Raw genomic sequence first — 115,343 nt, forward strand, 5'->3', positions numbered from 1 at the left:
GTTTAAAGGCGAATAAAACGCTTAAACCTATGAATATCAAGCATTTACACTTTCTATGTTGATCACGACAGTTGTTTTAAAATATTTAAAATATCCAAATTCAATGTAATATTTTATGACATTTATTTCATTTTCGGTAGTTTGTAGCACTTTTGCGGGTTCAAACGTTTTTTCAAATAGTGTGCAGGGGCAGGGCGGACAACCGTCGTCAATATGTTGGGAGGAGGGGAGAGTTATTGATGAAAGATCGTTTGTTCTAAGATTTCAGCAGGGAGATCGCAGCGTCTTTCCGTGGCTGGTCCAGGAATATGGGACCTATGTGTACCGGGTAGCCTATTCGGTGCTACATGATGCGAAGGAAGCGGAGGATGCTGCGCAGGAAACCTTCCTGCAAATCTATAAATCTCTCCCGGAGTATCGCTCTCAAGGTCTCAAGACCTGGATGACCCGGATCGCCGTCAACAAGTCGATCGACATCAAGCGGAAGAGGGACCGGCGCAAGGAAGAGCATTGGGACCCGGCGGATCTGGACCTGCACGCAACGGATTCGGATGAAGGCAACTTGTTTGGGTTAATCGATGCCGAGCGAACGGTGGAGGTCCGTCAAAGAATTGCTGCGCTTCCGGCGGGGTATCGCCAGATCGTCACGAAATTTTACCTGGAAGGCAAAAGTCATGAGCAAATCGCCGCAGAGTTAGGAGTGGCGGTGAAAACGGTGGAATCGAAGCTGTACCGGGCAAGGGCCTATATTCGCGAGCACTGGTCAAGGGAGGATTGGGGATGAGCCAACAAAACCCAGAGAATTTGGCGTTATGGCGCAGTTATATATACGGTGAACTGGATGCGAACACGGAGTCGCGCTTGGAAGCCTTGCTGCAAGGGGATGAGGCGGCCTTTACCGCTTATGCTGCTGCACTATCCTCCTTGGAAAGCGAGCTTCCGGGACCAAAGGATGAAGAAGCCTATCGGCAATCGATCATAGAGCAGCTTCCGCATGCAAGGGAGAGTAAGGCGCGAACCAGCAGCCGCAGAACCTGGAGTCGCCATCCGCTGCTGCACTATGTGATTGCGGCGACCTTGACAGCGTTGCTGCTTGGCAGCGGTGTTTTCGATCATATCGCGGTAACGAGCAATCAACTGATGAATCGTCCGAATTCATCCTCCCTGAGCGAACGGATGATGAAGGCGACAACCGGCTGGCTTGACGGCTGGCAACGATAACAAATCAATATTTCATAGGAATGATAGAGGAAAGGAAGAGAACATATGCCGTATGAGCGAAATCGACTGCTAGCTTTACTGTTAAACTTCATCCCCGGTGTGGGGCATCTCTACTGGGGCAAAAAAGGAAGGGGAATCACGTACCCGATCCTGTTCTTCGGCGGGATATTTTTTGGATTCGCCGTTTCAATCACCGCGCATAGCGATGACCTCGCCATACTCACGCTGATCGCCGCCGCCATCTTATGGCTGTTCTCGATGTTTGATCTACTGATCATCATGCTTAGAGAAACGCCGGAGGAACGGGCTTACCGGGAGCATGTTCGGCAGATGACCGGCGAAGGAAGAGAGTCGGAGAAATTCTTTACCATTCTGCTGTCGTTTGTGCCAGGCTTGGGCCATTTTCAGCTGGGACTCATGCAGCGGGGGCTTTCATTTTTGATCGCCTTTTTCGGCTTGATCACGATGATGTTCTTTGTGACTGGAATTACGCATGAATCGGTATTTTTACTGTTCCTTGGTTTGTTGCCGATCATTTGGCTGTACAGCATGTTCGACGCAGTGCAGCTGGTGCACCGAAAATTGGCGGGGGAGCCGCTTGTTGACCGAACCCCCTTTGACGATTGGGAGGCCGGCCGAATTGAGGGGCGGCGCAGCAAGGTGCTGGCGACGATGCTGTCTGCATTTCCTGGGGCAGGTCAAATGTACCTCGGGCTGCAGAAACGCGGCCTGCAGATGATGGCCCTGTTTCTGGGCAGCTTTTACGTCATTGACGTGCTGCGGTTATCGGTGTTTTTATTCATCATCCCGATCATCTGGTTCTATTGCTTCTTTGACGGCCTGCAGCAGACGAGCCGGTACGGTATCTTGCCGATGGAGGATCGGCCGCTCATGGAAACCCGCGGCGAATACCAGCATTGGCTTGGCATTGCGCTTATTCTGCTAGGAATCTATTTCGTTGGGATGGAACTGATCGTTCCGATACTGGATACCCATTTCCCTGAGCTTCACATCTATTCTCGAATTGAAAAATACCTCCGGCCCACGATCGTCGCCGTCCTGCTGATCGGCGGGGGAATCAAACTGCTCGCCCGGCCGAAACGGCGGAATATGCTTTGGAGCGACGAGGAAATCTAACACTTAGATGACGATATGAGAGGTGACAGCTTCACGGCTAAGCCTCTCTATTTTATTTCTGGGGGCGATATTTGCTACAATGCTGGGAGTGGGATTGCTAGAATAAGGAGAAACGTTATGTTCAAAATCTATATTGCGGAAGACGACAAGCCGCTAGTAGAGCTGCTGGATGTCAACCTGCCGAAATACGACGGCTACTATTGTTGTCGCCAGATCCGCAACTTATCGACCTGTCCAATCGTGTTCTTGTCGGCACGTGAAGGGAAGATGGACCAGGTGATGGCAGCTGAAGGTCCGCGAGATCGGCGTTACACAGCATGTCGCCATCCCCGAGAATCTAACGATCACCGCCGGCGATCGGGAGGGTTCGTTCTCCGGGCTGGTGGTCAGTGATGCCTTGTTGGAACGGCGCATGGCGGCTTCGGCGGAGGAGGGCGGAGGGGTGCGTATGGACCGGTTCACCGGGTTTTACGTGGATGCTCCGGAGATCACCCGCGGTCTGGCGAACTTGCGCGGATCATTTCCCGCCAGGCGGGACTGTTGTTCTTCGTGCCGATGGCGCTGGCCATTATTCATAGCCTGTTTGCGTTTAAGGCCATGCAAAGCTTGTTTAACTTCTCTGTCGCTTGGCAGACGGTGTTGATCTTGGCTAGCTTTTTGCTGGTGCAAGTGGTCTACTTCTTCTTTATTCGGTCCCGATACTTACGCAACGTCAAAAAAGCGATTCGCTAAAATACTGGAGGTACAACGTGGAGAACTGGATTACAGACTTTATGGAGAGGTTTGGCTATTTTGGCGTCTTCCTGCTGATTGCCCTGGAAAACGTATTTCCCCCGATTCCGTCGGAGGTGATCTTAACATTTGGCGGATTTATGACCACCTATACGAGCTTAACGCCGGCAGGGGTTGTCGTCTTCTCGACGCTGGGTTCGGTGTTTGGCGCTGTGATCCTGTACGGGATCGGATATCTGGTGAACGTTGACCGATTGGAAGGGTGGATCGATCGTTACGGCAGGTTCTTGCGCCTGAAAAAAGAAGACGTCCGCCGCGCGGATGCCTGGTTTGATCGGTATGGCTATCGGACGGTGCTGTTCTGCCGGATGGTCCCGCTGATTCGCAGCTTGATCTCCATCCCTGCCGGCATGTCGAAAATGAAATTTGGCCTGTTCTTGCTGTTCACCACGATCGGGACGCTCATTTGGAACGTGGCGCTTGTCTTGCTTGGTGCAGCGGTAGGGGGTTCCTGGTCAGAAATCGTCGCCTTTATGGACGTGTATTCCCACATCGCCTATGCGGTTATTGCTTTAGGTGTGCTGTTGGTGGGCTTTCTCTGGCTGCGCCGGAGAAAAAAGGAGCAAAGCGGCAACATCAAAATAGAGAGATAAGGAGAAACCTAGGAAATGAACTTGTTGGAACTCATAAAAGCGATTATTCTTGGCCTGGTGGAGGGACTTACGGAGTTTGCGCCGGTGTCCTCCACAGGGCATATGATCATTGTGGATGATATGTGGCTGAAAACCGAGGAGCTGCTCGGTTCAAAGTATGTGGCGAACACGTTTAAAGTCGTGATCCAACTCGGCTCGATTTTGGCGGTCTTGGTCGTGTTCCGCAACCGATTTATCGATTTGCTGGGGCTGTCGCGCTGGATGCCGAAGGCCAAAGGGGAAGCGGCCAGACAGAGCGGACCGCGATTGAAGCTGATGCAGGTGATCGTAGGGTTGATTCCTGCCGGGATTCTTGGTGTGTTATTTGAGGATTTTATTGATGAGCATCTATTCTCCACCGCAACCGTGTTAATTGGCCTGGTGATCGGAGCGCTGCTGATGATCGCTGCCGACCGGTTTGCGCCCAAGCGCGCAAGCGTGGATACTGTTGACCAAATTACGTACAAGCAGGCGCTCGGCATTGGGTTGTTCCAATGTCTGTCGATCTGGCCGGGCTTCTCCCGTTCGGGTTCGACGATTTCCGGCGGGGTGCTGCTAGGTTTGAGCCACCGGGCCGCGGCTGACTTCACCTTTATCATGGCCGTTCCGATCATGGCCGGGGCCAGCTTGATCTCCCTGATGAAGAACCTGGAATATTTCACGATCGATGCACTGCCTTTCTTTGTTATTGGCTTTATCAGTGCCTTCGTGTTTGCATTGTTGGCGATCCGATTCTTCTTGAAGCTAATCGACCGCATCAAGCTGGTGCCGTTTGCGGTATATCGCATTTTGCTGGCGCTTGTGATCTGGGTGGTTTATTTCTAAATCATTGATGGAACAAAGAAGAGATGCTGCTATTCAAGCAGCATCTCTTTTTGCTTGCATGATCTTAGCCGCAAGCGCAGTTCAATACTGGCTTCCGGGCGGCGCCAGTTTCGTCCAGACGCGTCACCGGAGTGGTGTACGGAGCGTTCCGTAACATTTCCGGATTCGTTTCGGCTTCCTTGGCGATGGCGATCATCACGTCAATAAAGCCGTCCAGCGTTTCCTTGCTTTCGGTTTCCGTCGGCTCAATCATAATACATTCCTCTACGTTCAGCGGGAAGTAGATGGTTGGCGGATGATAGCCGAAATCGAGCAGCCGCTTGGCGACGTCCAGCGTGCGGATGCCGTACTTCGCCAGCCCGCTGCCGGACATCACGAATTCGTGCTTGCACAGTTGATCCGGGTACGGCAGCTCGTAATAAGGCGCTAAACGCTTCATCATATAGTTGGCGTTTAACACGGCATTTTCCGAGACTTGGCGGAGTCCATCGGGACCTAAGCTGCGGATGTACGCATACGCGCGGACGAGGATACCAAAGTTGCCGTAAAAAGCTTTCACCCGGCCAATCGAGCTGGCCGATCCGCTCGTGGCGCCACCTGCTGCCTCTTCGGAACGTGCGCCGCGGATGGTATACCGTCCGGATTCGTCTTTGACGATCCTCGGTTCAGGCAGAAACGGAATCAGCCGCTCCTTGACGCCAACTGGACCGGCGCCCGGACCACCGCCGCCATGCGGGGTGCTCATCGTTTTGTGCAGGTTGAGGTGCACCACGTCAAAGCCCATATCGCCGGGGCGGGCGATCCCCATGATGGCGTTGGAGTTCGCGCCGTCATAATACAGCAATCCGCCGGCTTCGTGCACGATGTCGGCGATCTCCAGGATCTGTTCCTCGAACAAGCCCAGCGTGTTCGGGTTGGTGAGCATCAGCGCAGCCGTGTCCTCGCCAACGGCAGCGCGCAGCGCGTCCAGGTCCACCATGCCGCGCTTGGTGGAAGGGATGGTCACCGTCTCGAAGCCGGCGACCGAGGCGCTGGCCGGGTTCGTGCCGTGCGAAGAGTCCGGCACGATCACCTTGGTGCGTTTCTCGCCGCGGCTTTCGTGGTAGGCGCGGATCATCATCAAGCCGGTCCATTCACCATGGGCTCCAGCCGCCGGCTGCAGCGTCACCGCGTCCATGCCGGTGAGTCCGGCCAAATCCTGCTGCAGGCGGTACATCAGCTCGAGTGCCCCTTGTACGCTTTCCTCCGGCTGGTAAGGATGGATTTTCGCCAAACCGGGGTAACGCGCGACGTCCTCATTGACCTTCGGATTGTACTTCATCGTACAGGAGCCCAGCGGATAAAAGCCGTTGTCCACCCCGAAATTCCGGCGGGACAACGCGGTATAATGCCGAATCACGTCCACCTCGTAAACTTCGGGAAAAGCGAGGCCTTCGCTCCGCAGCATGCCCTGCGGCACGAGATCTTCCTTCGGGACGGTCGGAACGTCGCATTCCGGCAGAGAATAGCCGATCCGCCCAGGGCGGCTGCGCTCAAAAATCAACAGTTCATCGGATTTCGTCGTCTCTTTTATTTCGAGCATATTGATTCCTCCAGTACGCGGGCGAATTGGTCAATTTCTGCTTTGCTGCGCTTCTCCGTCACGGCGATCAGCAGATGGCCGGCGAGTTCGGGATAGCTGCGTCCCAGATCGTACCCGCCGATAAACCCGGCGGCAAGCAGATCCCGCTGCAACTGAGCCGGGTCGGTGCCCTCCGGCAGCCGAAGCACAAACTCGTTGAAGAACGGCGACTCAAAAGCGGCGCTTACGCCAGGAATGGCGGTGAACACCTGTTTGGCATAATGGCTTTTCTGCAAATTCAGCTCCGCAACTTCGGCCATTCCTTGCTTGCCCATCATGGATAAGTAGACAGAGGCAGCCAAGGCAAGCAGGGCCTGGTTGGAGCAGATGTTGGAGGTTGCTTTCTCGCGGCGGATATGCTGCTCACGGGCTTGCAGTGTCAAGACGAACCCGCGCTTGCCGTTGCGATCGGTGGTCTGCCCGACGATCCGGCCGGGGATCCGGCGCATATGCGCTTCCGATACGGCGAAGAAACCGCAGGTTGGTCCGCCGAAGGAAGGAGCCAGCCCCAGCGGCTGGGCGTCGCCAACGACGATGTCGGCTCCAAGCTTGCCCGGCGCTTCCAGCAAGCCAAGTGCGAGCGGATTACTGCTGACGATCAGCAAGCTCCCTTGGGCATGGGCCAGTTCGCCGATGGCACGAAGATCCTCCAGGGAGCCAAAGAAGTTCGGGTTCTGGATCAAGACGGCAGCGGTGTCCTTGGTGACGGCCGCAGCAAGCGCCTCACGATCAATTACGCCTTGCTCCCAGCCGACCTCAACGATCTCCAGATTCAGACCGTGAGCGTAGGTGGCGAGCACCTCGCGTGCTTCCGGATGGACGGTGCGGGAGACGATAAGCTGTTTGCGTCTGGTGGCAGCCGCGGCCAGGTTGCCGGCTTCGGCTAAAGCGGTAGCTCCGTCGTACATGCTGGCATTGGCGACCTTCAGTCCGGTCAGCTCGCAGATGTACGACTGGAATTCGAAAATCGCCTGCAGCTCGCCTTGGCTAATTTCCGGCTGATACGGCGTGTACGCGGTATAAAATTCCGAACGGGACACGACGTGCTGAATGACGGAAGGAATGTGATGGTCATAAATCCCGGCACCAAGAAAGCTGGTGAATCGGTCGGTGTCGGCATTACGACCGGCAAGTTCTGCTAAGTGGCGGGTCAGCGCGTATTCGTCTAAACGAGGGGATACCGGGAGTTCACCTTGAATGCGAATGCTCTCCGGAATGTCCTTGAACAGCTCTTGGACGGAGCTTGCGCCGATCGTTTGCAGCATTTCCGCTTGGTCTTGTTCGGTTAACGGCAAATAACGATGTTTTAGCATCTGATTTCGTGTTCTCCTTTCACCGCTTGGCGGCAGGGTTTCGGCGATAGAACGGCAGCGGGACGACCTTGGCCTTCAGCCGCTTGCCGCGGATGTCGACCTCCACAATCGTGCCGGGTTTGGTATAGCGGTTGGTGAGGATCGCCATCCCGAGGTTTTTTTTCAGGGTAGGCGATTGCGTGCCTGTCGTGACTTCTCCGATCGGTTCCTCAGAGCCTTCGGCAAACACCGGGTAATGCGTACGCGGAATCCCGCGATCGATCATCTCCAGGCCGACGAGGCGGCGAGGGATGCCTTCATCCCGTTGTTTGATCAATGCATCGCGGCCGATGAAGTCGCCTTGCTCCAGCTTCACGAATCGGTTTAAGCCCACTTCGAGCGGGGTGATCTCAGGTCCCAATTCCTGGCCGTACAGAGGCAGGCAAGCTTCGAAGCGCAGCGTATCTCTAGCGCCCAGCCCGGCCGGGAGAAGGCCATGGCTCTCCCCGGCCTCCATCAGTATGTCCCAAAGCGCTTGCGCTTGCTCGGCTGCTACATACAACTCAAATCCGTCCTCGCCGGTATACCCGGTTCTGGACAGCAAGGCAGGTATGCCGGCAATCCGCGCTTCCCGGATAAATGTGAACGGACGCAAGGCCACTGGATCCTCCCCTTCGCTAAGAGGGGAGAGGAGGGAGGCGGCCAGCGGCCCTTGAACGGCAAGCAACGCCGTCTCGTCGGAGGCGTTCCGCATGGTTACACCTTCAGCAGGAAGGTGCTGCTGCAGCCAGTCCCAGTCTTTTTCAATATTCGAGGCGTTGACCACCAGCATGTACTTGCCTTCATCCAGTTGATAGATCAACAGATCGTCCACCACGCCGCCATCGGGATAGCAGAGCAAGGTGTATTGGGCTTTCCCCGGCTGAAGCAGAGTCACGTCGTTGGTTGTCATGTGTTGCAAAAAGCGTTCCGACTCAGGGCCCTCCACGAAAAATTCGCCCATATGCGATACGTCAAACAGACCGGCGCGCTCGCGCACGGCTTCGTGCTCTTTCTGGATGCCGCTGAACTGCACCGGCAGCTCCCAACCGCCGAAATCGATACAGCGGACTCCTTCATAACGCGCATATCCGGGATAGAGCGGCGTACGCCGCAATGCGGATTCGGACATTGCCATCACCTCGTAAGGGCCGGATCGGCCAATTTTTGAGAACAGCAAAAAGGACAGGCCAAAGAAAACCCGCTAGCCTACCTAACGGTTCTTCCCGGCTCTGTCCCTTGTACCTGAGAGTTACCCTGTGCTAAGGCTCGAAGCTCGCGCAGGTTTCCCCTTGGGTGATTCACGTAGAGGATACCTCTACGTGAATGCTCTCCAGAGTTGCGTCCGGCAGAGGTCCTTTTGCCTGAGAGATTCACCGCTTCGCGGCTTGCTCCTTCGGCGTTACAATACGGTAATTGTAATCTCTCCCCCTGCCATCAACCGCAGCTTACACATCTCATTAATACTCAAAAACCGCCTAGATGTCAATAAAGTTATCATAATAATTTTAATTAAATTCGTTTACTGGAAAAGGCTACGCTTACATTTTGTTAGACTCTATCAAATGTGTTAATAATATTGACATGAGAGCTAGGTTTGGAATAATCTGAACGAGGGAAATACGAAGATAGATAATCCACAATGTGTAAGGTATGCTAGATCATCCGAAAGAGGAGGAGCAAGCTTTGGCTAGTGAGATCAGGGAAAACGTGTTGTACAGCGATGAGCATGAATGGGTGCTTGATTTGGGGGATGGGACGGTGAAGATCGGCATCTCCGACGTAGCCCAACATCGGCTGGGCGACATCGTGTTCGTGGAGCTGCCCGAACCGGGGCAGGAATTCGAAGCGCAGGAAGGCATCGGAACGATCGAATCCGTTAAGACGGTCGCCGATTTGTTTACGCCGGTCAGCGGGACTGTGCTGGCGGTGAACCGGGAGCTGGATACCGCGCCGGAGCTCGTGAATGAAGAGCCGTACGACGGGGGCTGGATGGTTCACATTCGTTTGAAGGAAGACGCAAACGTCGCGCTGGCGAATTTGATGGACGCGAAGGCGTATGCGGAATTTATCGAGAGATAAAGCAAGATTTCGGGCAAAGTAAGAAACTCGCGGTCAGCGTAATCGCGGAAGCCGCTGATGTTCGGTCAGCATAACTCCGCTATCGCTTGTCGCGAGTTGTTTTTTTAGGCATGATGCCCTTTGGGGGGCAACAGCAGGGAACGGTACAGCGCTTCAAACATAAACTCCAGCGCTTCCAGATGGCGCTTGGCCTTGGTGATGTTAGCCCCCCAGGCATAGATCCCGTGATTTTGCAGCAACAACGCGGGCACACTTGTATCCAGACTGCCCGGGATTTGCTTGAGGATGGCAGGGAGCTCGGCGGCGTTTGGCAGAATCGGCACTCGGATCTCCGCTTGCATCTCCCATATCTCTAGGCTTTTGAGCAGTTCGTTTCCCTTGAGTGGGACGCCGCCATCCGCTGCGAAATAGTCGCTGAGCACATTATTGAACGTCGTATGTACGTGCGCGATCGCGCCGCAGCCGGTCATCCGGTAGATTCTCGCGTGTATCGGTGCGTCGGCGCAAGGCTTGAGCCGCGTTGGCTCACAGGGCGCGCCGGCGGAATCGACGAACAGCACGCCTGCCGGAGGGGAGGGTGCCGCTGACAGCTCCGACTTATACGTCTCGTCGGCTGTTACGGCAAACACGAACCGGTCCGGCGTATACCGGCCGACCCTCATCGACAAGCTGCCGCTGGAAGCGGGGAACCAACCGCGGGCGGCGAACTCCTCCCACAGGCGTTGGATGGCGTCCAGCGCCGCTTGTTTTTCTTCCCATGGGATATCGACGTAGTTCATGCTGCCGTCCCCCTTTCATACTGGCCTTAAGTGCATTGCCGGCCATCGCTGCACCACACAGCTTCGCTGCTACAACAGCGCTTGTCTCACGGCTTCGCCCATTTCTTTCGAGCGTTCGGCAGCCCGGTGGACCGCAGCCTTTACGTTCGGCTGAAAGCTGCCGGCTTCCAGCACGCCGATCGCCGCTTGCGTCGAACCGTTTGGCGAGGTGATGTCCGCACGCAGCTTGGTAGGCGCTTCGCCGGTTTCCGACATCATGAGGGCAGCGCCCAGCACCGTTTGCACGGTAAGCTCGCGGGATTGCTCTGGTGTTAGCCCGCCTTCGATGCCCGCTTCAATCATCGCTTCCATCAGATAATAAACATATGCAGGTCCGCTCCCGGATACGCCCGTCAAAATTTCCATTTGTTCTTCCGGGATAACGCTAACCATTCCAACGGCTTCAAACATCGACAAGACTTGGGCGCGCTGCGCCTCGGTGGTCTCCGGAGAGAAGGAGATCCCGGTAGCTCCATGTCCGATGGAGCAGGAGGTGTTTGGCATCGTGCGAGCCACTGCGACCGGACTGCCAAGCAGGACTTGAATCGTCGCGATAGATAAGCCGGCGATCAGGGAGACGATCAACTGACCCTCGCGCAGAAGCGGTCCAAGTTCAGCCAAAGCTTCGCCGGCGTCCTTCGGCTTCATCGCCAGGACGATAATCGATGCATCCCGCAAGTAGACCCGTTTCGCGTCCTCTTCAGCCGCTGTTTGTACCTGGTAGGTTTGCGCTAAATAATCGAGCCGTTCCCGGTTCGAGCGATTCAGCATCACAATTTGATCCGCGCCAGCAACTTGCTTATGGAGCAAGCCGCGTACGATCGCTTCAGCCATCGAACCCGCTCCATAGAAACAGATGGTGGAGGCGGACAAAGTGGGTATGGTATTCATAGCATATGACCTCCGGTTTTAATGGTGGAAAAAAAGGGGGACACCCCGTTACTGCCGGATTTGTCCGTTCCCCTGGATGATATATTTACTTGAGGTGAGCGCAGTTAGGCCCATCGGTCCGCGGGCATGCAGCTTTTGGGTACTGATGCCGATCTCTGCGCCGAACCCGAACTCGAAGCCGTCGGTGAAGCGGGTAGAGGCGTTGTGGTAAACCGCCGCAGCGTCCACTTCTTGCTGGAACCGTTCGGCATTCGCGCTGTCCTGGGTAACGATGCACTCGGAGTGCTTCGTGCCAAAGCGGGCGATATGCGCCATCGCTTCGTCCAGGTTGCGAACGATTTTAACGTTGAGAATATAGTCGTTGTACTCCGTGGCATAATCTTCATCCGTCGCTGGCGCAGCCCAAGAGATTAGCTGTCTTGCAGCCTCATCTCCCCGCAGCTCGACCCCGGCTTCCTTGAAACGGTTCGCCAGCTCGAGCAAATGTTGTTCAGCGAATGCCTCATGCACCAGCAGCGTTTCCATCGAGTTGCAGACCGACGGGCGCTGAACTTTGGCATTCATAGCGATCTCCGTCGCCATCACGGGATCGGCCGAGGCATCCAAGTACGTATGGCAGATGCCGGCGCCCGTCTCAATGACCGGGACCGTGGCGTTTTGCACGACCGTTTGAATCAGAGAGCTGCCGCCGCGCGGAATCACGACGTCCAGCAATCCGTTTAGCTTTAGCATTTCGTCAACGGAGGAGCGGTTCGGATCCTCGATCAGCTGGACGGCATCGACCGGAACTTGAGTTCCCGCAAGTGCGCTATGGATGATCTCCACGATTTTTCGGTTGGAGGACAGCGCGGAGGAGCCGCCGCGCAGCACAACGGCGTTGCCTGTCTTCAGGCATAAGCCCATCGCATCCACTGTCACGTTTGGCCGCGCTTCATAGACGATCCCGATGACGCCAAGCGGGACGCGGCGTTTGATGATATGCAGCCCGTTCGGACGGTCGATCGTCTCCAGCACGTCGCCAACCGGGTCGGGCAACTCGGCGATTTGCCGCAGTCCTTCAGCGATCCCTTCAATGCGCTCATGGGTTAATGCCAGGCGATCCAGCATGGAGGAAGACGTCCCGTTGTCGCGTCCCCGCTGCAGATCCTCTTCATTCGCCGCGAGTATCGCGTCGCTATTGCGTACCAGCGCATCGGCGACTGCCAGCAGAGCTTCGTTTTTTTGCGCCGTTGTCAAACGATTTAGGACGGACACGGCCGTTCCGGCCAGCTTCGCTTTTTCTCTCACTTCACTCATTTAGGTATACCTCCTTAAAATCCAGTGAAAAAGGATGGGGTGATTATGCTTTTAGCGAAATCCATTCGTCCCGGTGGATGACCTCCAGACGATGGACGCTGTCCAACTTCTTGAAGACCTCGGTGCTGGGGAGCCCGAGGATGTGATGGAGCTGTTCTGCATCATAATTGACGATGCCCCGTCCCAGTACCTCGCCACCTGAGCTGACGACTTCTACGACGTCGCCGGTATGGAACTGTCCGCTGGCCTCTTTGACGCCGACCGGAAGCAGGCTTCGTCCACCGCGGATCAAAGCCTCCTCGGCACCGGCATCCACCGTCAGCGTCCCGATCGGGGTGGAGAAGAAGCCCAGCCATTGCTTCTTCCGCGGCAGCGAGGCACCATGAGCTTCGAAATAGGTGCCGTGCCCGTCGCCGCGCAAAGCGGCCAGCAGATCGCCAGGAGAGGCGACCTTTCCGACGAAGACCGGAACGCCTCCGAGCGAAGCGATTTTCGCGGCGTCGATTTTCGACCGCATGCCGCCCGTGCCGACGGATGAGCCGGCGCCGCCGGCGATGGCATAGATCTGGCTGGTGATTTCCGTGACCCGGCTGATGCGCTGGGCCTGCGGATCCAGGCGCGGATCCTTGGTGTACAGTCCGTCCATATCGGTCAAGATCAGCAGGTGATCGGCGTGAATCAGGTTGGCGACGAGGGCGGACAACGTATCGTTGTCGCCGAATTTCAACTCATCGAGCGAGACGGTGTCGTTCTCGTTAATAATCGGCAACACGTTTCGCTTCAGCAGTTCTTCGATCGCCATGCTGGCGTTACCCGTTCGCTTGCGGTTCTGAAAATCGGACCGGGTCAGCAGCACCTGGGCCGCGGTTACTCCGTGACGGGCCAGTTCTTCGCGATAAGCTTGCATCAGCAGCGCTTGACCAACGGCAGCCGAAGCCTGCTTCTCATACAGCAGCTTGGGCCGTTCGGGGTAGCCGATTTCGCGGAACCCGGCGGCCACCGCGCCGGAGGTCACAAGCAATGGCTGGTAACCGGCCTGAATCAGCCCGGCCAATTCGGATGCGTAATACGCAACCGCCTCCCGGTTTAATCCTCCTTCCGACGATGTCAGCGAACTGCTGCCAATTTTGACGACGATGCGTCGCAGCATGGGGATCACTCCTCAAACGATGAATAAAATAAAAAAAACTTTCGCCTTTGCATGCAAAGGACGAAAGTTTTGACTTCCGCGGTACCACCTTTATTGATGAGACGAGCTCATCCAACTTCAATGCCCGGTAACAGGGGCGCTGTCCGGCTTGTTCGGCCGGCCGCTCAGGGATAGGATTCGGAAAGGGCTAGCATGTAAATTCTTTCAGCCGGTGGAATTTACTCTCTGTCTCGCCGCGTGCTTTCGTACTGGTCCCGTCAATGCGTTTTCTCAAAAAAGTCCGTTTATGGTTCTCATTTAATGTAAGCATACCACGCGTCCCCTAGCATTGCAAAGGGAAAAGCGCCGAAATGGCGTAACCATCGCTTCCTCCACTCCCATTCGCGTCCGTCTTGCGAATCCGCAGGGTCGCCATTATGATGAGACTTAGTAAATCGAAGCGTACGAAAGGCGGTGTGGGATGCCGGTGAATTTGGAGTCAAACCATGTGCAAAACCAAGCCCAAAACCAAGATCCTTCTCGTTCTAACCGATGGCGGATCGCCCTGATTCAATGCGATATCGTCTTAGGGCAACCCGAAGTGAACCGGGCCAAGCTCGAGGCGGCGATGGATCGGGCAGCTCGCGCTGCGGAGAAGCCGGACGTCATCCTGCTGCCGGAGCTGTGGAATACGGGATACGCCTTGACGGAAATTGGCCGGTTGGCCGATCCAGAGGGCCAAAACAGCCGGGCATGGCTGGCTGCCTTCGCCCGGCGTCATGGGATCCATGTCATAGGCGGCTCGATTGCCGAAAATCGCAGCGGTCAGGTCTACAATACCATGCTGGTATTTAACCGCAGCGGTGAAGAGGTGGCTGCTTACTCTAAAATTCATCTGTTTCGACTGATGGAAGAGGAGAAGTATTTGCAACCGGGGGAACGGAGCGTAACGTTTGAATTGGATGGCTTGCCGGCTGGGGCAGAGATCTGTTACGACATCCGCTTCCCGGAGCTGACCCGCAGCTTGGCGTTACGCGGAGCGAAGCTGCTGTTCGTGGCGGCGGAATGGCCGCTCCCGCGGCTCAACCACTGGCGCACGCTGCTCATCGCGCGGGCGATCGAAAACCAAATGTATGTCATCGCCTGCAACCGGACAGGGAAGGGCGGCGGCGATGAATTTTTCGGCCACTCGATGATCATCGACCCCTGGGGCGAGATTGTGGCCGAGGGCGGTGAAGCGGAGGAAATTGTCACCGGCAGCATTGACTTGACGTTGGTTGATCAAGTCCGCCGCCGTATTCCCGTCTTCGATGACCGCCGTCCGCTGGCTTACGATTGATGAAGCGTTTGGCGTTCCTCCATCGTCTTTTTAAACGTCTCAATAAAAGCCTCCGCTGCCTTGGACAGATAACGTCCTTTGCGGTAGGCGATGACCAGCGTCCGGCTTGGGGCCGGAGCGGCGAGAGGCAAATACGCCGGGATCAACTCGCTGCGTTTCGCCCGGGCGATAAACCGCGGCACCAGCGTAATGCCCATCCCGGCGGCAACCAGCGACTGCACCGTTTCGATATTGTTGCTTTCAAAGACGACGTTGGGCTCGAACCCGGCCTCCCGGCATAAGTCGGCGGTCATTTTGCGGAATCCCTGGCCTTTTTTGAGCACGATAAACGGTTCATTTTCCAGTTGCTTCATCTCAACGCCCTGCTCCAACACCCCGGGCGTTTTCGTCAGCGGATGGTCCGGGGGAACCGCCAGATCGATGATCTCTTCGCCAATCGGTTCGTAGGAGAGCGTTGGCTCCAGCAACGGCAGCGACAGGAGGCTGAGATCCGTGCCGCCTTCGGCCGTCAGTTTCTCCAGGTTCAAGGATGTATCTTCCAACAGAGTCACTTGAATGTTCGGGTAGCTCGCTTTAAACGCCGGGAGCACGTAAGGGAGCAGGTGAGAGCCGGTAATCGGCATGCTGCCGACCACAACGCGGCCTGCTCTGAGCTGAGAGATGTCGTCCATTTCCTGACGGAGCTGGGCAACGGCGTCCATGATTTTTTGCGCGTGCGCGATAAAGCTGGCGCCGGCGTAGGTTAGCTCAACAGTACTCGTATTGCGTTGGAACAGCTTCACCCCGAGCTCCTGTTCCAGCTTGGACAGCTGCTGGCTTAGTGACGGCTGGGCGATATGAAGCTTGTCGGCGGCCCGGGAGAAGTTTTTTTCCTCGGCGATTTTTAACGTGTATAGAAGTTGACGAAGTTCCATAGAAATAACCCCTTTGGTTCTTTAAGAAATAACCCTTCTTTATCTTATAAGTATAACCTATAAGTCCACTATATCATATAGATGTTTGTATTGGTATGTGACTTGCCTTTATAATAAGAGACAAACATCAAGAGTGTGGAGGTTTTTCGCTTGAAACGGAAAACATGGTGGAAAGAACTCGGCGGATGGGGCTTCTCCATCGTCCTAGGCTTTGTACTTAGCATGATTATCGGCATTTTTATCATTCAACCTTATAAAGTTGACGGTCATTCGATGGAACCAACCTTAACGGACAATCAACGCATTTACGCTTGGAAATTTACGCATGTGCTGGAGAAACTGCCGGCTTATGGCGACATCGTCATTATCGACAGCCGGGTAGACCGGAACCGTACGTTCTGGGACGACGTGAAGGAGCATCCGATCATTACCTGGCTTTCCGGCAGGGAAGAGGACGATGTTTTTTACGTCAAACGCGTGATCGGCTTGCCCGGTGACACGATTGAAGTGAAGGACGGACACGTGTTCCGCAATGGACAACAACTGGAGGAACCCTACATCAAGGAGCAGATGGATCCAAGCGCGGCGCAGGTATGGCATGTGCCGGAGAACCACGTATTTGTGATGGGGGATAACCGGAACAACAGCAACGACAGCCGCAGCATCGGGCCGGTGCCGCTTGATCATGTGATGGGGATCGATTCGTTTTAGAAGCAGAGGTAATGGAGCAATCCGAAGCCGGGAAGTTTCTCGGACGGGTTGCTCTTTTTTTATTGGGGATGAGGTATAGGTTTTGTCTATCAACTATATTGTTTTCTAGTCTTGGACGATGGCTTTATCCGGCCGTTAAAATAGGAGGCAATTCAAAGAAGGGGGTGCTGTTATGCTCCAATCGGTTGGATCGACGCTGCTAGGCGTCCTGGTGCCGCTTGCAGTTCCGGTTGCCGCCGGGGCATTGCTGGCCCGGTTTCGCGCCTGGGACACGAAGCCGCTGCTCACGTTGTATTTGTACGTGCTGAGCCCGGCTATCATCTTCGACACGTTGCGAAATGCTCATATATCCTCGGATGAGCTGTACAGCACGATCGGCTTCGCGCTCGTTAACCTGCTGCTCATGTGGGGCATTGCCCAAGCGATCGGGAAGATCGCCCGGCTGGATCCGGCGGAGCAAGCCGGCCTGACGCTGATCTCCACCTTAACGAATAGCGCCAATTACGGACTGCCGCTCGTGCTGCTGGCCTTTGGCCAACTGGGTTTGGATAAAGCTTCCGTATACGTCATCACACAAATGATCATTGTAAATACGGCAGGAGTTTATTTCGCGGCACGTTCCCAGTTTTCTGTCCAAAACGCAGTAAAATCGGTGTTTACCCTGCCGGCGGTGTATGCGGCGGCGCTGGCCGTGTTTCTAAAATGCTTTGGGCTTCACCTGACCGCCGGGCTGGAGCAAGGTATTGCCATGGTCGCGGACGCTTATTCACCGGTGGTGCTGACGATCTTAGGCGCACAAATGATGAAGGTTGGGCGGCCGGAGGCGAAGCAGGTAAGGCCAGCCGCATTTTGGACGGGCACGGCGATCCGTTTGTTATTGGCACCGTTTGTGGCTCTTGCGGCATTAAAGCTGCTGGGCATTTCGGGCCTGCTGTTTTCCGTCCTGTTCATTCAAGCCTGTATGCCGGTTGCGGTTAATGCCGTTGTGCTGGCCGAGCGGTTTGATGCCGCTCCTGGTCTAGTGTCCAAATGTATCGTATGGACGACCCTCGCTTCCTTTTTGACGCTGCCGGCGTTGATCGTGCTCGTCCAGTAATGACCGGATCGGGCGGCATTGGGCCTGATCCTCGTGATCACTGGAGTGAATTTGGTATGGTATCAGGATTGGGAGTTGGTATTTTTCCTAATCCTCGTCGTGTTTTATGCGCTGTTCCGTTTGATTTTGCCGAAGCCGCTGTGGCCTGCACTCCTGACGCTGCTTATTACGGCGGTCCTTTTCATACACTACGGCGCCTTGAACCTAACGGGTATCATCAGCTACATCTCCCTTGCGATCCTGCTGTACTCCGTCATTCGCCGGCGCATGCTGCGTCAAGAAATGCATGAGCAAAATCTCCGCCTATATGGCAGAGCTGCGGAAGGCGTATGATGAACTGCAGGAGGCTTCCGTGACGTCCATGCGTTTTGCGGTCTTGGAGGAACGTACGCGCATCGCGAGGGACATCCATGATTCTGTATAGGTCATAGTCTCACGTCCTTGATCGTCCAGCTCCAAGCGCTGCGGTTCATGGTCCGGCAGGATACCGGACGAGCGGAGCAAACGATCGATGAGATGTTGGTCGTAGCGCGCCAGGGGCTTCAAGACATCAGCAACTCCGTCCATGCGCTGGCTGATGACGCCTCGTTCTCCGGCAAAACGGCCTTAAACGCCCTGTTGTCACGGTGGAAGCCTCATCCGGAATTCGTTGCGTGATGCAAGACGAGCTGCCAGACGGGGATCTGGGAGACAAAGTATAGCAGGAGCCAAACCACCAGTATACGGAAGGAAAGGAGGAGCCCCATGACAGAATCATACCGGATTAAAGTGATGCTCGCCGACGATCAGAACATGATTCGTCAAGGCTTTGGCGATATTCTCAGCTTGCAGCCCGATCTGCAGTTGGTTGGTGAAGCGGGAAATGGGAACGATGCGGTCAAAATGGCTGAGGAACTGCGTCCGGATGTCATTCTGATGGATGTACAGATGCCGTTCATGGACGGTATCGAAGCGACAAAGCGGATCATGAAGCAGCAAGCAGGGGTTAAAATCGTTATTTTGACGACGTTTAAAAGACGCGGAAGCAAGCGACATGATCGAAGCGATCCGTGCCGCCTTATCGCGGGGAAGCCATCTATAAGACGAAACTCGCCTCCGGCGCCCTGCAGGAAGCGATTGCCAACGCATCGCCGTCCGCTCCTCACAACGTGCAGGCAGTAAAGCTGCTGGAACTGTTGACCGAGCGCGAACGGGAGATTCTCCAGGAGATGGCCTACGGGCTTCGTAATGAGCAAATTGCGGCCAAGTTGTTTATTACCGAAGGAACGGTAAAATCTCATGTCCACCGAATCTTGCAGAAGTTCGGCTGCGAAGATCGGACACAGGTGGTTGTGATGGCGCTGCGGGGCGGATTGGTTCAATGACCGGACGCCTCTTTTTTGTGCCACTTATAAGTTAAACCTATTGCATTTATAGATATTATATCTTGGAACAATTAACACGATCATGTTATATTGGATTCAACATTCAAGGCCGGAGGGAGCAGCAATCTGCACTTTTGCCTTGATCACGTGTACGAATCCTTCTGTGGGGTGATTGATCATGAGCAGCAAAAAGACAATGTACGAGAAAATTTGGGATAACCACGTCATCTATCAAGAGGAAGGCAAGCCGAGCATTCTCTATATCGATTTGCACCTCGTTCACGAGGTGACTTCACCGCAGGCGTTTGAAGGTCTGCGCCTTAGCGGACGCAAGGTGCGGCGCCCGGAATTGACCTTCGCTACGATGGACCATAACGTTCCTACCAAAGACCGTTATAACATTACCGACCCGATCTCGAAGCAGCAGATCGATACGCTGGCCAAGAATTGCCGCGATTTTGGCATCACCTTGTACGACCTCGACACGATTGACCAGGGCGTCGTGCACGTTATGGGGCCGGAGCTGGGCCTGACGCATCCGGGCAAGACGATCGTTTGCGGCGACAGCCACACCTCCACGCACGGTGCGTTTGGTGCGCTTGCTTTCGGGATTGGTACGAGTGAGGTTGAGCACGTACTGGCAACTCAATGCTTGCAGCAGGCGAAAGCGAAAACGCTGGAAGTCCGTTTTGTCGGCAAACGTAAACCAGGGGTAACTGCAAAGGATATGATCCTCGGCGTTATCGCCAAGTATGGCACGGATTTTGCTACCGGCTATGTTATCGAGTATACGGGTGAAGCGATCCGGGAGCTGTCCATGGAAGAGCGGATGACGATCTGTAACATGTCGATCGAAGCTGGAGCAAGAGCAGGCTTGATTGCCCCGGACGAAACGACGTTTAATTACCTGCGGGGCCGCGAGCATGTGCCGCAGGGTGCAGCGTTCGATCAGGCGGTGGAGGAGTGGAAGAAGCTGGCTACCGATGAAGGTGCAACTTACGACCGTGTCGTCGAATTCGACGTGGATTCGCTGATTCCGCAAGTTACCTGGGGAACGAGCCCTGGGATGGGTACGGGGATCAACGGCGTGGTGCCGAACCCGGCCGACTTCGCAAATGAGAATGAACGGAAAGCCGCTGAGAAAGCGCTGGAATACATGGGCTTAACACCAGGTACACCGATGACGGATATCGCGATCGATTATGTCTTTATCGGTTCCTGTACGAACGGCCGGATCGAAGACCTGCGTGCAGCAGCGGAAATCGCTAAAGGCTACAAGGTTTCCGACAAAGTTACGGCGATCGTCGTTCCAGGCTCGGGCCGCGTGAAGCTGCAAGCGGAGAAAGAAGGTCTCGACAAAATCTTCAAAGAAGCGGGATTCGAATGGCGTGACGCAGGTTGCAGTATGTGTCTGGCCATGAACCCTGATGTCTTGCAGCCGGGTCAACGGTGCGCTTCGACCTCCAACCGTAACTTTGAAGGACGGCAAGGGCGCGGCGGCAGAACACATCTGGTTTCTCCAGCCATGGCGGCAGCAGCGGCGATCAAGGGTCATTTCGTCGACGTGCGTGAATGGGAAATCAAGAGTGAAGTCCTGAGCTAATCGAGGGAAAAGGGGAGAATCGACGATGGAAGCATTTGTGAAACATACTGGAATCGTAGGTCCCGTGGACCGTGTTAACGTAGATACCGATGCAATTATACCTAAGCAATTTCTGAAACGGATTGAGCGTTCTGGATTTGGCCAGTTTCTGTTCTATGAATGGCGGTTTGACACAGAAGGGAACCCCAATCCGGAGTTCGAATTAAATAAACCGCGGTACGCGGGTGCGTCCATTCTGATTTCACGCGTCAACTTCGGTTGCGGCTCCTCGCGGGAGCATGCGCCGTGGGCCATTTTGGATTATGGATTCCGTTGCGTGATTGCACCGTCTTTTGCGGATATTTTCTATAACAACTGCTTTAAGAACGGTATCCTGCCGATTAAGCTGTCGGAAGAACAAGTGGAGGAGCTGTTCCAACGCACGGCAGCCCATGAGGGATATAAACTGACGGTGGATCTGGAGCAAAAAACGATCACCGACGAGTACGGCTTGAACATCAGTTTTGATCTGGATGAGCACCGCCGCCAGTTTTTGCTGCAAGGCTTGGACGATATCGGCTTGACGCTCCAGCACGAAGATTTGATTGCGGCATACGAGAAGAAGAAATTTGCGCATTTGGCTTAAACCGTCTGAACTTGGCGGGAAGCCCCGGCTGCGACATGCAGCTGGGGCTTTTTTTGTCAATCTATGAAAATATAAGTCTATCAGCCCCGTGTTTTTTCTGATATTATGGAAGTAATTAGCAACGTTTTAGGAATGTTGGCGTTTACAATGCTCGCTGGATCCCATTCTGGTGGCGTATCCGTCAATGAGATTCTTGATTCGGCAAAATACGAGGGTGGGGTAGGGATTTACGGATGAAGAAACTCGGCTTATTGATGTTTATGTTGGTTGGTTTGCTCGTGTTTCCGGGATTGGTGAACAACGCCTACGCCGCCTCGGCGGAGTCATCCGGGACACATATCGTGTTGGACGGCCAGGAGCTTGAGCAGCCTGCCGGTGCCCAAGCGGGGATCGTGAGGGGCAACGTGATGGTGCCGCTGCGCGTCGTTGCCGAAGGTTTGGGTTATCAAGTCGCTTGGGAGAAGAAGAGCGGCACGATTACGATCACGCAGGAGGGCACCGAGCTCAAGCTCACGCTGGGTCAGGACACCGCTTATGTTGACGGTCAGTTGGTCAAGCTGAGTAATGCTCCTTTTCTGCAGGGAGACTCAACGCTTGTTCCGCTACGTTTCGTTGGTGAACAGATGGGCATGAAGGTCAGCTGGGATAATGCCACGAAATCCGCTTACTTAACCAGTCCTGCGGGAGGTTCCGCCGCCGGTGTTGTTCCGGGTACGGCCAGCCAAGCCCCAGGGTCGGAGACTCCGAACTCTGTTCCGGGAGGGCAGCCAATAGCGGGGGATGACGATACATACGACCCGGGAGCTTCAACCGGGAACCAAGCTGAGAGCCCTATCGCGTTGATCCAAGGCATCAGCTTTAGCGAAAATCGTTTGATGTTTGCTGTTTCCGGCAGCGTCACCCCGAACGTATTTAAAATGAGCGGTCCCGAACGTCTCGTCATAGATATTCCCAACGCCGACTTTGCTCCGACCTTCGGGGACGTTCATCCTTTGGACTCAGGCCGGAATGGTCAATTTGCCGTCAGCGATTATCCGGACGTCTCCCAGATCCGCTATTCGCTGTTTAGCAAATCGCCGTCAACTGTTCGGATTGTAATCGATTTGAACCGGAGCGTTGAGTTTACGGTCACGAACCTCGACGATGGCCTTGTAACCGTCGACTTGACAGCAGCCGCAGGCGTACCGAATACCAGCACGGGCGGAAGCGGCCGACCGCTGGTTGTGATCGATGCGGGGCATGGCGGGAGCCAGCCTGGGGCAATCAGCGTCACCAAGAAACAGGAGAAGGAGTTTACGCTGGCTGTGGCGCTGAAAGTCGAGGCGCTGCTGCAGCAGGAAGCCGGGTTGGAGGTGATCCTGACCCGTACGACGGACGTCACCATGTCGCTCCAAGACCGGGTTAAGGTGGCCAACGATCGCGGGGCTTCGGTGTTCGTATCGATCCATGGAAACAGCATCGATCCTCCAAGCAACCCCAGCGGTTCAGAAACGTATTACACCCGGGACGAGAGCATTCCGCTCGCCAATGTCATGCACCGGCATTTGGTGAAGGCAACGGGCTTGGCGGATCGCGGCGTCAGAAAGAGCAGCCTGCATGTCACACGGGAAACGAAGATGCCGGCCGTGCTGCTTGAGGTGGGGTATCTCAGCAATAAGACCGATGCCGGATTAATGTACACGGAGGAATTTCAGCAGCGTGTTGCAGAAGGTACTGTCGCGGGTATTAAAGAATATCTGGGCTTATAATCGATAAGAGAGGCCGAAACGACAAGGAGGGGAGCGGCATGAAAAGAAAAGTGGCGGTATTGCTGGCTTTGGTGGCTATGCTGGGGGTTGCCGCAGGGTGCGGAAACAAGCCGGCGGCTTCACCTCCGGAGAATGAGCATCTAAGGGAAACCGCCCTAAGCAGCGGGGCGCAGCAAAGTGAAACACAGATGCAAGAGGTGCAAGGGCCGGTCAACGGTACCGGCGAATCGGGGGATCCCCAAGCTGGTTCGCAACAAACGGGGGCGGAGAAGCTGACCATTCAGGTTTATTTTACAGATGATGAAATGATGGAGCTGAAGCAGACGCCGCGTGAGATTGAATTTACAGCGGACCATAGCAAATACGAAAGCGCCTTTGAGGCGCTGCAAACGGATGATGACAGTCTGCTCTCCCTATGGGAGAAGGTGGTCCTGAATACGGTGAAGTTCGTACCGGAGAGCGGGCTACTAACGATTGATATTCACTTGCCGGACGAAGCGCGCCTTGGTGCGGGTGGGGAGTCGCTGGCTATCGAAGCGCTGAAGAACACGATGTTCCAGTTTGATGAAGTCCAGCAAATCGAGTTGACGGTGGATGGTCAGCAAGTCGAATCGCTGATGGGCCATGTCGATCTGGAACATCCGATGACCCGGTAAGCACGAAATCAAAGAGCGCGGAAAGGCCGCCGTGTGAAATGTAACGGAACTCAAGAGCCGTTAACAGACTATAGCCAGCCTAGTAAATCCATTTGAGGATTTGCTGGGCTGTTTTTTTGCTCTGGCGGCAATAGCGGTACTTTGTGGCCTTATTCCATGATTTATACCCGCTATCACGACAATAGCGGTAATTCATGGCCTTATTTGTCCAGGATCGCCCCATTATCCTGCTTTTTTCCCCCTTCCCACGAAAATAGCGCCCAAAAGTTCCTCTATTTTTGCCAAATCCCCTACCTTGTTGAAGATAGCGCCCTTTTAAGGCGTTATTTCACCGGTCAACGCAAACTTGGGCCCAATTCTCTCTTTCCGCATCCAGGAAACCTAGGATTTTCATAGGAAACACTGGCAAAAGTTAAGCAGAAAAATGCCAGATTTTCGCAACTTTCCAAGCGGTTTGGCGTCTAATATGTCGTCTGGTGATGTCGAAATGGAAGTGAACACCCACGGCATCATAAGGCAAAAATTCTAAAGGTAGGGGTGACGGATGAAGAAAAAAAGTTTGGTGACGCTCATGTTCGCCTGGTTGCTTCTCTTCGTAATGGCGCAAACAGGACATGCTGCGTCCGGCATTACGAGTATTTATCTGGATGGGAAAGCACTCGCTTTGCCCGAAAATGGACAAGTCCAAAATGTGAATGGAAATGTGATGATTCCAATTCGTGTCGTCGCGGAGGAGCTAGGTTTTGACGTCAACTATGAGAAGAAGACGCGCACGGTAACCATAAAGCAATCCGGTACAACGCTTATTCTCGTCATTAATCAAACAACCGCTTCCGTCAATGGAAGCGAGGTCAAACTGCCCGTCGCGCCGAAGCTTGCCCAAGATACTACGCTCGTACCTATGCGGTTTGTCGGAGAGCAAATGGGGCTGCAAGTGGCTTGGGATAACACAGCTAAGGCTGCCTATTTGACGACGCCAAGCTCTGGCAGTGGAAGCGGAAATACCGGCAATGCCGGGTCTGGCAACAACACCGGGAACGGCAACGGAACCGGAACCGATGGGCAGCAGCCGGGAACGGTTGTACCTCCGGCAGATACCAGCAATTTGGCGAAAGTGACCGGAATCGCGTTTGATAACAACAGCCTGATGATTGCGGTCGATAAGAATGTGACGCCTAATATTTTTACGATGAGCGGCCCGGAACGGCTCGTGATCGATCTGCCGCAAGCTCAATTTGCCGAAGCGTTGGCTGGAGGCGCGCCGCTGGATGCCAGCAAGAGCGGGTCCATTGAGGTAACGGAATACCCTGATGTTTCCAAGGTCAGATATGCGTTGTTCAGCAACAATCCCTCGACGGTTCGGATCGTATTGGATTTGAATCACAAGGTGAATTACCAGCTGGTCAATGAGAATGACGGCTTAATTTTTGTGAATTTGAACTCGGAATCAAGTCAGGGCGGAGGAACCTCTGGCGGCAGCGGGAAGAAGACGGTCGTGCTGGATGCCGGTCACGGGGGAAGCGACCCGGGCGCCATCAGTGTGACGAAGAAGAAGGAAAAAGACTTTAACCTGGCGGTCGTTCTGAAGGTGAAGGAGCTGCTGAAAAACGATCCGAACATCAATCTAGTGTTGACGCGCGAAAGCGATACGTATCCGACGTTGTCTGACCGGGTGAAGATTGCCGAGAACGTAAAAGCAGACATCTTTATCTCCGTACATGCGAATTCCGGCTCTGCTTCGGCCAGCGGCGTGGAGACCTATTATACGCGGGCAGCCAGCCTGGATCTGGCGAAGGTCATGCATAAGCATCTGGTTCAAGCTTCCGGCTTGGCCGATCGCAAAGTCCGTACGCAAAGCCTGCACGTGACCCGGGAAACGACGATGCCGGCCGTGCTGCTGGAATGCGGGTACTTAAGTAACAAAAACGATGATGCACTGTTGGCAACCGATGAGTACCGGAGCAGAGTTGCCCAGGGTATCGTTGACGGCATTAAAGAATATCTCGGCCTTCAGTGATCGCCGGGCGAAGGAGGAAGTCACCGTGAACAGAAGAAGAAGAAGCATTATCCTTGGAATCCTGGTACTTCTGCTCGCCTTGAGCAGCGGCTGCGGGCAGAAACCGCAGGCCGCTCCGAATAACGGAGCGGGGAATGCCGAGGCCAACCAAGGAAGTGTGCAAGTACCAGACGAGGCTACGCCGCAAAATTCCGATTCGACGCAAGGAGCGGACGAAACGAATGCACCGCAGCAGATGACGGAGAGCATCGAGGTTTATTTTACCGATGATCAGATGCTGGAGCTAAGCAAAGAGAGCCGCGAGATCTCTTATCCAGCGAAGCAAGATAAATATTTGGCAGCCCTCAAAGCGCTGCAAGCTCCTAGCAATGCGAGCCAGTTCTCCCTATGGGGCAAAGCGGAGTTTCATTCCGCCGATTTCAAGGAAGGAACGGTAACCGTTGATTTGACGCTGCCGGATGAAGCGCGCCTTGGAGCAGGCGGGGAAGCGCTGGCGCTTGATGCGCTGAAGAACACTTTGTTCCAATTCGACGAGGTGCAAGCGATCGATGTGCTGGTTGATGGCTCTCCCGTGGATACTTTGATGGGTCATGTCGAACTGACGCATCCATTAGTAAGAAATTAAGGGATTGGGGAGGAACTCGCCCGTCCGCCGTCGAATGGTTTAAGGAGATCTTTTTTGTAGAAAGGAAGAATTTGATGGCATCCTATAAACGCACGTTTCAACGCAGTACCCGGAAAGCGGTCTCCGCGATGCTGGTCACGGCCATGTGCTTGGGCGGGACGACGGCGGCATTCGCCGAGGAAACGCCGGCTGTAACCAACTCGCAAAGCGTTGCGTCGGTATCCTTGTTTAGCGACGTACCGAACGGTTTTTGGGCGGAGAAACATATATACAAATTAGCAGCTGAAGGCATTCTGCTAGGCGATGCCGGCAAGTTCCGTCCGGGCGACAACGTCACCCAGCAGGAAGCGATTACGATGGCGATCCGGTTCATGAACCTGGATTCGCAACTGGGCAACGGTGCCGGAGCTCCGGCAGATCTGAAAGTTGGCAATTATTTTAAACCTTATTTGGAGCTGGCACTGTCGAAAAATTTGATTGACAAAAACGAAGAGCTCGCATCCACGAAGGAAGGCGAAGCTTGGGGTGAGAAGAAGGCTTCCCGGGAATGGGTGGCCAAGCTACTCGTTCGCGCCTTGGGTAAAGACGCGGAAGCGAAAGCCTCCGCAACGCTGCCAACCGGCTTTGCCGACCAAACCAGCATCTCCGCGAACGCGCGAGGATACGTTAATGTTGCGGTTCAACTGAAGCTGACCAACGGGGTGGAGGGCAATCGGTTCGATCCACTGGGCAAAGTCACGCGAGCCCAAATCGCAACCTTCTTTAGCCGCGGCAGTGAATACGTCAACCCGGGCTATGCCAACGTCTACGAGGGGATTGTTACCGAGCTTACGGACAGCAAGCTGACGTTGTATACGAACGGACAGATGAAGAGCTTTACGTTGGATAACCGTTCGGTCTATTTCACGAAGGATTCCGAAACGAGAACAACGCAAAGCGCCTTGAAGCTGTATACGAAAGTGCTGGCCGTGGATAAGGTGGGCTCAGCCGCATATGTAGAAGTAACCGATCCGAACCAGCAGTTGGAGCGCTCGGAAGGAACGTTGCTGCGTATCCTCGGGAATAACCAGTTGCTCTTATTGGTCAATAACAATCCGTTGACGTTGACCTATGACAGCAATACCACTTTTGTGGATCAGTACGGGAACTCCATCAAAGCTAGCGACTTAACGCCGGAGAGCACGGTAGTTGTTCAACGTGAGACATTTACGTCTGACAAGAAGCCGGTGATCATTCAACTGCAATCTGTAGGGAATGTATCCGGCAGCGGTACGGTTTCGAAAATTGATCTTACCGGTAAGAACATTACGATCAAACTTGCTAACGGCAATGAAGAAACGTTCAAATTCAACGATAAGACGATTTTGCTCTACCAAAATCAAGTTCTGAATCAGATGGGCGAAGTGAACGAAGGGGCATCGGTTACGTTTGAAGTGAAGGACGGCGTGCTGGCCTCCTTGGTTGTGACCCAAGCGACAGAACGAACGGTGACCGGGACCTTGCTGGATCTCGTTGGCGATACGTTGCTGAGCTATACGAATGCAGGCGGACGTGACGAAATCAAGCGGCTGGCGAAGAACGTGACTGTGGAAATCAACGGGATCGCTGATGCAAGCCTGGACGATCTGATCACCGACGAAAAGGGCGGGGACAAGGTCGAATTGACACTGAATCCTGACGACGAAGTGACGAAGATCGTAGTTACGGGACGTCAATCCGAGAAATTGGAGAGCGCAACGGTGATCAACTACGATACGAAAACCAAGGCGCTTACTGTCTTGGATGCGTCGGAGAAACCGTATGTGTTCGTGATCGATGAGAAGACGAAATACAGCTACAACACAACCTCGCCAACGTTGTCCGGTCTGGAGGCTCTGCTATCCAAAGGACGCAAAATAGATCTGACCGTTGTCGGCTCTCGCGTCGTTAATGTGGATGTGACCTACAAGTACGAAGGCACTTATGTATCGGCCAATACCTCCGCGAAGAAAATTACGATTTTGCAGAACAATGGCAAAACCGTAGAAATTCCTTATCAAGGAACAACGCCGACGATCAGCATTTATGGTAAAGCGAACGCCTCGCTGGCCGATCTCAAAGCCGGGGATGCGGTTACCGCGATGCTGACGGCGAATCAAGACGCGTTGCAAACGTTGGCGGTGAAGAGCTCCATCCAGTTTGAAGTCGTTTCGGTAAATACGGCAAACAGCCGCATTCGGGCGACGGCGAACGGTGTGACCTCCGAGTTCTATGTGGATCAAGCTGTACTGCTTGGCGAAAATGGCGGGGCGATTAAAGTCAGCGATTTGAAGGCGGGCCAAACAATTAACGTTACGTTTAACGGCCAAACGGCGATCTCGCTGCAAGTCGTGAAGCTGACGTTAGGGAAGGTTCAAAGCGTTGATGGTTCGACCTTGCTGGTAAAATCTTTTGCCGGGAACGTGGAAACCTATTCCTTAGCGAGCGGCGTGAAGGTTCAACGTGGAACGGAAGTCAGCACAAGTGTGACATCGCTAACGACCAGTGATCATGTTGAGGTTCGCAAAGATACAAACGGAGCGGTTGTCGTTAAGGTGCTGACGCCGCAAGAACGCAAATTCTCCCGTTACGACGGGGTAAGCAAGGAAATTATCGTCTTGCGGTCCTCCACGTCTGACAACAATTATCGCTTTGCGGTAACAGCGGATACGTATATTCACCAAGGTGACACGACAATATCCGTGCAATCCCTCCAGATTAATGATAAAATTGTTTTGTATTTCAACGGAGACAAGCTGGTTGAAGTCGAAAAGCAATAATCATTTTTCGTGAGATCAACCGTCTTGATGCGGGATGTTTCCCGAGTCAAGACGGTTTTTTCGCGGATAAAACCATGCGGCCAGCAGGGCCTCCAGGAAAGGAGTGGAGACATGAACGCGGCTGATGTCCGCCATATTTTAGACACCATCGGTGCCATGTTTCCGGATGCGCGCTGTGAGTTGAACCACGAGAATGCCTTTGAGCTTACGATTGCCGTCCTCCTGTCCGCGCAGTGCACCGACGCTACGGTAAATAAAGTTACGGCTGATTTATTTAAGAAGTATAAAACGCCGGAGGATTACGTATCGGTTCCGCTGGAGGAACTGGAACAGGATATCCGCAAAATTGGCTTGTACCGCAGCAAAGCCAAGCATATTCAAAGTTTGTGCAGAATCTTGCTGGAACGGTACGGCGGAGAGGTGCCGAGAGAACATGAGAAGCTGGTTGAGCTGCCCGGTGTTGGGCGTAAGACGGCAAACGTTGTCGTATCCAATGCCTTTGGCGTTCCGGCGATCGCCGTTGACACGCATGTGGAGCGCGTCAGCAAACGGTTAGGTTTGGCCGGGTGGAACGATTCCGTTCTCGAGGTGGAAAAGAAGCTGATGAAGCGGGTGCCTAAAGAGGAATGGACATTAACGCATCATCGCTTGATCTTTTTCGGAAGGTATCACTGCAAGGCGCAAGCCCCCAAATGTGATGTCTGCCCGCTGCTTGACGTTTGCCGGGAGGGCAAAAAACGTATGAAAACGCCGCAAAACAGAAAACCTAAGAAAAATGCGGCAAAATAAGATAACCCATAGGTGAGGATGAGAGACCATATGAGATGCATTTCTGTGTATACCGACAACTTTGAACAGTTCTCGGACGTATTTGAGCAAGTCCTTGATTTGAATTTAGGTGAAAACGACGAACGTGAAGTGGAAGGGTTAATGGTCAGCGACTCCGGTGAAGTGCCTGAGCATTACTTGGGGCGGATGTCGGCGAAACCTGAGGTCGTCGTCATGAAGGATAAGACGCGCGGCATCACGATTTTGCAGCATGGCAAGGTGTTTGAAGTCCTGCTTCCAACAGAAACCGCAGAAGTTGCGGTGAAGTAGAGCGCAGATCCTTCTCATCAAAAGAGAAAATGAAATCCCCTCGGATGCGTGGTGTAATAACCCACATTCGAGGGGATTTTTGTTGTTGAGCTTATACATGATCAATCGTTTCTTAGGCGCGAGGAGATCAGCAGTAGTCCGAAGGAGAGCAGGATCGTGCAGCCTGTTAACGCCCAGGCCAGCTGCAGGTTTCCGGCGTCAACGGCAAAATAAATTGCCGTCGGAATCGTTTGCGTTCGGCCGGGGATGTTGCCGGCGATCATCATCGTTGCCCCGAATTCCCCCAGCGCACGGGCAAATCCGAGAATAAATGCCGCCTGCAGCGAACGAGAGGCGAGCGGCAGCACGATATAGATAAGCACCTGCCATTCTCCGGCTCCCTGGGAACGGGCGGCGTCTTTCAAATGTTTATCCACTTCAAGGAAGCCGGACTTCAGCGTTTGATAAATCAGCGGGAAGCTGACGACGGCCGCAGCGACGATCGCGCCAAGCGGCTGAAACACAAAGCTGATGTTGAACAGGCGGTCCGCTGCCTGTCCGATCCAGCTATTTTTTCCCAACACCACCAGTAAAATAAACCCTACCACGCTTGGCGGCAGAACGAGCGGAAGGAGAAAGACGGTTTCCACCAGCGTTTTCCCGTAGAAGGAGGCCGCGGACATGCGCCATGCCACCAGTAACCCTACCACAAAAGCGATGGCAGTGGCGGCGATGGACACTTGCAGTGATAACGTGATCGGCTCCCAGAACGAAGTCGAGATTTCAAATGTACGCATGTGAGGTTACTCCGCCGGGGTGAACCCGTATTTGACGAACACCTGCTGGGCTTGGTCGCTTTTTAAAAATTCGTAGAAAGCTTTAGCTTCGTTGCGATGAGCGCTGTCCTTGAGCACTCCGATTGGATATTCAATCGGGTCATGGCTTTCGGCTTCTGCGGTCAAGGCCACCTTCACCTTGTCCGAAAGGGCTGCATCGGTTTTGTACACGAATCCGGCGTCGACATTGCCGGTTTCCACATAAGACAACACCTGCTTGACGTCCTTCGTCAGCACTAGATGGGATTGCAGCGGCTCCCAAAGCTTATGGTAGGTAAGAGCTTGCTGTGCGTATTTTCCGGCCGGGACCGATTCAGGGGTGCCAATGGCGATATCGCCGAGCTTGCTTAAATCTTCCATGCTTTGGACCTCTACGGAACCGTCCTTGGGAACAACCAGTACCAGATCATTGGTCAGCAAATTGGTCTTAAGTTGATCGTCAATGAGACCTTTGTCGACCAAGGCATCCATTTGCTTGGTTCCAGCGGAGAGGAACAAGTCGGCCGGCGCGCCCTGTTCAATTTGCTGCTGAAGCGTACCGGAAGCGGCATAGTTAAAAGTGAGCTTCACTTGGCTGTGCTCGGCTTCATATACGCCCTTGAGTTCATCCAAGCTTTCGGTTAAGCTGGCGGCAGCAGAGATGAGCAGCTCAACTTGCTCAGCCGGTTCAGATGGATTCTCAGCTGTTGTGGACGAAGAGTTCGCCGCGTTGCTGCTATCGGCGCTTACCGAAGATGTGTTGCTGGAAGAAGCAGATGGATCGCTGCATCCCGCGGATAGGAGTAGAATAATGGCTGCGAATGCGGCCAAAAAGGGCAATTTCAAAAACTTTTGCATATGGAATCCTCCTTGGTTATGTCTAATTATAACTAGATTATACGAAACATAACTAGTTGTATAGATCACTTAGGGAGCATTCATTGAAAAAAAGGGAAATCCCCGGTAAGATGAGTCTAGTTGCATGAACTATGATGAAGGAGTACGCTATGACCGAACCGATCTCTTATACAGCCGAGGAAATCGCCAAGCTGTTGAAGGTGTCCAAGCTAACTGTCTACGATCTAATCAAAAAAGGAGAGCTTCCTGCTTATCGGGTAGGTAAACAGATGCGGGTGGATTCCACCGATCTGGAAGCTTATAAGCAGAGAGCCAAAGGCGGGGCAACGCCTCATGCTGCCGCTGGTGTGCCGGTATTCCAGGTGCCCTATACCGTGCCGCCTCGGCCGGATGTCGATGGTGGAGAAGCGCTCGGTGCAAGAACGCTGGTCATTACCGGGCAAGATCCAGGACTCGACCTGCTGGCGAAAGCGCTGGAATCGAGGCTCCGCGGGTGCCGGCCGTTGCGTTCTTTTGCCAGCAGTATGGACAGTTTGGTGGCCATGTATAACGGTGCGGTAGATATCGTGAGTACGCATCTGTATGACGGAGATACCGGGGAGTACAATTTGCCTTATATCCGCAAACTTTTTATTTCCCTTCCTTATATGGTGTTGAATTTTGCGGCACGCCGGGCTGGATTTTACGTCAAGCAGGGCAATCCGCTGGGGATTCGCTCCTGGGAGGATCTGACGCGGCCGGGAATTCGGTTGATTAACCGGGAAAAAGGCTCTGGCGCTCGGGTGCTGCTGGATGAACAGCTCCGCAAGCACGGGATATCGCCGGATTCCATTATCGGATACAACCAAGAGGAAACGTCGCATATGGGCCTTGGCGGGCGAATTGCCCTCGGCCAAGCGGACGTAGGTATCGGCAGTGAGAGACCGGCTAAGATCGCCGGACTTGAGTTTATCCCGCTCACCCTGGAGCGGGTGGATCTCGTCGTCCTGAACAAACCGGAAAACCGCGAGTGGATCGCCAAGCTGCGCGAAGCGCTGGAATCCTCTGAGCTGCGCGGGGTGCTCTCCTCGCTTGGCGACTACGATCTGTCGCTCACCGGAAAGGTGTTAGCGGATCGGGAGGCCGGGTTATATTAATAAATCTTGAACCGTCTCCATTTGGGGGCGGTTTTGTTGTACAGGAAGCCCGCAGGGAAGCTGCGGCAGGGAGCATTTCCAAGCGCCCGGGGAAATGTTAAAATATGAATAATTAAAATGAAACTTGATTTCGCAGCGTGGAAAACGGAGGGGCTTGGATGGATCGGACGATGACGAAGACGGACTACGAACTGCAGGAGCGGCTGCATCAGCTGCAGCACTTGCTGGAGCAGGAAGGAGATGCAACCGCGGCGGCGGAGCTTCGGGAAGTGGGCGATAAGCTGGGCCGACGGGAGCTGGTTGCGGCGTTTTGCGGCCATTTTTCGGCAGGGAAGTCGAGTCTGATTAATGCGTTAAGCGGGAAGACGGTGATGCCGGCCAGTCCGCTACCTACCAGCGCCAACGTGGTACTGATCCGGGAAGGGGAGCCGCGCGCGCTGCTGACGCCAGCCGATCCGGCGAAACCGAAGGTCGAGGTGCCGGTGGACGAGGTGGTAGCGTATTGCCGCAACGGGGAGGAATATGCCCGCGTTGAGTTGTGGGACCGGGTGGAGCTGCCTCCGCGCGGCGGCGTTCTGCTGGATACGCCGGGGGTCGACTCCAACGACGCCGGCCATGCGATGGCCACGCATTCTGCGTTGCATTTGGCGGACGTTGTTTTTTACGTGATGGATTATAACCATGTATCGTCGGAGACGAATTTAAGCTTTGCCAAATCGTTAAGCGATTATGGTAAACCTGTCTATATAATCGTGAACCAAATTGATAAGCACCGGGAAGAGGAGCTGGCCTTCACTGCGTACCAGGCATCGGTCAGTCAGGCGTTCCGGAACTGGAATATTAAGGCGCAGGGGATTTTTTATATCTCGCTTAAAAAAGAGGACGCTCCTGGCAATATGCTTCCGCAGTTACGGAAAGTGATCCGCAATTTGTTTGCACGGGGAGAAGGCTTGCTGGAGTATAGCGCTTATGCTTCAGCCGCCCAGTCGGTTGAAGGTTATCTGGCCCGTGCGGCTGCGGCGGAGCAGTCCCAGCGTGAGCAGTTGGTGGCGGAAGCCGGCGGGGAAACGGACGTGACCGCGATGGAAGAAGAGCTGCGGCAGCTGGAAATGGCGGGGCCGTCGGGAGAGCAGGTATGGGATATGCGGAAGCAGGAGTGGCTGCGCCGCATCAGCAGCCTGTTGGAAACGGCCCAAATGATGACGCCGCCGTTGCGGGAGCAGGCGGGGCGTTATTTAGAGAGTCAGGCGCCGGGCTTTAAAGTGAAGGGCTGGTTCGCTGCCGGGAAGACGGAAGCGGAGAAGCAGAAGCGGCAAAGCGAGTTTTTGCAGGCGTTAGCCGAACAAGTCGAAGCGCAGCTGGACTGGCATGTGCGCCAGGAGCTGCGGGCGATCGGCCAAGAGCTGGAGATTTGGGGCGAAGCCTGGGAGCAGCAGCTCGACGAGCGGATGCCAAAGCCGGCGGAGGCGTGGATCACGGAGCCGCTTCCAGGCGGGGCGATGCTGTCCGGCGAGTCGACGCTGCACTACGCGGCAGCGGTGGCCGCAGGCATCGCCGCGCGCTATCGCCGCGCGGCCGTGGACGTGATCGACGCGCTGCTCGCCGCGCCGTCGCCGCGCCGCGCCGCCGAGGCGGAGGCGGCGCTCGCCCGGCGCGCCGAGCTGGCGGCGCGCCTTCCCGCGGCCCGCGCCCTAGCGCAGCTGGACGCGGCCGCCGAGGCGCGCGCAGCGCGCTGTGCCGCGCTGCTGGGCGCGCCCGTGCCCCTCACCCCCGGCCTGCTGCCGGAGGTGAGGGCAGAGGCGGCCGCGCCGCGCGCAGCAGGCGGCGCGGGAGCGCCTGCGGCGGCTGGGGCAGCGAGCACCGCTGCCGCTGCCGCACCGCCGCCGCAGGCGATGGCCGCCGGGGGCAGTGCCCCGGCGGCAACGGCGCCCGCGCCAGCCGCGGCGGCGCAAGAGCCGCCGGCTGCGCCTGCGCGCGGGCGCGCGCTTGCCGCCGCCGCACGCCTGGCGGCTGCGGCGGAGCGGCTGGCTCCCCACCCGGCCTTCGGCACCGGGGTGCGGGAGCTGACCCGGCGCGCCGCCGAGCTGCGCGACGGCGTCTTCACCGTGGCGCTGTTCGGAGCGTTCAGCGCCGGAAAATCGTCCTTCGCCAGCGCTTTGCTCGGCGAAGCGGTGTTGCCCGTCTCGCCGCATCCGACCACCGCGGCGATCATCCGTGTGATGGCGCCGGCAGAAGGTCAGCGCCATAACACGGCCGCCGTCAAATTCAAGAGCGCCGAGGCGATCCGCGAAGACTTGGCCTACTCCTTCCAAGCCCTCGGCTTAGGGGAATGGAAGGAGACGGCCTGGATGGAGGCGGTACGGCGCTTGAAGCCCGAAGACATTCCGGCGGCCGGCCGAGCGCACTACAGCTTCTTGCAAGCTGCAGCTGCTGGATGGGCAGAATCCGCTGATCGGCTTGGGCAGGTGGAGGTCGTGGAAGCGGAGCAGTTCCGCAGCTATGCGGCAGACGAAGCGAAAGCCTGCTTCGTAGCGGAAATCGATTTTTATTACCGCTGTCCGTTAACTGAACAAGGCATCGTGCTGGTGGATACCCCGGGGGCCGATTCGATCCATGCCCGCCATACCGGAGTCACGTTCCAATATATGAAGGATTCCGATGCGATCATCTTCGTGACGTATTACAATCACGCGTTCTCGCGTGCCGATAAACAGTTGCTGAGCCAGCTGGGACGGATGAAGGGCAGCTTCGCCCTCGACAAAATGTTCTTTGTCGTCAACGCCGCCGATCTCGCGTCTTCGGAGGAAGAGCTGACGGCTGTCGTGGAGCATGTACGGGATGGTCTTCGTACCGCCGGCATCCAGCAGCCCAACGTATATGCCGTATCCAGTATGCGGGCAATGGCTGCAAGGCGGGATAATACGGCGGATGACCCAGGCTTCTCCCTTTTCCGGCAACGCTTTTCGACTTTCCTGGAACAGGATCTCGGGAATCTGGCGGTTTCGTCCGCAGTAGAAATGATGAAGCAGATGCAAGAACGTTTGTCCAAATGGACGGAAGCCGCTGGACAAAGCGCGGAAAACGCGGAGCAACAGCTCGCCGCCTTGCGCGGACGCCGGGATCGGTTCGAGCAGGCGGTTGCCGAGTTTCTTCAGGTCGATATCGGCAGGGAATGGAGCCAGGAGAACGCCGAGCTGCTGTTCCACGTTGTGCAGCGGGTACGGCTGCAGGCGCTGGAGCTGTTCACGGAATTTTTCCATCCCTCCTTGCTGCAGGAGCATAACGGTCCGTTGAAACGGAATTTTACCGTCGCGCTGCGCGGATGGCTGGATCAAGTTTCGGGCGAGTTGGAGCGCGAGCTGCTTGCCACCACGCTGCGTTTGGAGCGCAAAGCGGAGGCGCTGCTTCGCCGGGAAGCCGAAGGCTGGTGCCGCCGGCATGAGGCGGCATTGGATATGCCGCTCAGCTATTCGAACGCGGAAACGAGCTGGGATACACCGGCGATTCCTGAAGGCTTGCTGGGCAGCGGATCGTTGGCGCCAGAGACCTATTGGCCGTATTTCAAAAATCCAAAGGCGTTTTTTGAAGGCGGCGGTCGTTTGCAGCTGCGGGCGAAGCTCGAGGAGCCGCTGCTCGCCAAGCTGAAGGCGATCGTTGGCGAAATGGAAGCCTTTTTCCGGGAACATTATGAGCACGAAATCGCGCTGCGGAAGGAGCAAACGGCTGAAACGTTCCGCGGTTTGTGGGCGGAATGGGAGCAGAGCATCCAAGGCTCCAAAGTCTCTCCGGAGGAGCTGGCGCGTTGGAAAAGCATCCTTGCTCAAATCGGGCGGGATGTGGAGGAAATGGAAGCTTTTTATGATAAATAGGCGGGTTTCACCCGTGATAAAAGCCTAATATCCGTATTTACCGGATATTAGGCTTTTCTACGCTTTGCCGCGGGAAAATCATGATGATAAACTGCAAGGGACTAAGACCATGAAAGCGCATGCTTTCAGGCGATGACAGGTTTCGCGGCGTTCAGACGACTCTCCCTGATCTTGCTGCTAAGACGTCCGGAACCGTTTGGTTATGACGGGGTATCTGAAGTATAGTTCCACAAACGGGTGTAGGAGGAGAGACATGGAGGTTCTTAGGCAACTTCGGGTTTATTACCAGGCAAAGTTGAATTACTTGGTGTTGTCGATTTTATGCTTGGCAGCTGCGACTGGGCTTGGCTTAGTCTACCCGATGCTGCTTCGCAAGCTGATCGACGATGTAATTCGGCCGGGGAATTATGGAGAAGTCGTATGGATTGCCGCGACGGCGGTTTCGGTTGTGGCTGTGAAGGCGCTTTTGCAGTTCCTGCACGGTTTTTTTGGCGGAAGGCTGGGGAACTACCTGGCGTACCGGCTGCGTAACGCATGTTACGAGAAACTGCAGTTTTTATCGTTCCGCTATTATGACACGGCGAAAACTGGGGATTTAATGTCGCGGTTGACCGGGGATTTGGAAGCCATCCGCAACTTCGTGGGGTTTGGTTTTGCCCAACTGCTGAATCTGATCCTGATGGTCACGTTTGGGGCAGCGGTCATGCTGTCCATCCATTGGCAGCTTACCTTAATCACGATGATAACCATCCCTTTCCTGGCCGGTGTCGCCCTCAAATTTGAGTCAAAAATTCATCCAGCGTTCCAGGAAATGCGTTTGGCGCTGAGTTCCTTAACGACCGCGGTGCAGGAGAACGTGACGGGCGTGCGTACCGTCAAATCGTTCGCCCGGGAGCCGCACGAAGTCGAGAAGTTCTCGCTTCGGAATGAGCGCTATAAAGATAATCAGATCTTCGCGGCCACGCTGTGGAGCCGGTTCTTTCCGGTTATGGAGCTGCTGGCTTCGATCAGCGTTGCGGTGCTGCTGTCCGTTGGCGGGACTTTGGTGATCAAAGGGTCGATGTCGCTCGGTGATCTGGTCGCGTTCTTCAGTTTAATCTGGTTTATCATTGGTCCGATGTGGGGCTTAGGCTTTCATATCAATAACTATACGCAATCCAAAGCGTCCGGGGAACGGGTGCTGGAAATTCTAAATCAACCGATCGATGTGAAGGACAAAGAACAAGCGATAGAGCTTGATCCGGATCAGGTTCGCGGAGATGTCCGGTTCGATCGAGTGACGTTTGCTTACGGGAACAAAATGCCGGCGGTGGTGGACATCGATTTCCATGCTCCGCCCGGCTCCGTCATTGGCTTTCTTGGCGGCACCGGCTCCGGCAAATCAACGATTATCCAGCTGCTAATGCGTGCTTACGACGTGAATAAAGGCCGCATTCTGCTGGACGGCCAAGACATTCGGGAGCTCAGCGTGCGCAGCTTGCGCAGCCAAATTGCTACGGTGTTTCAGGAGACGTTCCTGTTCTCGTCATCTATTAAGAACAATATTGCTTACGGCATGACCAACGTAACGATGGAGGAAATCATTCGTGCCGCCCAACTAGCCAAAGCGCATGATTTTATCATGGAGCTGCCGGACGGTTACGATACCGTCGTAGGTGAACGGGGACTCGGATTGTCCGGGGGCCAGAAGCAGCGGATCGCCATCGCCCGCGCCTTGCTCAAGAATCCAAAAATCCTGATCTTGGACGATGCCACCAGCGCGGTGGATATGGAGACCGAGCAGGAGATCCAATCCGGGTTCCAGGAAGTGATGCGAGGACGGACAACGTTTATTATTGCCCATCGGATCTCTTCGCTGCGGCATGCCGATGAGATCCTCGTCTTAAACGAAGGCCGGGTAGTACAACGCGGGAAACATGAGGAATTGATTGAAATCCCGGGTCCGTACCAAGATGTGTACCGTATCCAATATGCAGACCATTTGGCTGGAGCCCTTGGGCATGAAGGGGAGGGAGATGCGTGAATACCTATACCGCGACCAGGTCGAAACCCAAGTCCGGCAAGGATGCCGGCCTTGGCAAAATCGAAGAGCGGTTTGTGTACCAGGACGATGAGCTGATTGACAAAGCCTTTGACTGGCAGCAATTCCGCCGGCTCTTTGCTTATATGAAGCCGTATGCCAAGCAGATGCTGCCTTTGATCATCCTGATGACGGTGCTTGGTACTGTGACGAAGCTGGCCGTACCTTACTTGACGAGTCTGGCCATCGACCGCGCGATCGCACCGGCGAACGGTCAGACCAACTTATCGCTGCTGTACGGCATCACCGCCTCCGTCCTTGTCCTGTACCTCATCCAATGGGCTTCCGGCGTTTACCGGATCAAGTTCACGAATATCATCGGGCAGAGGGTCATCTATGATTTGCGCGCCGATTTGTTTAAGCATATTCAGAAGCTCTCGTTTAACTTCTTTGACAAACGTCCGGCCGGCTCGGTGCTGGTACGGGTCACCAATGACGTCAATTCCCTGCAGGATCTGTTCACCAACGGGGTCGTCAACCTGATGATCGATTGCGTGCAGCTGGCCGGGATCGTCGTGATTTTGCTGTTGATCAACTGGAAGCTCGGGCTGGCGGTGATGGTCACCGTCCCGATCATGTTCCTGATCTCCACCAAACTGCGGCAAAAAATCCGGATGGCCTGGCAGGAAGTCCGCATGAAGAACTCGCGGATTAACTCCCATTTGAACGAGTCGATTCAGGGGATTCGCGTAACTCAGGCTTACACACAAGAGCGGGAGAATATGCGGTACTTCGATTCGATGAACCTGAGCAACAAGAAATCGTGGGATAAAGCGTCAGCGATGAACCAGGCGTTTGGCCCCTTAATCGAAATCACCGGGGGGATCGGCACGTTTGTCTTGTTTGTACTAGGCGTCTACCTGATTCAGTCCGGTGAACTGACGATTGGTCTGTTGGTGGCGTTCAGCAACTATGTGGGTAATTTCTGGGACCCGATCAACCGCCTGGGACAAATGTACAACCAACTCCTTGTGGCGATGGCCTCCTCTGAACGGATCTTCGAATTTATCGATGAGGAGCCGAATATCGCCGATAAGCCGGGAGCCAAGCCGCTGCCGGTGATTACGGGCGAGATCCGCTTTAACCACGTCGTCTTTGAATATGAACAAGGACGCCCTGCCTTAAAAGGCATTGACCTGGAGGTACAACCCGGCCAGTCGATCGCCCTCGTTGGCCACACCGGCTCAGGGAAAAGCACGATCATCAACCTGCTCAGCCGGTTTTACGATCCTAGCGGCGGATCGGTTGTCATCGATGGTCATGACATCCGCGACGTGACGGTCCAAAGCCTCCGCAGTCAAATTGGCGTAGTGCTCCAGGATACGTTTATTTTCTCGGGAACGATTCGGGAGAATATTCGTTTTGGCCGATTGGAGGCCACCGACGAGGAAGTGGAAGCAGCGGCTAAGGCAGTGAATGCCCACGATTTTATCGTGAAACTGCCAAACGGTTACGATACCGAGGTGGAGGAACGAGGCAATGTGCTGTCCATGGGTCAACGCCAGCTGCTATCTTTTGCCCGGGCGTTGCTGGCTAATCCGCGGATTCTGATCCTTGACGAGGCAACGGCCAGCATCGATACGGAAACGGAGCTCAAGATCCAGGAAGCGCTGAAGGTGCTGCTCAAAGGGAGAACGTCGTTTATCGTAGCTCACCGGCTCTCCACCATCCGAAGTGCTGACAAAATCGTCGTGCTGGATCATGGTGAGATTAGAGAATCGGGCACTCACCGGGAATTGATGGAACGAAAGGGAATCTATTACGGCTTGGTCCAAGCACAATTTCGGTATTTGTAACTTTTTATCGAAAAATATTTAGATATTTAATTAGAACTATTGCAATCTTGCCCGTAAAGCCGGAAAATAGAATAGGATACTAAAACGGCAAATTTATTAAAGGTGGTTTGGTCCAATTGAGTAGTGAGGCGTTAGCTCCGGCTTTGGTCATTCGCAAGGCTTGTTGCGACGATGTTCAACACATGCTTCCTTTAATGCGTCAACTGCGTTATCCGATGACGGCCAGTGTATTAAAGGAACGTTTAGAGATGTTGGAAGGCCAGCTGTTGCTAGGCAACCTGGTTGCGGAACTAGACGGCGTGATCGTTGGGACAGCTTTTCTTAAGCAGCTTCAGACGCATGACATGAGTAGACCGGTAACCCGGATTACGGCATTGGTCGTTGACGAGAAACACCGCGGCACAGGGATCGGAAGACGGTTGATCGAAGCGGCGGAGATGTGGGCCCGTGAACGGGGCAGCACAGATCTGGTATTATCTACAGCCCGCGAGAACCATCTGTCCGCTAAAGCGTTCTATGAACATTGCGGCTTCAGATGCACCGGCTACCGAATGAATAAGCCGTTGAACTAAGCTGAGAAATTAAATCAAACTGCGTTGTACGCGATATAGCTCCGCCCTTTTGAAGGGCGGGGCTTTTTTGTGTTTTGCAGGGAAGGCGGGAGACATCTGTGTAAATTTATTTTACTTTCTTGGCTGGAGAACAAGTTGGAAACTGTAGTTTTACGTAGTCGAGGGAGTAAGGTGATTTCAGATGTCACTAATACTAACATAATTAACGGAATAATAAGTGATTTATGTTAGACAAAGTGACTTATACATGACATAAACAGGGCGAAGCCCTAGAACAAGATTGATCTGAGGAGGATGTGTATGAAGGGGAAAAAAAGAATTGCCTGGCTGGTTAGCGCTTGTTTAATGATCGGGTTGCTCTCGGCGTGTAATTCGTCCGGCAACGCGGCAAAACCGGCAGCTGGAAATACCAGCGCTGCTGGAGGGGGACTTACGGTCATTAAGATCGCCTCGCAATCCCCGTTATCCGGGGGCTCGGCCATTCAAGGGGAATCGATTAAGCTTGGGGGGCAGATGGCGCTGGAGGAGCGTCAGGCTGAGTTTAAGGACCTGGGATTTGATCTGCAGTTCGTTCCTTACGATGACCAAGGCGATTCGAAGAAAGGCGTCGCCAACGCCGAAATGATCGGCGCGGATCAAGCGGTATTGGCGGTGCTTGGGCATTTGAACTCCGGGGTATCGATTCCGAGCTCGGTCGTCTATGAGAAATATAGTATTCCGATGGTGTCCCCGGCCAGTACGGCAACGGACTTTACCGACCGGAAGCTGAAGATCGCCAACCGCATTGTCGCTCGCGACGACTTCCAGGGACCAGCGGGTGCCGAATATGCCGTGAAGACGGTGGGTGCGAAAAATATTTTTGTGATCCAAGATAAAACGGCTTATGGCCAAGGATTGGCCGATGCCTTCCGCAGCTCGGCTGAAGAGCTGGGGGCGACGATCGCCGGATACGAAGGGATCACGGTGGGTGAGAAGGACTTTAACGGCGTGCTGAACCAGGTGCTCAGCAAGAAGCCGGACTTCATCTTCTTCGGCGGGATGTATGCCGAGGCCGGATTGATTGTTAAACAGGCCCGGGAGAAGGGGATTACGGTGCCGATCATGGGCGGGGATGCGCTCGATTCCTCGGGGATGGTGGACATCGCCGGTGACAAGCTGACGGAAGTCGCGTACAGCTCCGTGTCTACAGACGTTACGAAATCCAACAAGGACTGGGCAGACAAATATCAAGCGAAGTTTGGCAAATCCGTGGAGAACTACTCCGCTTATGCCTATGATTCGATGAATATCATTTTGAATGCTGTGAAAAAAGCGATCGAAGACAACGGCGGCAAACTGCCAACCCGTGAACAGGTCCGTGATGCGGTCCGGGCGACAACCGATTTCGAAGGCATCGCCACGAAAGTCAGCTTTGACGACAAAGGCGATAACGAATATGCCAAGGTCTTCATTTATAAATTCGATTCACCAACTTATCCTGGCACGATGGTATCCGAAATCGAACAGCCGAAGTAATCGACGAACGGCAATAACGCAGAAGGGGTAAGGACAAATGGATATGATCCTGCAAACACTCCCCCAGGTTTTGGTGGACGGATTAACGTTAGGTGCAGTCTACGCGGTGGTGGCCATCGGCTATACGATGGTCTACGGCATACTCGAATTTATTAATTTCGCGCATGGGGAAATCTTTATGACCGGCGCGTTTGTGGGCACCGCAGTCTTGCTGACGATGAACTCGGTCGGTTGGCTCAGCGGGCTGCCCGCCGCACTTGCTTATTTTCTGATCCTGGCGATGGCGATGCTGTCAACCGGGTTGCTGGGGATCGGTATCGAGCGGGTGGCTTATCGCCCGCTCCGCCGGGCTCCCAAGCTCATCTCATTGATTTCAGCGATCGGGGTATCCTTTCTGCTGCAGGACATCGTCCGATTTATCGCGGATCTCCGTACCGGAAATTTTATCGTTACCGGCATTTCACTTTACGGGGAAAATCTGAAGCTAGGCGCATCCTCCTTATGGAGCGGGTTTGACGACGCCTTTCTAAAGTCGAATACGATCATTGTTGTGGCGGTGGCCGTCGTTCTGATGGCGGGGCTTGATTTTTTCGTAAACCGTACCAAGTGGGGAACCGCCATGCGGGCGGTAGCCCAGGACCGGGAGACGGCGTCGCTGATGTCCATTAATGTCAATAAGGTGATTGCGCTGACTTTCTTTATCGGATCGGCGCTTGGCGGCGGGACCGGCGTTCTGTTCGCCCAGCAGTATGGCACCATCGATCCATATATCGGGTTTATCCTGGGGATGAAGGCCTTCACCGCAGCGGTACTTGGCGGCATTGGCAATATCCGGGGTGCCATGTTTGGCGGATTGTTCATTGGCGTACTGGAAATGTTCTCGTCCGCGAACCTGTCCGTCATCACAGGCGGCGCGCTGGGCGGGGAGTATAAAGACGTCGTCGCTTTTCTGATCCTGATCGCGGTGCTCATTTTCAAGCCGGAAGGGTTATTCGGCAAAGCCGTGAAAGAGAAAGTGTAGGTGATCTGCCATGAATCAACTGAAGCTCTGGCTGGGCCAAAGCCAACTTGCCCAAGCTTTGTTATTTACAATGTTTGTCATTGTTACGGCGGCAAGCGTATATTTTTCGAATAAATCGGTAATCGCCTTTCTCCTCTTACTTGGCTCCTTGCTGCTGCTGTATTTGACGACCTTCCGAACCTCGATCAAATGGGCGGTTGGCGCGGCGCTGCTGCTGGTGGTCATTCCGTTTGCTACTTCCGGCGGCCCGGCCCATCAGTCGTATATGGAGGTGGCTACGCAGTGCGGCATTTACATCGCGATGGCGTTAGGGCTGAACATCGTCGTCGGATTCGCCGGACTGCTCGACCTTGGCTTTGTTGCGTTCTTCGCGGTTGGAGCTTATACGTACGCCATTTTTGCCACGCCGCAGGCCAACGAGTTTATCTCCGGCCAGCTGTTTCCGCTGCCTGGAGGCGCGTTCTGGATCTTCATCGTGCTTGGCGGCTTTATGGCTGCGTTGTTTGGGCTGCTGCTTGGTTTGCCGGTACTGCGGGTCAAGGGCGACTATCTGGCGATCGTTACGCTTGGGTTCGGGGAAATTATCCGGATTATTTTTAACAACTTGGATAAACCGGTGAATATTACGAACGGGGCGATGGGGTTGGCCTCGATTCAGCCGCCGAGCTTGTTTGGTCTATCCTTTACGTTTCCGAACCAGTTTTACTTTATCGTCCTTTTTATATTGGCGATCGTCATTTTCGGCGTGAAACGGTTGGAGCATTCCCGGCTGGGACGGGCTTGGAAGGCGATTCGGGAGAACGAGATCGCCGCACAATCGATGGGCATTCCGCTCATCCGCACCAAACTGACTGCTTTTGCGATTGGCGCTTCCTTTTCCGGCATGATGGGAGTGGTGTTTGCGGCGAAGCAAACGTTTATCGATCCGACGAGCTTTACGCTGCTTGAATCGATTACGATTCTGGTGATGGTGCTGCTGGGCGGCATGGGCAGCGTGCCTGGCGTCATACTCGGCGCGGCATTGGTTACAATTTTGAATTTACAGGTGCTGACGGAGCTCACCAACTGGTTAAACCAGTTGACACTGCAGGGAGTCATCCAACTTCCCAGCTCGATTTCGCCTTCCAAGATGCAACGCCTGATCTTTGGTGTAACCCTGTTACTCGTCGCCATCTTCAGGCCAAACGGCTTGATCACCGCCAAGAACAAGAAGGTGGATGCCGAGCGGCTTAAGGCGCAGCGTTCCGGCAATACGTTATCCATTTTGCCGCCGGCCAATCAACAAAGCGGAGGTGTGAGCCAATGACGACGATTCTGAAGGTAAGCAAGCTCGTGAAGCGCTTTGGCGGACTGACGGCGGTTGGAGGCGTCGACTTTGCGTTTCCCCGCGGCAAAATTTCCGCTGTAATTGGCCCAAACGGCGCCGGGAAAACGACCTTTTTTAACATGATCACCGGCATTTATACCCCGGACGAAGGCGCGATTGAGTTGGATGGTGAGTCTATCGTTGGCGTCAAGCCCCATCAGGTCGTCAGTCTGGGAATCGCCCGGACGTTCCAAAATATCCGCCTGTTTGGCAGCATGACCGTGCTGGAAAATGTGATGGTTGGCATGCATACCCATCTGAAGACAGGAATCTTCGGTACGCTGCTCTCGCTGCCCCGAGCCAGACATGAGGAGGAACAGGTGCATCAAGAGGCTTACCGTTTGCTGGAGTTCGTCGGGCTGCAAGAGCTGCTGAACGAACAGGCGGCGAGCCTGCCGTACGGCGCGCAGCGGCGGCTCGAAATCGCCCGGGCGCTGGCGGCGAAGCCGAAAGTGCTGCTCCTGGACGAACCAGCCGCCGGGATGAACCCGCGCGAGACAACCGAGTTGATCAGCTTGATCCGGCGCATTCAGGAGGAAACGGGGATGACGATCATCCTGATCGAGCATGACATGAAGCTGGTGATGGAGTTATCCGAGCATATCCTGGTGCTTGATTACGGAACGAAAATCGCGGAAGGCGGGCCGGATCATATTCGTTCCCACCCTAAAGTGATTGAAGCTTATTTGGGCAAAAGCGCGGTTCAAGGCAGCGGCGAAACCGTCCGATTCGAGGTGATATCATGAGCTTGCTGGAGCTGAAAGAGGTTCACGCCTATTATGGAGCGATCGAAGCTTTAAAAGGCATATCCTTAACCGTAGAGGAAGGGGAGATCGTTTCGTTGATCGGCTCCAACGGAGCCGGTAAGTCCACGACGCTCAAGGCGATTTGCGGCCAGGTGAACACGACCGGCACCATCCGCTTTAACGGTACGGAGATGTCCAACTTACCCCCGCATCAAGCGGCGTTGGCGGGGATCGCACATGTGCCGGAAGGACGGCGGATCTTCCCGCGGTTGACGGTGAAGGAGAATCTGGAGATGGGCGCTTTTTCCGTGAGGGACAAGAAGGTGATCAAGCAGCGGATGGAGCGGGTGTTCGACCATTTCCCGCGCCTTAGGGAACGGATGGCGCAAACGGGCGGGACGATGAGCGGCGGGGAGCAGCAAATGCTGGCCATCGGCCGGGCCATGATGATGCAGCCAAAAATTCTGTTGTTGGACGAACCGTCGATGGGGCTTGCTCCGATTATCGTCGAGCAAATTTTCGAGATGATCCAGCAGTTAAACCGCGAGGGGATGACGGTGCTGCTCGTCGAGCAAAACGCTTTTCAAGCGCTGCAAATCGCGCACCGCGGCTATGTGATGCAAACCGGAGAAATCTTGATGGAGGACGAAGCCGATTTGTTGCTCTCCAATGAGCAGGTGAAGGAAGCTTATTTGGCTTAGCCCTGCTGCAGGTCGATCCCTATCGTTGTCCGGACACTTTTTGCACGATTATCCCATTGGATCAGGAGAATGTAAAACTGATTAGATAGAATAAGAGAGCGAAGAAACAGAGAGTACAGTCCCTCCTTATCAAAAGGGATAATCCTGCAAAGGAGCACGGAGAGTAAGTACCTTATGGCTAACGAAAAAATCCTTCCGAATTCAGATTAAACCACGTAGCCTAAACTACGTGGTTTTTGTTTTGCCGAATATTAATTTGCCGCATAATACCGGCTTTGCTCGTATGCTGCTGCCGTGCGGCGCGAATAGCAGTACCGCTCGCGGTACGTATCGAGGCGCCCGCGGAACTCGAGCTGGAGGTGCGGACAGCCGCAAAGATCGGACGGCGTTGTTAATCCCGCGGATTTCTCCAGAAGGTTGACGCCGGCTTCTTGGAATACCCGGCTGACGAACTGAGAACAGAAGAAAGAATTTTTTCCGCCAAGCTCCATATTTAAGATGATCCCTAAGAGTCCCAAGAAATTATAGGTGTAAAGCTCGTCGTTATCCTCGAAGGTTTTCACAAAATTTCGCATGCGCATGTAATTCTCCGCGCTAACCTTGCAGCTGTATACAGCGCAGGTTGCTTTCTCGAATACTCCGGAATGAATGTCCTCTCTGACGAAGCCGCCAAAGATAGGGATGAAAGGGTGTTTGCGCCCGAAGCTGTAAACCTCACGCAGCTCGGGATCAAATGCGATCGAGGCATGATTGTAAGGCGCTCTTGTATATAGGCCGATCATTTTGGCCACAAGTGTTGTCGGATTGCTTAGCAGGACATAAATTTTCTTCTCATTGTTCATCATTTCGACCACCATTTACTGTTGATGATAGTTCCATTGAATATTAACATGGTACTTGGATTATGGGAATCCCAAAACGGACCGAAGGCGGAAAACAAACTAGACTAAGGTCTTGGTTCCTTCTAGCCGCTCCGTGTGATCCGTAATTTACTTTTGCGGACCGATACGTTAAAATCGGGGGGAAATCAGGGCATGGAAGAGGATGGTCCATCGATGTATAAATTGATCTTAGCCGATGATGAAGAAGATGTGCGGGAAGGCCTATTAGGCCTAATCGATTGGGAAGGTCTCGGTTACGTCGTCCAAGAGACGGCGGAGAACGGCAAGGAAGCGGTTGAGCTCGTGGAGAAGCATGCGCCGGACGTTGTGGTGACGGATATTCAAATGCCGTTTATGAACGGATTGCAGCTCTCCGAGTGGATCCGTGAACGGTATCCGGCAACGAAGATCATCATATTAACCGGATACGAGGAATTTGAATATGCACAGAAGGCCATCCGACTGGGAATCGATGAATATGTTTTGAAACCGTTTTCGGCAGGAGAATTGGCCGAAATTTTACGTAAGGTGAAGCTGCAGCTCGATGAGGAAGTGGCTGCGAAGGAAAATGTGCAGCTGCTGACCGAGCACTACCGTAAAAATCTGCCGATCCTGCAAAGTCTATTTTTGTCTTCACTCGTATCCCGGCGGCTGCAAGAAGCGGAAATTCGTGAGAAATGCGAGCATTATGATCTAGACCTCAGCGGGGATCGATACATGGTTTCTGCGATCCGCATCGATTCCGCGCCAGCTTGGCGGGGATCAGACGGAAGCCACGAACCCGGTAACGGTACAGCGTTGTCTCTGAAAGATACGAATGACACCCAGCTGCAGCTTTTTGCTGTCTTTAACATTGCGGAGGAAATCGTCCGGCTCCATCCGAAAGGCAGGGCATTCATCCATCATGACGAGGTGGTGGTGCTCAGCGTAGGGGAACCCGGTGCGGACAAACCGCTTGCGGATCAAACGCTGCAATTATTGGAAGAAATCCGTTTTAGCGTGGAGCGCTTCCTCAAGCTGACGGTGACGATTGGCGCCGGTTCTGAGGTGGGGCAATTAAGCGAGCTTGCCGGCTCCTATGAAGAGGCGGTGAAGGCACTCGATTACCGCGTCATTCTCGGGGGAAACAAAGTGATTTGGATTGAGGACGTGGAATCGCGGCAAACGGACCCGTTGTCGTTGGATGAGATGAAGGAGAAAGAGCTGGTCCGTTGCTTGAAGGTTGGCAGTGACCAGGAGCTGGTTAATCTTCTGGAGGAACTGTTCAAGGCATTAACGGACAGCAAAGCATCGTATCAAGACTTCCAAGTGTATTTGCTGGAGTTGTTGACCGCAGTGATCAAGGTCGCCAAGGACATCCGTGTTGACCTCGACAAATTGTTTGGAGATGGGGCTGGATTTCTCGGACAGTTCGTCAAATTTTCGCATGCCGATGAAGCAAAAGCCTGGTTCCTGGATATATGCATGAAGCTGAAGCAATCCATCGCCACGGACAGGCAGTCCAGCTACAACAAGCTGGTGGACGAGGCGAAGGAATATATTTTGGCGCATTACGGTGACCATGAAATTTCCATCGCTAAGGTATGTCAGCATCTCCATATCAGTACCGGGTATTTCAGTAACATTTTCAAGAAAGAAACGAAGACGACCTTTGTCAATTACCTGATGGGCGTACGGATGGATGCCGCGCAGGACCTGCTGGCAACGACGGATCTGAAGGCTTTTGAGATCGCCGAGCGCGTGGGGTTTGCCGATCCGAACTATTTCAGCTTCTGCTTCCGCAAAAAATTCGGCATCTCCCCGAAAGAATATCGTATCGGAGCGAGAAGCTCATGAAGTTGTGGCGTTCGTTCACGCGTCTGTTTCAAGGGTTTCATGTTCGTAATATTCAGGTGCTTATTTCTCTATCTTCGATTACCGTTACCGTATTGGCGGTTGTATTAGTCACGACGTTGCTATACAACCGCTTCTCTAAGGTTGCGGAAGAGAACGTTTACTTAAGCCTGGAGCAAATTATTGAACAGGTTCATTCCAACCTGGAGCTGTATGTCAGCGGGATGCAGGATATTTTTGACCTCGTGGAGCAAAAAATCTCCGTTTCCCCCAACTTGCCCACCAACGATCAGCTTGGAGAACAGTTGCAGACCGTACTCAGTACTCGCGAAGATCTGGTCTCCATGGCGCTGTTTACCGAGGATGGGAAGCTGGTGCGCAACGTGCCGACGCTTCCGATGCGGCAAAACACACGGCTGCAGGAGCAATTATGGTTCGAATCTGCGGTTCAGAATCCCGGGAAGCTGCAATTTACTCCGCCGCATATTCAGAACCTGTTCAAATGGCAGTACCGCTGGGTCGTATCCATGAGCAAAACCGTGGACTACCGGGATCAAGGCCAGATGAAGCAAGGCGTATTGGTGATTGATATCAACTTCCGTACCATCGACGAACTTAGCGGGCGGATCAGCTTAGGCAAAAAAGGGTACGTGTACATCATAGACGCCGTGGGAAATATCGTATACCATCCGCAGCAACAGCTCATTTATGCCGGGTTGAAATATGAAAATCTGGAGCCGGTGCTGAATTATTCGTATGGCCGTTATTACGATGAGTTGGAAGGGGAGCCGCGGATCATTACAATTCAGACCGTAAAGCCGGCTGGCTGGAAAATCGTTGGGGTGGCTTATGCGGATGAATTTTTGACGACGAAACGGGAAGTTGGCGACTTTTTGTCCTGGTTTTTACCTCTGGCCATCGCCATCATTCTATTCATCAGCATTTATGTTTCGGCCCGGATCTCGCAGCCGATTCGCAAGCTTGAACGCTCGGTTCAAATGGTGGAACGCGGAGACTTCGGAACAAATGTCTATGTTAGCGGCGCTTATGAGGTGGAGCAGCTGTCCAAACGGTTTAACTTGATGCTGCGCCGGATCCGCGAGCTGATGGATCAGATCATCCAGGAGCAGGAAGCCAAACGCAAGAGTGAGCTGGATGTGCTGCAGTCGCAAATCAACCCACATTTTCTCTATAACACGTTAAATTCGGTCACCCGGCTGGCCGAGCTGGGACGGAACGAGGAGGTCGTGACGACGATTACGTCCTTGTCGCGGTTTTTCCGGATCAGCTTGAGCAAGGGGAAACATATCATCAGCGTGCAGGACGAGTTGGAGCATGTGCGGCATTATTTGATCATTCAAACGATCCGGTTCAAGAACAAGTTCCGGTATGAGATACGGGCGGATGAAGCTGCGTTGAAATGCTCGACCTTAAAGCTGATCTTGCAGCCGCTTGTCGAAAATGCCATCCATCACGGGATCGAAAAATCGGCCGAGCAAGGATTCATTGACATCGAGGCCCGTTTGGAAGGAGAAAACCTGATCTTCCGGATCCGTGACAACGGCATCGGCATGTCTCCCGATACGGTGGAGAAGCTGTTCAGTGGAAACATCCGCAGCGAAAGCGGCTCAGGGGTGGGGGTACGAAACGTGCAGGAACGCATCACGCTCTATTACGGCCCTGGTTACGGGCTTCATTTCGAAAGTGAACCGGAGGAAGGCACGACGGTCACGATTACGATCCCGGCTGTACAGCCGGAAAGTCTGGAACAAGGCGGGATGCAGTCATGAAGCGGTTGCCGAAGTGCATCTATCGAGCTGGCATTCTGTTGATGGCAGGAGCGCTGATCACTTTGCTGTCCTCCTGCGGAGGTCCCGGGAGCGGGGCGGATCATCAGCAAATTTACGACGTGGACATGATCGTCAAGATGGATCGCGGCGATTATTGGAAAACGACCAAGCTGGGGGCGGAGGTCGCGGCCAAGGAGTTTAATGTCCGGTTGAATTTTGTCGCCCCGGAGAACGAAAACGATGTCGAAGGCCAAATTCGCCTGATGGAAGAGGCGATTGAGCGGCGTCCGGACGCCATCATCCTGGCGGCTTCCGACTATGAAGCGCTGGGGCAGGTGACGGACCGGACATCCTATTACGACATCCCGGTCATTTCAATGGATTCGGAGGTCGCTTCCACCAAGGTAAAGACGTTCGTGGGGACAAACAATTACGAGGCCGGCCAGAAAGCGGCCGAACGCTTGGTCGATCTCACCGGGCCTGTGAGCGAAATCGGGATTATTAATTTTGTGAAAGGCGCCCGTAACGCCAACCAGCGTGAGGAAGGCTTCCTTGATTACGTCGCACGCTTTCCCGATGTCCATGTCGTCGATATTCAATATTGCGGGTCGGACGAGTATCTCGCCTACAAGCTGACGGCGGATATGCTGAAGCGGTTCCCGAATCTGAACGGCATCGTTTCACTAAGCGCCGAATCTTCGATTGGCGCAGGCCGGGCCGTCGACGAGCTTGGATACGGCGGCAAGGTGAAGATGATCGCCTTCGATAATCCGCCGGAGATGCTTGAACTCCTGCAGGAGGAAAAGGTGCAGGCGATGGTCGTACAGAACCCGTTCAACAACGGGTACATGGCGGTTGCTGCCGCTGTCCAGGCGGCCCGCGGCGAGAAGCTTGAGGATCGAATCCCAACGGATACGAAGCTGATCGACCTGAATAATATGCTGTGGCCTGAAAACCAGAAGCTTCTGTTTCCGTTCGTGAAATGAGTGAAGTGGACGGTTGGCGTAGCCAAGTTGTTCTAGAGTTGAAGCTGGGACGAGCAAACAGCAAGTGGTTACCGGGAATCCGGGGCGCTTGCTGTTTGATGTTTTTTTGCGACTATCGATATAAGGATATAGATATTTAATTCGACATCATCAGAATTTTGATAGAAAAATCTTAGAATTTTGGATTCGCAAGGTGCCCGAAACCATGCATAATGAAAACGTATCCAAGAGGATATCACTTAGAAATACACTTTCAGGAGGTCAAAAAATATGAAGAAGCTTACAACGGTCATGCTGGCTGCAGCCATGCTGGGAGCGACGATGGTCGGATGCTCCAACAGCAGCGATAAAGAGAGCAGCGGAGGAAATGGGGGTTCTACTCCAAACGTAGGTGTGGCGATTTACAAATTTGACGATACGTTTATGACAGGCGTTCGTAACTCGATCGAGAAAAATGCTGACGGGATCGCGAAAGTGGACATCGTTGACAGCCAAAACTCCCAGCCTACGCAAAACGATAAAATCGACTTGTTCTTGACGAAGAAGACGAATGCGCTGATTGTTAACCCGGTTGACCGGACGGCAGCAGGCGTCATTATCGACAAAGCTAAAGCGAAGGACACACCGGTTGTATTCTTGAACCGCGAACCGTTGCCGGAAGATATGAAGAAATGGGATAAAGTTTACTACGTTGGTGCGAGAGCTGAAGAATCCGGTACACTGTCCGGTCAAATCATCGTGGACTACTGGAAAGCTCATCCGGAAGCAGATAAGAATGGTGACGGCGTGCTGCAATACGTTATGCTGAAGGGCGAACCTGGACACCAAGATGCTGAGCTGCGTACGCAATATTCGGTCCAAGCGATTGAAGATGCCGGCATTAAGGTCGAAAAAGTTGCTGAAGACACAGCCATGTGGGACCGCGTAAAAGGCCAAGAGAAAATGGCAGCCTTCCTGGCCGCAAATGGCGATAAAATTGAAGCCGTACTTGCGAACAACGATGACATGGCACTCGGCGCGATCGAAGCTCTGAAAGCTGCTGGTTACTTCACGGGTGACAAATACATGCCGGTTGTAGGCGTTGACGCAACGGCACCAGCCCTGCAAGCGCTTGAACAAGGTACATTGCTGGGTACGGTTCTGAACGATGCGGAGAACCAAGGGAAAGCAGCGGTTATCCTGGCTTCCTTGCTGGCCAAAGGCGAAGCGATCAGCAAAGACAACGTAGGTTTTGATATCACCGACAATCAATATGTGTGGATTCCATACCAAAAAGTAACGAAGGAAAACGCTGCTGAATTCAAATAAGAGTACGGCGAGCAGGTCAATCAGCAGGACTTCTCATATTCGCTAGAACAACATGGGAGGTTCGATGCCGAAAGGTACGGACCTCCTGTTTTTTCACAGGGGATAGGAACACAGGAGGAAACGATGCTGTGCCTCTAAAGCGGAAGAAATGATCAGGGGGCGAAAACCATGTCTGAATATATGCTCGAAATGAAGGGCATTACCAAGGAATTTCCCGGCGTTAAAGCGCTGGATGGCGTAACACTGCAGGTTCGACCGGGTACCGTTCATGCGCTGATGGGCGAGAATGGGGCCGGCAAATCCACGCTGATGAAATGTCTGTTCGGGATTTATAAGCCGGACAGCGGTGAAATTTATTTGAATGGTCAAAAAGCGGAAATCAACAATTCCAGCGATGCGCTGAAGCTTGGGGTCTCGATGATTCACCAAGAGCTGCATCCGGTACCTTTCCGCAATGTGATGGAAAATATCTGGCTCGGACGTTTCCCGATGAAAGGATGGGGACCCTTCCAATTCGTCGACCATAAGAAGATGTATCAGGATACGGAAGAGCTGTTTAAACAATTAGATATTGATTTGGATCCGGATACGATTGTCGGCAAGCTGTCCGTTTCCAAAATCCAGTCGATCGAGATCGCGAAGGCGGTATCGTTTAACTCGCGGATTATCGTGATGGACGAACCTACCTCTTCCTTGACAAGCGTAGAGGTTGAGCATCTATTCCGGATCATCAACGACTTGAAGAAGCGCGGGGTGTCGATCATCTATATCTCGCACAAGATGGAGGAGATTTTGCGGATCTCCGACGATGTAACGATCATGCGTGACGGCAAGAAGATTGGGACGTGGCCAGCGTCGGAGATGACGACCGACCTCATTATTTCCAAGATGGTTGGGCGCGATCTCACGCAGCGATTCCCGGATCGCCACAACAAGCCAAACGGCGTCATTATGAAGGTAGAGCATCTGACGTCCGTCGATCCAAAATCTTTTAAAGATGTATCGTTCGAATTGCGCAAAGGGGAGATCCTTGGCGTAGGCGGTCTGGTTGGGGCGCAGCGCACCGAGTTAATCGAAGCGTTGTTTGGCCTTCGTGAAATTCAGTCCGGCACCATCTCGATTCACGGCAAAGAGGTGAAGATCCGCAGCGCCAGTGAAGCCAAAAAATACGGATTGGCGCTATTGACGGAGGAACGCCGGACAACCGGTATTTTCCCGGTATTGTCTGTTCATGAAAATGCGGCCATTGCCAACATTGACCGTTATGTGACGCCTTTTGGCCTGCTGAATGAGCGGAAGAAAAAGGCTGAAGCCAATCAAATGGTTGAGAAGCTGCGGACGAAAACGCCGTCGCCTAAAACGCTGATCATGAACCTTTCAGGCGGGAATCAGCAAAAGGTGTTGCTGGCCCGTTGGTTGCTCACTAACCCGGAAATTTTACTGCTGGACGAACCGACGCGCGGGATCGACGTCGGGGCAAAATACGAAATTTATTCCATTATTGCGGATTTGGCACAGCAAGGCAAGAGCATCATCATGATTTCATCCGAGATGCCTGAACTGCTTGGGATGTCCGACCGTGTCATGGTAATGTCCGAAGGCCGTCTGACGGGAATATTGGATGGAGATAAGGCTACGGAAGAAGAAATTATGCGTCTGGCAGCCCAGCACTAAGGATTTGAAGGAGGAGAAAATCATGAATACAAAGAAAATTCAGAGCTTTGTGACCGAAAATGCCATTTATATCGTTTTGGCCGTGCTGCTTATCGGCATCGCCGCTTATGATCCAAGCTTTATCGGACTAAATACGTTTCGCGATATTTTGATCCAATCGTCCACCCGGGTTATCATCGCCCTTGGGGTTGCGTTTATCCTCATTACCGGCGGTACCGACTTGTCCGCGGGCCGGATGGTCGGATTGACGGCTGTCGTCTCTGCCTCCATGCTGCAAGAGGTCGATTATGCCCGTCGCTTTTTCCCGAACCTGCCGGAGCTTCCGTTGTTTGTACCGATTTTGATCGCAATTGTTGTAGGTCTGATCTTTGGTCTGATCAACGGGATTATCGTATCCAAGTTTAAGGTTCCGCCGTTTATCGCTACACTGGGCACCATGGTTGCCATCTACGGGATCAACTCCCTATATTTCGATACGGAGCCGAACCAATCCCAGCCGATCGGCGGATTGCGCGACGACTTTACAACGTTAGGTTCAGGTTCATTGTTCAGTAACTGGAGCTTCTCGATTCCATATATCGTCATTATTGCGATTGTCGTTTGTGCGATCGTTTGGGTCATGTTCAATAAAACCCGGCTTGGCAAAAATATGTACGCCATCGGCGGCAACCAGCAAGCTGCGAAAGTATCGGGGATTAACGTCTCCAAAAACTTGATTATGATCTACTCGATCGCCGGGGCGCTTTACGGCTTGGCTGGTGTGCTGGAAGCAGCCAGAACCGGCGGTGCTACGAACAACTACGGGAACATGTACGAGCTTGATGCGATCGCAGCCTGCGTCGTGGGGGGCGTATCCACCACCGGCGGGATTGGTACGGTTCCAGGCATTATGGCTGGCGTGCTGATCTTTACGGTCATCAACTATGGCTTGACGTTCGTAGGCGTAGGTCCTTACTGGCAACAAATCATCAAAGGTGCAATCATCGTTGCTGCGGTAGCGTTCGATATGCGGAAATACGCAAGCAAGAAATAAGGTCATTTAGGGTTAAGTGAAGGGCGGCTTTTGTGCCGTCCTTTTTTCCATTTTTTACGCAAGCGGAAGCCGTCGAAATATGTTAAAATGTGACAAGAATCATAAGACAAGAATCGGCGATAGGAAATCGGCTGGGGGGAGCAAGCCATCATGAAGAAGTGGAGCAAAATCGGTTTGTCCGGGCTGCTGATTGCAGCTTTGGTTTTGGTTATGACGACGTGGCAAGGAGGAACTGGATTCGGTACGGATACTGCGTATGCCGCAGCTGCCGCCAGCAATTCCTCGAAGTCGCTTGCAGCGGTCTACTTGAAGATCCAGACACAGAACGCGTCCAAGGTAGTTGAACTCGTCAACCAGGAGCGTAAGAAAGCCGGTCTGAAGCCGCTGATCGTACATACCAATTTGACCAAAATGGCCAAAACCAAAGCCATCGACATGTTCAAAACCGCGTATTTCAGCCATACATCACCGAAATACGGCTCTCCCTTCGACATGATGGACGCGTTCAACATTACCTACATCTACGCAGGAGAGAACATCGGCAAAGGGCAACGCACCGCTGAGGAAGTGGTCAAGGATTGGATGGAGAGTCCCGGCCATAAGGCGAATATCCTCAACCCTAAATACAAGCTGATCGGCGTCGGGTATTATAATGGGTATTGGGTGCAGGAGTTTATTGGGAAATAGGAAGTTCCCTTCATCCTATTGCTGATCCACGAAAAAGGATAACGACCACGGGCCGCTCTTGTCCGCCGTTTGTCCATCGATGAGAGGGAAGGAAGACAAGCGGCTCCCAAATGCGGACGTAAACTCCCTTAGGTTCGTTATTCTTTTTCTTCAAGCAATAGGACGCCGGAAATGTGGGCGGATGCAGGAAGAGCCCGGCTAGACAGCCGGGCTCTTTGATGTATTTTAGCGGAGTCTGGGGAGCGAAAAGTGTGTTTGAGCAGTCGGCTGACGGACCAACGTAGAGTGATTCAACGGGATAATGGAGTTTTAGCGGAACTGAGAGATGCTATTTGGCTCTAGGTGCATGATTGGGAATTCTAACGGAACGAGGAGACCTTATTCGGGTGAATTTGGCTCTATTGGGTCCATTTTGAGGTGAATAACGGCTTCCGGTTCCGTTAGAACGGGAAATGACCGGGAAATGTTCAAATAACGTCTCTACGTTCCGTTAGAGATCAGGTGCGGGAGAAACGCATTGGTCGCCTTTGGGAGCGGATTTCTACAGTGTTGGAGTTTACTGAATCCAAGAAATCCGCGAGCAACAGCGATCGTAAGAACATTTCACCCGGTGGCCACCAAAGCTCTTTAAATCAATCTTTCATGCTCATCGTCTAATCCGAGATATTTTATTGAAACCTCCCGAACTTTGCAGCGTAAACATAAGCATAATCTGATATTTTAATCGGGAGGAAAAGCAAATGTCCATTTTCAAAAGATTACGCGATTTGACCATGTCTAATATCAACGCTTTGATCGACAAAGCGGAAGATCCGATCAAATTGACCGACCAATATATCCGGGATATGCAAGAAGATCTCGAAGATGCGGAGAAGGCGGTTGCCGCCCAAATCGCGATTGAGAAGAAGTTTAAAGGCTTGTATGAAGAGCAGCAAGCGTTGGTCGAGCGGCGTACCCAGCAGGCGCATCAGGCGGCTCAAGCGCAAAACGTTGACCTGGCTCGCCGCGCACTTGAAGAGAAGAAAGCCGCTGAGGCAAAAATGGCGGAATACAAGGCAAGCTACGAGCAAAACAAAGCCGCTGCCGACAATCTTCGGGCGAAGCTTGAGGAAATGCGCAAACAGCTGACGGAAATGAAGAATAAACGCGAAACGTTGGTTGCCAGATACAATGCAGCTAAAGCGCAAAATGAAATCAACAAGACGATGTCCGGGTTTAACTCCGATTCCGCGGCAAACGGCCTGAAGCGGATGGAAGAGAAGATGCTGCAAATGGAAGCCCAAGCCGAAGCCAGCAATGAGCTGAACTCTAAGGCTAAATCCTTGGATGAAGAGTTCGAAAGCCTGAACAAGGATGCTGCCGTGGAAGCAGAATTGGCCGAGCTGATGAAGCTATATGAGGATAAAAAATAAGCGACTTGATTCTAAAGTGAGGCTAGACCAAATATGAGCGTATGGAAAAGACTCGGCAATTTGTTTGCCAAACCGGCGCCGCCTGTCGTAGAGAAGAGCATGCTATCGCTGGCCCCGGGCGATATCTGCGAGGTATCGCTCATTTCCTACGAGGTGACCGGCCGGGTCGGCAATCGCGGGCGTAACGCGGTTATGCTGACGCTGCAGGACGGCAGTCAGATCCGTTATCTGCTGGTCGAGGATCGTGAGACGCTGCAGTATCATCTCTATCAGCCGATTGACGGACGGCTGAACGATCCGACCGAGGTGCCGGGCCAGATGGATCTTGACGGAACGCTGTATTATTTGGAGGAAGAGTACGGCGGTTACGTGTCTGTGGTTGGCAAGACGCCGTTCCTTCAAGGCGGGGAACAGCATGTGTGGCAGTACCAGTCAGACGACGGCAAGCTGCTGCGGATCGAATGGCAGAACGGGCGGTTTATGTTGTACGAAGGCGTTAAGGTGATTCCGGCCGACGTCAAAGTCATTCGAGCCAATTAAGGCGATAATCTTTAAGCAACTATTGTTCCAAAGCGCGATGAAGCCCGATGAAGCGCGAGAACGAGGCGATCCCCTCGATTCCCGCGCTTTTTTTTCGCCGAAAGCACACAAAAAAATAACATCCCCCAAGCTGCCAATGCAGTGGAGGATGCTATAAATGGGTTATGCAGGGGTCGAACCTGCGACCTGCCGATTAAGAGTCGGCTGCTCTACCAGCTAAGCTAATAACCCTTAATGTAAGGTTCCTTAATGTGAAGGTTTCTTAAGGACAAGAACTATTATAACTCTACAGTTCTAAAAATGCTAGTCCTTTTTTCGAGAAAATTTGCATCTCTTTGCAAGAAGTTTTATGTTATTTACATAAGTTGGAGAGTTACTCATAATTAGCGTAAATGAGGGACTGTGAGGAAACAGGAGGGGTTACATGAGCAGGACGTCCCGGATTTGGCGGTGGGCGGGATTGGCGTCACTGGTATCGACTTTAATTCTGCTCGCTGGATTCGTATATGCGGTGTCGGATATTGCCGATCCGTCGGCAGCCGCTGGCCATTCGACAGTTTCACCGTCCCAAACGGAACCCGCCGTGAAAGCGGGGGCCTGGGATGTGACGGCCATCGGGGATTCCTTGGCCAAAGGGACTGGGGACGATACAGGCAGCGGATTTGCCCGCCGGACGGTGGATCTCTTTAATAAAGAGGGCGCCACGTCTAAACTGGTCAATAACTTGGGAATTAACGGTCTGACAACGAAGGAACTGCTGCCGATGCTGGACGATCCTGGTGTGAAATATGCCCTGCAGCAGTCGGGGATTATCCTGTTGTCGATTGGGGGAAATGATCTGTTTGACGGCACGGAGGCGTTAACCTCGGGACAGCAAGTCCCAACCCAGACGGAAATCGAAGCGGCGATTGAGAAGAGCTCGGCGGATTTTGAAAAAATCGTAGCACAAATCAAGAAAATCAACGTGCAAGCGCTCCTCGTCTACGTGGGTTTATATAATCCGTTCAGCGATCTTGATGGGATGCGCGAAATCGGTAACGATGCGGTAGCGCGCTGGAACGCGATGGCGATGAAAACGCTTGGGGAATATGACGGCACCTTGGTCGTGCCAACCTATGACTTGTTTACGAATAACGCGTCCCGTTATTTGTCGAGCGACCATTTTCATCCGAACGGAGATGGCTACCAGGCGATTGCCGAACGGATGGTCCAAAGCATCGCGCGCTAATGACGGTTTAATGCTGGAGTCTAAATGAAGGAGTGAACGCCATGGCAGCACGGCAGCCGATCATCGCTGAGCAGCGTCAACCTGTCCTAAGGGTGCAGGGGCTCAAAAAGAAAATCGGACGTAAATGGATCGTGCATGAAGTGAATTTCGAGGTGTACGCCGGAGAGATCTTTGGGTTCCTTGGTCCCAACGGAGCCGGCAAAACAACCACGATCCGCATGCTCGTCGATTTAATTCGGCCAACCGAAGGCCAAGTACATATTTGCGGATACAATGTACAACGGGAACCGGAGCTGGCGCTGCGCTGCGTTGGGTCCATCGTGGAAAATCCCGAGGTTTACAGCTATTTAACCGGGCGGGAGAATCTCGAGCATTTCGCCCGCATGATTTCGGGCATCGATGGGAAGCGGATTGAAGAAGTTGTGCAAATGGTTGGGCTAACGGGCCGGATCGACGACAAAGTGAAAACCTATTCGCTGGGCATGCGGCAGCGGTTGGGTATTGCCCAAGCGTTGTTGGGCCGGCCGAAGCTTCTGATTCTGGACGAACCTACAAACGGTCTGGATCCCAAGGGGATCAAAGAAATGCGCAGCTTCATCCGCCGGCTCGCGGAAGAAGGGATGGCCGTTTTTGTATCGAGCCACCTGCTCAGCGAAATTCAACTGCTGTGCGATCGAGTGGCGATTATCGGGCGCGGGCGTGTACTCGCCGTCGGCAAAGTCGATGAGCTGATCCAGGCGAATCGAAGTTATGTGGTCTGGGAATTGGAGCCCCGGGAGCCTGGCGAGCGGCTGCTGCGGTCGGCAAGCGGGGTCAACGTGGTAACCGAAGCCGGAAACGTCCTGGACGATACGATTATGGCGGGAATCCAGGGCCAGGCGATCGTAACTCAAATGCAGCCGGAATTGATCCCTGGCCTCGTACAGCGTCTGGTGCAGGAAGGGATCCGGGTAGAGGCCGTGCAGAAGGTGAATCCGACGCTCGAGCAGCTGTTCCTGGAGATGACGGAAGGTGAAAGCATTGAATAACATTCTTCCTTTAGTAAAAAATGAAACGATCAAGATGATTAAAAAGAAACGCTTTTACGTCATCTTGCTCGTGTTGATCGTGCTGGTCCCGATGTTTGCATACGCCCAACTGCGACAAGCGGAGGACAAACGGGAGAAGTTCGGGACGGACTGGCGCCGGGAAGTGCAACAAGCGATCACAGACAATCAGAATTCCCTGGGCAGCGACCGGGTGCCGGAGGAATGGAAGAAATACCGTAAAATTTATATTCAACAGTTGAAATATTATTTGGAGCATGACGTGAATCCCAGAGAACCGGGCGGCGTATCTTTTACTCGGGAGTTCTTGGATAACGCAGCTACGCTGTTCATTCCGCTGTTAATTATGGGCGTAGGATCGGATATTGTGTCTTCGGAACGGACGAGTGGAACGGTCAAAATGCTGCTTACTCGGCCGGTAAGGCGATGGAAAATCCTGCTAAGCAAGCTCATCACGCTGATGATGTTTGTGTCCTTGATCATTGTATCAACCTGTTTGATATGCTATTTAATTTCAGGGTTATTTTTTGGTTACCGCGGATGGGCGCTGCCGGTATTTACAGGATTCCAGCTGCGGGGGGCCGAAGTAGACATTTCGGGTGTGCATGCAGTGCCGCAATGGTTGTATATTTTCATGCAGGCCGGCCTGATCTGGTTTGTCAGCGTGGTGGTGGCCGCCTTGGCGTTTATGGTGTCGGTGCTGGTGCGCAGCACGTCGGCGAGCATTGTCATTATGATGGCGACGCTGATTGCCGGCAATATTTTGACGAATATGGCTTCCTCCTGGACCAGCGCCAAATATTTGTTTATGGTGAATCTCGGTTTAACGAATTATTTGGCGGGGACACCGGCTCCGATCGAGGGGATGACGCTGGGATTTTCGCTGGCTGTGCTGGCGATTTGGGGGGCTTGCGCCCTCGTCGTTTCATTCCTTGTCTTTACGAAACAAGATATTTTGAATTAAAATGGACAAAGGCACCAAAACATCTGTTCGACTACTACATACAGAGGTAGACTAAAGAATTAAAGGGGGAGCATGATGGCCGAACAAATCGATTTGTTCGAGGACGTACCCGGCACGAATGCCGATGGCCCGTCTTCGGGATACGACGCGGACGACATTCAAGTGCTCGAAGGGCTTGTCGCGGTACGCAAACGGCCAGGGATGTATATTGGCAGTACGAGCTCGTCGGGACTTCATCATCTGGTATGGGAGATCGTCGACAACGCGGTCGACGAGCATCTGGCGAAGTACTGCACGAAAATTGATATTACGCTGAACAAGGACGGATCTGTCACCGTACTCGATAACGGCCGGGGGATTCCAACCGGCATGCATAAAACCGGCATTCCGACGCCGCAGGTCGTTTATACGATCCTGCATGCAGGCGGCAAGTTTGGCGGAGCGGGTTACAAGAAATCCGGCGGCTTGCACGGCGTTGGTGCATCGGTAACGAACGCCTTGTCCGAGTGGCTCGAAGTGGAAATTTATCGGGACGGAAAAATCCACCGGATGCGCTTCGAATATTGGGTTGACGAGAAAGGCATTGAACACGTCGGTGAGCCGGTCACAGGGCTGGAGATTATCGGCAACACGAACAAGACCGGCACGAAGGTAACGTTTAAACCGGATATTCGCGTCTTCACCGGCGGGATCGGATTAAACTACGATACGCTCGCGGAACGGTTGCAGGAGATCGCGTTTCTGAATTCGGGCCTGAAGGTGACCTTGAAGGATGAGCGGGTCGGCCGTTCCGACGAGTTTTTTTACGAGGGCGGAGCCAGCCAGTTCGTTGAGTTCCTCAATGACGGGAAGGACGTGCTGCATGATGTCATCCATTTCTATGCGGAGCGGGAGGATATCGAAGTAGAAGTGGCGCTGCAATACAATGCAGGGTACACCGAAACGCTGGTATCGTTCGTCAACTCCATCCCAACTCGGGGCGGGGGAACGCATGAAACCGGATTCAAGACAGCTTACACCCGCGTGATGAACGAATATGCTCGGAAGAACGGCTTGCTCAAGGAAAAGGATAAAAACCTCGAAGGTAACGATTTGCGCGAAGGCATGATGGCCGTTATCAGCGTCAAGATGTCCGAGGTGGAGTTTGTCGGTCAAACGAAAGACCAGCTCGGAAGTGCATCGGCTCGAAGTGCGGTGGAATCGGTCGTGAGCGAGAAAATGGCGGTGTTCCTGGAAGAGAACCCGCAGGTTGCTCAGACGCTGATCAAGAAGGCGGTCCAAGCCTCCAAAGCGCGGGAAGCCGCTCGCAAAGCCCGCGACGAAATGCGTTCGGGCAAGAAGCGGAGCGAAAGCTCCAACCTTGGCGGCAAGCTGACGCCGGCGCAGTCGAAGGATTATACGCGCACAGAGCTGTTTATTGTGGAAGGGGATTCCGCTGGCGGTTCGGCCAAGCAGGGGCGTGATTCGAAGCTACAGGCTATTTTGCCGTTGAAAGGGAAGCCGATGAATCCGGAGAAGGCCAAGCTGGCGGATATTCTCAAGAACGACGAGTACCGGGCGATTATTTCGGCGATTGGCGCAGGCATCGGGCCGGATTTCACCCTGGAGAACAGTAACTTCTCCAAGATCATCATCATGACTGACGCCGATACAGACGGTGCGCACATTCAAGTGTTGCTCCTGACGTTCTTTTACCGTTATATGAAGCCGCTGATCGATGCGGGACGGGTCTATATCGCGCAACCGCCGTTGTACAAGATTACTCGTCGTTCCGGCAAGCTGGAGACGGTGAGATATGCGTGGACCGACGAACAGCTGCAGAACTACCTGAAAGAATTCGGCAAAAATTTCGAGCTGCAACGCTACAAAGGTTTGGGAGAAATGAATCCCGAACAGCTGTGGGAAACGACGATGAATCCGGAAACGCGGACCATGCTGCAGGTGCAGATCGAAGACGCCGCCAAAGCGGAGCGCCGCGTGTCTACGCTGATGGGGGACAAGGTCGATCCGCGCAAGCGATGGATCGTGGAAAACGTGGATTTCACGGAGTTTGAGGAATAGAAGGTGAATTGATGTGAGCATGCTGGAAAACTTTTTGCCGGCGTTCTTGGAAGAGGTTGTAGGCGACCGATTTGGCCGGTATTCCAAATATATTATTCAGGACCGGGCGATTCCTGACATTCGCGACGGGTTGAAGCCGGTTCAACGCAGGATATTGTATGCGATGTACGATTCCGGTAATACCCCGGACAAACCGTACCGGAAATCGGCGAAGACGGTTGGGGACGTTATGGGGAACTACCATCCGCACGGGGACTCTTCGATCTACGAAGGGATGGTACGGATGGCGCAGCCGTGGAAGATGGGCCATGCGCTTATCGACGGTCACGGCAACTGGGGTTCGCAGGACGATGACCCGGCAGCAGCGATGCGGTATACCGAAGCGCGCTTGTCGGCGATCGCGATGGAGCTCTTGCGAGATATTGAGAAGCGGACCGTGCCGTTTAAGGACAACTTCGACAATACGGCGAAGGAACCCGTCGTCCTGCCGGCCCGTTTTCCGAACCTGCTGGTCAACGGGGCCAGCGGGATCTCCGCAGGGTTCGCGACGGAAATTCCGCCGCATAACCTGCGCGAGGTGATTGATGCCTGCATCGCCTTGATGGAGAAGCCGGAAATGACGCTAGAGGAAATTCGGCTGTTCGTGAAAGGACCGGATTTTCCGACGGGCGGCATTATTATGGGCGAGGAAGGCATTCGGGAAGCTTATGAGACCGGGAAAGGCCGGATTTATTTGCGCTCCAAGACAGAAATCGAGACGCTACGCGGCGGCAAGCAGCAGATTGTTATCACCGAGATTCCTTATCAGGTGGTGAAGTCGCGCTTGGTAACGGCAATGGAAAACATCCGTCTGGAGAAAAAGGTGGACGGCATTGCCGAAGTGCGGGACGAAAGCGGCCGGAACGGACTGCGTATCGTTGTCGAGTTGAAGAAGGATGCGGATGCTCAGGGGATTTTGGCCTATTTGCTGAAAAAAACCGACCTGCAAGTCACTTACAACTTCAACATGGTGGCGATCGTCAACAAGGCGCCGCGTCAGCTGGGGCTCAAAGCGATGCTCGAAGCCTACATTGCCCACCAGCGCGAGGTTGTGACCTACCGGACGCAATATGAGCTGGAGAAGTTGGAGGACCGTGCTCACGTATTGGAAGGCTTGGTCAAGGCGCTTAACATTTTGGATGAGGTTATCGCGGCGATCAAAGCTTCCAAGAACCGTCAAGATGCGCAAAACAACCTGCAATGGATGTTCGGGTTTACCGAACGGCAGGCGGATGCGATTTTGACCCTGCAGCTGTACCGTTTGACCAATCTGGAAATTACGACGCTGCAAAAAGAGCTGGAGGACATCCAGAAGAAAATCACCGTGTTGCGCGGCATCTTGGAAAGCGATAAGAAGCTGATCGCATTGATCAAGAAAGAGCTGATCGAGATCCGCGATAAATATGGGATCGACCGCCGCTCGCACATTCAGGACGAGGTCGAGGAGCTCAAGGTCAACCTCGAAGTGTTGGTTGCCCAAGAGGATGTGCTGGTCACGATTTCCCGTGAGGGATACATCAAGCGCACCAGCATGCTGTCGTTTACTCGATCCGGCGGGGAGCGGGATGGCTCCGGGGTCAAGGAAGGCGACTACATTAAGTATCTGCTAGAGGTAGATACTTTGCAGAACCTGCTGATCTTTACGCAGCGGGGCCAATACTTCCTCTTGCCGGTGCACCAGATTCCAGAGTTCAAATGGAAGGATAACGGGACGGCGATCGTCAACGTGATCCCGCTCGCCAAGGAAGATCGCATTGTCAGCGTCATTCCGGTGAAAAGCTTCGATGAGAATCCGGAGCTCAGTTTGGTCTTCGTGACGAAGAACGGTCAGGTGAAGCGGACGGAGCTGAAAGAATACGAGAAGAAGCGCTCCGGCGCGGTAGCTGCCTGCAAGGTTGGCGACGGCGATGAAGTGCTGAGTGTCACCGTCAGCCGGAACAACCAAGAGATCCTGCTGCTAACGAAGCAGGGGATGGCGATTCGGTTCGCCGAAGACGAAGTGAACCCGATGGGACGGGTATCGGCAGGGGTACGCGGAATCAACCTGAAGGACGATGACGAAGTTGTTTCCGCGCTCTGGGTCGAAGGCGAGGAAGGCGAAGTGCTCGTCGTGTCCGACTTGGCTTACGCTAAGCGCAGCCTGCTGCTGGATTATCCGGTTCAAAGCCGGGGCGGCAAAGGCGTTCAGACGTTTGAATTTAAGGAAGGCAAGCGGGTCAAACCGAACGGCAGCCGCTTGGTCGGCGGCGTTCACTGCAAGGAGCCGGTGCTGCTGCAGGCGGTCACGAAGGAAGGGCAGATGCACACCTTCAGCTCGGAGGATGCTCCGATAGCGGACCGGAAGTCGATCGGGAAAGCGATGATGTCCGTGGACAAAAACGACGAGATCGTGGATCTCTTCGTCAAAGAATAAGCGATCAACTCCGGGGAAGGGCTTGAATCTTTCCCGGAGTTTTTTTAAACAATCCGTAGTGAAGGGAGGGATGGAGAATGGCGGAAGCGCATTTCCTGTCGCGGTTATCTGCACCGGCTAGACGGGCCTTGGAAGCGAATGGCGTAACGACTTTGGAGAAGCTGGCTGAGCTGAGTGAACAAGAGGTGCTGCGATTTCATGGCATGGGGCCAGCTTCCATACCTAAGCTTAAAGAGGCTTTGCGATCGAAAGGATTAACGTTTAGGAGCTGAGACGGGGGCTTGAGTGTCTTCCTCGGTTAAATGACGGATAAACGCTTGGAGCGTAGGGTCCATAAACGTGCTCCTGCGGTAGACCAACCCGACGTTTTTGTGCGGTACGGGCTCTGCCAACGGGATGAAGGTGATTCCGCTGCGGCGATTCGTGCTGGTCAACGTCCGGGCATAGGAGCCGGGGAGAACCGTTCCCCCGACGTGGTGGATGACCATCTGTACCTGCGATTCCATCGTCGACAGCTCCATGACCGGCCGGATCTCGATCCCCTGTTCAGCGCAAGCTGTATCAAGCAGCTGGCGAACGTAAAACTTCGGCGGAAATAACACAAGCGGCAGCTGCGCGACCTGCTCCAGCGTCACTTCCGGCAGCTCCGCATACGCGTGCTGGCTGGAGACAACCAGCACCAGCGCCTCGTCGAACAGTGGGCGGCTGACGATGTGCTCGTCCTGGAGCGGCAGAAACACGACGCCGAGATCCAGCTGGTTGGCGAGCAGTCCGGCTCTTGTCTCCTCAGTAGCAAGCTCAAGTACCGTCAGCTCGATCCCGGGGTACTGGCGATGGAAAGAGATCAGCTTATCTTCCAGCAGGTGGTTGCCGGAGCAGCCGATACGGAGCTGTCCGCGCTGGACGCCTGTGAGCTGGCCAATTTCCAATTTAGCCTGTTCCACCTCATAGATCACTCGGCGGGCGTGCTCCAACAGGATTGAACCCGCTTGAGTCAGATAGTTTTTTTTGCCAATCCGTTGAATGAGGGCCGTCCCAAGCTCTTGCTCCAGCAAGCGAATTTGGTGGCTGAGCGTCGGCTGCGTAATTCCCAGTCTTTCCGCGGCTTTGGTGAAATGCAAATCCTCGCCGACTGCGATGAAATATTCCAATAGACGATGCTCCATAGCGGATGATTCTCCCCGATACATAGATATTGTCAATGATTATAATTGAAACGATATTATTGATCAATGAAGAAAGAATCGGTATAGTGAAAGACAGAGAATTCATTGCTTCGTCAGTTCGTTAAACCGATATGGGAAAAGAGGAAATTTAACATGGGAAATTGGTCCATCACATTAACTACGGCTAAAAAAACGAAGCCGGCTGCCGATCAGCTGGGCTTTGGCAAATATTTTACCGATCATATGCTACTTATGGATTATTCGGCAGATCAAGGCTGGCACGATCCGCGAATCGTGCCGTACGGACCGATTTCGCTGGATCCATCGGCGATGGTGTTCCATTACGGGCAAGAGGTGTTTGAGGGGATGAAGGCGTACCGGACACCGCAGGGAGAGCTGGTATTGTTCCGGCCCGATATGAATTTGCGCCGCTTGAACCATTCGTGCGCACGCATTGGGATTCCCCAAGTTGATCCGCAGGAAGTGCTGGAGGGCATCTGCCGTCTGCTCGCCCTGGAGGAGGAGTGGATGCCGGAAGGCGAAGGCAATTCCTTGTATATCCGCCCCTTTATTATCGCTACCGAAGCAGGGCTTGGCGTGCGGGCTGCGGAGGAGTATCGGTTGATCGTCATTTTGTCGCCGGTTGGGGCTTATTATACGGAAGGCATCCATCCGGTGCGCATTTACGTGGAGGATCGGTACGTCCGGGCGGTTCGCGGCGGTACAGGCGAAGCGAAAACCTCCGGGAACTATGCCGCAGGGATCAAAGCGCAGGAGGACGTCAAACCGCTTGGCTACTCCCAGGTGCTATGGCTTGACGGCATCGAAAAACGGTATATCGAAGAAGTGGGCAGCATGAATGTGTTCTTCAAAATTGGCGGGGAAGTTGTGACACCGGAACTGAATGGCAGCATCCTGGCTGGCGTCACGCGGGACTCAGTCATTCAGCTGCTTAGGGCGTGGGGAGTTCCCGTCAAGGAACGCCGGATCTCGATCGAAGAACTGTTTGAGGCTCATAAGGAAGGTCGGCTTGAAGAAGCGTTTGGCACTGGAACTGCGGCGGTCATTTCCCCGATCGGCAGCATGACGTGGGAAGGTCATGACATGGAGATTGCCGGAGGCCAGACCGGAGAATTGTCGGCCAAACTGTACGACACGCTGACAGGAATCCAACGCGGGGAACGGGAGGATACGTTCGGCTGGCGGTATCCTGTCCGATAAAACAACCAGTGCGGTGCCCCCTCTGCCGCAAACCACCGGATAATTGCTTCAAGGCAGCAGGAATTTGCGAAGGAAGCAGCGAATTATCCAAGTGGTGATGTAAGGCAAGGAGGGATAAGATTGCATACCGCTGAATTTGCCAGATTGCTTGATCTCATCGTGAAGGATTATCAGGCCCACATGGAGGAGGAGCTGGCTCCCACGCTAACGACGTCGCAGTTGACCGTTCTGGAGCTGCTGGAGCAGCAGGGCAATCTGAAGCCGTCCGATTTGATTCCGTTTCTCTCCACGACGCCGGCTGCAGTGACGATGCTGCTTGACCGAATGGAGCGGGGCGAACTGATCCGCCGTGACCGGGACGAGAACGATCGCCGCAACGTATGGGTGTCGATTACTGATAAAGGACAATCCGAAGTCCGGCGGGGCATCGAAGTTCGCAACACTTACTTAAGCGGCGTGTTGAATCGCATCTCCACCCATAATCAACAACTGCTGGTATTTCTGTTGGGCAAAATTTCCGGAACGAAATAAGGAACTTGCCTACGAGGGAGTCAATGAATAGGCGGGACGTCAGGGAGCTGAATAATCAGCTCCGGACGTCCCGCCTTTTTTACATTTCTATTCCGTTTCCCCCGGCCTGCAGCAGCGCTGCGAGGCGGGTATACGTTCCTTCCTCCCACCGATCCCAGGGATACGCGCGCGGCGGGAGGGAGACCAGATCGATCGGCTCCTTGGTCACCGGGTGCGGAAAACCGACGTACAGCGACCAAAGTGCGATTTGTTGGCCTGGTTTATTCCGCCCCGCGCCATATTTCTGATCGCCATACAGGGGGCAGCCGATTTGGCTCATTTGCACCCGGATCTGGTGCGGCCGGCCGGTGTGCAGCTCCACCTGCACAAGGCTCAGCCGCTCCGATGCGGAGGTGCCGAGCACCCGGTAATCAAGCCGGGCTTCTTTGCCGCCGGGTGTCCCCGCGGGAACGACAGACACCGTATTGGTGCGTTCGTCTTTAAGCAGCGTATCCGTCAAACGACCTTGCCGCTGCGGCGGCGTTCCGTGTACGACGGCGACATACGTTTTGCTGAACCGGCGGCTCCGCACCATCTCCGCTAACCGCGAAGCGGCTTTTGATGTCTTGGCAAAAATCATGGCGCCCCCGACCGGACGGTCCAGCCGATGGACAAGTCCGAGATAGACGTTGCCGGGCTTGCCATACCGCTCCTTGATGTCCGCCTTCAGCAAATTCAGCAGATCGGGGTCCCCGCTGGCATCCTCCTGGGTGGGGATGTTCACCGGCTTCTCGATACCGAGCAGATGGTTGTCTTCGTAAAGGATTGCCATCGCCGGCTGCCCCGAGGTCCGCTTAGCTTCGGAATCCATTGATTATTCCTCCCAGCGTCCGAGAATGCCGCAAGGGAGGTGAAGCCCCGAGCGGGTGATCGGCAGTCCCAGTTCGCCGGCCGAGATCCGTCCTCCGTAACGCTTCTTGACGGTCATCGTCAGAATGTTGTTCAGTACGGTAGGGGAAATGCCGGTCGTATACGAGTTGATGAGGAAGAAGAGCGGCTTGTCCGACAGAATCGACAAGCAAGATTCCACGAACGGGTAGAGGCTCGTCTCCAGCTTCCACATCTCACCGCCCGGACCACGCCCGTAGGACGGAGGATCCATGATAATCGCGTCATAACGGTTGCCGCGCCGTTGCTCCCGCTGCACGAATTTGAACACGTCATCCGTGATGAAGCGTACATGGCGGTCGGCCAAACCGGACAGCGCCAGGTTCTCCTTAGCCCATTGGACCATCCCTTTCGCTGCATCGACGTGAACGACCGAAGCGCCGGCCGAAGCTACGGCTACGGTGGCGCCGCCGGTATATGCGAACAGGTTCAGCACCTGAATCGGCCGACCCGCGCCGGCGATCTTGTCCATCATCCACCGCCAGTTGGCGGCTTGCTCCGGAAACAATCCGGTATGTTTGAAATTGGTTGGGCGGATATAAAATTTCAGCCGGTCATAGGAAATCGTCCAACGGTCGGGAATCTGCTTCTTCATCTCCCACTGTCCGCCGCCGGAGGAGCTGCGGTGGTAATGCCCGTGCACATCGTGCCAGCGGCGATCCTCATTGGCGATCGGCCAGATGATCTGCGGGTCGGGGCGCCGCAAAATGATATCCCCCCAGCGCTCCAGCTTTTCCCCGTTTCCGGTGTCCATTACTTCATAATCCTGCCAATCGTTTGCTACATACATGTGTTGATCCTTCCTTCCGCCGCCTCATGCGGCCCGCCCGTTTGGGCATGTCCTTAAGTTCTGTAGATTCGGTAGTTATTGTACCTTATTTTTCTATCGGCATGCTACCTCCGTCGTTTTTTTTCATATTACCGACCTTATAAACATTTGTTTATTCTGGATTTCACCTGTGCTGTGGTGGCGGGTCTGCTGGAGATCGGGTTCCCGGTCGCCGTTAACCAGTTCGTGGACAAGCTGTTGCCAGGTCGCGACTGGGCGCTAATCATGGATACCGAGCCGGACATAGCCGATGCCCCGGATGCGATTGACGTTGGAACCTTGAAGGGAGACATTTACTTCGATCGCGTTTCTTTCGGTTATGAAGGGGTTTCTCGCGTGTTGGAGGACGTCAGCTTGAAGATTCGAGCCGGGGAAACTGTCGCCTTCGTAGGGCCGTCAGGTGCCGGCAAAACTACGCTATTGCTGCCGCGCTTCTATGATGTGGATGGCGGACGGATCACCATCGACGGGATGGATATTCGCGATCTAACCCTGTCCTCATTGCGGCGCAATATAGGGATTGTACAGCAGGACGTTTATCTCTTCTCGGGGACGATTCGTGAGAACATTTCTTACGGCAAGTTGGAGGGAGCTCTTCTGTAGAGCCTGCGGTCTGATTCGCCTTAGAATCAACGCAAATAAGCATAGTAGTCCTGGGATCGGCAAACCCGAAACCCCGTCTGTTCATAAAGTTTCTTGGCTTGGGGGTTGTTGAGTGCGACTTCCAGCCAGACCTCAAAGCCTTTGGCACGTTCGCGTTCAACTACCTGACGCAAAGCAGTACTACCGATGCCTTGCCCCTTCATGCACGATGAGCTCGTTCTGACGAACTTCTTCCTCCGTTAACTTCTCGTAGTACAACCGGGTTTCCTCCGGATGGAGATCAAATCCCTCCTGATCGAGGCGAGCGAGCAGCGGCCGTTCCGCGTCCTCCGCGGATCGAAGCGTGATCTGAGTCGTTCTGGACGGAGCATTCGCGCAAGCCGCTTTAGGGGAGTGTTTCATTTGAAATTCGCTGAATTCATAGCGGCAAGGATAGGTGGCAAGGAAATGCTTGGCCGAGTCGGAGTTCCCAGGTGCATTCAAAAGGATCTTCGGATACGAACCCACTGTAGCTAGGTTTAAACCACGCCGCAGCAGGGAGGTGAAAATACCCTGTCTGCGGTAATTCGGGTGAACCATGGTGTCCCAATTTAACTTCAAAGCAATTCCGTCATGCTGCTCTACGTGTTGTTGGAGGGCTTCCACGTCAGCCCATGTCCATGTTAGATTCATGCCAGCTCACTTCCCTTCATTCGTATTCTAGCGGATCGGAAGGAAATTGGCACGTGAAATCGTGGGCAGCCGCGCTTGACATATCTCAAGTACGGGGGTAGCTTGAAAGTACTGCAAATCTACTTATTTTTTCGGAGGTACTAGGAATGAATATCATCGAAATGGAACAAGTGACTTGGTTCCGGGATGGGAAAGCCGTATTAAACGGCATCGATTGGACGGTCCGCGAGGGAGAACATTGGGCGATGCTAGGCTTAAACGGTTCTGGCAAAACGACGTTGCTCAACATGATCAGCGGCTATCTCTGGCCGACATCTGGCCATATCAGCGTACTGGGGAATCGGTTTGGCGAAGTAGATTTGCGGGAGCTGCGCAAAACGATTGGTTGGGTTAGTTCTTCGATGCAGGCCAGACTGCACGGGGGGCAAAAAGCCGAAGATCTCGTGGTAAGCGGCAAGTTTGCCTCCATCGGACTTTACGAGAAGCCAACGTCAGAGGATTACGACCGGGCTGCAGCCTTCATGAACCAGCTCCACTGCAGCCATTTACATGGACGGACTTACCAGACCTGTTCCCAAGGTGAACAGCAAAAGCTGTTGATTGCTCGGGCGTTGATGGCTTCTCCCCAGCTGCTCATCCTGGACGAGGCAACGAACGGACTGGATTTCATTTCCCGGGAAGGATTGCTGGACAGCATCGCACAGCTGGCCGCCGAACCGAACACGCCGCATATGCTGTATGTAACGCACCATACCGAGGAAATTTTGCCGATTTTCACGCATACGTTGCTGCTCCGGCGGGGAGAAGTCTACGCGCAAGGGAAAACGTCGGATGTCCTGAACGAAACCGGGTTATCCGATTTCTTTGAAACGCCGGTGGCTTTGCGATGGAATCAGGAACGAGCTTGGCTGTCGACGAAATAAGCCTTAACCCGTCGGGGTACTCCCGGCGGGTTTTGCTGTTTTGGAGCCGGAGGCTTTTTTGCGTATTGCAGCCACTAACCAATAGAAGCTGGGGATGAGAAATTCGGCGAAAAAGAACATCGGCGCCCCTTCCCAGGACAGGAAAGAAATAATTTCCGGCGGAGTTCTGGCAATCGACATGGCGTAAATGGACACAAAGGCGACAACCGGCAGCGTGAACGCTTTATGATCTTTCACGCCGGTCAATTGGGCAATGCATAAGACCGCGGTGAATACCACAAACGCAATTTTGACAAAGATGCTGGTCAGCCACAAAATAATTAAGATCGGATCCATCGTTTCGATAAATGAGCCAACGCGAATGAAACGAACCAGTTCCATGTCAGGGTAAACCAGATTGGCTCCCAGGTTCGGTCCAAACGTCAGCAGGATCGGAATGAGATGCAACAAGATCAGCAGCAGCGAAGTGATTGTAGCCCAGAAGAGGGTACGAAACACCTTTTTTGGCTTCTCTAGATAAGGGAAAAGTAAAAACAAGAATGCCATCTCACCAAATATTGCCATAGTATCTAGGATTGAGGAAGCCATATCCTTAATCGAGAGATGGTTTACCAAGGCAGAGAACATATCTAATTCCATCTCCTGAAATCCGATAAACGGAATGAGGAAGAAGGCGACCGAAAAAATGAGAAAAAAACCTTCGGCCGTTCGGAAGATGCCCAGAACCCCGCAGCGAACAGCATAGGTAACACATACTCCATAGATAGCGATCACCGCCCACCCTGGCGTATCAATCAAATATTCCGATAACAAGAAATCAGCAAGCTCCCTTAAATTGAGAGCAGCTAGAAAAAGATGGAGTATCACGATGTAAATTACGAAAATGATATGGAGGGGGCGGCCCACCACTTTGCCCCCGAACTCTACAAAAAACTCGTTGGGGCGAGAGGAAGCGAGCTTATAGGCTGGGTAGCAAAACAGCAGCCCCAGCAAAGCGCCCACCACAACGGCAATCGGCGTAGAATACTTGCTGCCTCCTAGTAACATTCCTGCATAAAAAGCAACGACGGTGGTGAAGGTTTGTAAGCTGAAAAGCATAAAGATTTGATTGGTTGTTATGTTCTTGAGCATTCATTCCGCCTCCTAAAGTCCGATCGTGTCAAAACGATCCGCCCAGCATCGACTTGCGTAAATATTCCATCATCATGATGAAATTCCATTGATCCTTCAGTTTAAATGTGACTTCTGAGATGACAAAAAAACAGATGGAGACGAGTAGAACCGTCATCCGTTTTTTTAGCTGAACGCCCTCTTTTTTCTGTATCATCCAGTCTGCCAGCATGATGAGCACATACAGGATGCCGATATAGACCACATTGATCCCTCGCTATCTATTGGTTTCTTGGACTACAGAACGAAACACACCGCCCGTACGGTTTAATTTAATCTTTACGTCAACCTCAATCGGGAGTTCCTTGGCGTAGTAATTCTTCCATTGATCTCGCATGGTGTGCCAAATTTTTGGATGACTCCAATCCAGATACTGGCTCATGAGGAAGGCATCAGAACGGGCTTTTCGAGTCTTGTTCAGCACGTGGATAAACTGCTCTTCAACGTCTTTACTTAAAATCTCTTCCAATTGATGGAGAACTTGCGGGTCCTTCAAATCGATATGAGAGAGAGAGGATTCAATATAGGCTTTTGCACTGCTAACGACTCTGAACGAGACCTGATCACCCTGTACTCTCGGCTTAATGCTCGTCTTAATTCCCTCGATGTGAAAGCTAATCTCCTTCCCATCGGTGGGAGATGGGAGGGTGAGCGTAGTATTTTTCAGCTGGGAGCTGATCCACAGTGCGGTTCGATGCTCGAGAGGGGTGAGTTCGATCTTTGCCATTTTACCGCCGCTGAAGATCGCTGCTCCTCCGGAGCCCATCCAACGGTTCGTTTTTGGATTCTCCTTTGCAATTTCTGGAAGCTCTCCGAAGGACAGCAGCGGAATCAGAATATCCCCTCCTTGGTATAGCGCCAGCTTGTAATCCTTGACAGTAGTGTCCAACACATAGTGATTGTTGACGTATTTCCGCAGGATGTCGCTGAGAATCCGTTCGAATACCATCGGTGCCTTCGTGATTTCTTTAACGTCACCCGGGGTTACGAACAAGCTGGCACTCAGCCGGAAGGAGGGCTGACGGAAGACAAATTCAACAACTTCGTCCAAGCCATGCTCCGCCTCTCTTCGGCCCACCACAACGATGCGAGTTTGACCAAAAGTGATGTTCCGGGGCACGTCAATTTGAATTAGATTTAAAGCCTGACTTAGGTTTTCTGCTCTTCTAGTTATAAAGCTAAACGGATCCCCTTGGTGTTGCCCCGTCCCGCCGGCTTCCCCGGGAATCATCCGGTTCGGGAGCGGAATGCCTACGGTCAATTCCACCTGCCCGTCCTCCGTCCGATCGATGAGTACCGTGTTCACAAACGCACGGTTGTTAAGCTCCTGAGCGGACCAGCATCCGCCAACGCCAATGAAGAGCAAGATAATCAATGTTGCTGTTGCGATAGCGCGGTGGATTCTCGTCACTCGAAATCACCTTTCTTCTCTTTTACCCAACTGCGAGGATTTGAGTTTTGTCGGTTTTCGTTGTTCGAGAGTTGCATCGGTCGTTTGTGCATCTTCCACCAAGGAACCCGAATGAACGTATCTCCCAAATCCTTGCCCATGAGCGGAGCAATCGGGGATAAATAGGGAAGTCCAAAAGATTCCAAATTGACCAAATGGATGTAAATCAGGATTAACCCGCAGGTGACGCCGTACAACCCAAACATGGAGGCTAGGATCATAATCGGAAAACGGAGCAATCGAAACGCCAAGCCTAAATCGAAATGGGGGATGATAAACGAAGCGATCCCCGTTAAGGAGACGATGATCACCATGGCCGCTGAGACGATCCCAGCTTGAACTGCAGCTGTGCCGATGATCAAGGCGCCGATAATGGATACGGCTTGCCCGACCGATTTTGGAATTCGAATGGAAGCTTCACGAAGCGCTTCAAACGCAAGTTCCATCGCAAAGGCTTCCCATAGTGCCGGAAAGGGGACGATCTCCCGTGAAGCAGCGATCGTAATCAGCAGCTGGGAAGGGATCATTTCCGGATGAAACGTGGTGACTGCGATATAAATGGACGGCAGAGTTAAAGAAGCAACTACGAAAAAATAACGAATCCAGCGAATCCAGTTCGCTGCGACATAACGCTGATAGTAATCCTCCGCCGATTGCAGCAGCATCGGCAAGGTCACCGGAGCGAGCAATGCGATCGGTGAACCATCTACAATGATGGCGATTCTTCCTTCCAAAATCGCTGCGACGACGACGTCAGGTCGTTCTGTGTACTGAAGTTGCGGAAAAGGCGTGTAAGGGTTGTCCTCGATGATTTCTTCCACGTAGGCGGAACCCAGAATTCCGTCCATATCGATATTGGACATGCGACGCTGCACTTCTTTCAGCAATTCCGGCTTACATATGTTCTCCATATAAGCCAGCACAATACTGGTTCGAGTTTCCCGACCTTTATTGACCGTCGGGGTTTTCAGATGTGGACTTTTAATCCGGCGGCGAATCATGGTCAAATTCTTCTCCAAGTCCTCGATGAAGGCTTCTCTAGACCCGCGGATGACAGATTCGTTGGGAGTTTCATCAATACTGCGCGTCGGGTAAGCGGAAATGGAGAACGTCAACATCCGCTTATCCCCGTCGATCATCAGCAAAGCTTCGGCGTTCAGCATGGCTTGAATCGCTTGATTTAAGTCATCGATCACGGTAGCTTGAGATACACTTAACGCTTTATCCTCGAATAGGAACTGATAAATATCTTTTTCCTTCAGTAACGAGGCTTCTCGTTGTAAGCTGCGTACGATAAATTGCTGGACCGTTTCCTGTGCAATCATCCCGCGAACATAGACGAGAGCACAGGGTTGGCCCGAACTGATCGTAAATTCACGATAGATGATATCTGAACTATCCTTAAGCTCTTGCTTCATCCAATCTAACCGAACTTGTAAGCTTTGACCGTCAGCGAGGGATGAAGCATCCGTACGGCTTGGGGGGAGTGTTGGTGTTTTGCCTGACTTTCCCCCGAGGGAGTGTTTTCGACGCTGCAGCTTTCTTATGATGGGCATGGAGCTACCTCCTTCCTTAGCCGACTATTCCCAGTTAAGATGCGCCGTTGACAGGAGAAATATACTAATTTTTTGGCAAATCCGGAGTGAAGACCAACATCAATCGAAACGAGATTATTTTTGAAGCAAGTTGGTAATAAAGGGTAACGATATCATCAACAAGAATAGTCCAGTGGGGAAGGGTTCTCATGCCAAGAATAATGTTCCGAAATACGCACAAAAAGCGCAGTCCAATCCGAAACAACGGGGAATCGCAAAGTAACACTTCGGCTGACGACTGCATCACACGGAGCGTTCATGCGTCGGTTGCGAGCATCGTTCGTCTCTTGAATGCTCCTGATGATTTAGTGACCCGGTTTATCTGCGGTGCTGAAGGGACTCCTCCATGCGCCATCGTGTGTATTGCCGGGCTGGCGGATTTGAAAATGATTAACGATCATATCGTTACATCCATACAGCAGGCGTATTCCGCCATTAACTGTTCTGAGCCCATCACCGGACAAGAATTGTACCGGCGGTTGGACAAGCAATTTCTATCGGTTCAAAAATATAAAACAACGCGATCCCTTGACGAGATTCTCGTATCTTTGTTGTCTGGGGATACCGCGTTACTTATTGATGATCTGGATCAGGTTCTCCTGATTGGCAGTAAGAAATGGACAGGACGGAGCGTGGAGGAGCCCGAAACGGAAGCGCTAGTCCGCGGGCCGCGTGAAGGTTTTAACGAGAGCATTGAGACGAATGTTATCCTGCTTCGGCGGACGATCCGGGATCCGAAACTTCGATTCGATCCCTACCGCATTGGGGAACGTGGGAAGAAAGAGCTCATTATCGCTTATATCGATAGCATTGTGCATCCTGCGCTTGTCCAAGAGGTAAAACGAAGAGTCGAGTCGATCGATATTGACGATGCGCCGGAAAGCGGGATGATCGAGCAGCTCATCCAAGACAGCTTCTTGACACCGTTCCCTCTGATCTTGCATACGGAACGTCCGGATAAGGCTGCTTCCGCGATTCTACAAGGTAAAGTTGTGATATTACTGGAAGGTACGCCATTTGCGTTAATTATGCCAACGACATTCGAAACTCTAATGCAGTCACCGGAAGATTATTATGAGCGCTGGCTGATTGGATCTTTAATTCGGATCTTGAGATATACGGCGGTATTTGTATCGTTGACATTTCCATCGTTATACATCGCTCTAGTGTCCTTTCACCAAGGGTTGATTCCCTCCAAGCTGGCCTTTTCGATTGCGGCAGCTAGGGAAGGTGTGCCGTTCCCAGCCGTCATCGAAGCTTTTCTCATGGAATTGACGTTGGAGCTGCTCCGGGAAGCCGGGATCCGCCTGCCCAAGCCGGTCGGGCAAACGGTCGGGATTGTAGGCGGCTTAGTGATCGGCGAGGCGGCGGTGCAGGCGGGGATTGTAAGTCCAATCATGGTCATTGTCGTATCGGTGACGGCCATCTCCTCCTTTGCGATCCCTGCCTACAGCGCAGGAATTGCTTTCCGGATCTTGCGGTTTATTATCATGATAGCTGCATCCATGTTTGGACTTTACGGGATCATCCTAATTCACATCATGATCTGCATTCACCTATCGAGACTGAACAGCTTTGGGATTCCTTATTTAACACCATTAGCTCCCAGCTACTATCGCGACTGGCGGGATATGTTCATTCGAGCCCCATTAATGATGCTGTCGAAGCGACCTCAATATATGGCAACCAAAGACGATTCCAAGATGGGAAGTAGGGAGGGCGGTACATGAAGTCCTTCAAGTACGGGGATCAAGAAATAGACAGTTATGAAGTGTTCGCCTCCGTTGCGAATATGGTGCTTGGTTTCGGCGTGCTTAGCTTGCCACGCTCCATCATACAGAAGACAAATTCGGTCGACGGTTGGATATCGATCCTCATTGGCGGTGTAGGCGCCATTTTCTTTACGTGGATTGTCGCCAAGCTCATCTCTCAATTTCCAAAGCGGAATTTGTATGATATCGGCAGATCCGTCATTGGTAGGCCGCTGGCCTTCCTGATCACGCTCATGTTTGCCGTATATATGTTAGCCGTTGTTGCTTTTGAAACCCGGGGGGTAGCAAGCATTTCCCGCTTATACTTGTTCGATCGGACTCCGATCGAGATCGTCTGCCTGGTCTTTCTCCTAGTGCTTATCTATGGCGTATCCGGCCCTAGTGTGGCCTTGTTCCGGTTAAATACGTTGTTTTTACCGATCGTGATCATGCTGATCTTCGTCCTATTATTGATGAATATCAGCCATTTTGATATCCATAACCTGATGCCGTTTTTTGTGACCGACTGGCGGGAGTTGCTGATAACTTCCAAGGAGTCAGCCTTCTCATTTCTTGGGTTTGAGATTTTATTGTTCTACAATATGATTCTCACAAAGCCGAAGCAAGCCGTTAAAGCTTCAACGCTGGGAGTGCTGGTTTCGCTTGTGCTCTATTTGCTTGTGTTTTTTTTCAGCGTGGGCGTCTTTGGTCCCGAGGTGACCGCCAGCACGCTGTATCCCACGGAGGAGTTGGCCAAGCAGGTTGAGGCTCCCGGTGGTTTTTTTGAACGGTTTGAGTCGATCTTTTTCTCGGTTTGGGTGCTTACCCTGTATAATTCGGCGGTGATGGCCTTGGATGTGTCTCTGTCTGCGATTGAAGCTGTTTTTTCAAAAGTCAAGCGCACGGCGTTGGCGATAGGGGTAGGACCCATTCTTTATCTCGCGATGATGCAGCCGCAAAATATCAATGAATTTCAGCTGTTTGGCGATTGGATTAGTTACGCCGGCATCGGGATGGGAATGATTGTTCCGACCCTTCTGTTATTGTTGTCGATGCTGCGGGGGGTGAAGGGGCGTGCGTAGGGTCCGCTGGATTTGGTTTATCGCGCTGATCCTAGCCATAGGGATGACCGGGTGCTGGGATCGGGTCGAAATTGAAGATCGCGGGTTTGTTGTAGGGGCTGGAATCGACCTTGCTGACGAGGAAGAAACAGAGGAGGGTAAATATATTCTAACCTACCAATTTGTAATTCCAGGAGGGTTGCAGGCAAGAGAAGGCGATAGTAGCAATGGGAGTTCATCCCAAAAAGCATACTTTAACCTATCCTCTGCAGCGAATACGATGTTTGGGGCAACCCGGAAGCTGTCCTATCAAACGAGCCGCAGTCCCTATTTGCAACATTTACGCATGATCCTGATTTCCCGGAAGCTGTCCGAAAGCGGCGAGCTTGCCTCTGTATTGGATGTATTCCTTCGAGACCATGAAATGCGTCGAGCGACTAAAATTATGGTGACGGAGGGAGAAGCGCGTGAAGTGCTGGAGACAAATCCGAAAAACGAGAAGCTGCCGGTGATGTTTTTTGAATCCACGTCGCTAAATCCAACGAAGAGCTCCAGTATATTTCCGCCAACGAACATCGGAGATGTCCAAGCTTATATCTTGTCAAAAAGCAGCTTTGCCCTGCCGATCATTCGTAAACATGGGAATGAGGTCTCTGTTTCCGGGGCAGCTCTCTTCGATAATGCACAGAGGTTGAAGGGGTTTCTAAATGAAGAGGAGACTTCAGGATTAAACATCCTGCGCGGAACCGCTAAGGACGGGGTTATAGAGGTGCGTGTGAATGATGAGTACATCGCTTATGAGATCAAAGGCTTACGGCAGACTATCCAAGCGGATGTGTCCGATCCCGAGCATATCCGGTTTACCATCCATCTGGAGTTGGAGGGAAACATTGGCGAGACCCAGGAGCGATTGGATCTGCTTTCCACTCATCAGCTTGCGGAACTCGAGGAGAAAACCGAGCAAGAAGTAATCCGCATCACCAATGGAACATTAACGAAGCTGCAGCAGGAATTTAGAGTGGATGTTCTTGATTTAGGAGACGAGCTGAATCGCAGGCATCATGCGCTTTGGCAGAGCATCAAGGACGATTGGGAGCAGGGCGAACGTTATCTTTCCCGATGCGATATCGAAGTAAAAGTCCGCGCCAAGATTCGCATCGTAGGTTCAACGTTGGAAACCAAATAAGGAAGGAGGAGAATAGCTCATGTGGAATATCGTGCGAGATCGGCTTCCTACCACGATGACCTGGGTCTGTGCAGTATTGTCGGCGGTGATTCCTTGGATTGTCTATTCCATCAATCAGGCGCTGCATCATTACGGGGATCCACCATGGAAGAGGAAGTGATTATCCGGGGCTTTTGACCTGCATCCCAATGAATAAAGCAGCAATAACCACCCTTTCAAAACGCGCCTTTAGGACTATTTAGGGCGGAGTAGGTTTGCGCGATATTTATATGTAAAGGTAGATTTTAGGCGGTGTACGCGCAGATTAAGAAGGGGGGGTTATATGAGAACTCATGTCATGGAGCTTCAGGAAGGGGATCGTCTGAGAACCGATGTGTTTAACCGTGCCGGGTTGCACATTCTTCCGAAGGGGACAAGCATTCATGCGGAGGAAATCGCCCTGCTGATTCGGCAGAGTATCGATTATGTCGATATCGAATTGCGCGAAGGGGAAGTCACCCTGAACTCTAACAAGAATTCAAGCTTTATCCAGCATTTGCGCGATAATTTTTACTTTACGGTGAAGGGCTATCAGACGATCTTTCTAGAGGCGCTGACAACCGGAAAATTTAACCAATCGATGGTTGAGCATCATTTGGTGCCTATGCTTGAGGTCCTGGATCGAAATAAGGATGTCGTGTCACTCCTGATCGCTTTCACAGAAGAGGATGTTAACATTTATAACCACTCTTTGCAGGTGGGTCTGTTGTCCTATTATATTGCCACTTGGTTGGGACACCCGCCAAATGAATGTTATGAAATTAGCAAGGCGGGGTATCTGCACGATATCGGGAAGAGTCAGGTGCGGCAATCGCTTCGCAACCGTGAGCGTGAATTAACCGGAGACGAACGGGAGGAAATGAATCGTCATACTTCCTACGGTTACGAAATCATCCGCCGATCGACAGGGGAAGAGGTAACGGCCCTCGTCGCACTTCAGCATCATGAACGGGAAGATGGCACCGGTTATCCGGCCGGGTTACGCAAAGAGAAAATCCATCCCTATGCGGAAATTGTTGCGGTAGCCAATGAATACATAGCGATGACGTCTCCAGACGAATCAGGTTCGCGGCAGGATATCTTGTCCGTGCTGCGAAGCATTTATAATCTCGGATTCGGCAAGTTGAATGAGAAGGCGGTTCAAGCGTTGACGGCCAATCTTCTGCCGAATTTCATCGGGAAGAAAGTGAAACTAAGTAACGGTGAAACGGCGACGATTGTTTGGAACAACCCTACTGATATTTTCAAACCGTTGGTGCAAATCGACGAGTGGCAGTTCCGGGATTTGTCGAGAGAACGAAATATCGATTTAGTGCATGTGTTTATGTAAAATTACATAAATCCAGTGGAAGCAACCCGCTTCTCAATCAAAAGAGAAGGGGTTGTTTTTTTGTTCGTACTACTTGGGATAGAAATGGCAGGTTTACTTGCTGTTTCTCCCGTCGTCATAACTGAGCTGCCATTCGATGCCGTATTTGTCCTTTAGGTTGCCGTAACAAGGGCTCCAGAACGTTTCTTGCAGCTCCATTTTAACCGAGCCGCCTTCTTTGAGGCGCTCAAACGCGGTAGTGATTTCCTCCCGATTGGTGCTGATCAGCGCCAAACTGATATTGGTTCCAACGGTATAAGGGGAACCCGGGAACACATCGGAGAACATCAGGTTGCTGCCGCTTATCTTCAAGTTGGCGTGCATGACCCGATCCTTCGCCTCTTCAGGAAGCGTATAATCCGGCTCTGCGGAGTGCGCTTCGCCGTAGGTCATGATTTGCGGCCGCTCCACGCCAAACGCCTGGGCGTAAAACTCAACCGCTTCACGGCAGTTGCCGTCGAAATACAAATATGCGTCAATCGGCATATCAATCTCCTCCCTTAAAATCGTTCGCTTATTCACATTTGACTCCCTTACATCATACCCAGAATCCGCGAACTCGAATCAGACAAAATCCATTACTGGGAGATATTAACTCCAATTTATTTACACTATTTTAGAAAGAACATTTGATGAGAGATAAGGGATATATTCAGTAAGATAGAGACTTTTTGTTTACATTGCGATAATATAATTCGTAAATTAATATCATAAAGATGTTATAACTTTAAAATATAATTTCAAACGAATGAAATGAATTTCCAAAAAAATTCACATGGTTTGCTTGTTTTTTGTCAGCTTTGCGCTTAAGATATGATTGCAAGTCTAGTAAATATATCCAAATAGTGAAGTAGGTAATGAATGATGGCTATTCATGATAATATCCTGATCAAGATTCGCGATATGAAGGAGAATCTGACGCCGGTCGAGCGCATGGTAGCGGAATATATTCTCGCTAATACGGAAGACATTCCCCACCTGTCGATCAAAAGCTTGGCCAAGCTGAGCAAAACAAGCGATGCTTCTGTGCTTCGGTTCTGCAAAACGATGGGATACAGCGGTTACCGTAGCTTTATCGTCAGTATTTCAGCGGCGCTTGGCTCGATGGACGACGAGCGGAAGGACCAGTACACGGATATCCAACCGGGCGACGACCTGGATACGATTATCGCCAACATTTCGCGCAACAATATGAAGTCCATTGAGGATACGTTAAGCGTGCTGGATCGCGGTGAGGTTGCCCGTGCCGTTAAAGCGCTGCGTGCCTCCAACCGCATTGTGTTCTTTGGGATCGGCGCCTCCGGATTGGTGTGTCAGGACGGGGAACAGAAATTTTCACGAATTAATAAAATGTGTCATTCGTACACCGATGGGCACAGTCAGTTGACCGCGGCGACATTGCTTGGCAAAGGTGACGTTGCCATCTTCGTCTCTAACTCCGGAAATACCTTGGAAATCATAGAGACACTGGAGATTGCCAAGAAGAACAACGCTACGACCGTCGCCATTACCAAATACAACAAAAGTGAGCTTGCAGATAAGGCGGATATCCTGCTTGGCATTTCCACACCCGAGATCACCATGCGTAGCGGGGCGATGGGTTCCCGGATTGCGATGCTAACGATCATTGATATGCTGTTTGCTGGGGTGGCCAGTGCGGAATATCAAAATGTGAAGAAGTATTTGACCAAAACGCACAGTATTTTAGCCGCGAAACACAAAAGATAAGAGTATCAACTCCACGAGACATGGGATCCTGACGATCCAATGTCTTTTTTTGTTGAAAAAAGGAGTAAAAAATCAAAAATATATTACATAGTAAAATTTTATTTCAAAAACTATTGACGGGGTAAAGTTTACCACCGTAAACTAAGACTCAAGTAAAGGGTGGATCAAACCAGATCATCAGTGAGGAGAATGAAGACGCCATGGAAGAATATTATGCAGGTCTGACGACGGAGGCTATCAACCAGAACACGCTAAGGATTGATGAATGCTCGACCGAAGAAATGCTGCGTCTGCTGAATCGGGAGGATGCCACGGTGCCCGCCTGCGTTGCTGCGGAAATTCCGCAGATCACCAAGGCGGTGGATCTTCTGCACCAACTGCTGATGCAGGGGGGGAGAATGTTTTATATCGGGGCAGGAACTTCTGGTAGATTGGGGGTGCTGGATGCTTCGGAATGTCCACCAACCTTCGGCGTTGATCCTGAGCTGGTGCAAGGGCATATCGCTGGTGGAGACATCGCTTTAAGAGCAGCTGTCGAAGGTTATGAGGATAACGAAGAGGAGGGGATCGCATTAATCGAACGGCTTGGGGTGACGAACAAGGATGCTGTGATCGGTATTTCTGCCAGCGGCAGCGCCAGCTTCGTCATCGCCAGCCTGAAGAAAGCTGCCGAGCTGGGGGCGACGACCATTGGCATCGTCAACAACAAGGCATCCAAGCTGGAGGCCGTCTGCGATATTTGTATCTCACCTGTCGTAGGGCCGGAAGCGATTATGGGTTCAACCCGTCTGAAGGCGGGAACGGCGCAGAAGCTGGTGCTTAACATGCTCACGACCTGCACGATGGTGAAGCTGGGGAAAACGTACAATAACCTGATGGTGGACTTGAAGGCTAGCAACAAGAAGTTGTATGACCGTTCCATCCGCATCCTCAAAATCGCCACCGGCGTCGACAGCGCAACCGCTGCGAAAGTGCTGGAAGAGGCATCGCTGAACTGCAAGCTTGCGATCCTGATGATTAAGACGGGGATGGAGGCCAAGGAGGCCGAGCGCGTATTAAGCGAGTGTGACGGAAATCTCAAGCTGGCTATTCGCACACAAAACAAAGTGGTTTAGCACGATAATCCAGGGGGAGGATTTTTTGCTATGAGAAAAATGCATGTATTGGCATCCGTATTGGCATTAACCATGTCGATCAGCTTATTGACGGCATGCGGGTCGGGGAACAAAGCCGCGAACGGCGGCAATTCCGCCGCTCCCAACAACACGAATGGCGCCGCTGAAGCGCCTGCCGAGGCCAAAGACACGATCACCGCGTTACTCCCGCCGGTTTCTGGCAACTTCCAAAGTCGTTTTGAGGAAATCGAGAAGAACTTCAACGCCCTTTATCCCAATTTAACCTTAAAGATTGAACCGGCCAGCTGGGAGGACATGACGCAGAAGCTGGATACGCAGGTTAACGCCGGCAGTCCCCCAGACATTGCCTTTATCGGATCGGATGGGATCTCCAAATACGTGCAGCAAGGGATGTTGATGGACATCACCGATACAGTGACCCCGGAAATGGTCGCGGATTTTGATCCGACGCCGCTCGAATACATGAAGAAAGCGGATGGATTGTACGGGTTCCCGGCCTACATGGAGGTTCACGCCCTTGGCGGCAATAAGCAGTTCCTTGAAGAAGCGGGAATCGATTGGAAAAGCGTGCAGCAAAACGGTTGGACGTACGAAGAGTTCCGCGAAGCGATCAAAAAAGGCGTCGTGAAGGAAGGCGATACGATCAAACGGTACGGCTTCGTGTTCGCAACAGCCGGGGTGACGGCCAAGGATTATCTGAACATCCTTATCAAAAATGCCGGAATGCCAGCCGCGTTCACCAAGGACCTGAAATTTGCTTACACCAGCAAAAATTACTTGGAAGTGCTGAAGGCGGTACGGCAAATGATCGATGACGGCTCGATGCCGAAGGAGCTGAGTTCCGTCGATGCCGGCAAACGCTGGAACATGTTCCTAACCGGTCAAACGATGATTACCGGGAAAGGGCTGGCCACCTTCGAGAACTCGGCAAATCAAAACAATGAGAAGCTGAAGGCCAATGACGGCAGTGCGGTCGCTGGCAGCATTCCGGTTGAGTACATTGTCCTTCCTGTCCCCACGTTCCTAGGTCAAGAGCCGGTCTCCAGCACAGTCGTGGACGGTTATGTCACCTTCCGCGGCAAGAAGGAACCCAGCGCCGAGCATAAAGCTAACGTCGTGAAGGCGGCCTACTATCTAGCCAGCGGCAAAGTAGCGGCATTGACGAACAATGACCTGTTTGCGGCTCACATTACCAAGAGCGGCAGAGAAGCGGCGAAGGACCTGACGGTGAACCGGAATCCGGATAACGTTGCCGCAGTCGAAACTTTGTTATCCCACGCCAATCCGGCACGTCCGGATATCCCGGTGGAGCTTGGCGCCCAGGCGATCAAGCTGGAGGATGAAGTGATCATTCCGAAGCTGCAAGCCTTGTTGGCTGATGAGATTACGCCGGAGGAAATGTACGAAGCCGTCAAAAAAGAAGCGATCAAGATGTTTGGGGAAGACGGCGTAGTGATCGACTAACCAATGGAGGATCGGATAGCCGTGGGGAAGGTCTGCGGCTATCCGAACCGTTTTTTTACACTAGCGAAAAGGAGTTTGGACACGATGGCCCAGTTGGCAAAAATGCGGACGACAGGCCCAACCAAAAGAAAGATGCTGCGGATCAAAGGAGACACGAGCTGGGCATACGCTTTTATCGCCGTGGCGCTGGTCGTCTACGCCGTATTTACCGCCTATCCTGTTATCAGCGCTTTGATTATCAGTTTTCAGGAATACAAACCGCTGGGTTCCCAGTTTGTCGGATGGGAGAATTATGCAAACACCTTCACCGACAGCTTATTTTGGAAATCGATCAAGAACACGATTGTTTATACCGTTTTAACCGTTCCGGTCTCTTTGTTCCTGTCTTTTGTGATCGCCATCATGATCCATCCGCTGCGTAAAGGAATGCAAACGACCTTTAAAGCGATCTATTATTTGCCGGCGGTGGCATCCGGTGTAGCCCTGTCGGTTGTCTGGCTATGGATCTTTGATCCAATGACGAGCGGGATCTTAAACCAGCTGCTAGGCTTGTTTGGCATCACGAACCAGAACTGGCTGGGCTCCAGCTCAACGGCGATGTTCTCGCTGGTGTTGATGGCCTGGCTGTCCAGTCACGGCACGAGCATTATCATCTATTTGGCGGCGCTGCTTGGCATTGATCATAGCTACTATGAAGCGGCGGAGCTGGATGGGGCATCGTTCCTCCAGAAGATCTGGTACATCGTAATTCCCTGCCTCAAGCCAACAACGTTGTTCCTGCTGGTGACCGGCGTAATCGGTTCTTTCCAGGTGTTCCAGAACGCCTATCTGATGACTGGAGGCGGTCCGGATAACGCGACCACGATGGTGGGGCTGCTAATTTTTAACAATGCCTTCAAGTATTTTGAATTCGGGGAGGCGGCGGCACAATCCTTGATTCTAACGGTGATTATTGCAAGCATTTCCCTGCTCCAGTTCAAATTTATGGGCAACGACATCGAATATTAGCGTGGGAGGGAGGATGAACCCATGGCACTATACAGTAATCATACCGGCCATCCATACGTGAGGCGAATCCGCAACGCAGGGCTCATGATCGTTCTTCTGCTTTTTGCGCTGGCGACGCTGTTTCCGATCTACTTCATGATCATTTCCTCCTTCGGTGATCCCGTGGAAGCGGGGGCCTTAAGCTATTCGTTGTGGCCGGGCAAAATATCGCTGGATTCCTACAAGTTTTTCTTCGACTATAGCGAGTATTCCTACCGCTGGCTGTTAAATTCGCTGATTGTGGCAACCAGCGTAATGGTGTCTAATGTCCTCTTTGCGACCTTGGCTGGTTACGCCTTCTCCAAAATCCGTTTCCGCGGCAGATCGGTGCTGTTTTCGATTATGCTCTGCGCGATGATGATTCCGTATCAAGTGACTCAAGTGCCGCTTTACATTTTGATCGTTAACGTGTTTCAAATTGAAAATACGTATAGTGCGTTGATTATGCCGGGACTGGTCACGGTATTCAACATCTTCCTAGCCAAGCAGTTCATGACCTCCATTCCGACGGAAATTTTGGAATGCGCGAAGGTGGAAGGTTGCAACCAGCTTCAAATGTTCACCAAGATCGTTCTCCCCCTCTCCAAAACTGTGATGGCGGTCATGGCCATTTTAACCTTTATGGATAGCTGGAACACGTTCTTCTGGCCATTTCTTGTGACAAACACGATGGACATGCAAACGATTCAGGTGGGGCTCAAAAACTTCCGATTCGCGAACACCACGTATTTTGCTCCCATGATGGCGGGGGCAACGATCTCGGCCTTGCCCATGTTCGTTTTGTTCTTTAGCTTGCAAAAATATTTCCTGGAAGGCGTCACCGTTGGAGCGGTGAAGGGTTGAACATGGAGGTGAGGAGATGGAACGTCCAAACGGAACCTCTGCGGCTTACCGCTATGCGGTTGGTTTAATGTCGGGAACTTCGGTCGACGGCATCGATGCCGCCGTGGTGGCCATTCGCGGTGAGCTTGATGGGAGCGAAAAACCGGAAGTCCAGCTGGTGGCGTATGAGAACACGTCTTATCCGGATCAGGTCCGAGCAGAGATCTTTGCGATGTTTGATCCCCGGCAAGCGACGATCGACCGGGTGGGCCGTCTGAACGTTTGGCTAGGCGAGCTGTTCGCCCAAGCAGCGCTGGCCGTGATTCGGAAAGCGGGATTAACCCCCGGCGATATCGCCTGGATCGGCTCCCACGGCCAAACCATTTATCATGCGCCGGACGCGGGTAGCGAGGACGGCCTTGATTTACGGTATACCGTACAAATCGGGGAAGGGGCTGTGATCGCGGCCCGGACGGGAATCCCTTGCGTCTCCGATTTTCGCGTCGCTGATATGGCGGTGGGAGGTCAAGGGGCTCCGCTTGTGCCGTATACGGAATATTTGCTGTACCGGGAGGAGAAGCGGACGCTGCTGCTGCAAAATATCGGGGGGATCGGCAATATGACCGTTCTTCCCCAAAACTGCCGGCCCGATGAGGTGTATGCGTTTGATACGGGGCCCGGGAACGTGTTGATCGACGGGGTGGTGACGCGGCTTACGAAAGGAGCGGCAACGATGGATGTCGGCGGAAGTCTGGCCCGGCGCGGCCAAGTGCATGCTGGATTGCTTGAAGAATTAAAGCGCGAGCCCTATTACCAGCAGCCGATTCCGAAGTCAACCGGTCGAGAGCTTTTTAGTGCTTCCTACATGGATCGCCTGCTGGAGGATCAGGCCCGGTATGGCCTTTCGGCAGAGGATTTGGTGGCTACCGTCACCCGGCTTACGGCGTGGACGATCGGCGAAGGGTATCGCCGGTTTGTCCGGGCCCAGCATGCGGCCGATGTGTTGATCGTTGGGGGAGGCGGGAGCTATAATCCCGTGCTGATGAGCAAGCTGCAGGACGAGATGAATGCGATGGGGGTTGCCGTGATGACTCAAGAGGATCTGGGGTTTCACAGCGACGCCAAAGAGGCGGTGGCGTTTGCGTTATTAGCCGGCTGCACGCTGGACGGGGTGCCAAACAATCTCCCGCGGGTAACCGGGGCGGCTCATCCTGTGGTGATGGGGAAGATCAGTTATTCGCCTCCGGAGCGGGAATGACAGTTGGCCAACGTCAATTCATGAGAGAGGATGGCATCATCATGGTTGAAAACGGGATTGATCGGCTTTCGGAATATGCCAAGCTGCTGCAAGGCCATCGGCTTGGGTTGATCACAGCGCCGACCGGCCTCACCTCGGACTTTGTGTCTACGATTCAGGTGCTGCATGACGAGTTTCATTTGACGGCATTGTTCTCGCCCGAGCATGGCGTTCGCGGCGATCAGGCAGCCGGTGCTCTGGTAGACAGCTATATCGATCCGATCACGGGGGTGCCGGTACATAGCCTTTACCGGAAGGATTCCAAGCGGCTGACACCAGAGATGCTAGAGGAAGTTGATGCGGTCGTCTATGATATTCAGGATGTGGGCATACGGTACTATACTTACATTTATACCTTGCTTTACGCGCTGGAGGATTGTGCTGCAGCGGGCAAATCTTTTATTGTGCTGGATCGGGTAAATCCGCTGGATGGCGTCACGGTGGAAGGCAATGTGCTCAAGCCGGGGTTTGAGTCTTTTGTCGGCAACTACCCGCTTTGCGTGCGGTACGGCTTAACTGCCGGGGAAGTGGCCCGCATGGTCAACGAGCAAATGGGCTGGAACGCCGAACTGCATGTGATCCCATGCCGGGGGTGGAACCGGAGCATGCTCTATCCGGAAACCGGCCGGATCTGGGTACACCCGTCGCTGAATATACCTCGGTTCGAGACCGCCTTATTGTATGGGGGCACCTGCTTGTTTGAAGGGACAAATCTATCGGAAGGGCGCGGCACGACCTTCCCGTTTGAAATGATTGGCGCGCCTTATATTGAACCGGAGAAACTGGCGGTGGAAATGAATGCGAAGCGTTTGCCGGGCGTGTTGTTCCGACCGGTGTATTTTAAGCCAACGACGTCCAAACACGAGGATGAGCTCTGCGGCGGCGTCCAGTTATATGTGACCGATCCTCGGGCGCTGCAAGCGGTCGAGACCGGATATATCCTACTGGATACGATTCGTCGAAACTATGAGGCGTTTGCTTTCCTGCCGCCGATGAAGGAGAACCGCTTGTCGTTCATCGATATGCTGAGCGGCGACAAGCTGCTTCGCGAAGAGACTTTGCCGCTTCCGGAGCTATTGGAGCAGTTCCGGGAAGAGAGCCGGGCGTTCGCTGCGATGAAGCAGCAATATCACCTCTATGCCTGAGGGGAGGCTAGATTCAAATGAGATATGTCGTTGGCATCGACGGCGGCGGTACCAAAACGAAAGCGACGGTGGCGGATGAGACGGGGAATGTTGTTCGCTCGTTCGCCGTCGGTCCGCTTAATCTCAACGGTCAGGATGCCGGATCGGTGGAACAAACGCTAGATCATCTGCTGCGGATCGTAGCGGAGGTTTGCGGAGGGCTAGAACATTGCGTGCAGATGTGCCTCGGTGCGGCGGGGATTAGCAACCCTGTCGCGGCGGAGCGGCTGACGTCGCTGATCCGATCCGGCGGTTACCGCGGCGGGCTCGACCTGGTTGGCGATCACGAAACCGCCTTGTGCGGCGCATTAGACCGCTCGCACGGCCTGATCCTGATCGCCGGCACCGGGTCGATCTGCTTCGGGCGGAACGCTCGCGGGGAAACGCATCGAACTGGGGGCTGCGGCCACCTGATCGATGACGAAGGCAGCGGCTATTCCATTGGCCGCGAGCTGCTGAGCGCGGTCGTCCGGGCGGCGGACGGACGAAGCGGCCCCACGGCGATCACGGAGCTGGTCTATGCGCAGCTGGAGATCGATTCGGTGCGGCAGCTTATCGGATTCGTGTACAGCAAGGACACGAACAAGAAGGACATTGCCGCACTGGCCCCGCTGCTGTCGCCAGCCTGCGAGCTTGGCGACAGCACGGCGCTGGCGATCGCGCGGCGCAGCGCGATCGCTTTGGCGGAGATGGCCGCTCCCGTGGCCAGCCGGCTCGCCCTGGAGGAGGGCGAACTGGCGCTGGCCGGGAGTGTGCTGCTCCGCAGCGCGCACGTGCAGGCGGGCGTCAGGGAAGCGCTGAACGAGCGCTTCCCCAGGCTCACCTGCACGCTGCCCAAGCATGACGCAGCCTACGGCGCGGTCATGCTGGCGCTGCGCGCGCTTGCACCCGGGCGGGGCTAAGCCGCCCGGGCGCACAAAAGGCGTTTCCCTTAAGGTTACATCAGGGGAACGTCTTTTATATGTGGTCTGATCAGCAGAACCTACAGAGCCCGGTCTAATAGATCCATAATATGCACGGCTTCCATCTGCCCATTCAAGCCGGCTCGGTGAATTCCTTGCTTCATTTGCAGCAGACAGCCCGGGTTGGAGGTGACGATGAGGTGGGCTTTCGTATCCTGGACTTGTTCCATCTTGTCGTCCAAGATCTGCATCGACATCTCAATTTGAGTAAGGTTATACGTACCAGCCGAGCCGCAGCAGCTATCCGGCTGGCGCATTTCAACGAGCTCCAGTCCCGGGATGCGGCGCAGCAGCTCACGGGGCTGGTTGCGCACACCTTGACCGTGGGCGAGATGGCACGAATCTTGATACGTGACTTTGCAATTCAGCGGCTTGCTGAACTGGAGAGGAGGGAGCTCGGCCAGCAGCTCGTTCGCGTCGCGGTTGCGGGCAGCAAACCGCTTGGCCCGTTCCTCCCAAACCGGATCGCCTTTGAACCAGTGCCTGTATTCCTTTAACGCCGCCCCGCAGCCTCCGGCATTGTTGACGATGAAGTCAACGCCGGCCTGCTCAAACGCCTCGATATTCCGTTTGGCTAACTCCTTGGCGCCGGCCATCTCGCCGGAATGGGCGTGCATGGCCCCGCAGCAGTTTTGCGCTTCGACAAACACGACGTCGCAGCCGGCTTTCGTTAACAGCCGCGCCGTTGCCTGATTTGTCTCGAAGAACATCACGTCCATCACGCAGCCGGTGAACAATCCGACTGTCAGCTTGGTTTCCCCTTCAGCTTTCATTCGTTGTTCCCGCTTGCGGCGCTCGCGCGGGGAAGCAACCGTTTCGACCGCCTTTTGCATTTCGCGCAGCGCCTTAGGCAGTACCCGGATCAGGCCGGTCCGATTGACCAAACTTACAGATTTGCAATCCATACTTCTCGGCGATCCGTTCGACTTCCTCCACCATTTCCGCCAGACGGGAGCGAGGAACGGTGGCGTCCTCCAAAATCGTGGTTGGCTTGAGCCGAGAGAGGGCGGACAACGCCGCACGCCGCGCGGCCAGCAGCTTCGCGCCTTCCTCCGGGGAGCTTGCCACCTCTACTCCGGCAGCGCCATGTTCTTTGGCGATCCTAGCGATTCGCTCGATATCGCGGTCAACGACCTCGGCCGGGCCGTCTTGTTCAATCAGCAGCATCGACTTCATTTCCAAGGGGAGACCGAGGCCCGCGAAATCGTCCACGACCTTCATCGTTCCTTGATCCATGAACTCCACGGTGGCCGGGATAATTTTAGAGGCGATGATGGCTTCGACGGTTTTGGCCGCATCCACCAGATTCCGGTAATAAGCGACCAGCGTTCGCTTTGTTTCCGGCAAGGGGAGCAGCTTGAGCGTAACCTCCGTGATGACGGCAAGCGTTCCTTCGGAACCAACGAGTAACCGTGTCATATCATAGCCGGCGACGTCCTTGACGTTCTTCCCGCCGCAGCGCAGGATCTCGCCCGAAGGCAGCACGTATTCAAGTCCCATGACATAATCCTTCGTTACACCATACTTGAGTCCGCGCATCCCGCCGGCCCCTTGGGCGATATTTCCGCCAATCGTGGAAATCCGCATGCTCCCGGGGTCTGGCGGATAGAACAGGCCCATTGCTTCTACGGCTTGATGCAGGTTGGCGGTTACAACTCCGGGGCCAACCGTCGCCGTCAAATTTTCCGTATCAATTTCGTGGATTTGGTTCATCCGGTTCATGTTGAGCACGATCCCGCTTTGGGTTGGAATGGTGCTGCCAGCCAGATTGGTGCCGGATCCCCGGGTGATAATCGGAATCTGGTGCGTATCGGCCAACTGCAAAATGCCGGAAACCTCTTGAGCCGAGGCGGGAAACACGACCGCGTCAGGCAAGGCTTGGTACATCGGCGTGGCATCGTAGGAATAGGCATACAGCTCGGCAGGGCGGTCCAACACCCATTTGTCGCCGACGAGGGCTTGAAGCTGCGCTTTCACTTCGGGACTAATCAATTCACATTCCTCCCGCTTTCTGGTATAAACTTATAATTAGTCAGGTCATCAGATGAATTTTAAATTTGAAATAAATCTACCATATCGCTGGTAAATTGTATAGACTGTAATTTAAGAATGATGTTTGTTTTTAGGAAGGCTGCGGTCGGAAGAGGGAGAAGTCATGGATTTAGGCAAAAAAAATTACGAAATCATCACCGAGGAACTGGAGCGGATCATTGAAACCGGGAAGGTGAAGCCGGGCGAGAAGCTGGAGACGATCGAAAATATGGCCAAACGCTATCGCGTTGGCCGTTCCACAGTCCGCGAAGCGATCAGCCATTTGAAAGCCCGGGGCCTGCTGGAGACGAGGCAGGGAGGCGGAACCTACGTCCGGGCGCAGGCGTTGGAATCGATGGCGGCCCAGCAAATCAAGAACCGCGAGGACTTGCAGCAGCTGCTGGAGGTGCGCAGCATTCTGGAGGTCGGGAGCATCGAGCTGGCGGCACTCCATCGGAGTGAAGCTGATTTGGCTGAGCTCTCAGAGATCGTTGGTCTGATGGAGGAAGCGATCGGGAACGAGGAAATTAGCCAGGTGCATGACGTCAATTTTCATTTGGCAATTGCCAAGGCGACGCAAAACCCGTTGCTCCGTCAAATGATGGAAAGTATCTCGGCCATGATGATGCGTACCATCCGCGACAGCCGGAGCTTGTGGCTGTTCAGCGAGCAGGAATCGGCGCACCGCCTGTTCCAGGAGCACCGCCAAATGCTGGAGGCGATCCGAGAACAGAATCCGCGTGCGGCGGCCGACCTTATGCGGACCCATTTGACCAAGGTAGGACATGCGCTAATGGGAGCTTCGGACAAGCCTGGTGCCCCGGAATCCATTGAATAGATACAAGCACAGAAAAGACCTGAATCATTACGATCAGGTCTTTCTTTAGATTTCAAGACGTATAAGTATTACAAGCTCAACCAGATTACTTCTTATGCTTCGTCACCAGCTTGCAGCATTAGATGGGTTGCCGCCGTTTCCACGCCGTTGACCAGCAGCACGATGCGGTGCTCGCCGGGGTAATGGCGGCGGGTGGACAAGTCGGCCCAGCTATGCCGCCGGGAGCCGCTGAGGCGTGAACCGCCGGCAACTGTTCTGTCCGAGAGCAAAAATAGCTTCCTCGACGTGCGACCTCCGGCTTTGACGAAATCGATGCCGTATTCAATGCGCACCTTGGCCGGTTGACCTGAACGGATCGTCAGCTCGTAACGGAGCTCGCTGCTATCGCCGATGCGCAGCGCGTTTGGCTCGATGACGAGCGACGCATCGGTTGCCAGAGGCTTGCTGTCCTCGCCAGTGGCGTAACCAAACAGCTCCAGCACCTCGGGACCGCCGCGGCGGATCAGCGTCCGGCAGCCATGGCGAATGATCCAGTCGGTGTGCGGGTGGGATCCTTTCCAGCGCCGGGCGATCTCCAGGACCAAGTCCGGGTGGTCCTTGGCGATGTCGTTCAGGTTGTTGGCCACACTCTTGCGGACATACAAGCTCGGATCGGCCTTCAGTTGCTCCAGGATCGGCAGGACCGGCGCCGGATCGCGTTTGAACATCGGCAAAGCTTGTCCCCAAGGCAGGCGCGGCCTGCAGCCTTCGCTGGCCAAGCGGCGTACATGCTCATTGTCATGCTTCGCCCATGCCAGCATCTGCCGCATCATCCGCTCGGGATCCCGTTCAATAAACGAACGGACGGCAAACTCTGCGGACGATTTCGATGTAAAACGCTCCAGCGCCTGCATTGCAAGCTCCCAGTCCGATTCGGCCTTACCATACACCTCAACGAAATCGGGAAAGAACAGGTAGGGGAACCCCACGCAGGTTTCATCAATGGCATACAAGATGTCAAGCGCTTCCGAAAACCTTGCGGGCAGCAAAGCGCCCAGCTTTAACGAGATCTGCCGCATCCGCGCCTTGAGCTCCAGGGTGTCCCAAGTTTCGTCCATCACGTCAGCCACGAATCGTTCCATATCGAAGGAAGCGTAGGACTCCTTCACTTTGCTGCCGAATTCACGCAGAAATTCCTCACTATAAATCGATTTTAACGTATCAGCCATATCCATTCTCCGTTCTATTCCAAACTGAAGTTGAAAGTTTCAAGGGTCTATTTTACGATAACGATTTAATTCAGCGCAAACCATTACGATACACGCAGTTAACGTTATTTGATTATAATCTAACCATTTGTTAGTGAAAGGGGAAGCCCCAAATGAATAAATCGGCAATCCGTGCTTGGATTCTGTATGATTGGGCCAATTCCGCTTATGCGACGACGGTGTTGGCTGCCGTGCTGCCCATCTTTTACGCCGGGGTGGCTGCGCAAGGGTTAAGTGAAACAACTGCGGCTTCCTATTTGGCCTATACGCATTCTATCGGCATGGCGCTGGTGGCAATTATCTCTCCCTTGTTGGGATCCATCGCGGATTTATCGGGCCGCAAAACGACGTTCCTGACCTGGTTTGCGCTGCTTGGCATCGCAGGGACGCTTGGGTTCGCGCTCGTCGGACCGGGGGATTGGCTGCTTGCTTCAGCTTTACTTGTGGTGACCACCGTCGGCTTCTCCGGGAGCCTCACCTTATGATGCGTTGCTGCCTGACTTGGTACCCTCGCCATACCGGGATGACGTTTCGGCAAAAGGATATGCAGCCGGATATATCGGCGGCGGGATATTGCTGGCGGTAAACCTGCTGATGATCCAACAGCCGCAATGGTTTGGGATGAAGGATGAGCTTGCGGGCACCCAGCTTTCTTTCTTGACCGTGGGGTTTTGGTGGCTTGTCTTCTCGCTGCCGTTGATGCGAAACGTACCCAACCTCCCGAAACAAGCATCCGGCCTTACCGCTGGAGGATACCTGCGGGCCGCCTCCAAGCGGCTTGGCGGTACGTTTAAGGATATTCGCCGTTATCCGCAGCTGTCTCGGATGATCGCGGCCTTCTGGTTTTACAATGATGGGATCAATACGATTATCCTGATGGCGACGATCTATGGCACGACCTTGGGGATTGGCACGAGCGATTTGATTTTGGCCCTGTTGATCACGCAATTTGTGGGATTTCCCAGTACCATCCTGCTTGGAAAAGCGGCAACGCGTCTCGGCCCCAAACGCGTGTTGATCGCTACGCTGTGGACCTACGTCGTTATCGTTCTCTTGGGCTTTGGCATGAGCAGCGCGTTGCATTTTTATATTCTCGCCGTGATGGTGGGTCTCGTGCAGGGAGGCAGCCAATCGATTTCCCGCTCGATTCTAAGTGAGCTGATGCCGCCGAACCGGACGGGCGAATTTTTTGGTTTCGTCAATATTACAAGTAAGTTTTCTTCCATCTTTGGAACGTTTGCTTTTGGGCTCATTGGACAAATTACCGGCAATTCGCGCATGGGGATCTTGTCGTTGCTGCTGTTTTTTGGCTTAGGAATCGCCGTCGTGATGAAACTGAATCTAAACCGAGGGAAAGCGGATGCCTTGCGGAATGCAGACGATCCCTTCCCTACCGAAACGAAGCCGCCGGCAACGGCTTAAAGCTTACTGGTCGGAAAAAACAAATTAAACCGTCCCCGGCCTGTCCTGTTTCCTGCAAAAATGCTACGATAATTTCTATACAGAACCCTGGAAGATTAGAGGAGTGGAGACCCATGGCCGAAGTCAAAACCAATGCCATGCGCATGCTGGACAAGTCCAAAACGCCATACCAAATCTTTGCTTACGATGCCGAGGACGGGCAAATTCATGGAACAGCGGTGGCGGAGAAGATCGGCAAACCCGCCGAACAAGTCTACAAAACGCTGGTGGCGCATCAAGGTTCATCGTTATTTGTGTTTATTATTCCGGTTGCTGAGGAGCTGGACCTGAAGAAGGCGGCCAAAGCCGCCGGGGTCAAAAAGATTGAGATGCTGCCGCTGAAGGATTTGCAGCAACATACCGGCTATGTCCGCGGCGGCTGCTCTCCGATTGGGATGAAGAAGCTGTTCCCCACCTTTATCGACAGCCGGGCCGAAGGATTGGAAACGATTCTTGTATCGGCGGGACGGATTGGGTTGCAGATGGAACTGACGCCTCATCAGCTAGCGGCCCAAGTCAAAGGGAAATTTGCGCCATTGATTCGTGAAAGCGGGGATTAAAGACGGGGATGAACGAGCCCAAGGATCGCTAAGGGAAACGCAGGATTTGACATGCCGATAACAATCGCCATCTATACTAGAGGTAAAACCTAAACAGAAGGATGGCTGATCCGATGGGAATCCATGCTTATTTTCGCTCCTTAAACGAATTGGAACGCATTTATCGCTGTCCCGGAAGGTTCAAGTTCGAAGAACATAGCGTGGCGGCGCATTCCTGGAAGGTTGTGCAGTACGCCAAGACTTTAGCTGATATTGAAGAACAGCACGGCGTTGCTATAGATTGGAAAAAACTGTACGAAATCACGAGCAGCCATGATTATGGTGAGATTTTTATCGGGGATATCAAAACACCGGTCAAACATGCCTCGGCCGAGCTCAGGAACTTGATTCAGCAAGTTGAAGAAGGCATGGTGCACAATTTCATCGACGAACATATTCCTGTGGAGTTTAAGCCGATCTTTCGCAACCAGCTCCGCGAAGGAAAAGACGGTTCTGTTGAAGGGCTGATCCTGGAAGTTGCCGACAAGCTGGATCAGGTCTATGAAGCATTTGCCGAGCTGCAGCGGGGCAATACGGAGAAAGAGTTCGTCAAGATGTACCGCGATGCGTTGATCAAAATCAAAAATATTCGGCTCCATTGCGTCGATTATTTCCTCCGTGAAATTTTGACGGACATGGTGCTCGAAGGGACAAGCTCGCCCATTGATATTAAGCAGATTACCGAGGAAGCACTGGAGCAAGCGGGTGGAGTTTTAACCCGCGCCTAAAAGTAGCCCATTCCAATTCGCTGGAATGGGCTGTCCCACTGTCATCTGAGATGACTGCGGGATTACCGCTTTTTTCCTTATAAATAAGGTGCAATCCATAAACGGAACAGTTCTGTTGGAGGTCGGTCCCGCTTCCGTTTATCGTTAGTCAGCACAACAACCGTCTCCAAGAGTGGAATGACATAAATGAACTGCCCCCCATATCCGCGAGCATAGAAAAAATCAAATTTCGACTGCCCGTCCTCTCCATAGACGTCCGTCCACCAATGCCAAGCATAACAGCCGCGCCAAGGAGCTTCGACATCAATCGCAGGCTTTACGGATTCCGCCAAACGTTCCGCCTGGATCACCCGCTGGCCTTCCCATTCACCGCCCTGCAAGTAGAGCAAACCAAATTTCAACATGTCCGTTGGACGAAGCCACATGCCAAATCCGCCGGTGTGGATGCCCTGCGGATCCTGCTCCCATCGGTACGTCTCGATGCCCAGCGGGCCGAACAGATGCTCCTCGGCGAATTGGGCGACTGGCATACCGGAGGCTTGGACCAGGATCGCCGACAGCAGCTGCGACGCGCCGGAGTTGTACTCCATCCGGTCACCGGGGCGGTCAGCCATCGGCTGATCCAGCGCAAACTGAACCCAATTAGGCGAACGGGTCATCCGCGGAAAAGAGTTATGCCCGCCAAACTCCGTCCAATTCCACCCGCCCGTCATGGTTAACAGATGACGCAACGTAATCTCACGTTTTCGCTCATCCGGATCTTCCTCCAGCTGCGGATAGAAGCAGCGAATCGGAGTGTCGGGAGGCGGCAGGAGACCGCGGTCCCAGGCGATGCAGAACAGGGCGGAGAGAAAGCTCTTCGTACAGGAGTTAATTTTGGCGAGCTCGTCCACAATTTGTTCGTTCCGGTAATGTTCAAGCACCAGCCTGCCTTGGGTGTGGATTAAACAGCTTCTTAAATCAAGCGGCGCGATGGCTGCCGAAATGGAAGATAAGTTCATAACCTGGATGTCCTTTCTAATGTCGTGGTGCCCAGAGAATAATGGAGACGCCGATCAGACAAATGGCGGCGCCAAGCCAATCGTAGAGATCGGGGGTTTTCTTGTCCACCCACCAGCCCCATAACACAGCGAGCGCAATAAATACGCCGCCATACGCTGCATAAACGCGGCCAAAGTTTGGAAACTTCTGCAGTGTTGGGATGATGCCATATACGATCAAAATCAGGCTGCCAGCGATTCCGTACCATAGCGGTTTGGATTCGCGCAACCACAGCCAAACTAAATAGCCACCGCCGATTTCGGCGAGTCCGGCGACAACAAACAAGAGGATTGCGAGGAGCATGATGCAGCCCCGTCCTTTCACGTTATTTTTACCAAAGATTGTACCATGGATCCGCGAAGATGAAACCTTGATGAAGACGCTGGCGTCTTTGCACGGATGCGCTATAATCAATGTAGAGCAAATTTTCAAAATTAAACTATCAAAACTACAATTAAAGGAGTGGATCCGGATGGAACGTGTCCAATCGGAATCGCAATTCGAACAATTAATTCAAAGAGATCAGTATACGGTGATCAAATTTGATACGACCTGGTGCCCGGATTGCAAGAACCTCGACCGGTTTATCGGGGATATCATCCAGGAGCATCCGGACAAAGAGTTCTACGCGATGGATGCAGAGGAATTCCAGCCGCTGGCTGAAGCCAATGAGGTGCGAGGGATTCCCAGCCTGCTCGTCTATAAAAACGGGGAGAAAATCGCCCACCTGCACAGCAAATTCGCCAAGACGCCGGGGCAAGTCCGCGAATACTTGGAGAGCTTAGCTTAAAGCGGCAGAAGGGATGTTCTTCGCCCAACCTTAATAAGGGGATGAGGAACATGAAAATTACGTCGACTTGACTGTAGCCGGCATCGGACGATTGAGTTTCCATACGCAGGATGAGTTCTCGCTAGCCGCTCTCGGACGGATGGAGGCCGAGGTTTAAATTACGCGTTCAGGGCTGATACCCTTGGATTTGTGGTGGTAACCCGCGCATCCGCCCGAGCCAATTCCGTGATGCCATCCCACAGCACACGGCGGCTCCGCGTATCAAGTCCGGTTGTAGGTTCGTCGAGGAACAGTACCGGGCGGCAGCGGTCAAGTCGAACTTACGAGGTTTTGAGGAGGGAGCGTCAAAGATGAACAAGCTGTGACCAACAATGTGAAATTTCGCACATATAAGTGAAAAAAATCACATTAACAAAAGCCGCTTTTTTTTATAATTCAAACTGAAGAGAAAAACAGGAGGGAAACAACATGAAAATGGTCAAAGGATTGGTTGTAGCCGGGCTTGCTGCAGCACTGCTGGCAGGTTGCGGTTCGAATGACGGGAACTCGGCGGCAAACGCCAATAAACCTGCGGAGCAAACGGACGCCACCACATCGGCTTCGATCGTAAATCAAGCGGATGCGTTCGTGAATGCAGTGAGTGAGAAAGGGACTTGGATCATCGCGATTCTAAACGACTTGACGGTGGATCAAGATGTTGTTGTTGCCGGCGAATTCCACGATAAAAACGATGCGTCGAAGGACATCTACCGCAAGATCGCGTTGTATGCGCAGGATGAAGACCATAATGTTACTGCTTCTTACACCTTAACGGTTCCGAAATTGATCGTACAAAGTGAAAACCTGAGAATTCAAGGCGGTACCGTGAAAGGTGACGTATATGTAGAAGCGAACGGCTTCAACCTGTACGAAAACGCTACGATTGACGGCAACCTTTACTTCGCCAATGCCGACGTGCAAGCCAGCGCGAAAATCGACGGCAAAGTAACAGGTGCAACGGAAGTTAAATAACAGCAAAACGAAGGGCCAACCGAATGAGGTTGGCCTTGTTTTTTAGATGAAGAACGATTGGATGAAAACATAGATTCCTAAACCAATAATCGCGATACCGCTGATTTTACAGGAGACATAATAGAAATCGCTTGGTTCCGCCTCGCGCACCCATAACCCGTGTAAGGAGAGATGAAATAAGACGTTTTGCAGCTTCTCAAAGCGGAATAAGCTCCATCCGAAAAACATGAGCACATAGGAGCCGTAGTAGAGCAGCAAGCTCCCCTGTTTGCTGTGGTATTCGGGAAAGGCCGCTCGGACGATCATACTAGGACTATACAAGCCAACGTGTTCGTCGATGGGCTGGGGGACACCATTGATGTTCCATGAGATTTCAGGGACCAACTCGCCCTGATCGTCCAGCCACAACAAGATCTCGTCGTGCGCTTCCACCTGGAACCGCTCCCCTGACGGATAGATCACCTCATAGCGTGGAACCCACTGGGCTTCCAGAACGTGGACCTCATATTCCTGCCGATCGATACTTACCCGCTTTTGGCCCGGATCGTTACCGTTCATGACCACGACCTCTTGACCGTCATAGGATCGATACGTTACCGCCTGCGGCTCCTGATGGATCGGTCTGAATTTGTCCCCATGCAAGTAAAACACCGCTTCCGAAAAATAAGGCGCTGTCCAAACACTTATTCCAATAATAACGAGGAGTGCAATTAACAGCTGGGCCCGAGTCGTCCTTGTCCACCGGGTGAACCAAGGTTTTAACTCCACATTATTATCCTCCCCCCAATCAGATACTATATTTACGTCTTCTTAGGGGTGAGGTTGCGGTTTGCCCGTCCGTATGGTCTAATCGCAGTAGCTGCGTTCTGCAGCGGAAGTCTCGATCAGGAGGCGAGCGGTCATGAACCTGAACCATTTACATTTTCATATCCATTATTGCAATAGTAAGCAGCCGAATGACGGTAAGCAGCTAAGAAATCATATCCGTCGAACGCTTACGCACCACGAATTGCTGCTCGTCACCGGAGGAAAGGGCAGTATTACGTTGAACCGCAAGAAGCATCTCGTTCAAGAAGGCATGTTATTTTATATCCACGCGGGGTTACCCCATCACATTCAGATGGATGAAGCGGATCCAATCTGTTTCTATTCCGTCCACTATAGTTATGCGGGCATCCGCTTTGATGACGGGGCCTGGTCCATCGGGCAGGAAACCGAGCGCTTGCCGCTTCCGCCCATGCAGATTTTGCAGAACGGTTATTTGGTTGAGGATGCCTTTCGCCGGCTGGCGGCAGCCTGGTTCGCTAAACTGCCGGGGTATGAGCTGCTGACGAGAGCCGGGCTGGAGCAACTGCTGTATGAAATCTTGGTCCATGTGAAAAGACAAAATCAGAACCACGCGGTTGCGCTCAAAATCGAGAAAGTGATTCAGTATATGCGCGAGCATCTTGGCGAGCGGCTTACGTTGGCGGAGTTGTCGGATCTGGTGCATTTGTCCACGTATTATCTGTCGCGGGCTTTTAAACAGACGACCGGATTTACCGTCATTGAGTACTTTAACAAACTGAAGATCGATAAAGCCAAAGAGCTGATTCTAGAAAGTGATAAAAAAATCAAAGAAATCGCGTTGGAGCTCGGTTTCGCTGACGAATTCTACTTCAGTCGAATTTTTAAACGGACCGAAGGGATGAGCCCATCGGAATATTACAGCAAAATCGTCCATGGAGTTTAAGATAATGCATGGAGTAAAGCTAACCTTCGCGTTAATATTGTCCTGCAAGAATGTTCATCTTATTGTTCATCTGCGCGCGCAGGGAACAGGGGGGTTACAGAAGGAAGGCTTAAGGTTATGCCGATTTGGAAAAGAAATTTGATCGTTTGCTGGTTCGGCATGTTTGTGACAGGCGTGGGCATGAGCCAGCTTGCACCAATCCTGCCGCTTTACATCAAGGAGCTGGGAGTGGATCAGGCCGATGCGGTGTCCCGGTATTCGGGACTGGCCTTTGGCATCACGTTTATCGTCTCGGCGATTTTCTCGCCGATTTGGGGGCTTGCGGCTGATAAATTTGGCCGGAAACCGATGCTCTTACGGGCCAGCCTGGGGATGGCGATTATCATTGGGTGCATGGGGTTTGTCACCAATGTCCACATGCTGATCGCCCTTCGGTTCCTGCAAGGCATCATTACCGGCTACAGCACCGCTTGCACGACGCTGATTGCGACGCAAACGGACAAGGAGCACGCCGGCTGGGCACTAGGGCTCTTGTCTACGTCCAATATCGCCGGCTCGCTGCTAGGTCCAACGATCGGTGGATTTATCGCTGAACACGCCGGGCTTCAAGAGACCTTTTTCTTAACTGGCGGACTGATGCTGATCGCCTTCATCATGACGCTGTTGTTCGTGAAAGAGACGTTTGTGCGTTCGGAAGTGAAGGTGGCGGGCATGAAGGAAGTATGGGGCGCGCTTCCGGAAAAAAGCTTGACGGTGACGCTGTTCGCCACGTTCTTTATGCTGAGTGTCGCCATGTATTCGGTGGAGCCGGTCCTTACCGTGTACGTGAATGAAATCTCCCGTAACAGCAGCCATGTGGCGATGTTGGCCGGTATGATTTTCTCGGCATCCGGGTTGGCTAATATTTGGGCAGCGCCAAAGCTAGGGAAGCTGTCCGACCGGATTGGCGCTCATAAAGTGATGCTGGCAGCGCTCTTGGTCTCGGGGATCTTGTTTGTCCCGCAGGCGATGGCACGCAATCCCTGGGAGTTGATGGGGCTTCGGTTCCTGCTGGGAGCTGCTGCAGGGGGACTCAATCCCTCGGTGAACACCCTCATTAAGAAAATTACCCCGGAGCATCTAACCGGCCGGGTATTTGGATTAAGTATGGCGGCTGGCTACTTGGGAGTATTCGCCGGTTCGGTGCTGGGCGGTCAAGTTGCGGCTTGGTTTGGCATCCCGTATGTCTTCCTGCTGACCAGCGTGTTGCTCCTGATTAACGCAGCTTGGGTATATGCAAAGGTGTATAAAAAGCTGCGGGAGCCCAGCCATTCGGCAGCTCTGTAAAGTATACAAGAGAAGGGAAGTTCAGCAGAAATGATGGAAATGATCCAACCCGAAACGAACACGATGATCCTTGCGGAAAAAACCGCACTCGTGCTTATCGATTTGCAGCAAGGGATTTGCCATCCGTCCCGACAAAGTGCGCCGTACGACAGTGCGGAAGTCGTAAGAAACGCGAGCCGGTTGGCCCAGGCATTTGCCGAAGAAGGCGGATTTGTGGTGCTTGTCCGCGTATCTACGTTGGATGGCAAGGATATGCTCAAGCCTGATACCGACGGTCATCTCAGTCCAGGCGCTTACCCTGAAGGTTGGGATGAAATCGTGCCAGAACTGGCCAATATTCAAGGGACCCATGTCGTGACGAAACGCCAATGGGGTGCTTTTTACGGCACAGATCTGGATCTGCAGCTGCGGCGGCGGGGCATCGATACGATCGTGCTCTGCGGCATCTCCACCTCCATCGGGGTGGACACGACCGCGCGCGAAGCGTTTCAGCATGGGTACCATCAAATCTTCGTCGAGGATGCCATGACGGCATCAACAAAAGAGGAGCATGACTACGTCTGCCGCTATATCTTCCCACGCATCGGCAAGATTCGGTCTACGGAAGAGGTATTGGCGGCGCTGCGGTAAATAGAGCCAGGCAATAAAGTAAAGCCTTGAACCCAGCGGTTCAAGGCTCTTTTTGCGTTCAGCGTGCGCTAAAACTGCAGCACAACCATTTGATGACAGGACCACGGCGGCAGGGTGTAATGGACGCGGCCATTTTCCAGATATTGCGTCATACGGATCGATGAAAAGGACAACTAGGTAAACCTGAAAATTTCTTGAAACCAGTTTACGTTCCGGCAGGAATCTGGTAATATTATCGCAACATGTAAATGCGATGACGAGAAGAGTAAGTAAAGAGAACCTTTCCAGAGAGCTCCGGTACGCTGAGAAGGAGCAAAGCGTGACTTTACTGAAGAAAGCCTCTGAGCAGCACATCGGAACGTGTAAGCGGCGGGATGGTGTGACAGGAGCTCCTGTTATAGAGCTAGGGTATACGCTTGGCAGCGCCAGGCTGTACTTGAAGAGGTTAATATGGCGACATATTAACGAAGCTGGGGTGGTACCGCGAGCATACCAATCTCGCCCCCAAGACGGAAGTCTCGTCTTGGAGGCGGGATTTTTTTAAGATATCAGAAAGTATAAACTTCGGGGCATTGGCATCCTGATATCGCAAGAAAAACTTCCGCTAAACGCGGTCTGTCTACTTTGAATGTACGTCGATAGACGTTTTTCTTATGACGATAATTCCAATACTCACAGGGAAAGGACTGGATGTTAGAAATGGGTCAAAAGTTGAAAGTAGGCATCGTTGGTGGAACAGGAATGGTAGGGCAACGCTTCGTACAGCTGCTGGATCAACATCCTTGGTTTGAGGTTACTGCGATTGCAGCCAGCGCCAATTCCGCAGGCAAAACCTATGAAGAGTCCGTCCAAGGACGTTGGAAAATGGCTACGCCGATGCCTGAAGCCGTGAAATCCATCGTCGTACAGGATGCGGCCAAGGTTGAGGAAGTTACGGCGAACGTGGACTTCGTGTTCTGCGCAGTGGATATGAAGAAGGCGGAAATCCAAGCGTTGGAGGAAGCCTATGCGAAAACCGGCACTCCGGTCATCTCCAATAACTCGGCGCACCGCTGGACACCGGACGTGCCGATGGTGATTCCAGAAGTGAACCCGCAGCATATCGAAGTGATCGCAGCCCAACGCAAACGCCTTGGCACGAACACCGGATTCATTGCTGTGAAGCCAAATTGCTCGATCCAGAGCTATGTGCCGGCGTTAAACGCTTTGCTTGATTTTGAACCGACGACCGTTGTGGCATCGACGTATCAGGCGATTTCCGGGGCAGGTAAGAACTTTACCGATTGGCCGGAAATGCTGGATAACGTGATTCCTTATATCGGCGGCGAGGAAGAGAAGAGCGAGCAGGAGCCGCTACGTATTTGGGGGCATGTGGAGGGCGGACAGATCGTCAAAGCAAGTTCTCCAATTATCACAACTCAGTGCATCCGCGTTCCGGTGACGGACGGTCACTTGGCTACCGTATTCGTATCATTTAAGAAGAAGCCGTCGAAGGAAGAAATCCTGCAGCGCTGGGCGCAATTCAAAGGCCGTCCGCAAGAGCTGGGGCTGCCAAGCGCTCCAAAGCAATTCATCACGTATTTTGAAGAAGAAAATCGTCCACAAACCAAGCTCGATCGCGACATTGAGCAAGGGATGGGGGTTTCCGTCGGACGTCTGCGCGAAGATTCGCTGTACGACTATAAGTTCGTTGGCCTGTCGCACAATACACTGCGCGGAGCCGCAGGCGGTGCGGTGTTGATTGCTGAACTGCTGAAAGCAGAAGGATACATTCAAGCGAAGTAAAGAGAGTTTGTACGGGCAGGGAGGGAGCCGGTTGTTAACCATCAAATTGGATGATTTAAGCGGACCTGAAATCAGAGCATTTATTGGCGAGCATCTAGCGAACATGGCGGAAACCTCTCCACCCGAAAGCATCCACGCGTTAAATATAGACGGATTGAAGCAGCCGGACGTCACGTTCTGGAGCGCTTGGATCGATGGCGAGCTCGCGGGATGCGGTGCACTTAAGGAGCTGAATCGCGAGCACGGTGAGGTCAAATCGATGCGAACCGCTCTGCCGCACCGGGGGAAAGGCGTTGCCAAGCAAGTGCTGGCGCATATTCTTGAAGAAGCCGCGCGGCGCGGTTATCGGCGGATCAGCTTAGAGACGGGTTCGATGGAGGCTTTTGCTCCGGCCCGTAAATTGTACGAAAGCTTTGGGTTTACGTTTTGCGGTCCCTTTGCGGACTATATCGAGGATCCGAACAGCGTATTTATGACTAAATCTTTATAACCAAGATGGACCATCTCAAAAGAAACACAAAAACCCGCATTGTTGCGGGTTTTTGGCTTTTTAGTGTGCCACGCATGGCGATTAACTAGGTGGTGAAAGTCCACTGTGGGGGTTTGTAGTTACCAACCACTAGCCAAGAGCAAGGGTGTCCACCGCGAGGTGGAATCCAAAGGAAGCTGGAGGCAAACTTCCGGCCCAAGGAACACGAACATCATCAGGCATAGGATACGGGATGAGTCTGCTAAACAAGACGAAGTCCAATTAACTACACGGACGTACCAATGTAAATGATGTGGGTATATGGAAGGAAAGTGAATCGTCTTACCGTGGGAGGTCTCATGGACGTGAGGAGATACACTTCGAATCACGGTTGAAACAAGATTTATCATGAGAAGTCAGCAGACGCCATAGTACTGCGAACAGTCGACGGTTCGAGGGAAGGGCTGAACCTTAGGAGGTGAAGTCAATGAAAGTTACCGAAACAGGAGCCAAGGGCAGCCAACTTCCAACGGAAGACTCTCTGCAAAAGAATAGTGCGGAACACGAAGGATATGCGGGAGTGCACAGTCCTGCGAGGATAACCGAAACCGACGACACCAACGCAACCGAGTCGAAGGACCGGTTGCTTGAGAAAATCGTTAGCAGGGACAACTTGAACGAAGCATTCAAGAGAGTCAAAGCGAACAAGGGATCGCACGGAATCGACGGGATGGGAGTAGATGAACTTCTACAATATCTCAGAGACAATGGCGAGACCATCAAGCAACTGATCTTGGGCGGCAAGTACCGCCCGAATCCCGTTCGAAGGGTAGAGATTCCCAAAGAGAACGGAAAGAAGAGAAACCTTGGCATTCCAACAGTGGTTGACCGAGTCATCCAGCAGGCAATCGCCCAAGTGCTTACGCCAATTTATGAGAGGCAGTTTTCAGACAACAGCTACGGATTCCGACCCAAACGGAGCGCACACCACGCGATGAAACGAAGCCAACAATACGTGCAAGAGGGATATCGTTACGTGGTGGATATGGACTTGGAGAAATACTTTGACACCGTCAACCAAAGCAAGCTCATCGAAGTGCTTTCAAGAACGATCAAAGACGGACGAGTGATCTCGCTCATCCATAAGTATCTCCGGGCGGGAGTCGTCGTGAAGCATAAGTTTGAGGACACGGAAATCGGCGTACCGCAGGGAGGGAACCTAAGTCCGATTCTCAGCAATATCATGCTGAATGAATTGGACAAGGAACTGGAAGCAAGAGGACATCGATTCGTGCGATACGCAGACGATATGCTCATATTCTGCCGGAGCAGGAGGAGTGCGGAGCGTACCCTGACGAAAATTCTCCCTTACATCGAGAAGAAGTTGTTTCTCAAGGTAAACCGGGAGAAAACGATCGTGGACGATGCGACAAAAGTTAAATTTCTTGGCTTCTCATTCTACCAGAGCAAAGGGGAAACGCGGGTCAGAATCCATCCCAAATCCGTATCCAAGATGAAAGCTAAAGTGAAAGAGCTAACGTCGAGAAGCAACGGAATGGGCAACACCGACCGGGCGCTGAAGCTTAGGCGTTACATCATGGGATGGGTAAATTATTTCAAGCTTGCTGACATGAAACAACTACTCCAAACCACTGATAAATGGATGAGAAGGCGTATCCGAATGGTCTTCTGGAAGCAATGGAAACGAGTGAGGACGAAACTCGAAAGGCTTATATCGCTCGGAATTCATGAACAGAAGGCGTGGGAATACGCAAACACAAGAAAGGGCTATTGGAGAATCTCCAATAGCCCAATCCTCTCGAAGTCCCTCGGTAACAATAGGCTGAAGAACCTCGGATTCCTTTTCTTTTCTGATTATTATCGACAAGTTACTGCGCATTCCTAATGGAACCGCCGTATACCGAACGGTACGTACGGTGGTGTGGGAGGTCGGCTGCCCAATTAATGGGTAGCCTCCTACCCGATTCCGAGGATAAACGAGAAAGATTTATAAGACGACGGCGGTTCCGCTGACGGATACCATCAGCATGCCTTCGCGAATGACCTCATAATCGATATCGACACCGATAATGGCGTTTGCGCCGAGACGTGCAGCTTGGTCAGACATTTCTGCAAAGGCGGTGTCTCTGGCTTCCTGAAGCTTGTTCTCGTAAGCTCCGGAACGGCCGCCTACGATATCGGTGATCGAAGCTAGAAAATCGCGAACGACGTTAGCGCCCATGATGACTTCTCCGGTAACGATTCCGAGGTAACGTTTTACCGGCGATCCTTCAATGGATGGGGTGGTGGTCATAATCATATGTGAGTCCTCCTTATTTTTAGAGCCATATTGGTTGTTACGCAGGTATGCCATGATGGTTTCAACTTAAACTATAATGGATGCAAGGGAGGCTATAACGTGAAAAAGATGATTGTAATCGGCTCCGGGATTCTCGGTGCCTCAACAGCATATCAGTTAGCGAAGCTGGGAGCCGAGGTGACGGTCGTTGACCGCGGGATACCGGGACAAGCGACCGACGCTGCGGCCGGAATTATTTGTCCGTGGATCTCGCAACGGCGAAATAAAGCTTGGTATAGCTTGGCCAAATCAGGCGCGCATTATTACGAGTCCCTGATCAAGGAACTGGAGGCGGAAGGAGAGCGCGATACGGGTTATGCTCGCGTGGGAGCACTTCGCCTCCATCGGGAACGCGAAAAGCTTGTTGCCTTGGAGAAGCTGGCGGTGGAGCGTAGACGAGAAGCCCCGGAGATGGGCGAGATTCGATTGCTCGAACCGGACGAAGTGAAGCGGCGGTTCCCGCCGCTGGATGAGGGGTTCTACGCTCTGTATGTGAGCGGTGCCGCCCGCGTCGACGGACGTGCGCTCCGCGAATCGCTCCTGAGGGCAGCGGTTCGGCATGGGGCGGTGTTGGTCCGCGGCGAGGCTTCGCTTTTGCATGACGGCTCGGCCGTGGCTGGCGTGCGTGTTGGCACGGAAGAGATTGGCGCCGATGCGGTTGCCGTTTGCGCCGGGGCATGGGCGCGTCAACTACTCACTCCGCTGGGCTTGGACTTCCAGGTGACTTACCAGAAAGCCCAGATCGTTCATTTGGCGCTGCCAGACGCTGCAACCGAGCGTTGGCCTGTCGTGATGCCGCCGGGAGATCAGTACATCCTGGCGTTCGACGACAGCCGGATCGTGATTGGCGCAACACACGAAAACGATCCGCCCGGCTATGACACCCGCGTGACGGCGGGCGGCTTGCAAGAGGTGATCAACAAGGCGCTGACGGTGGCGCCGGGACTAGCGGACGGCGGCTTTTTGAAAGCGAGAGTTGGGTTTCGTCCGTTCACACCGGGATTTCTCCCGGTCTTCGGAGCGTTGCCTGGATGGAAGGGGATCTATGCGGCTAACGGTCTAGGGTCTTCGGGATTAACGATGGGACCGTATATCGGCGCGCAGCTGGCCCAAATCATGTTAGGACGAGAGACGGAAATCCAATTGGAGAACTACCGTCTTGAGCTGGCCATTGCTCCCGCAACTGCTAACAATCTGTGAAAAGTATTGCACAAATGTTTCCACCAGGAGGACAGATGTCCGTAATGCGTGGTATACTATCGCTATGCATTGATGCGACATCCTAAACATACGGGGGAGAAACATGAAGGCAATCATACTGAAATGGAATGAAATGAGTCTTGTGAAGCGAATTCTTGTAGGCTTGGTGGTGGGGATCCTCCTGGCGTTGATCGTACCACAAGCCAGCGGCATCGCGCTTCTGGGAACGCTGTTCGTATCCGCATTAAAGGCTGTGGCGCCAGTTCTGGTGCTGCTGCTGGTGATGGCCGCGATCGCGAACCATCAAAAAGGGCGGCAAACGAACATGAAGTCGATTCTTGTGTTGTACGGAATCAGTACGTTTTTGGCTGGAGCAAGCGCCGTGGCCGCCTGTTTCCTATTTCCAGTCAGCTTGTCCTTGGCAGGGGCAACCGAAGGCTTAACTCCGCCAGGAGGAATCGTCGAAGTTCTTAAAGGGCTGCTGCTAAATGTGGTGGATAATCCAGTTAATGCCTTGATGAATGCCAATTATATCGGCATTTTGGCTTGGGCGATCCTGCTTGGTTTAGCGTTGAAAGGCGCGGGAGATCAGACCAAAAGCCTGCTCACGCAAGCCTCCGACGCCGTTTCGCAAATCGTCAAGTGGGTAATTCAATTGGCACCGTTCGGGATTCTGGGGCTCGTGTTTGAGTCCATTACGGTAAGCGGACTTGACTCGTTGCTGGATTACGGGAAGCTGTTAGTTGTCTTGGTGGGTTGCATGCTGTTTATCGCGTTGATCGTCAATCCGCTGATCGTCTACATCAATATTCGCCGTAATCCGTATCCGCTCGTGTTCACTTGTTTGAAAGAGAGTGGAATCACGGCGTTCTTCACCCGCAGCTCGGCGGCGAATATCCCTGTGAATATGCGTCTCAGCGAAAAATTGGGACTGAATAAGGATACTTATTCGGTATCCATCCCATTGGGAGCGACGATCAATATGGCGGGTGCGGCGGTTACGATTTCGGTCCTGACGCTGGCGGCCGTCAACACATTAGGCATCCAGGTGGATTTCGGTACGGCGGTGATCCTCAGCGTATTGTCGGCGATCTCCGCAGCTGGCGCTTCCGGTGTGGCCGGCGGTTCGTTGTTGCTGATTCCTCTGGCATGCAGCTTGTTCGGAATTTCGAATGACATCGCGATGCAAGTTGTAGGGGTAGGTTTTATTATCGGGGTCGTGCAGGATTCATGCGAAACGGCGCTGAATTCTTCCTCCGACGTGCTGTTTACAGCTACAGCAGAGTATGCCAAGAAACGCAAGGAAGAGGCGCTTCCGCTGGCAAACACGGCAAGCCTGGATTAAATATCAATAAAGGCTGGCGATGACTCGTCAGCCTTTTTCATGCGCTTTAAATTTACGCAAACAAATCCGGGATCAAGACTTGCAAGCCTGGGTAGAGCTGCGAAGTCACCTGCACATCCCCCGTATTCGAAAATACGGTCATATCCGTAATGTCGCCGTCTGCTAGTGAGTAGACCATCACGATTTTTTTCATCGGATCTACAATCCAGTATTCCTTAACTCCACATACGCTATACAAGTCCAGCTTCTTGATCATGTCCTTACTCCGCGTGGAAGGGGACAACACTTCAACGACCAGTTGGGGAGTTCCCATATATTTACCGTTGGCGTCGATTCGATCTTTATCGCAAATGACCACGAGATCGGGTTGTACGACACAAATGTTATTCTCCTCTTTCTCCAACGTGATATCCAATGGGGAGGTTAGAGGCGTACATGGCTTGCCTTTAAACCAAGTATAAAACGTGCCATGGAGTTCAGTTACGGCTAGTTGATAATTGAAAGAGGGAGAGGCAAGATTATACACGACACCATCGATCAATTCGTAACGTTGTTCCGATGTCTCCGTCAGCTCAAGGAAATCTTGGTAAGATACCCATTCTCCTCCGGCGTGATAGCTCGCTGCTCTCTCCCTCAGTACAGACTCACTTGCTTCGGCGATCGCGTTTAATTTAGCTACGTCCTTCCCGTTTCGTGTAACGATAATTTCCTCGCCAACTTCCGCAAACTTTAAATATTTACCGAAATTGTTCTGCATGTCCGTTGAAGATACCCGCATGATCTTCACCTCGAATTAGCTAATGTTTAGTATTATATTAGCTAATTCAGCGTCGGTAATCAATACAAGTTAGCTATATTTACTCGACATAAGTAACCTCTCGGATTTGTGCATAGGTTTCCGCCAACATCAGGGTATCCTCGGCTAAACGCTCAATCCGGAATTTAACGTCGTCGTTCACAATCTCTTTGCGGTAGAAATCTTGTTCCTCGATAAACACATAGTTCTGCACTAATTGTGCCTTCAAATAAGTTAGTATCGGTTTAAGTTGCTGTTCAGGAACGAGGAAGTGGCGGGAAGAGCCTGCGGTAGCCACGATACTGACCACCTTGTCTTTAAGAGCATATTGCGGAAGCAGATCGAAAATGTTCTTTAGCGTTCCCGGAATCGAAGCCTGGAATATCGGAGTTCCGATGACTAGGACGTCGGTGTCCATGATCGCTCTCGTGATCATTCCAGTATCGCCTTCATAATCCAAGAAGTTACGACCGTCGCTAAATTGAACTTGATACTCAGCCAGATCGATCAGCGTCGTTTCCGTACCGGGGTACTTGTCCGCTATCGTTTTAAGTGTGTAATCAACGGCTGTTCTGGTTTTGGAGCCTACGATGGTGCCTGATAATCCTACGACTTTCATCTTATTTACCTCCTTCGGATTTTTTCGTGTATTTGCGGATGGCTGGCAAGATTTCCGTGCCGATCAGTTCGAGGTTCCGTTTGATCTGATCAAACGGCATACCGCCAAAATCGATTTGGGCGACATAACGCTGATGTCCGAACAATTCATGTTGATACAGGATTTTCTCGATGATCTGTTGAGGGCTGCCGGCATTGATGATGTGATGCGGGTCGCCGCCTTGCATGAAGAGTTGCCGATGGAAGCCTTGTCCATTCGTTTTCTTCATGCCCTCGTTGATGTAAGGATACAGCTCCTGTAGTGCCTGTTGCGAGGTTTCGGCTGCGTAGAAAAAGCCTGCAGTGGCGATGGGCAGCTCGTCCGGGTTGTGTCCCGCCTCTCTGGCGGCTTCCCGATACATATCCACCGTCCGTTTAAAGGCGGAAGCAGGACCACCCAAATGCGCCATTACCATCGGAACGCCGGCGTAACCGGCTTTAATCGCG

Annotated in this window: 107 protein-coding genes, 1 tRNA gene, 4 pseudogenes, 1 riboswitch and 1 other annotated feature (1 of these 114 running past the window's edge); of the genes and pseudogenes, 80 read left to right on the plus strand and 32 right to left on the minus strand. The window is 53.1% G+C overall.

Going from position 1 to position 115,343, the window contains the following annotated elements:
• Positions 1 to 319 precede the first annotated feature (319 nt).
• From ACL02P_RS05030 to ACL02P_RS05060, 7 genes and pseudogenes are all read left to right on the plus strand, one after another.
• Positions 320 to 784: an RNA polymerase sigma factor gene (locus tag ACL02P_RS05030; RefSeq protein WP_412836893.1), complete on the plus strand. Its 465-nt coding sequence runs from the start codon at positions 320 to 322 to the stop codon at positions 782 to 784.
• Positions 781 to 1,221 carry a hypothetical protein gene (locus ACL02P_RS05035; protein ID WP_412836894.1) on the plus strand — a complete coding sequence of 147 codons (441 nt, stop codon included), beginning with the start codon at positions 781 to 783 and terminating at the stop codon, positions 1,219 to 1,221. Before ACL02P_RS05030 ends, ACL02P_RS05035 begins: the two co-directional genes overlap by 4 nt.
• A 45-nt stretch (positions 1,222 to 1,266) precedes the next feature.
• Positions 1,267 to 2,358: a hypothetical protein gene (locus ACL02P_RS05040; RefSeq protein ID WP_412836895.1), complete on the plus strand. Its 1,092-nt coding sequence runs from the start codon at positions 1,267 to 1,269 to the stop codon at positions 2,356 to 2,358.
• Between the two features lie 117 nt (positions 2,359 to 2,475).
• Positions 2,476 to 2,661 (plus strand): annotated as a pseudogene (locus tag ACL02P_RS05045) (response regulator); the annotation flags it as partial.
• A gap of 246 nt (positions 2,662 to 2,907) precedes the next feature.
• Entirely contained in the window at positions 2,908 to 3,090 is a 183-nt protein-coding gene (locus ACL02P_RS05050) for an ABC transporter permease (RefSeq protein ID WP_412837320.1), read from the plus strand.
• Between the two features lie 17 nt (positions 3,091 to 3,107).
• On the plus strand, positions 3,108 to 3,743 hold the full coding sequence (locus ACL02P_RS05055; RefSeq protein ID WP_009225904.1) for a DedA family protein: 636 nt from the start codon (positions 3,108 to 3,110) through the stop codon (positions 3,741 to 3,743).
• A gap of 15 nt (positions 3,744 to 3,758) precedes the next feature.
• Entirely contained in the window at positions 3,759 to 4,607 is an 849-nt protein-coding gene (locus tag ACL02P_RS05060) for an undecaprenyl-diphosphate phosphatase (RefSeq protein WP_412836896.1), read from the plus strand.
• 64 nt (positions 4,608 to 4,671) lie between these two features.
• Here ACL02P_RS05060 and gcvPB read toward each other — a convergent pair whose 3' ends face one another.
• Genes gcvPB through gcvT form a run of 3 tightly spaced genes read right to left on the minus strand, consistent with a single transcriptional unit; the run spans position 4,672 to position 8,691 of the window.
• Positions 4,672 to 6,189 (minus strand): aminomethyl-transferring glycine dehydrogenase subunit GcvPB, encoded by a 1,518-nt coding sequence (gene gcvPB / locus ACL02P_RS05065; protein WP_412836897.1) that lies wholly within the window; start codon positions 6,187 to 6,189, stop codon positions 4,672 to 4,674.
• Positions 6,177 to 7,541, minus strand: coding sequence for an aminomethyl-transferring glycine dehydrogenase subunit GcvPA (gene gcvPA / locus ACL02P_RS05070; protein ID WP_036645866.1), 1,365 nt, complete (start codon positions 7,539 to 7,541; stop codon positions 6,177 to 6,179). Before gcvPA ends, gcvPB begins: the two co-directional genes overlap by 13 nt.
• Positions 7,542 to 7,560: 19 nt before the next feature.
• Positions 7,561 to 8,691, minus strand: a complete 1,131-nt coding sequence (gene gcvT, locus ACL02P_RS05075) for a glycine cleavage system aminomethyltransferase GcvT (protein WP_009225908.1) — start codon at positions 8,689 to 8,691, stop codon at positions 7,561 to 7,563.
• A gap of 210 nt (positions 8,692 to 8,901) precedes the next feature.
• Positions 8,902 to 9,000, minus strand: a riboswitch (glycine riboswitch).
• A gap of 212 nt (positions 9,001 to 9,212) precedes the next feature.
• On the opposite strand from gcvT, the gene gcvH reads away from it, so the two are divergent.
• A complete protein-coding gene (gcvH, locus tag ACL02P_RS05080; RefSeq protein ID WP_050769789.1) occupies positions 9,213 to 9,641 on the plus strand; it encodes a glycine cleavage system protein GcvH in 429 nt (142 codons plus the stop codon).
• A gap of 104 nt (positions 9,642 to 9,745) precedes the next feature.
• Here gcvH and mtnB read toward each other — a convergent pair whose 3' ends face one another.
• From mtnB to proB, 4 genes are all read right to left on the minus strand, one after another.
• Entirely contained in the window at positions 9,746 to 10,420 is a 675-nt protein-coding gene (gene mtnB / locus ACL02P_RS05085) for a methylthioribulose 1-phosphate dehydratase (protein WP_009225910.1), read from the minus strand.
• A gap of 69 nt (positions 10,421 to 10,489) precedes the next feature.
• The gene (gene proC, locus ACL02P_RS05090) at positions 10,490 to 11,350 is read right to left on the minus strand and encodes a pyrroline-5-carboxylate reductase (RefSeq protein ID WP_260070813.1); all 861 of its coding nucleotides are present in this window, start codon (positions 11,348 to 11,350) and stop codon (positions 10,490 to 10,492) included.
• Positions 11,351 to 11,398: 48 nt separating this feature from the next.
• Positions 11,399 to 12,646: a glutamate-5-semialdehyde dehydrogenase gene (locus ACL02P_RS05095; RefSeq protein ID WP_009225912.1), complete on the minus strand. Its 1,248-nt coding sequence runs from the start codon at positions 12,644 to 12,646 to the stop codon at positions 11,399 to 11,401.
• Positions 12,647 to 12,689: 43 nt separating this feature from the next.
• On the minus strand, positions 12,690 to 13,796 hold the full coding sequence (proB, locus tag ACL02P_RS05100; protein WP_412836898.1) for a glutamate 5-kinase: 1,107 nt from the start codon (positions 13,794 to 13,796) through the stop codon (positions 12,690 to 12,692).
• A gap of 460 nt (positions 13,797 to 14,256) precedes the next feature.
• Here proB and ACL02P_RS05105 point away from each other — a divergent pair, with 460 nt between their 5' ends.
• Positions 14,257 to 15,114 (plus strand): carbon-nitrogen family hydrolase, encoded by an 858-nt coding sequence (locus ACL02P_RS05105; RefSeq protein ID WP_009225914.1) that lies wholly within the window; start codon positions 14,257 to 14,259, stop codon positions 15,112 to 15,114.
• Here the strand turns inward: ACL02P_RS05105 and ACL02P_RS05110 are convergent.
• Positions 15,105 to 16,028 carry a LysR family transcriptional regulator gene (locus tag ACL02P_RS05110; protein ID WP_009225915.1) on the minus strand — a complete coding sequence of 308 codons (924 nt, stop codon included), beginning with the start codon at positions 16,026 to 16,028 and terminating at the stop codon, positions 15,105 to 15,107. The genes ACL02P_RS05105 and ACL02P_RS05110 overlap by 10 nt on opposite strands.
• Positions 16,029 to 16,178: 150 nt before the next feature.
• On the opposite strand from ACL02P_RS05110, the gene lepB reads away from it, so the two are divergent.
• From lepB to ACL02P_RS05180, 14 genes and pseudogenes are all read left to right on the plus strand, one after another.
• Positions 16,179 to 16,739: a signal peptidase I gene (gene lepB, locus ACL02P_RS05115; protein WP_260070815.1), complete on the plus strand. Its 561-nt coding sequence runs from the start codon at positions 16,179 to 16,181 to the stop codon at positions 16,737 to 16,739.
• A gap of 172 nt (positions 16,740 to 16,911) precedes the next feature.
• Entirely contained in the window at positions 16,912 to 17,835 is a 924-nt protein-coding gene (locus ACL02P_RS05120) for an AEC family transporter (protein ID WP_009225917.1), read from the plus strand.
• Between the two features lie 45 nt (positions 17,836 to 17,880).
• A complete protein-coding gene (locus tag ACL02P_RS05125) occupies positions 17,881 to 18,168 on the plus strand; it encodes a hypothetical protein (RefSeq protein WP_412836899.1) in 288 nt (95 codons plus the stop codon).
• A gap of 87 nt (positions 18,169 to 18,255) precedes the next feature.
• Entirely contained in the window at positions 18,256 to 18,492 is a 237-nt protein-coding gene (locus ACL02P_RS05130; protein WP_412837321.1) for a histidine kinase dimerization/phosphoacceptor domain-containing protein, read from the plus strand.
• Positions 18,493 to 18,579: 87 nt separating this feature from the next.
• Positions 18,580 to 19,199: pseudogene (locus ACL02P_RS05135) on the plus strand (LuxR C-terminal-related transcriptional regulator).
• A gap of 178 nt (positions 19,200 to 19,377) precedes the next feature.
• Complete coding sequence (gene leuC / locus ACL02P_RS05140) at positions 19,378 to 20,802, plus strand: 3-isopropylmalate dehydratase large subunit (protein WP_036645872.1); 1,425 nt, start codon at positions 19,378 to 19,380, stop codon at positions 20,800 to 20,802.
• A 25-nt stretch (positions 20,803 to 20,827) separates the two neighbouring features.
• Positions 20,828 to 21,427: a 3-isopropylmalate dehydratase small subunit gene (leuD, locus tag ACL02P_RS05145; RefSeq protein ID WP_009225922.1), complete on the plus strand. Its 600-nt coding sequence runs from the start codon at positions 20,828 to 20,830 to the stop codon at positions 21,425 to 21,427.
• A 233-nt stretch (positions 21,428 to 21,660) separates the two neighbouring features.
• On the plus strand, positions 21,661 to 23,175 hold the full coding sequence (locus tag ACL02P_RS05150) for an N-acetylmuramoyl-L-alanine amidase (RefSeq protein ID WP_412836900.1): 1,515 nt from the start codon (positions 21,661 to 21,663) through the stop codon (positions 23,173 to 23,175).
• A 38-nt stretch (positions 23,176 to 23,213) separates the two neighbouring features.
• Positions 23,214 to 23,831: a GerMN domain-containing protein gene (locus ACL02P_RS05155; RefSeq protein ID WP_009225924.1), complete on the plus strand. Its 618-nt coding sequence runs from the start codon at positions 23,214 to 23,216 to the stop codon at positions 23,829 to 23,831.
• A 544-nt stretch (positions 23,832 to 24,375) separates the two neighbouring features.
• Complete coding sequence (locus tag ACL02P_RS05160; protein WP_412836901.1) at positions 24,376 to 25,848, plus strand: N-acetylmuramoyl-L-alanine amidase; 1,473 nt, start codon at positions 24,376 to 24,378, stop codon at positions 25,846 to 25,848.
• Positions 25,849 to 25,873: 25 nt separating this feature from the next.
• Complete coding sequence (locus ACL02P_RS05165; RefSeq protein ID WP_260070820.1) at positions 25,874 to 26,473, plus strand: GerMN domain-containing protein; 600 nt, start codon at positions 25,874 to 25,876, stop codon at positions 26,471 to 26,473.
• Positions 26,474 to 26,547: 74 nt separating this feature from the next.
• Positions 26,548 to 29,271 (plus strand): S-layer homology domain-containing protein, encoded by a 2,724-nt coding sequence (locus ACL02P_RS05170; RefSeq protein WP_412836902.1) that lies wholly within the window; start codon positions 26,548 to 26,550, stop codon positions 29,269 to 29,271.
• A gap of 111 nt (positions 29,272 to 29,382) precedes the next feature.
• Positions 29,383 to 30,060 (plus strand): endonuclease III, encoded by a 678-nt coding sequence (nth, locus tag ACL02P_RS05175; protein ID WP_009225928.1) that lies wholly within the window; start codon positions 29,383 to 29,385, stop codon positions 30,058 to 30,060.
• 30 nt (positions 30,061 to 30,090) lie between these two features.
• Entirely contained in the window at positions 30,091 to 30,369 is a 279-nt protein-coding gene (locus ACL02P_RS05180; protein ID WP_009225929.1) for a hypothetical protein, read from the plus strand.
• Between the two features lie 101 nt (positions 30,370 to 30,470).
• Here ACL02P_RS05180 and modB read toward each other — a convergent pair whose 3' ends face one another.
• The gene (gene modB / locus ACL02P_RS05185) at positions 30,471 to 31,145 is read right to left on the minus strand and encodes a molybdate ABC transporter permease subunit (RefSeq protein ID WP_009225930.1); all 675 of its coding nucleotides are present in this window, start codon (positions 31,143 to 31,145) and stop codon (positions 30,471 to 30,473) included.
• Positions 31,146 to 31,151: 6 nt separating this feature from the next.
• Positions 31,152 to 32,021: a molybdate ABC transporter substrate-binding protein gene (gene modA / locus ACL02P_RS05190; RefSeq protein ID WP_009225931.1), complete on the minus strand. Its 870-nt coding sequence runs from the start codon at positions 32,019 to 32,021 to the stop codon at positions 31,152 to 31,154.
• Between the two features lie 149 nt (positions 32,022 to 32,170).
• Between modA and ACL02P_RS05195 the strand changes: the two genes are divergently transcribed.
• The 10 genes from ACL02P_RS05195 (at position 32,171) to ACL02P_RS05240 (ending at position 46,823) form a co-directional block, all read left to right on the plus strand.
• Positions 32,171 to 33,157, plus strand: a complete 987-nt coding sequence (locus ACL02P_RS05195; RefSeq protein WP_009225932.1) for a helix-turn-helix transcriptional regulator — start codon at positions 32,171 to 32,173, stop codon at positions 33,155 to 33,157.
• A 158-nt stretch (positions 33,158 to 33,315) separates the two neighbouring features.
• Positions 33,316 to 37,026, plus strand: coding sequence for a dynamin family protein (locus ACL02P_RS05200; RefSeq protein ID WP_412836903.1), 3,711 nt, complete (start codon positions 33,316 to 33,318; stop codon positions 37,024 to 37,026).
• A 253-nt stretch (positions 37,027 to 37,279) separates the two neighbouring features.
• Entirely contained in the window at positions 37,280 to 39,049 is a 1,770-nt protein-coding gene (locus ACL02P_RS05205; RefSeq protein WP_036645878.1) for an ABC transporter ATP-binding protein, read from the plus strand.
• A 59-nt stretch (positions 39,050 to 39,108) separates the two neighbouring features.
• Positions 39,109 to 40,902, plus strand: coding sequence for an ABC transporter ATP-binding protein (locus ACL02P_RS05210; protein ID WP_260070794.1), 1,794 nt, complete (start codon positions 39,109 to 39,111; stop codon positions 40,900 to 40,902).
• 116 nt (positions 40,903 to 41,018) lie between these two features.
• Positions 41,019 to 41,474 carry a GNAT family N-acetyltransferase gene (locus tag ACL02P_RS05215; RefSeq protein WP_036645881.1) on the plus strand — a complete coding sequence of 152 codons (456 nt, stop codon included), beginning with the start codon at positions 41,019 to 41,021 and terminating at the stop codon, positions 41,472 to 41,474.
• A gap of 300 nt (positions 41,475 to 41,774) precedes the next feature.
• Complete coding sequence (locus ACL02P_RS05220) at positions 41,775 to 42,989, plus strand: branched-chain amino acid ABC transporter substrate-binding protein (RefSeq protein ID WP_339299138.1); 1,215 nt, start codon at positions 41,775 to 41,777, stop codon at positions 42,987 to 42,989.
• 37 nt (positions 42,990 to 43,026) lie between these two features.
• On the plus strand, positions 43,027 to 44,010 hold the full coding sequence (locus ACL02P_RS05225) for a branched-chain amino acid ABC transporter permease (RefSeq protein WP_339299136.1): 984 nt from the start codon (positions 43,027 to 43,029) through the stop codon (positions 44,008 to 44,010).
• A 10-nt stretch (positions 44,011 to 44,020) separates the two neighbouring features.
• A complete protein-coding gene (locus ACL02P_RS05230; RefSeq protein ID WP_339299134.1) occupies positions 44,021 to 45,316 on the plus strand; it encodes an ABC transporter permease subunit in 1,296 nt (431 codons plus the stop codon).
• Complete coding sequence (locus tag ACL02P_RS05235) at positions 45,313 to 46,122, plus strand: ABC transporter ATP-binding protein (protein ID WP_009225939.1); 810 nt, start codon at positions 45,313 to 45,315, stop codon at positions 46,120 to 46,122. The genes ACL02P_RS05230 and ACL02P_RS05235 overlap by 4 nt, the downstream gene beginning before the upstream one ends.
• Positions 46,119 to 46,823: an ABC transporter ATP-binding protein gene (locus ACL02P_RS05240; RefSeq protein ID WP_260070749.1), complete on the plus strand. Its 705-nt coding sequence runs from the start codon at positions 46,119 to 46,121 to the stop codon at positions 46,821 to 46,823. Before ACL02P_RS05235 ends, ACL02P_RS05240 begins: the two co-directional genes overlap by 4 nt.
• A 251-nt stretch (positions 46,824 to 47,074) precedes the next feature.
• Here the strand turns inward: ACL02P_RS05240 and ACL02P_RS05245 are convergent, their stop codons facing one another.
• Positions 47,075 to 47,668 (minus strand): hypothetical protein, encoded by a 594-nt coding sequence (locus tag ACL02P_RS05245; RefSeq protein WP_339299132.1) that lies wholly within the window; start codon positions 47,666 to 47,668, stop codon positions 47,075 to 47,077.
• Between the two features lie 210 nt (positions 47,669 to 47,878).
• Here ACL02P_RS05245 and ACL02P_RS05250 point away from each other — a divergent pair, with 210 nt between their 5' ends.
• The 9 genes from ACL02P_RS05250 to ACL02P_RS05290 all read left to right on the plus strand — a co-directional run bounded on the left by ACL02P_RS05250 (position 47,879) and on the right by ACL02P_RS05290 (position 58,967).
• On the plus strand, positions 47,879 to 49,540 hold the full coding sequence (locus ACL02P_RS05250) for a response regulator (protein WP_339299130.1): 1,662 nt from the start codon (positions 47,879 to 47,881) through the stop codon (positions 49,538 to 49,540).
• Positions 49,537 to 51,327, plus strand: a complete 1,791-nt coding sequence (locus ACL02P_RS05255; protein ID WP_009225943.1) for a sensor histidine kinase — start codon at positions 49,537 to 49,539, stop codon at positions 51,325 to 51,327. Before ACL02P_RS05250 ends, ACL02P_RS05255 begins: the two co-directional genes overlap by 4 nt.
• On the plus strand, positions 51,324 to 52,313 hold the full coding sequence (locus tag ACL02P_RS05260; protein ID WP_009225944.1) for a substrate-binding domain-containing protein: 990 nt from the start codon (positions 51,324 to 51,326) through the stop codon (positions 52,311 to 52,313). Before ACL02P_RS05255 ends, ACL02P_RS05260 begins: the two co-directional genes overlap by 4 nt.
• Before the next feature lie 270 nt (positions 52,314 to 52,583).
• A complete protein-coding gene (locus tag ACL02P_RS05265; protein ID WP_009225945.1) occupies positions 52,584 to 53,621 on the plus strand; it encodes a galactose ABC transporter substrate-binding protein in 1,038 nt (345 codons plus the stop codon).
• Between the two features lie 168 nt (positions 53,622 to 53,789).
• Positions 53,790 to 55,295, plus strand: coding sequence for a sugar ABC transporter ATP-binding protein (locus tag ACL02P_RS05270; protein ID WP_009225946.1), 1,506 nt, complete (start codon positions 53,790 to 53,792; stop codon positions 55,293 to 55,295).
• A gap of 22 nt (positions 55,296 to 55,317) precedes the next feature.
• Positions 55,318 to 56,328 carry a galactose/methyl galactoside ABC transporter permease MglC gene (gene mglC, locus ACL02P_RS05275; RefSeq protein ID WP_036645890.1) on the plus strand — a complete coding sequence of 337 codons (1,011 nt, stop codon included), beginning with the start codon at positions 55,318 to 55,320 and terminating at the stop codon, positions 56,326 to 56,328.
• A gap of 150 nt (positions 56,329 to 56,478) precedes the next feature.
• Positions 56,479 to 57,015, plus strand: a complete 537-nt coding sequence (locus ACL02P_RS05280; RefSeq protein ID WP_009225948.1) for a CAP domain-containing protein — start codon at positions 56,479 to 56,481, stop codon at positions 57,013 to 57,015.
• Between the two features lie 740 nt (positions 57,016 to 57,755).
• Positions 57,756 to 58,427 (plus strand): PspA/IM30 family protein, encoded by a 672-nt coding sequence (locus ACL02P_RS05285; RefSeq protein ID WP_260070754.1) that lies wholly within the window; start codon positions 57,756 to 57,758, stop codon positions 58,425 to 58,427.
• A 33-nt stretch (positions 58,428 to 58,460) separates the two neighbouring features.
• Positions 58,461 to 58,967, plus strand: a complete 507-nt coding sequence (locus ACL02P_RS05290) for a DUF4178 domain-containing protein (protein WP_009225950.1) — start codon at positions 58,461 to 58,463, stop codon at positions 58,965 to 58,967.
• A 158-nt stretch (positions 58,968 to 59,125) separates the two neighbouring features.
• Here the strand turns inward: ACL02P_RS05290 and ACL02P_RS05295 are convergent.
• Positions 59,126 to 59,198: transfer RNA gene (locus ACL02P_RS05295), tRNA-Lys, on the minus strand.
• 193 nt (positions 59,199 to 59,391) lie between these two features.
• On the opposite strand from ACL02P_RS05295, the gene ACL02P_RS05300 reads away from it, so the two are divergent.
• From ACL02P_RS05300 to ACL02P_RS05325, 6 genes are all read left to right on the plus strand, one after another.
• Positions 59,392 to 60,195 (plus strand): GDSL-type esterase/lipase family protein, encoded by an 804-nt coding sequence (locus ACL02P_RS05300; RefSeq protein ID WP_412836904.1) that lies wholly within the window; start codon positions 59,392 to 59,394, stop codon positions 60,193 to 60,195.
• Between the two features lie 41 nt (positions 60,196 to 60,236).
• Positions 60,237 to 61,223, plus strand: a complete 987-nt coding sequence (locus ACL02P_RS05305; protein ID WP_009225952.1) for an ABC transporter ATP-binding protein — start codon at positions 60,237 to 60,239, stop codon at positions 61,221 to 61,223.
• On the plus strand, positions 61,216 to 62,205 hold the full coding sequence (locus tag ACL02P_RS05310) for an ABC transporter permease (RefSeq protein ID WP_036645926.1): 990 nt from the start codon (positions 61,216 to 61,218) through the stop codon (positions 62,203 to 62,205). Before ACL02P_RS05305 ends, ACL02P_RS05310 begins: the two co-directional genes overlap by 8 nt.
• A 75-nt stretch (positions 62,206 to 62,280) precedes the next feature.
• On the plus strand, positions 62,281 to 64,266 hold the full coding sequence (gene parE, locus ACL02P_RS05315) for a DNA topoisomerase IV subunit B (RefSeq protein WP_412836905.1): 1,986 nt from the start codon (positions 62,281 to 62,283) through the stop codon (positions 64,264 to 64,266).
• A 13-nt stretch (positions 64,267 to 64,279) separates the two neighbouring features.
• On the plus strand, positions 64,280 to 66,718 hold the full coding sequence (gene parC / locus ACL02P_RS05320; protein WP_412836906.1) for a DNA topoisomerase IV subunit A: 2,439 nt from the start codon (positions 64,280 to 64,282) through the stop codon (positions 66,716 to 66,718).
• 77 nt (positions 66,719 to 66,795) lie between these two features.
• Positions 66,796 to 66,990: a helix-hairpin-helix domain-containing protein gene (locus tag ACL02P_RS05325; RefSeq protein WP_009225956.1), complete on the plus strand. Its 195-nt coding sequence runs from the start codon at positions 66,796 to 66,798 to the stop codon at positions 66,988 to 66,990.
• On the opposite strand, the gene ACL02P_RS05330 is transcribed toward ACL02P_RS05325, so the two are convergent.
• Positions 66,973 to 67,884 (minus strand): LysR family transcriptional regulator, encoded by a 912-nt coding sequence (locus ACL02P_RS05330; protein ID WP_412836907.1) that lies wholly within the window; start codon positions 67,882 to 67,884, stop codon positions 66,973 to 66,975. The two genes, ACL02P_RS05325 and ACL02P_RS05330, sit on opposite strands and share 18 nt — an antisense overlap.
• A 153-nt stretch (positions 67,885 to 68,037) precedes the next feature.
• On the opposite strand from ACL02P_RS05330, the gene ACL02P_RS05335 reads away from it, so the two are divergent.
• Positions 68,038 to 69,105: a branched-chain amino acid aminotransferase gene (locus tag ACL02P_RS05335; protein ID WP_412836908.1), complete on the plus strand. Its 1,068-nt coding sequence runs from the start codon at positions 68,038 to 68,040 to the stop codon at positions 69,103 to 69,105.
• Positions 69,106 to 69,225: 120 nt separating this feature from the next.
• The gene (locus ACL02P_RS05340; RefSeq protein WP_260070759.1) at positions 69,226 to 69,636 is read left to right on the plus strand and encodes a MarR family transcriptional regulator; all 411 of its coding nucleotides are present in this window, start codon (positions 69,226 to 69,228) and stop codon (positions 69,634 to 69,636) included.
• A gap of 79 nt (positions 69,637 to 69,715) precedes the next feature.
• Here ACL02P_RS05340 and ACL02P_RS05345 read toward each other — a convergent pair whose 3' ends face one another.
• Positions 69,716 to 70,486, minus strand: a complete 771-nt coding sequence (locus tag ACL02P_RS05345; protein ID WP_260070760.1) for an RluA family pseudouridine synthase — start codon at positions 70,484 to 70,486, stop codon at positions 69,716 to 69,718.
• Between the two features lie 3 nt (positions 70,487 to 70,489).
• The gene (locus ACL02P_RS05350; RefSeq protein WP_009225961.1) at positions 70,490 to 71,353 is read right to left on the minus strand and encodes a class I SAM-dependent methyltransferase; all 864 of its coding nucleotides are present in this window, start codon (positions 71,351 to 71,353) and stop codon (positions 70,490 to 70,492) included.
• Between the two features lie 261 nt (positions 71,354 to 71,614).
• Between ACL02P_RS05350 and ACL02P_RS05355 the strand changes: the two are divergent.
• A pseudogene (locus ACL02P_RS05355) lies at positions 71,615 to 71,986 on the plus strand (ATP-binding cassette domain-containing protein); the annotation flags it as partial.
• 35 nt (positions 71,987 to 72,021) lie between these two features.
• Here ACL02P_RS05355 and ACL02P_RS05360 read toward each other — a convergent pair.
• Together ACL02P_RS05360 and ACL02P_RS05365 are read right to left on the minus strand one after the other, a co-directional pair.
• On the minus strand, positions 72,022 to 72,198 hold the full coding sequence (locus ACL02P_RS05360; RefSeq protein WP_412836909.1) for a GNAT family N-acetyltransferase: 177 nt from the start codon (positions 72,196 to 72,198) through the stop codon (positions 72,022 to 72,024).
• The gene (locus tag ACL02P_RS05365; RefSeq protein WP_412836910.1) at positions 72,176 to 72,667 is read right to left on the minus strand and encodes a hypothetical protein; all 492 of its coding nucleotides are present in this window, start codon (positions 72,665 to 72,667) and stop codon (positions 72,176 to 72,178) included. Before ACL02P_RS05365 ends, ACL02P_RS05360 begins: the two co-directional genes overlap by 23 nt.
• 146 nt (positions 72,668 to 72,813) lie before the next feature.
• Here ACL02P_RS05365 and ACL02P_RS05370 point away from each other — a divergent pair, with 146 nt between their 5' ends.
• On the plus strand, positions 72,814 to 73,590 hold the full coding sequence (locus tag ACL02P_RS05370; RefSeq protein ID WP_412836911.1) for an ABC transporter ATP-binding protein: 777 nt from the start codon (positions 72,814 to 72,816) through the stop codon (positions 73,588 to 73,590).
• 3 nt (positions 73,591 to 73,593) lie between these two features.
• Here ACL02P_RS05370 and ACL02P_RS05375 read toward each other — a convergent pair whose 3' ends face one another.
• From ACL02P_RS05375 to ACL02P_RS05390, 4 genes are read right to left on the minus strand one after another with little or no spacing between them, the layout of a single operon-like run.
• On the minus strand, positions 73,594 to 74,721 hold the full coding sequence (locus ACL02P_RS05375; protein ID WP_412836912.1) for a GerAB/ArcD/ProY family transporter: 1,128 nt from the start codon (positions 74,719 to 74,721) through the stop codon (positions 73,594 to 73,596).
• Between the two features lie 28 nt (positions 74,722 to 74,749).
• Positions 74,750 to 74,965, minus strand: a complete 216-nt coding sequence (locus ACL02P_RS05380) for a hypothetical protein (protein WP_009225966.1) — start codon at positions 74,963 to 74,965, stop codon at positions 74,750 to 74,752.
• 12 nt (positions 74,966 to 74,977) lie between these two features.
• On the minus strand, positions 74,978 to 76,171 hold the full coding sequence (locus ACL02P_RS05385; RefSeq protein ID WP_412836913.1) for a Ger(x)C family spore germination protein: 1,194 nt from the start codon (positions 76,169 to 76,171) through the stop codon (positions 74,978 to 74,980).
• Entirely contained in the window at positions 76,168 to 77,766 is a 1,599-nt protein-coding gene (locus tag ACL02P_RS05390) for a spore germination protein (protein WP_412836914.1), read from the minus strand. The genes ACL02P_RS05385 and ACL02P_RS05390 overlap by 4 nt, the downstream gene beginning before the upstream one ends.
• 188 nt (positions 77,767 to 77,954) lie before the next feature.
• Between ACL02P_RS05390 and ACL02P_RS05395 the strand changes: the two genes are divergently transcribed.
• The 5 genes from ACL02P_RS05395 (at position 77,955) to ACL02P_RS05415 (ending at position 83,172) form a co-directional block, all read left to right on the plus strand.
• Entirely contained in the window at positions 77,955 to 79,535 is a 1,581-nt protein-coding gene (locus ACL02P_RS05395) for a spore germination protein (RefSeq protein WP_412836915.1), read from the plus strand.
• Positions 79,532 to 80,638 carry a GerAB/ArcD/ProY family transporter gene (locus ACL02P_RS05400; RefSeq protein ID WP_412836916.1) on the plus strand — a complete coding sequence of 369 codons (1,107 nt, stop codon included), beginning with the start codon at positions 79,532 to 79,534 and terminating at the stop codon, positions 80,636 to 80,638. The genes ACL02P_RS05395 and ACL02P_RS05400 overlap by 4 nt, the downstream gene beginning before the upstream one ends.
• Positions 80,631 to 81,803 carry a Ger(x)C family spore germination protein gene (locus tag ACL02P_RS05405; protein WP_412836917.1) on the plus strand — a complete coding sequence of 391 codons (1,173 nt, stop codon included), beginning with the start codon at positions 80,631 to 80,633 and terminating at the stop codon, positions 81,801 to 81,803. Before ACL02P_RS05400 ends, ACL02P_RS05405 begins: the two co-directional genes overlap by 8 nt.
• Positions 81,804 to 81,822: 19 nt before the next feature.
• Positions 81,823 to 81,963 (plus strand): hypothetical protein, encoded by a 141-nt coding sequence (locus tag ACL02P_RS05410; RefSeq protein ID WP_016311926.1) that lies wholly within the window; start codon positions 81,823 to 81,825, stop codon positions 81,961 to 81,963.
• Between the two features lie 162 nt (positions 81,964 to 82,125).
• On the plus strand, positions 82,126 to 83,172 hold the full coding sequence (locus tag ACL02P_RS05415; protein WP_412836918.1) for an HD-GYP domain-containing protein: 1,047 nt from the start codon (positions 82,126 to 82,128) through the stop codon (positions 83,170 to 83,172).
• 93 nt (positions 83,173 to 83,265) lie between these two features.
• Here the strand turns inward: ACL02P_RS05415 and ACL02P_RS05420 are convergent, their stop codons facing one another.
• Complete coding sequence (locus ACL02P_RS05420; protein WP_009225973.1) at positions 83,266 to 83,697, minus strand: VOC family protein; 432 nt, start codon at positions 83,695 to 83,697, stop codon at positions 83,266 to 83,268.
• A gap of 378 nt (positions 83,698 to 84,075) precedes the next feature.
• Here ACL02P_RS05420 and ACL02P_RS05425 point away from each other — a divergent pair, with 378 nt between their 5' ends.
• The 8 genes from ACL02P_RS05425 to ACL02P_RS05460 all read left to right on the plus strand — a co-directional run bounded on the left by ACL02P_RS05425 (position 84,076) and on the right by ACL02P_RS05460 (position 92,791).
• Positions 84,076 to 84,939 carry a MurR/RpiR family transcriptional regulator gene (locus tag ACL02P_RS05425; protein ID WP_036645902.1) on the plus strand — a complete coding sequence of 288 codons (864 nt, stop codon included), beginning with the start codon at positions 84,076 to 84,078 and terminating at the stop codon, positions 84,937 to 84,939.
• Positions 84,940 to 85,139: 200 nt separating this feature from the next.
• A complete protein-coding gene (gene murQ, locus ACL02P_RS05430) occupies positions 85,140 to 86,054 on the plus strand; it encodes an N-acetylmuramic acid 6-phosphate etherase (RefSeq protein WP_009225975.1) in 915 nt (304 codons plus the stop codon).
• 30 nt (positions 86,055 to 86,084) lie between these two features.
• Complete coding sequence (locus ACL02P_RS05435; protein WP_009225976.1) at positions 86,085 to 87,539, plus strand: ABC transporter substrate-binding protein; 1,455 nt, start codon at positions 86,085 to 86,087, stop codon at positions 87,537 to 87,539.
• A gap of 84 nt (positions 87,540 to 87,623) precedes the next feature.
• Positions 87,624 to 88,547, plus strand: a complete 924-nt coding sequence (locus ACL02P_RS05440) for a carbohydrate ABC transporter permease (RefSeq protein WP_412836919.1) — start codon at positions 87,624 to 87,626, stop codon at positions 88,545 to 88,547.
• A 21-nt stretch (positions 88,548 to 88,568) separates the two neighbouring features.
• Entirely contained in the window at positions 88,569 to 89,429 is an 861-nt protein-coding gene (locus ACL02P_RS05445; protein ID WP_412836920.1) for a carbohydrate ABC transporter permease, read from the plus strand.
• Between the two features lie 16 nt (positions 89,430 to 89,445).
• Positions 89,446 to 90,666 (plus strand): anhydro-N-acetylmuramic acid kinase, encoded by a 1,221-nt coding sequence (locus ACL02P_RS05450; RefSeq protein ID WP_260070773.1) that lies wholly within the window; start codon positions 89,446 to 89,448, stop codon positions 90,664 to 90,666.
• Between the two features lie 41 nt (positions 90,667 to 90,707).
• A complete protein-coding gene (locus ACL02P_RS05455; RefSeq protein WP_412836921.1) occupies positions 90,708 to 91,850 on the plus strand; it encodes an exo-beta-N-acetylmuramidase NamZ domain-containing protein in 1,143 nt (380 codons plus the stop codon).
• A 17-nt stretch (positions 91,851 to 91,867) separates the two neighbouring features.
• Positions 91,868 to 92,791: a BadF/BadG/BcrA/BcrD ATPase family protein gene (locus tag ACL02P_RS05460; RefSeq protein WP_260070775.1), complete on the plus strand. Its 924-nt coding sequence runs from the start codon at positions 91,868 to 91,870 to the stop codon at positions 92,789 to 92,791.
• 80 nt (positions 92,792 to 92,871) lie between these two features.
• On the opposite strand, the gene ACL02P_RS05465 is transcribed toward ACL02P_RS05460, so the two are convergent.
• Together ACL02P_RS05465 and ACL02P_RS05470 are read right to left on the minus strand one after the other, a co-directional pair.
• Positions 92,872 to 93,756, minus strand: a complete 885-nt coding sequence (locus ACL02P_RS05465) for a (Fe-S)-binding protein (RefSeq protein WP_412836922.1) — start codon at positions 93,754 to 93,756, stop codon at positions 92,872 to 92,874.
• Positions 93,725 to 94,843, minus strand: a pseudogene (locus ACL02P_RS05470) (FAD-binding oxidoreductase); the annotation flags it as partial. The pseudogene ACL02P_RS05470 and the gene ACL02P_RS05465, both read right to left, overlap by 32 nt.
• Positions 94,844 to 95,006: 163 nt before the next feature.
• Between ACL02P_RS05470 and ACL02P_RS05475 the strand changes: the two are divergent.
• A complete protein-coding gene (locus ACL02P_RS05475; RefSeq protein ID WP_260070777.1) occupies positions 95,007 to 95,720 on the plus strand; it encodes a FadR/GntR family transcriptional regulator in 714 nt (237 codons plus the stop codon).
• A 92-nt stretch (positions 95,721 to 95,812) separates the two neighbouring features.
• On the opposite strand, the gene ACL02P_RS05480 is transcribed toward ACL02P_RS05475, so the two are convergent.
• The gene (locus ACL02P_RS05480; protein ID WP_412836923.1) at positions 95,813 to 96,928 is read right to left on the minus strand and encodes a DNA alkylation repair protein; all 1,116 of its coding nucleotides are present in this window, start codon (positions 96,926 to 96,928) and stop codon (positions 95,813 to 95,815) included.
• Between the two features lie 152 nt (positions 96,929 to 97,080).
• Here ACL02P_RS05480 and ACL02P_RS05485 point away from each other — a divergent pair, with 152 nt between their 5' ends.
• From ACL02P_RS05485 to ACL02P_RS05500, 4 genes are all read left to right on the plus strand, one after another.
• A complete protein-coding gene (locus ACL02P_RS05485) occupies positions 97,081 to 97,452 on the plus strand; it encodes an MFS transporter (RefSeq protein ID WP_311202268.1) in 372 nt (123 codons plus the stop codon).
• A 16-nt stretch (positions 97,453 to 97,468) separates the two neighbouring features.
• Positions 97,469 to 98,389 (plus strand): MFS transporter, encoded by a 921-nt coding sequence (locus tag ACL02P_RS05490; protein WP_412836924.1) that lies wholly within the window; start codon positions 97,469 to 97,471, stop codon positions 98,387 to 98,389.
• Positions 98,390 to 98,502: 113 nt separating this feature from the next.
• Entirely contained in the window at positions 98,503 to 98,988 is a 486-nt protein-coding gene (gene ybaK / locus ACL02P_RS05495) for a Cys-tRNA(Pro) deacylase (protein ID WP_009225988.1), read from the plus strand.
• A gap of 113 nt (positions 98,989 to 99,101) precedes the next feature.
• Positions 99,102 to 99,755 (plus strand): YfbR-like 5'-deoxynucleotidase, encoded by a 654-nt coding sequence (locus ACL02P_RS05500; RefSeq protein WP_009225989.1) that lies wholly within the window; start codon positions 99,102 to 99,104, stop codon positions 99,753 to 99,755.
• 77 nt (positions 99,756 to 99,832) lie between these two features.
• Here ACL02P_RS05500 and ACL02P_RS05505 read toward each other — a convergent pair whose 3' ends face one another.
• Both ACL02P_RS05505 and ACL02P_RS05510 read right to left on the minus strand, forming a co-directional pair.
• Positions 99,833 to 100,756, minus strand: a complete 924-nt coding sequence (locus ACL02P_RS05505; RefSeq protein ID WP_260070779.1) for a serine hydrolase domain-containing protein — start codon at positions 100,754 to 100,756, stop codon at positions 99,833 to 99,835.
• Between the two features lie 16 nt (positions 100,757 to 100,772).
• A complete protein-coding gene (locus tag ACL02P_RS05510) occupies positions 100,773 to 101,099 on the minus strand; it encodes a YnfA family protein (RefSeq protein WP_036645906.1) in 327 nt (108 codons plus the stop codon).
• A gap of 169 nt (positions 101,100 to 101,268) precedes the next feature.
• Between ACL02P_RS05510 and ACL02P_RS05515 the strand changes: the two genes are divergently transcribed.
• Together ACL02P_RS05515 and ACL02P_RS05520 are read left to right on the plus strand one after the other, a co-directional pair.
• Positions 101,269 to 101,586, plus strand: coding sequence for a thioredoxin family protein (locus ACL02P_RS05515; protein WP_036645941.1), 318 nt, complete (start codon positions 101,269 to 101,271; stop codon positions 101,584 to 101,586).
• Positions 101,587 to 102,054: 468 nt separating this feature from the next.
• Positions 102,055 to 102,597, plus strand: coding sequence for a polymer-forming cytoskeletal protein (locus ACL02P_RS05520; protein WP_009225993.1), 543 nt, complete (start codon positions 102,055 to 102,057; stop codon positions 102,595 to 102,597).
• 42 nt (positions 102,598 to 102,639) lie between these two features.
• Here ACL02P_RS05520 and ACL02P_RS05525 read toward each other — a convergent pair whose 3' ends face one another.
• The gene (locus tag ACL02P_RS05525; RefSeq protein ID WP_339299074.1) at positions 102,640 to 103,365 is read right to left on the minus strand and encodes a hypothetical protein; all 726 of its coding nucleotides are present in this window, start codon (positions 103,363 to 103,365) and stop codon (positions 102,640 to 102,642) included.
• 133 nt (positions 103,366 to 103,498) lie between these two features.
• Here ACL02P_RS05525 and ACL02P_RS05530 point away from each other — a divergent pair, with 133 nt between their 5' ends.
• From ACL02P_RS05530 to ltrA, 6 genes are all read left to right on the plus strand, one after another.
• Positions 103,499 to 104,329, plus strand: a complete 831-nt coding sequence (locus ACL02P_RS05530) for a helix-turn-helix transcriptional regulator (RefSeq protein ID WP_260070781.1) — start codon at positions 103,499 to 103,501, stop codon at positions 104,327 to 104,329.
• A 117-nt stretch (positions 104,330 to 104,446) separates the two neighbouring features.
• On the plus strand, positions 104,447 to 105,655 hold the full coding sequence (locus ACL02P_RS05535; RefSeq protein WP_260070783.1) for a multidrug efflux MFS transporter: 1,209 nt from the start codon (positions 104,447 to 104,449) through the stop codon (positions 105,653 to 105,655).
• Between the two features lie 33 nt (positions 105,656 to 105,688).
• Positions 105,689 to 106,285 carry a hydrolase gene (locus ACL02P_RS05540; RefSeq protein WP_260070795.1) on the plus strand — a complete coding sequence of 199 codons (597 nt, stop codon included), beginning with the start codon at positions 105,689 to 105,691 and terminating at the stop codon, positions 106,283 to 106,285.
• 244 nt (positions 106,286 to 106,529) lie between these two features.
• Positions 106,530 to 106,794: a binding site (T-box leader), on the plus strand.
• A 190-nt stretch (positions 106,795 to 106,984) separates the two neighbouring features.
• Positions 106,985 to 108,070 carry an aspartate-semialdehyde dehydrogenase gene (gene asd, locus ACL02P_RS05545; protein WP_009225998.1) on the plus strand — a complete coding sequence of 362 codons (1,086 nt, stop codon included), beginning with the start codon at positions 106,985 to 106,987 and terminating at the stop codon, positions 108,068 to 108,070.
• Positions 108,071 to 108,101: 31 nt separating this feature from the next.
• Positions 108,102 to 108,560: a GNAT family N-acetyltransferase gene (locus ACL02P_RS05550; protein WP_260070785.1), complete on the plus strand. Its 459-nt coding sequence runs from the start codon at positions 108,102 to 108,104 to the stop codon at positions 108,558 to 108,560.
• Positions 108,561 to 109,026: 466 nt separating this feature from the next.
• Positions 109,027 to 110,445 (plus strand): group II intron reverse transcriptase/maturase, encoded by a 1,419-nt coding sequence (ltrA, locus tag ACL02P_RS05555; RefSeq protein WP_036646752.1) that lies wholly within the window; start codon positions 109,027 to 109,029, stop codon positions 110,443 to 110,445.
• 102 nt (positions 110,446 to 110,547) lie between these two features.
• On the opposite strand, the gene ACL02P_RS05560 is transcribed toward ltrA, so the two are convergent.
• Positions 110,548 to 110,859 carry a YbjQ family protein gene (locus ACL02P_RS05560; RefSeq protein ID WP_323076624.1) on the minus strand — a complete coding sequence of 104 codons (312 nt, stop codon included), beginning with the start codon at positions 110,857 to 110,859 and terminating at the stop codon, positions 110,548 to 110,550.
• Positions 110,860 to 110,958: 99 nt separating this feature from the next.
• On the opposite strand from ACL02P_RS05560, the gene ACL02P_RS05565 reads away from it, so the two are divergent.
• Entirely contained in the window at positions 110,959 to 112,098 is a 1,140-nt protein-coding gene (locus ACL02P_RS05565; protein ID WP_412836925.1) for an NAD(P)/FAD-dependent oxidoreductase, read from the plus strand.
• 103 nt (positions 112,099 to 112,201) lie between these two features.
• The gene (gene sstT / locus ACL02P_RS05570) at positions 112,202 to 113,443 is read left to right on the plus strand and encodes a serine/threonine transporter SstT (RefSeq protein WP_009226002.1); all 1,242 of its coding nucleotides are present in this window, start codon (positions 112,202 to 112,204) and stop codon (positions 113,441 to 113,443) included.
• A 52-nt stretch (positions 113,444 to 113,495) separates the two neighbouring features.
• Here the strand turns inward: sstT and ACL02P_RS05575 are convergent, their stop codons facing one another.
• The 3 genes from ACL02P_RS05575 to ACL02P_RS05585 form a co-directional block, all read right to left on the minus strand.
• The gene (locus ACL02P_RS05575; protein WP_412836926.1) at positions 113,496 to 114,221 is read right to left on the minus strand and encodes a type II toxin-antitoxin system prevent-host-death family antitoxin; all 726 of its coding nucleotides are present in this window, start codon (positions 114,219 to 114,221) and stop codon (positions 113,496 to 113,498) included.
• A gap of 79 nt (positions 114,222 to 114,300) precedes the next feature.
• Positions 114,301 to 114,858, minus strand: coding sequence for an NADPH-dependent FMN reductase (locus ACL02P_RS05580; protein WP_009226004.1), 558 nt, complete (start codon positions 114,856 to 114,858; stop codon positions 114,301 to 114,303).
• 1 nt (position 114,859) lies between these two features.
• Positions 114,860 to 115,343, minus strand: the 3' portion of a protein-coding gene (locus ACL02P_RS05585; RefSeq protein ID WP_260070788.1) for an LLM class flavin-dependent oxidoreductase. Its footprint extends 587 nt past the window's final position; only the last 484 of its 1,071 coding nucleotides appear in the window; its start codon lies off the right edge, out of view; it ends in the stop codon at positions 114,860 to 114,862.

It is taken from the genome of Paenibacillus sp. MB22_1 (genome assembly GCF_047200555.1).
In the GTDB taxonomy this organism is placed as follows: Bacteria; Bacillota; Bacilli; order Paenibacillales; family Paenibacillaceae; genus Fontibacillus; species Fontibacillus phoenicis.

Bases quoted from the DNA above. Each gene is read 5' to 3' on its own strand.
- ACL02P_RS05035 (WP_412836894.1), top strand. From the start codon at position 781: ATGAGCCAACAAAACCCAGAGAATTTGGCGTTATGGCGCAGTTATATA.
- ACL02P_RS05040 (WP_412836895.1), top strand. From the start codon at position 1,267: ATGCCGTATGAGCGAAATCGACTGCTAGCTTTACTGTTAAACTTCATC.
- ACL02P_RS05060 (WP_412836896.1), top strand. From the start codon at position 3,759: ATGAACTTGTTGGAACTCATAAAAGCGATTATTCTTGGCCTGGTGGAG.
- gcvPB (WP_412836897.1), bottom strand. From the start codon at position 6,189: ATGCTCGAAATAAAAGAGACGACGAAATCCGATGAACTGTTGATTTTT.
- gcvPA (WP_036645866.1), bottom strand. From the start codon at position 7,541: ATGCTAAAACATCGTTATTTGCCGTTAACCGAACAAGACCAAGCGGAA.
- gcvT (WP_009225908.1), bottom strand. From the start codon at position 8,691: ATGTCCGAATCCGCATTGCGGCGTACGCCGCTCTATCCCGGATATGCG.
- gcvH (WP_050769789.1), top strand. From the start codon at position 9,213: ATGCTAGATCATCCGAAAGAGGAGGAGCAAGCTTTGGCTAGTGAGATC.
- mtnB (WP_009225910.1), bottom strand. From the start codon at position 10,420: ATGAACTACGTCGATATCCCATGGGAAGAAAAACAAGCGGCGCTGGAC.
- proC (WP_260070813.1), bottom strand. From the start codon at position 11,350: ATGAATACCATACCCACTTTGTCCGCCTCCACCATCTGTTTCTATGGA.
- ACL02P_RS05095 (WP_009225912.1), bottom strand. From the start codon at position 12,646: ATGAGTGAAGTGAGAGAAAAAGCGAAGCTGGCCGGAACGGCCGTGTCC.
- proB (WP_412836898.1), bottom strand. From the start codon at position 13,796: ATGCTGCGACGCATCGTCGTCAAAATTGGCAGCAGTTCGCTGACATCG.
- ACL02P_RS05105 (WP_009225914.1), top strand. From the start codon at position 14,257: ATGCCGGTGAATTTGGAGTCAAACCATGTGCAAAACCAAGCCCAAAAC.
- ACL02P_RS05110 (WP_009225915.1), bottom strand. From the start codon at position 16,028: ATGGAACTTCGTCAACTTCTATACACGTTAAAAATCGCCGAGGAAAAA.
- ACL02P_RS05120 (WP_009225917.1), top strand. From the start codon at position 16,912: ATGCTCCAATCGGTTGGATCGACGCTGCTAGGCGTCCTGGTGCCGCTT.
- leuC (WP_036645872.1), top strand. From the start codon at position 19,378: ATGAGCAGCAAAAAGACAATGTACGAGAAAATTTGGGATAACCACGTC.
- leuD (WP_009225922.1), top strand. From the start codon at position 20,828: ATGGAAGCATTTGTGAAACATACTGGAATCGTAGGTCCCGTGGACCGT.
- ACL02P_RS05150 (WP_412836900.1), top strand. From the start codon at position 21,661: ATGAAGAAACTCGGCTTATTGATGTTTATGTTGGTTGGTTTGCTCGTG.
- ACL02P_RS05155 (WP_009225924.1), top strand. From the start codon at position 23,214: ATGAAAAGAAAAGTGGCGGTATTGCTGGCTTTGGTGGCTATGCTGGGG.
- ACL02P_RS05160 (WP_412836901.1), top strand. From the start codon at position 24,376: ATGAAGAAAAAAAGTTTGGTGACGCTCATGTTCGCCTGGTTGCTTCTC.
- ACL02P_RS05170 (WP_412836902.1), top strand. From the start codon at position 26,548: ATGGCATCCTATAAACGCACGTTTCAACGCAGTACCCGGAAAGCGGTC.
- nth (WP_009225928.1), top strand. From the start codon at position 29,383: ATGAACGCGGCTGATGTCCGCCATATTTTAGACACCATCGGTGCCATG.
- ACL02P_RS05180 (WP_009225929.1), top strand. From the start codon at position 30,091: ATGAGATGCATTTCTGTGTATACCGACAACTTTGAACAGTTCTCGGAC.
- modB (WP_009225930.1), bottom strand. From the start codon at position 31,145: ATGCGTACATTTGAAATCTCGACTTCGTTCTGGGAGCCGATCACGTTA.
- modA (WP_009225931.1), bottom strand. From the start codon at position 32,021: ATGCAAAAGTTTTTGAAATTGCCCTTTTTGGCCGCATTCGCAGCCATT.
- ACL02P_RS05195 (WP_009225932.1), top strand. From the start codon at position 32,171: ATGACCGAACCGATCTCTTATACAGCCGAGGAAATCGCCAAGCTGTTG.
- ACL02P_RS05200 (WP_412836903.1), top strand. From the start codon at position 33,316: ATGGATCGGACGATGACGAAGACGGACTACGAACTGCAGGAGCGGCTG.
- ACL02P_RS05205 (WP_036645878.1), top strand. From the start codon at position 37,280: ATGGAGGTTCTTAGGCAACTTCGGGTTTATTACCAGGCAAAGTTGAAT.
- ACL02P_RS05220 (WP_339299138.1), top strand. From the start codon at position 41,775: ATGAAGGGGAAAAAAAGAATTGCCTGGCTGGTTAGCGCTTGTTTAATG.
- ACL02P_RS05225 (WP_339299136.1), top strand. From the start codon at position 43,027: ATGGATATGATCCTGCAAACACTCCCCCAGGTTTTGGTGGACGGATTA.
- ACL02P_RS05230 (WP_339299134.1), top strand. From the start codon at position 44,021: ATGAATCAACTGAAGCTCTGGCTGGGCCAAAGCCAACTTGCCCAAGCT.
- ACL02P_RS05235 (WP_009225939.1), top strand. From the start codon at position 45,313: ATGACGACGATTCTGAAGGTAAGCAAGCTCGTGAAGCGCTTTGGCGGA.
- ACL02P_RS05240 (WP_260070749.1), top strand. From the start codon at position 46,119: ATGAGCTTGCTGGAGCTGAAAGAGGTTCACGCCTATTATGGAGCGATC.
- ACL02P_RS05245 (WP_339299132.1), bottom strand. From the start codon at position 47,668: ATGATGAACAATGAGAAGAAAATTTATGTCCTGCTAAGCAATCCGACA.
- ACL02P_RS05250 (WP_339299130.1), top strand. From the start codon at position 47,879: ATGTATAAATTGATCTTAGCCGATGATGAAGAAGATGTGCGGGAAGGC.
- ACL02P_RS05255 (WP_009225943.1), top strand. From the start codon at position 49,537: ATGAAGTTGTGGCGTTCGTTCACGCGTCTGTTTCAAGGGTTTCATGTT.
- ACL02P_RS05260 (WP_009225944.1), top strand. From the start codon at position 51,324: ATGAAGCGGTTGCCGAAGTGCATCTATCGAGCTGGCATTCTGTTGATG.
- ACL02P_RS05265 (WP_009225945.1), top strand. From the start codon at position 52,584: ATGAAGAAGCTTACAACGGTCATGCTGGCTGCAGCCATGCTGGGAGCG.
- ACL02P_RS05270 (WP_009225946.1), top strand. From the start codon at position 53,790: ATGTCTGAATATATGCTCGAAATGAAGGGCATTACCAAGGAATTTCCC.
- mglC (WP_036645890.1), top strand. From the start codon at position 55,318: ATGAATACAAAGAAAATTCAGAGCTTTGTGACCGAAAATGCCATTTAT.
- ACL02P_RS05280 (WP_009225948.1), top strand. From the start codon at position 56,479: ATGAAGAAGTGGAGCAAAATCGGTTTGTCCGGGCTGCTGATTGCAGCT.
- ACL02P_RS05285 (WP_260070754.1), top strand. From the start codon at position 57,756: ATGTCCATTTTCAAAAGATTACGCGATTTGACCATGTCTAATATCAAC.
- ACL02P_RS05290 (WP_009225950.1), top strand. From the start codon at position 58,461: ATGAGCGTATGGAAAAGACTCGGCAATTTGTTTGCCAAACCGGCGCCG.
- ACL02P_RS05300 (WP_412836904.1), top strand. From the start codon at position 59,392: ATGAGCAGGACGTCCCGGATTTGGCGGTGGGCGGGATTGGCGTCACTG.
- ACL02P_RS05305 (WP_009225952.1), top strand. From the start codon at position 60,237: ATGGCAGCACGGCAGCCGATCATCGCTGAGCAGCGTCAACCTGTCCTA.
- parE (WP_412836905.1), top strand. From the start codon at position 62,281: ATGGCCGAACAAATCGATTTGTTCGAGGACGTACCCGGCACGAATGCC.
- ACL02P_RS05325 (WP_009225956.1), top strand. From the start codon at position 66,796: ATGGCGGAAGCGCATTTCCTGTCGCGGTTATCTGCACCGGCTAGACGG.
- ACL02P_RS05330 (WP_412836907.1), bottom strand. From the start codon at position 67,884: ATGGAGCATCGTCTATTGGAATATTTCATCGCAGTCGGCGAGGATTTG.
- ACL02P_RS05335 (WP_412836908.1), top strand. From the start codon at position 68,038: ATGGGAAATTGGTCCATCACATTAACTACGGCTAAAAAAACGAAGCCG.
- ACL02P_RS05345 (WP_260070760.1), bottom strand. From the start codon at position 70,486: ATGGATTCCGAAGCTAAGCGGACCTCGGGGCAGCCGGCGATGGCAATC.
- ACL02P_RS05350 (WP_009225961.1), bottom strand. From the start codon at position 71,353: ATGTATGTAGCAAACGATTGGCAGGATTATGAAGTAATGGACACCGGA.
- ACL02P_RS05360 (WP_412836909.1), bottom strand. From the start codon at position 72,198: ATGAAGGGGCAAGGCATCGGTAGTACTGCTTTGCGTCAGGTAGTTGAA.
- ACL02P_RS05365 (WP_412836910.1), bottom strand. From the start codon at position 72,667: ATGAATCTAACATGGACATGGGCTGACGTGGAAGCCCTCCAACAACAC.
- ACL02P_RS05370 (WP_412836911.1), top strand. From the start codon at position 72,814: ATGAATATCATCGAAATGGAACAAGTGACTTGGTTCCGGGATGGGAAA.
- ACL02P_RS05375 (WP_412836912.1), bottom strand. From the start codon at position 74,721: ATGCTCAAGAACATAACAACCAATCAAATCTTTATGCTTTTCAGCTTA.
- ACL02P_RS05390 (WP_412836914.1), bottom strand. From the start codon at position 77,766: ATGCCCATCATAAGAAAGCTGCAGCGTCGAAAACACTCCCTCGGGGGA.
- ACL02P_RS05395 (WP_412836915.1), top strand. From the start codon at position 77,955: ATGCCAAGAATAATGTTCCGAAATACGCACAAAAAGCGCAGTCCAATC.
- ACL02P_RS05400 (WP_412836916.1), top strand. From the start codon at position 79,532: ATGAAGTCCTTCAAGTACGGGGATCAAGAAATAGACAGTTATGAAGTG.
- ACL02P_RS05410 (WP_016311926.1), top strand. From the start codon at position 81,823: ATGTGGAATATCGTGCGAGATCGGCTTCCTACCACGATGACCTGGGTC.
- ACL02P_RS05415 (WP_412836918.1), top strand. From the start codon at position 82,126: ATGAGAACTCATGTCATGGAGCTTCAGGAAGGGGATCGTCTGAGAACC.
- ACL02P_RS05420 (WP_009225973.1), bottom strand. From the start codon at position 83,697: ATGCCGATTGACGCATATTTGTATTTCGACGGCAACTGCCGTGAAGCG.
- ACL02P_RS05425 (WP_036645902.1), top strand. From the start codon at position 84,076: ATGGCTATTCATGATAATATCCTGATCAAGATTCGCGATATGAAGGAG.
- murQ (WP_009225975.1), top strand. From the start codon at position 85,140: ATGGAAGAATATTATGCAGGTCTGACGACGGAGGCTATCAACCAGAAC.
- ACL02P_RS05435 (WP_009225976.1), top strand. From the start codon at position 86,085: ATGAGAAAAATGCATGTATTGGCATCCGTATTGGCATTAACCATGTCG.
- ACL02P_RS05440 (WP_412836919.1), top strand. From the start codon at position 87,624: ATGGCCCAGTTGGCAAAAATGCGGACGACAGGCCCAACCAAAAGAAAG.
- ACL02P_RS05445 (WP_412836920.1), top strand. From the start codon at position 88,569: ATGGCACTATACAGTAATCATACCGGCCATCCATACGTGAGGCGAATC.
- ACL02P_RS05450 (WP_260070773.1), top strand. From the start codon at position 89,446: ATGGAACGTCCAAACGGAACCTCTGCGGCTTACCGCTATGCGGTTGGT.
- ACL02P_RS05455 (WP_412836921.1), top strand. From the start codon at position 90,708: ATGGTTGAAAACGGGATTGATCGGCTTTCGGAATATGCCAAGCTGCTG.
- ACL02P_RS05460 (WP_260070775.1), top strand. From the start codon at position 91,868: ATGAGATATGTCGTTGGCATCGACGGCGGCGGTACCAAAACGAAAGCG.
- ACL02P_RS05465 (WP_412836922.1), bottom strand. From the start codon at position 93,756: ATGGATTGCAAATCTGTAAGTTTGGTCAATCGGACCGGCCTGATCCGG.
- ACL02P_RS05475 (WP_260070777.1), top strand. From the start codon at position 95,007: ATGGATTTAGGCAAAAAAAATTACGAAATCATCACCGAGGAACTGGAG.
- ACL02P_RS05480 (WP_412836923.1), bottom strand. From the start codon at position 96,928: ATGGCTGATACGTTAAAATCGATTTATAGTGAGGAATTTCTGCGTGAA.
- ACL02P_RS05485 (WP_311202268.1), top strand. From the start codon at position 97,081: ATGAATAAATCGGCAATCCGTGCTTGGATTCTGTATGATTGGGCCAAT.
- ybaK (WP_009225988.1), top strand. From the start codon at position 98,503: ATGGCCGAAGTCAAAACCAATGCCATGCGCATGCTGGACAAGTCCAAA.
- ACL02P_RS05500 (WP_009225989.1), top strand. From the start codon at position 99,102: ATGGGAATCCATGCTTATTTTCGCTCCTTAAACGAATTGGAACGCATT.
- ACL02P_RS05505 (WP_260070779.1), bottom strand. From the start codon at position 100,756: ATGAACTTATCTTCCATTTCGGCAGCCATCGCGCCGCTTGATTTAAGA.
- ACL02P_RS05510 (WP_036645906.1), bottom strand. From the start codon at position 101,099: ATGCTCCTCGCAATCCTCTTGTTTGTTGTCGCCGGACTCGCCGAAATC.
- ACL02P_RS05515 (WP_036645941.1), top strand. From the start codon at position 101,269: ATGGAACGTGTCCAATCGGAATCGCAATTCGAACAATTAATTCAAAGA.
- ACL02P_RS05520 (WP_009225993.1), top strand. From the start codon at position 102,055: ATGAAAATGGTCAAAGGATTGGTTGTAGCCGGGCTTGCTGCAGCACTG.
- ACL02P_RS05530 (WP_260070781.1), top strand. From the start codon at position 103,499: ATGAACCTGAACCATTTACATTTTCATATCCATTATTGCAATAGTAAG.
- ACL02P_RS05535 (WP_260070783.1), top strand. From the start codon at position 104,447: ATGCCGATTTGGAAAAGAAATTTGATCGTTTGCTGGTTCGGCATGTTT.
- ACL02P_RS05540 (WP_260070795.1), top strand. From the start codon at position 105,689: ATGGAAATGATCCAACCCGAAACGAACACGATGATCCTTGCGGAAAAA.
- asd (WP_009225998.1), top strand. From the start codon at position 106,985: ATGGGTCAAAAGTTGAAAGTAGGCATCGTTGGTGGAACAGGAATGGTA.
- ltrA (WP_036646752.1), top strand. From the start codon at position 109,027: ATGAAAGTTACCGAAACAGGAGCCAAGGGCAGCCAACTTCCAACGGAA.
- ACL02P_RS05560 (WP_323076624.1), bottom strand. From the start codon at position 110,859: ATGATTATGACCACCACCCCATCCATTGAAGGATCGCCGGTAAAACGT.
- sstT (WP_009226002.1), top strand. From the start codon at position 112,202: ATGAAGGCAATCATACTGAAATGGAATGAAATGAGTCTTGTGAAGCGA.
- ACL02P_RS05575 (WP_412836926.1), bottom strand. From the start codon at position 114,221: ATGCGGGTATCTTCAACGGACATGCAGAACAATTTCGGTAAATATTTA.
- ACL02P_RS05580 (WP_009226004.1), bottom strand. From the start codon at position 114,858: ATGAAAGTCGTAGGATTATCAGGCACCATCGTAGGCTCCAAAACCAGA.